Annotated in this window: 116 protein-coding genes, 1 tRNA gene, 1 other RNA gene and 3 pseudogenes (1 of these 121 running past the window's edge); 32 read left to right on the top strand and 89 right to left on the bottom strand. The window is 44.9% G+C overall.

Translation table 11 applies throughout. The features are described 5' to 3' along the window. Nucleotides 1-499, top strand: partial view of a UDP-N-acetylmuramate dehydrogenase gene (gene murB, locus H615_RS0117660; RefSeq protein ID WP_027956380.1) — the 3' portion only. The gene continues 422 nt to the left of window position 1, outside the view; 499 of the gene's 921 nt are visible here — the last part of the coding sequence; its start codon lies beyond the left edge, outside the window; the stop codon is at nt 497-499. Nucleotides 500-583: 84 nt separating this feature from the next. Here murB and H615_RS0117655 read toward each other — a convergent pair whose 3' ends face one another. Together H615_RS0117655 and H615_RS0117650 are read right to left on the bottom strand one after the other, a co-directional pair. Further along, nucleotides 584-2152: a PTS transporter subunit EIIC gene (locus tag H615_RS0117655; protein ID WP_027956379.1), complete on the bottom strand. Its 1569-nt coding sequence runs from the start codon at nt 2150-2152 to the stop codon at nt 584-586. A gap of 75 nt (nt 2153-2227) precedes the next feature. Next, a complete protein-coding gene (locus H615_RS0117650) occupies nt 2228-3580 on the bottom strand; it encodes a 6-phospho-alpha-glucosidase (protein ID WP_027956378.1) in 1353 nt (450 codons plus the stop codon). 150 nt (nt 3581-3730) lie between these two features. Between H615_RS0117650 and H615_RS0117645 the strand changes: the two genes are divergently transcribed. The 3 genes from H615_RS0117645 (at nt 3731) to H615_RS0117635 (ending at nt 5478) form a co-directional block, all read left to right on the top strand. After that, nucleotides 3731-4441, top strand: a complete 711-nt coding sequence (locus tag H615_RS0117645; RefSeq protein ID WP_027956377.1) for a GntR family transcriptional regulator — start codon at nt 3731-3733, stop codon at nt 4439-4441. Nucleotides 4442-4612: 171 nt separating this feature from the next. Beyond that, nucleotides 4613-4954 carry a PadR family transcriptional regulator gene (locus tag H615_RS0117640; protein WP_027956376.1) on the top strand — a complete coding sequence of 114 codons (342 nt, stop codon included), beginning with the start codon at nt 4613-4615 and terminating at the stop codon, nt 4952-4954. After that, nucleotides 4951-5478 carry a DUF2812 domain-containing protein gene (locus H615_RS0117635; RefSeq protein WP_027956375.1) on the top strand — a complete coding sequence of 176 codons (528 nt, stop codon included), beginning with the start codon at nt 4951-4953 and terminating at the stop codon, nt 5476-5478. Before H615_RS0117640 ends, H615_RS0117635 begins: the two co-directional genes overlap by 4 nt. A gap of 91 nt (nt 5479-5569) precedes the next feature. On the opposite strand, the gene H615_RS0117630 is transcribed toward H615_RS0117635, so the two are convergent. After that, complete coding sequence (locus tag H615_RS0117630; RefSeq protein WP_027956374.1) at nt 5570-6547, bottom strand: zinc-binding dehydrogenase; 978 nt, start codon at nt 6545-6547, stop codon at nt 5570-5572. A gap of 156 nt (nt 6548-6703) precedes the next feature. After that, the gene (locus tag H615_RS0117625) at nt 6704-7297 is read right to left on the bottom strand and encodes a YpjP family protein (protein ID WP_027956373.1); all 594 of its coding nucleotides are present in this window, start codon (nt 7295-7297) and stop codon (nt 6704-6706) included. 200 nt (nt 7298-7497) lie between these two features. Between H615_RS0117625 and H615_RS0117620 the strand changes: the two genes are divergently transcribed. The 3 genes from H615_RS0117620 to H615_RS0117610 all read left to right on the top strand — a co-directional run bounded on the left by H615_RS0117620 (nt 7498) and on the right by H615_RS0117610 (nt 9677). Beyond that, complete coding sequence (locus tag H615_RS0117620) at nt 7498-8118, top strand: spore coat protein (protein ID WP_027956372.1); 621 nt, start codon at nt 7498-7500, stop codon at nt 8116-8118. A gap of 126 nt (nt 8119-8244) precedes the next feature. Next, complete coding sequence (locus H615_RS0117615; RefSeq protein ID WP_027956371.1) at nt 8245-8868, top strand: LysE family transporter; 624 nt, start codon at nt 8245-8247, stop codon at nt 8866-8868. 62 nt (nt 8869-8930) lie between these two features. Next, complete coding sequence (locus H615_RS0117610) at nt 8931-9677, top strand: YqcI/YcgG family protein (RefSeq protein WP_035532624.1); 747 nt, start codon at nt 8931-8933, stop codon at nt 9675-9677. Here the strand turns inward: H615_RS0117610 and H615_RS0117605 are convergent. Further along, a complete protein-coding gene (locus H615_RS0117605) occupies nt 9666-10985 on the bottom strand; it encodes an amino acid permease (protein ID WP_027956369.1) in 1320 nt (439 codons plus the stop codon). The two genes, H615_RS0117610 and H615_RS0117605, sit on opposite strands and share 12 nt — an antisense overlap. Before the next feature lie 125 nt (nt 10986-11110). On the opposite strand from H615_RS0117605, the gene H615_RS0117600 reads away from it, so the two are divergent. Beyond that, entirely contained in the window at nt 11111-12049 is a 939-nt protein-coding gene (locus H615_RS0117600; RefSeq protein WP_035532658.1) for an arginine deiminase family protein, read from the top strand. Between the two features lie 49 nt (nt 12050-12098). On the opposite strand, the gene H615_RS0117595 is transcribed toward H615_RS0117600, so the two are convergent. Next, nucleotides 12099-15251, bottom strand: coding sequence for an efflux RND transporter permease subunit (locus tag H615_RS0117595; protein WP_027956367.1), 3153 nt, complete (start codon nt 15249-15251; stop codon nt 12099-12101). Nucleotides 15252-15357: 106 nt separating this feature from the next. Between H615_RS0117595 and H615_RS0117590 the strand changes: the two genes are divergently transcribed. Continuing rightward, nucleotides 15358-16203: a TetR/AcrR family transcriptional regulator gene (locus tag H615_RS0117590; protein WP_027956366.1), complete on the top strand. Its 846-nt coding sequence runs from the start codon at nt 15358-15360 to the stop codon at nt 16201-16203. A gap of 35 nt (nt 16204-16238) precedes the next feature. Here H615_RS0117590 and H615_RS22415 read toward each other — a convergent pair whose 3' ends face one another. The 5 genes from H615_RS22415 to smpB all read right to left on the bottom strand — a co-directional run bounded on the left by H615_RS22415 (nt 16239) and on the right by smpB (nt 18965). Further along, nucleotides 16239-16391 carry a hypothetical protein gene (locus H615_RS22415; RefSeq protein ID WP_156896522.1) on the bottom strand — a complete coding sequence of 51 codons (153 nt, stop codon included), beginning with the start codon at nt 16389-16391 and terminating at the stop codon, nt 16239-16241. Between the two features lie 27 nt (nt 16392-16418). Further along, nucleotides 16419-17069, bottom strand: a complete 651-nt coding sequence (locus H615_RS0117580) for a GTP pyrophosphokinase (RefSeq protein ID WP_051254763.1) — start codon at nt 17067-17069, stop codon at nt 16419-16421. After that, nucleotides 17066-17497 (bottom strand): DUF5392 family protein, encoded by a 432-nt coding sequence (locus H615_RS0117575; protein ID WP_027956364.1) that lies wholly within the window; start codon nt 17495-17497, stop codon nt 17066-17068. The genes H615_RS0117580 and H615_RS0117575 overlap by 4 nt, the downstream gene beginning before the upstream one ends. A 543-nt stretch (nt 17498-18040) precedes the next feature. Then, nucleotides 18041-18403, bottom strand: a transfer-messenger RNA (tmRNA) gene (ssrA, locus tag H615_RS22180). Between the two features lie 97 nt (nt 18404-18500). Beyond that, complete coding sequence (gene smpB, locus H615_RS0117565) at nt 18501-18965, bottom strand: SsrA-binding protein SmpB (protein WP_027956362.1); 465 nt, start codon at nt 18963-18965, stop codon at nt 18501-18503. A gap of 159 nt (nt 18966-19124) precedes the next feature. Between smpB and H615_RS0117560 the strand changes: the two genes are divergently transcribed. Together H615_RS0117560 and H615_RS0117555 are read left to right on the top strand one after the other, a co-directional pair. Then, nucleotides 19125-19997, top strand: a complete 873-nt coding sequence (locus H615_RS0117560; RefSeq protein ID WP_027956361.1) for a GNAT family N-acetyltransferase — start codon at nt 19125-19127, stop codon at nt 19995-19997. 72 nt (nt 19998-20069) lie between these two features. Continuing rightward, complete coding sequence (locus tag H615_RS0117555; RefSeq protein WP_027956360.1) at nt 20070-20489, top strand: Thoeris anti-defense Tad2 family protein; 420 nt, start codon at nt 20070-20072, stop codon at nt 20487-20489. Nucleotides 20490-20971: 482 nt separating this feature from the next. Here H615_RS0117555 and rnr read toward each other — a convergent pair whose 3' ends face one another. The 3 genes from rnr to secG all read right to left on the bottom strand — a co-directional run bounded on the left by rnr (nt 20972) and on the right by secG (nt 24605). Then, the gene (rnr, locus tag H615_RS0117545) at nt 20972-23260 is read right to left on the bottom strand and encodes a ribonuclease R (RefSeq protein WP_027956359.1); all 2289 of its coding nucleotides are present in this window, start codon (nt 23258-23260) and stop codon (nt 20972-20974) included. 36 nt (nt 23261-23296) lie between these two features. Beyond that, nucleotides 23297-24040, bottom strand: a complete 744-nt coding sequence (locus H615_RS0117540) for an alpha/beta hydrolase (protein ID WP_027956358.1) — start codon at nt 24038-24040, stop codon at nt 23297-23299. Between the two features lie 334 nt (nt 24041-24374). Beyond that, entirely contained in the window at nt 24375-24605 is a 231-nt protein-coding gene (secG, locus tag H615_RS0117535; RefSeq protein WP_027956357.1) for a preprotein translocase subunit SecG, read from the bottom strand. 204 nt (nt 24606-24809) lie between these two features. Here secG and H615_RS0117530 point away from each other — a divergent pair, with 204 nt between their 5' ends. The 6 genes from H615_RS0117530 to ytzI all read left to right on the top strand — a co-directional run bounded on the left by H615_RS0117530 (nt 24810) and on the right by ytzI (nt 30680). Next, entirely contained in the window at nt 24810-25559 is a 750-nt protein-coding gene (locus tag H615_RS0117530; RefSeq protein ID WP_027956356.1) for a DeoR/GlpR family DNA-binding transcription regulator, read from the top strand. After that, entirely contained in the window at nt 25556-26470 is a 915-nt protein-coding gene (pfkB, locus tag H615_RS0117525) for a 1-phosphofructokinase (RefSeq protein ID WP_027956355.1), read from the top strand. The genes H615_RS0117530 and pfkB overlap by 4 nt, the downstream gene beginning before the upstream one ends. A 14-nt stretch (nt 26471-26484) precedes the next feature. After that, nucleotides 26485-28386, top strand: a complete 1902-nt coding sequence (locus H615_RS0117520; RefSeq protein ID WP_027956354.1) for a PTS fructose transporter subunit IIABC — start codon at nt 26485-26487, stop codon at nt 28384-28386. Nucleotides 28387-28443: 57 nt separating this feature from the next. Next, complete coding sequence (locus H615_RS0117515) at nt 28444-28710, top strand: phosphocarrier protein HPr (protein WP_027956353.1); 267 nt, start codon at nt 28444-28446, stop codon at nt 28708-28710. A gap of 4 nt (nt 28711-28714) precedes the next feature. Continuing rightward, entirely contained in the window at nt 28715-30433 is a 1719-nt protein-coding gene (ptsP, locus tag H615_RS0117510; protein WP_027956352.1) for a phosphoenolpyruvate--protein phosphotransferase, read from the top strand. Between the two features lie 73 nt (nt 30434-30506). After that, nucleotides 30507-30680, top strand: coding sequence for a YtzI protein (gene ytzI, locus H615_RS22175; protein ID WP_156896521.1), 174 nt, complete (start codon nt 30507-30509; stop codon nt 30678-30680). A gap of 13 nt (nt 30681-30693) precedes the next feature. Here ytzI and H615_RS0117500 read toward each other — a convergent pair whose 3' ends face one another. The 4 genes and pseudogenes from H615_RS0117500 to H615_RS0117490 all read right to left on the bottom strand — a co-directional run bounded on the left by H615_RS0117500 (nt 30694) and on the right by H615_RS0117490 (nt 32890). Next, a complete protein-coding gene (locus H615_RS0117500; RefSeq protein WP_027956351.1) occupies nt 30694-31272 on the bottom strand; it encodes a nitroreductase family protein in 579 nt (192 codons plus the stop codon). Between the two features lie 10 nt (nt 31273-31282). Then, complete coding sequence (locus H615_RS0117495) at nt 31283-31867, bottom strand: YdcF family protein (protein ID WP_027956350.1); 585 nt, start codon at nt 31865-31867, stop codon at nt 31283-31285. 92 nt (nt 31868-31959) lie between these two features. Beyond that, nucleotides 31960-32064, bottom strand: a pseudogene (locus H615_RS22170) (hypothetical protein); the annotation flags it as partial. A gap of 196 nt (nt 32065-32260) precedes the next feature. Further along, nucleotides 32261-32890, bottom strand: a complete 630-nt coding sequence (locus H615_RS0117490; RefSeq protein WP_027956349.1) for an NUMOD3 domain-containing DNA-binding protein — start codon at nt 32888-32890, stop codon at nt 32261-32263. Between the two features lie 119 nt (nt 32891-33009). Here H615_RS0117490 and H615_RS0117485 point away from each other — a divergent pair, with 119 nt between their 5' ends. Next, complete coding sequence (locus H615_RS0117485; RefSeq protein WP_051254762.1) at nt 33010-33519, top strand: hypothetical protein; 510 nt, start codon at nt 33010-33012, stop codon at nt 33517-33519. A gap of 63 nt (nt 33520-33582) precedes the next feature. Here the strand turns inward: H615_RS0117485 and H615_RS0117480 are convergent, their stop codons facing one another. The 4 genes from H615_RS0117480 to hsdR all read right to left on the bottom strand — a co-directional run bounded on the left by H615_RS0117480 (nt 33583) and on the right by hsdR (nt 40341). Next, nucleotides 33583-33996 carry a hypothetical protein gene (locus H615_RS0117480; protein WP_027956347.1) on the bottom strand — a complete coding sequence of 138 codons (414 nt, stop codon included), beginning with the start codon at nt 33994-33996 and terminating at the stop codon, nt 33583-33585. Nucleotides 33997-34126: 130 nt separating this feature from the next. Next, on the bottom strand, nt 34127-35608 hold the full coding sequence (locus tag H615_RS0117475; RefSeq protein WP_027956346.1) for a restriction endonuclease subunit S: 1482 nt from the start codon (nt 35606-35608) through the stop codon (nt 34127-34129). After that, entirely contained in the window at nt 35605-37035 is a 1431-nt protein-coding gene (locus H615_RS0117470) for a class I SAM-dependent DNA methyltransferase (protein WP_027956345.1), read from the bottom strand. The genes H615_RS0117475 and H615_RS0117470 overlap by 4 nt, the downstream gene beginning before the upstream one ends. 99 nt (nt 37036-37134) lie before the next feature. After that, on the bottom strand, nt 37135-40341 hold the full coding sequence (hsdR, locus tag H615_RS0117465) for a type I restriction-modification system endonuclease (RefSeq protein WP_027956344.1): 3207 nt from the start codon (nt 40339-40341) through the stop codon (nt 37135-37137). A 178-nt stretch (nt 40342-40519) separates the two neighbouring features. Between hsdR and H615_RS0117460 the strand changes: the two genes are divergently transcribed. Beyond that, nucleotides 40520-41266, top strand: a complete 747-nt coding sequence (locus H615_RS0117460; RefSeq protein WP_027956343.1) for an Ntn hydrolase family protein — start codon at nt 40520-40522, stop codon at nt 41264-41266. A 43-nt stretch (nt 41267-41309) separates the two neighbouring features. Here H615_RS0117460 and H615_RS0117455 read toward each other — a convergent pair whose 3' ends face one another. From H615_RS0117455 to H615_RS0117430, 6 genes are all read right to left on the bottom strand, one after another. Further along, nucleotides 41310-41810 (bottom strand): hypothetical protein, encoded by a 501-nt coding sequence (locus H615_RS0117455; RefSeq protein WP_027956342.1) that lies wholly within the window; start codon nt 41808-41810, stop codon nt 41310-41312. Between the two features lie 253 nt (nt 41811-42063). After that, nucleotides 42064-42429, bottom strand: coding sequence for an HNH endonuclease (locus tag H615_RS0117450; protein WP_027956341.1), 366 nt, complete (start codon nt 42427-42429; stop codon nt 42064-42066). A gap of 82 nt (nt 42430-42511) precedes the next feature. Beyond that, entirely contained in the window at nt 42512-42691 is a 180-nt protein-coding gene (locus tag H615_RS0117445; protein ID WP_027956340.1) for a hypothetical protein, read from the bottom strand. Nucleotides 42692-43283: 592 nt separating this feature from the next. Beyond that, nucleotides 43284-44048 (bottom strand): helix-turn-helix domain-containing protein, encoded by a 765-nt coding sequence (locus tag H615_RS0117440; protein WP_027956339.1) that lies wholly within the window; start codon nt 44046-44048, stop codon nt 43284-43286. A 30-nt stretch (nt 44049-44078) separates the two neighbouring features. Next, nucleotides 44079-44243 carry a DUF5659 domain-containing protein gene (locus tag H615_RS22915; protein ID WP_425307010.1) on the bottom strand — a complete coding sequence of 55 codons (165 nt, stop codon included), beginning with the start codon at nt 44241-44243 and terminating at the stop codon, nt 44079-44081. Nucleotides 44244-44378: 135 nt separating this feature from the next. After that, complete coding sequence (locus H615_RS0117430; protein WP_027956338.1) at nt 44379-45314, bottom strand: hypothetical protein; 936 nt, start codon at nt 45312-45314, stop codon at nt 44379-44381. 236 nt (nt 45315-45550) lie between these two features. Between H615_RS0117430 and H615_RS0117425 the strand changes: the two genes are divergently transcribed. The 5 genes from H615_RS0117425 (at nt 45551) to H615_RS0117400 (ending at nt 48018) form a co-directional block, all read left to right on the top strand. Continuing rightward, nucleotides 45551-45811 carry a hypothetical protein gene (locus H615_RS0117425; RefSeq protein WP_027956337.1) on the top strand — a complete coding sequence of 87 codons (261 nt, stop codon included), beginning with the start codon at nt 45551-45553 and terminating at the stop codon, nt 45809-45811. Nucleotides 45812-45830: 19 nt separating this feature from the next. Further along, nucleotides 45831-46013, top strand: coding sequence for a hypothetical protein (locus H615_RS0117420; RefSeq protein WP_027956336.1), 183 nt, complete (start codon nt 45831-45833; stop codon nt 46011-46013). Nucleotides 46014-46253: 240 nt separating this feature from the next. Next, complete coding sequence (locus tag H615_RS0117410; protein ID WP_027956334.1) at nt 46254-46901, top strand: BA5345 family protein; 648 nt, start codon at nt 46254-46256, stop codon at nt 46899-46901. A 91-nt stretch (nt 46902-46992) separates the two neighbouring features. Beyond that, the gene (locus tag H615_RS0117405) at nt 46993-47238 is read left to right on the top strand and encodes a hypothetical protein (RefSeq protein WP_027956333.1); all 246 of its coding nucleotides are present in this window, start codon (nt 46993-46995) and stop codon (nt 47236-47238) included. 309 nt (nt 47239-47547) lie between these two features. Beyond that, nucleotides 47548-48018: a hypothetical protein gene (locus H615_RS0117400; protein ID WP_027956332.1), complete on the top strand. Its 471-nt coding sequence runs from the start codon at nt 47548-47550 to the stop codon at nt 48016-48018. A 134-nt stretch (nt 48019-48152) separates the two neighbouring features. Here the strand turns inward: H615_RS0117400 and H615_RS0117395 are convergent, their stop codons facing one another. The 11 genes from H615_RS0117395 to H615_RS0117340 all read right to left on the bottom strand — a co-directional run bounded on the left by H615_RS0117395 (nt 48153) and on the right by H615_RS0117340 (nt 58149). Next, the gene (locus H615_RS0117395; RefSeq protein ID WP_027956331.1) at nt 48153-48929 is read right to left on the bottom strand and encodes a hypothetical protein; all 777 of its coding nucleotides are present in this window, start codon (nt 48927-48929) and stop codon (nt 48153-48155) included. 114 nt (nt 48930-49043) lie between these two features. Beyond that, the gene (locus H615_RS0117390) at nt 49044-49952 is read right to left on the bottom strand and encodes a tyrosine-type recombinase/integrase (RefSeq protein ID WP_027956330.1); all 909 of its coding nucleotides are present in this window, start codon (nt 49950-49952) and stop codon (nt 49044-49046) included. 155 nt (nt 49953-50107) lie between these two features. Continuing rightward, nucleotides 50108-51394: a phosphopyruvate hydratase gene (eno, locus tag H615_RS0117385; RefSeq protein WP_027956329.1), complete on the bottom strand. Its 1287-nt coding sequence runs from the start codon at nt 51392-51394 to the stop codon at nt 50108-50110. 14 nt (nt 51395-51408) lie between these two features. Then, nucleotides 51409-52947: a 2,3-bisphosphoglycerate-independent phosphoglycerate mutase gene (gene gpmI / locus H615_RS0117380; protein ID WP_027956328.1), complete on the bottom strand. Its 1539-nt coding sequence runs from the start codon at nt 52945-52947 to the stop codon at nt 51409-51411. Continuing rightward, nucleotides 52940-53701 (bottom strand): triose-phosphate isomerase, encoded by a 762-nt coding sequence (tpiA, locus tag H615_RS0117375; RefSeq protein WP_027956327.1) that lies wholly within the window; start codon nt 53699-53701, stop codon nt 52940-52942. The genes gpmI and tpiA overlap by 8 nt, the downstream gene beginning before the upstream one ends. 20 nt (nt 53702-53721) lie before the next feature. Then, nucleotides 53722-54903 (bottom strand): phosphoglycerate kinase, encoded by a 1182-nt coding sequence (locus tag H615_RS0117370; protein WP_027956326.1) that lies wholly within the window; start codon nt 54901-54903, stop codon nt 53722-53724. A gap of 175 nt (nt 54904-55078) precedes the next feature. Further along, the gene (gene gap / locus H615_RS0117360) at nt 55079-56086 is read right to left on the bottom strand and encodes a type I glyceraldehyde-3-phosphate dehydrogenase (protein WP_027956325.1); all 1008 of its coding nucleotides are present in this window, start codon (nt 56084-56086) and stop codon (nt 55079-55081) included. A 36-nt stretch (nt 56087-56122) separates the two neighbouring features. Further along, nucleotides 56123-57151, bottom strand: a complete 1029-nt coding sequence (locus tag H615_RS0117355) for a sugar-binding transcriptional regulator (protein WP_027956324.1) — start codon at nt 57149-57151, stop codon at nt 56123-56125. A 150-nt stretch (nt 57152-57301) separates the two neighbouring features. After that, nucleotides 57302-57523 (bottom strand): glutaredoxin family protein, encoded by a 222-nt coding sequence (locus H615_RS0117350; RefSeq protein WP_027956323.1) that lies wholly within the window; start codon nt 57521-57523, stop codon nt 57302-57304. 70 nt (nt 57524-57593) lie between these two features. Next, the gene (locus H615_RS0117345; RefSeq protein ID WP_027956322.1) at nt 57594-57818 is read right to left on the bottom strand and encodes a hypothetical protein; all 225 of its coding nucleotides are present in this window, start codon (nt 57816-57818) and stop codon (nt 57594-57596) included. Between the two features lie 255 nt (nt 57819-58073). Next, nucleotides 58074-58149 (bottom strand) — tRNA-Arg (locus tag H615_RS0117340). 387 nt (nt 58150-58536) lie between these two features. On the opposite strand from H615_RS0117340, the pseudogene clpP reads away from it, so the two are divergent. Beyond that, a pseudogene (clpP, locus tag H615_RS0117335) lies at nt 58537-59124 on the top strand (ATP-dependent Clp endopeptidase proteolytic subunit ClpP); the annotation flags it as partial. Nucleotides 59125-59225: 101 nt separating this feature from the next. Here the strand turns inward: clpP and H615_RS0117330 are convergent. From H615_RS0117330 to H615_RS0117160, 35 genes are all read right to left on the bottom strand, one after another. Further along, on the bottom strand, nt 59226-59480 hold the full coding sequence (locus H615_RS0117330; RefSeq protein ID WP_027956320.1) for an HPr family phosphocarrier protein: 255 nt from the start codon (nt 59478-59480) through the stop codon (nt 59226-59228). Nucleotides 59481-59606: 126 nt separating this feature from the next. Then, entirely contained in the window at nt 59607-60563 is a 957-nt protein-coding gene (whiA, locus tag H615_RS0117325) for a DNA-binding protein WhiA (protein WP_027956319.1), read from the bottom strand. 34 nt (nt 60564-60597) lie between these two features. Continuing rightward, complete coding sequence (locus tag H615_RS0117320; RefSeq protein ID WP_027956318.1) at nt 60598-61551, bottom strand: gluconeogenesis factor YvcK family protein; 954 nt, start codon at nt 61549-61551, stop codon at nt 60598-60600. A 3-nt stretch (nt 61552-61554) separates the two neighbouring features. Next, nucleotides 61555-62439, bottom strand: a complete 885-nt coding sequence (gene rapZ / locus H615_RS0117315; RefSeq protein WP_027956317.1) for an RNase adapter RapZ — start codon at nt 62437-62439, stop codon at nt 61555-61557. Between the two features lie 24 nt (nt 62440-62463). After that, nucleotides 62464-62922, bottom strand: coding sequence for an 8-oxo-dGTP diphosphatase (locus H615_RS0117310; RefSeq protein ID WP_027956316.1), 459 nt, complete (start codon nt 62920-62922; stop codon nt 62464-62466). A 271-nt stretch (nt 62923-63193) separates the two neighbouring features. Continuing rightward, nucleotides 63194-64144 carry a thioredoxin-disulfide reductase gene (trxB, locus tag H615_RS0117305; RefSeq protein WP_027956315.1) on the bottom strand — a complete coding sequence of 317 codons (951 nt, stop codon included), beginning with the start codon at nt 64142-64144 and terminating at the stop codon, nt 63194-63196. A 267-nt stretch (nt 64145-64411) separates the two neighbouring features. Next, nucleotides 64412-65437, bottom strand: coding sequence for a tetratricopeptide repeat protein (locus tag H615_RS0117300; protein WP_027956314.1), 1026 nt, complete (start codon nt 65435-65437; stop codon nt 64412-64414). A gap of 89 nt (nt 65438-65526) precedes the next feature. Beyond that, nucleotides 65527-66150: a bifunctional phosphoribosyl-AMP cyclohydrolase/phosphoribosyl-ATP diphosphatase HisIE gene (gene hisIE, locus H615_RS0117295; RefSeq protein ID WP_027956313.1), complete on the bottom strand. Its 624-nt coding sequence runs from the start codon at nt 66148-66150 to the stop codon at nt 65527-65529. After that, complete coding sequence (hisF, locus tag H615_RS0117290; RefSeq protein WP_027956312.1) at nt 66147-66905, bottom strand: imidazole glycerol phosphate synthase subunit HisF; 759 nt, start codon at nt 66903-66905, stop codon at nt 66147-66149. The genes hisIE and hisF overlap by 4 nt, the downstream gene beginning before the upstream one ends. Beyond that, the gene (hisA, locus tag H615_RS0117285) at nt 66905-67636 is read right to left on the bottom strand and encodes a 1-(5-phosphoribosyl)-5-[(5-phosphoribosylamino)methylideneamino]imidazole-4-carboxamide isomerase (protein ID WP_027956311.1); all 732 of its coding nucleotides are present in this window, start codon (nt 67634-67636) and stop codon (nt 66905-66907) included. Before hisA ends, hisF begins: the two co-directional genes overlap by 1 nt. A gap of 13 nt (nt 67637-67649) precedes the next feature. After that, nucleotides 67650-68279 (bottom strand): imidazole glycerol phosphate synthase subunit HisH, encoded by a 630-nt coding sequence (gene hisH, locus H615_RS0117280; protein WP_027956310.1) that lies wholly within the window; start codon nt 68277-68279, stop codon nt 67650-67652. Nucleotides 68280-68281: 2 nt separating this feature from the next. Beyond that, nucleotides 68282-68875 carry an imidazoleglycerol-phosphate dehydratase HisB gene (gene hisB, locus H615_RS0117275; protein WP_027956309.1) on the bottom strand — a complete coding sequence of 198 codons (594 nt, stop codon included), beginning with the start codon at nt 68873-68875 and terminating at the stop codon, nt 68282-68284. Next, nucleotides 68872-70146 (bottom strand): histidinol dehydrogenase, encoded by a 1275-nt coding sequence (gene hisD, locus H615_RS0117270; protein WP_027956308.1) that lies wholly within the window; start codon nt 70144-70146, stop codon nt 68872-68874. Before hisD ends, hisB begins: the two co-directional genes overlap by 4 nt. Then, nucleotides 70143-70781: an ATP phosphoribosyltransferase gene (gene hisG, locus H615_RS0117265; RefSeq protein WP_027956307.1), complete on the bottom strand. Its 639-nt coding sequence runs from the start codon at nt 70779-70781 to the stop codon at nt 70143-70145. The genes hisD and hisG overlap by 4 nt, the downstream gene beginning before the upstream one ends. Next, on the bottom strand, nt 70778-71959 hold the full coding sequence (locus H615_RS0117260; RefSeq protein ID WP_027956306.1) for an ATP phosphoribosyltransferase regulatory subunit: 1182 nt from the start codon (nt 71957-71959) through the stop codon (nt 70778-70780). Before H615_RS0117260 ends, hisG begins: the two co-directional genes overlap by 4 nt. 178 nt (nt 71960-72137) lie before the next feature. Further along, entirely contained in the window at nt 72138-73793 is a 1656-nt protein-coding gene (locus H615_RS0117255) for an acyl-CoA dehydrogenase family protein (protein WP_027956305.1), read from the bottom strand. Further along, nucleotides 73790-75322 carry a class I adenylate-forming enzyme family protein gene (locus H615_RS0117250; RefSeq protein WP_027956304.1) on the bottom strand — a complete coding sequence of 511 codons (1533 nt, stop codon included), beginning with the start codon at nt 75320-75322 and terminating at the stop codon, nt 73790-73792. Before H615_RS0117250 ends, H615_RS0117255 begins: the two co-directional genes overlap by 4 nt. Further along, a complete protein-coding gene (locus H615_RS0117245) occupies nt 75319-75711 on the bottom strand; it encodes a MerR family transcriptional regulator (RefSeq protein ID WP_027956303.1) in 393 nt (130 codons plus the stop codon). The genes H615_RS0117250 and H615_RS0117245 overlap by 4 nt, the downstream gene beginning before the upstream one ends. A 113-nt stretch (nt 75712-75824) precedes the next feature. Continuing rightward, entirely contained in the window at nt 75825-76643 is an 819-nt protein-coding gene (locus H615_RS0117240; RefSeq protein ID WP_027956302.1) for a hypothetical protein, read from the bottom strand. Nucleotides 76644-77066: 423 nt separating this feature from the next. Further along, nucleotides 77067-78740 carry a glycerol-3-phosphate dehydrogenase/oxidase gene (locus H615_RS0117235; protein ID WP_425307011.1) on the bottom strand — a complete coding sequence of 558 codons (1674 nt, stop codon included), beginning with the start codon at nt 78738-78740 and terminating at the stop codon, nt 77067-77069. Nucleotides 78741-78959: 219 nt separating this feature from the next. Further along, entirely contained in the window at nt 78960-80459 is a 1500-nt protein-coding gene (glpK, locus tag H615_RS0117230; protein ID WP_027956300.1) for a glycerol kinase GlpK, read from the bottom strand. A gap of 15 nt (nt 80460-80474) precedes the next feature. Beyond that, a complete protein-coding gene (locus H615_RS0117225; protein ID WP_027956299.1) occupies nt 80475-81275 on the bottom strand; it encodes an MIP/aquaporin family protein in 801 nt (266 codons plus the stop codon). Between the two features lie 115 nt (nt 81276-81390). Further along, nucleotides 81391-81942 carry a glycerol-3-phosphate responsive antiterminator gene (locus H615_RS0117220; protein WP_027956298.1) on the bottom strand — a complete coding sequence of 184 codons (552 nt, stop codon included), beginning with the start codon at nt 81940-81942 and terminating at the stop codon, nt 81391-81393. Further along, complete coding sequence (locus H615_RS0117215; RefSeq protein ID WP_027956297.1) at nt 81939-82451, bottom strand: acyltransferase; 513 nt, start codon at nt 82449-82451, stop codon at nt 81939-81941. The genes H615_RS0117220 and H615_RS0117215 overlap by 4 nt, the downstream gene beginning before the upstream one ends. Nucleotides 82452-82454: 3 nt before the next feature. Then, nucleotides 82455-83093 (bottom strand): pyrophosphatase PpaX, encoded by a 639-nt coding sequence (gene ppaX, locus H615_RS0117210; protein ID WP_027956296.1) that lies wholly within the window; start codon nt 83091-83093, stop codon nt 82455-82457. Continuing rightward, on the bottom strand, nt 83068-84024 hold the full coding sequence (locus tag H615_RS0117205) for a nucleoside recognition domain-containing protein (protein ID WP_027956295.1): 957 nt from the start codon (nt 84022-84024) through the stop codon (nt 83068-83070). Before H615_RS0117205 ends, ppaX begins: the two co-directional genes overlap by 26 nt. A 13-nt stretch (nt 84025-84037) precedes the next feature. Beyond that, a complete protein-coding gene (lgt, locus tag H615_RS0117200; RefSeq protein ID WP_027956294.1) occupies nt 84038-84874 on the bottom strand; it encodes a prolipoprotein diacylglyceryl transferase in 837 nt (278 codons plus the stop codon). Nucleotides 84875-84886: 12 nt separating this feature from the next. Beyond that, nucleotides 84887-85819, bottom strand: coding sequence for an HPr(Ser) kinase/phosphatase (gene hprK, locus H615_RS0117195; protein ID WP_027956293.1), 933 nt, complete (start codon nt 85817-85819; stop codon nt 84887-84889). Nucleotides 85820-85977: 158 nt separating this feature from the next. After that, complete coding sequence (locus H615_RS0117190) at nt 85978-86334, bottom strand: phage holin family protein (RefSeq protein WP_027956292.1); 357 nt, start codon at nt 86332-86334, stop codon at nt 85978-85980. Between the two features lie 26 nt (nt 86335-86360). Then, nucleotides 86361-87389, bottom strand: a complete 1029-nt coding sequence (locus tag H615_RS0117185; RefSeq protein WP_027956291.1) for a DUF4097 family beta strand repeat-containing protein — start codon at nt 87387-87389, stop codon at nt 86361-86363. 104 nt (nt 87390-87493) lie between these two features. Continuing rightward, nucleotides 87494-88147 carry a bacillithiol biosynthesis deacetylase BshB2 gene (gene bshB2 / locus H615_RS0117180; protein ID WP_027956290.1) on the bottom strand — a complete coding sequence of 218 codons (654 nt, stop codon included), beginning with the start codon at nt 88145-88147 and terminating at the stop codon, nt 87494-87496. Next, on the bottom strand, nt 88140-88511 hold the full coding sequence (locus H615_RS0117175) for a YojF family protein (protein ID WP_027956289.1): 372 nt from the start codon (nt 88509-88511) through the stop codon (nt 88140-88142). The genes bshB2 and H615_RS0117175 overlap by 8 nt, the downstream gene beginning before the upstream one ends. Before the next feature lie 66 nt (nt 88512-88577). Beyond that, nucleotides 88578-91454, bottom strand: coding sequence for an excinuclease ABC subunit UvrA (gene uvrA / locus H615_RS0117170; RefSeq protein WP_027956288.1), 2877 nt, complete (start codon nt 91452-91454; stop codon nt 88578-88580). 6 nt (nt 91455-91460) lie between these two features. Continuing rightward, nucleotides 91461-93440 carry an excinuclease ABC subunit UvrB gene (uvrB, locus tag H615_RS0117165; protein ID WP_027956287.1) on the bottom strand — a complete coding sequence of 660 codons (1980 nt, stop codon included), beginning with the start codon at nt 93438-93440 and terminating at the stop codon, nt 91461-91463. Between the two features lie 182 nt (nt 93441-93622). After that, nucleotides 93623-95206, bottom strand: a complete 1584-nt coding sequence (locus tag H615_RS0117160; RefSeq protein ID WP_027956286.1) for a peptide chain release factor 3 — start codon at nt 95204-95206, stop codon at nt 93623-93625. Nucleotides 95207-95467: 261 nt separating this feature from the next. Between H615_RS0117160 and H615_RS0117155 the strand changes: the two genes are divergently transcribed. Continuing rightward, nucleotides 95468-98671 (top strand): DEAD/DEAH box helicase, encoded by a 3204-nt coding sequence (locus H615_RS0117155; RefSeq protein WP_027956285.1) that lies wholly within the window; start codon nt 95468-95470, stop codon nt 98669-98671. Nucleotides 98672-98713: 42 nt separating this feature from the next. On the opposite strand, the gene H615_RS0117150 is transcribed toward H615_RS0117155, so the two are convergent. After that, nucleotides 98714-99604, bottom strand: coding sequence for a COX15/CtaA family protein (locus tag H615_RS0117150; RefSeq protein WP_027956284.1), 891 nt, complete (start codon nt 99602-99604; stop codon nt 98714-98716). A 104-nt stretch (nt 99605-99708) separates the two neighbouring features. Continuing rightward, nucleotides 99709-100263 (bottom strand): metal-dependent hydrolase, encoded by a 555-nt coding sequence (locus H615_RS21895; protein WP_027956283.1) that lies wholly within the window; start codon nt 100261-100263, stop codon nt 99709-99711. An 85-nt stretch (nt 100264-100348) separates the two neighbouring features. Here H615_RS21895 and H615_RS0117140 point away from each other — a divergent pair, with 85 nt between their 5' ends. After that, complete coding sequence (locus tag H615_RS0117140; RefSeq protein ID WP_027956282.1) at nt 100349-100996, top strand: haloacid dehalogenase type II; 648 nt, start codon at nt 100349-100351, stop codon at nt 100994-100996. Nucleotides 100997-101024: 28 nt separating this feature from the next. Here H615_RS0117140 and H615_RS0117135 read toward each other — a convergent pair whose 3' ends face one another. The 3 genes from H615_RS0117135 to H615_RS0117125 form a co-directional block, all read right to left on the bottom strand. Continuing rightward, a complete protein-coding gene (locus H615_RS0117135; protein ID WP_027956281.1) occupies nt 101025-103097 on the bottom strand; it encodes a sensor domain-containing diguanylate cyclase in 2073 nt (690 codons plus the stop codon). Between the two features lie 153 nt (nt 103098-103250). Next, nucleotides 103251-104090 carry an ABC transporter ATP-binding protein gene (locus H615_RS0117130; protein WP_027956280.1) on the bottom strand — a complete coding sequence of 280 codons (840 nt, stop codon included), beginning with the start codon at nt 104088-104090 and terminating at the stop codon, nt 103251-103253. A gap of 300 nt (nt 104091-104390) precedes the next feature. After that, a complete protein-coding gene (locus H615_RS0117125) occupies nt 104391-104951 on the bottom strand; it encodes a TetR/AcrR family transcriptional regulator (RefSeq protein ID WP_027956279.1) in 561 nt (186 codons plus the stop codon). 195 nt (nt 104952-105146) lie between these two features. Between H615_RS0117125 and H615_RS0117120 the strand changes: the two genes are divergently transcribed. Next, nucleotides 105147-105830, top strand: a complete 684-nt coding sequence (locus tag H615_RS0117120; RefSeq protein WP_027956278.1) for a Crp/Fnr family transcriptional regulator — start codon at nt 105147-105149, stop codon at nt 105828-105830. Between the two features lie 99 nt (nt 105831-105929). Here the strand turns inward: H615_RS0117120 and H615_RS0117115 are convergent, their stop codons facing one another. Then, nucleotides 105930-106310 carry a VOC family protein gene (locus H615_RS0117115; protein WP_027956277.1) on the bottom strand — a complete coding sequence of 127 codons (381 nt, stop codon included), beginning with the start codon at nt 106308-106310 and terminating at the stop codon, nt 105930-105932. A gap of 106 nt (nt 106311-106416) precedes the next feature. Then, a complete protein-coding gene (locus tag H615_RS0117110; protein ID WP_027956276.1) occupies nt 106417-106701 on the bottom strand; it encodes a hypothetical protein in 285 nt (94 codons plus the stop codon). An 866-nt stretch (nt 106702-107567) separates the two neighbouring features. Between H615_RS0117110 and H615_RS0117100 the strand changes: the two genes are divergently transcribed. Continuing rightward, the gene (locus tag H615_RS0117100) at nt 107568-108704 is read left to right on the top strand and encodes a CapA family protein (protein WP_027956275.1); all 1137 of its coding nucleotides are present in this window, start codon (nt 107568-107570) and stop codon (nt 108702-108704) included. Nucleotides 108705-108978: 274 nt separating this feature from the next. Next, nucleotides 108979-110346: an alkaline phosphatase gene (locus tag H615_RS0117095; RefSeq protein ID WP_027956274.1), complete on the top strand. Its 1368-nt coding sequence runs from the start codon at nt 108979-108981 to the stop codon at nt 110344-110346. A gap of 325 nt (nt 110347-110671) precedes the next feature. Here H615_RS0117095 and H615_RS21590 read toward each other — a convergent pair whose 3' ends face one another. From H615_RS21590 to H615_RS0117055, 8 genes are all read right to left on the bottom strand, one after another. Continuing rightward, complete coding sequence (locus H615_RS21590) at nt 110672-111289, bottom strand: YczE/YyaS/YitT family protein (RefSeq protein WP_051254761.1); 618 nt, start codon at nt 111287-111289, stop codon at nt 110672-110674. Between the two features lie 248 nt (nt 111290-111537). Further along, nucleotides 111538-111768, bottom strand: coding sequence for a glutaredoxin family protein (locus H615_RS21585; RefSeq protein ID WP_035532609.1), 231 nt, complete (start codon nt 111766-111768; stop codon nt 111538-111540). 119 nt (nt 111769-111887) lie between these two features. Continuing rightward, the gene (locus H615_RS0117080) at nt 111888-112325 is read right to left on the bottom strand and encodes an OsmC family protein (protein ID WP_027956273.1); all 438 of its coding nucleotides are present in this window, start codon (nt 112323-112325) and stop codon (nt 111888-111890) included. Nucleotides 112326-112474: 149 nt separating this feature from the next. Beyond that, nucleotides 112475-112621 (bottom strand): hypothetical protein, encoded by a 147-nt coding sequence (locus tag H615_RS22410; RefSeq protein WP_156896519.1) that lies wholly within the window; start codon nt 112619-112621, stop codon nt 112475-112477. 152 nt (nt 112622-112773) lie between these two features. Continuing rightward, nucleotides 112774-112944, bottom strand: a complete 171-nt coding sequence (locus tag H615_RS22405) for a hypothetical protein (protein ID WP_156896518.1) — start codon at nt 112942-112944, stop codon at nt 112774-112776. 18 nt (nt 112945-112962) lie between these two features. Further along, entirely contained in the window at nt 112963-113340 is a 378-nt protein-coding gene (locus tag H615_RS0117065; protein WP_027956272.1) for a hypothetical protein, read from the bottom strand. Further along, nucleotides 113340-113546 (bottom strand): helix-turn-helix transcriptional regulator, encoded by a 207-nt coding sequence (locus H615_RS0117060; protein ID WP_027956271.1) that lies wholly within the window; start codon nt 113544-113546, stop codon nt 113340-113342. Before H615_RS0117060 ends, H615_RS0117065 begins: the two co-directional genes overlap by 1 nt. Nucleotides 113547-113654: 108 nt before the next feature. After that, nucleotides 113655-114020, bottom strand: coding sequence for a MerR family transcriptional regulator (locus H615_RS0117055; protein WP_027956270.1), 366 nt, complete (start codon nt 114018-114020; stop codon nt 113655-113657). 92 nt (nt 114021-114112) lie between these two features. Between H615_RS0117055 and H615_RS0117050 the strand changes: the two genes are divergently transcribed. Next, entirely contained in the window at nt 114113-114874 is a 762-nt protein-coding gene (locus H615_RS0117050) for an SDR family NAD(P)-dependent oxidoreductase (RefSeq protein ID WP_027956269.1), read from the top strand. 159 nt (nt 114875-115033) lie between these two features. Then, nucleotides 115034-115343: pseudogene (locus tag H615_RS22635) on the top strand (IS3 family transposase); the annotation flags it as partial.

Raw genomic sequence — 115343 nt, 5'->3', positions numbered from 1 at the left:
TGGTGCCTATGGCGGAGAAATCAAAGATGTTCTTGATCATGCTTATGTGGTCGACAAGGAAGGCAGACTCGTAAAACGCATGGCTTCCGAGCTCGACCTTGATTACCGTACCAGTAATATCCCTGATCGGGGAGACATTGTTGTGGAGGCGTGTTTCCGCCTGACCCCTGGCACCCGTGAAGAGATTAAAGAAATTATGGATGACCTGACGTTTAAAAGAGAATCCAAACAGCCGCTTGAATATCCATCCTGCGGCAGTGTATTCAAACGACCGCCTGGTTATTTCGCAGGGAAACTGATTCAAGACAGCAACCTTCAGGGAACGAACATCGGCGGAGCGGAAGTTTCCACGAAACACGCCGGATTTATCGTGAATAAGGATAATGCCTCGACTACTGACTACATCTCGCTGATCGAGCATGTGCAGAAAACTGTTAAAGAGAAATTCGGTGTAGACCTTGAGCGTGAGGTCCGCATCATCGGTGAAGATAAAGAATAACAAAAAGGCTGCGCCTTCAACGGCGCAGCCTTTTTCGTTTTTCTTTTACAGTTTTCTTCTCGGGAAACTGTGTGTCTTCATACGTTAAGAAGCATTGGATTCCTTAATGATCCGGTTGATTTCATTTTTGTACAAGTCTGAACGTCCACCGAAAATAGCTTGAATATTCTGATCAACCTTCACTACTCCTGCGGCTCCAAGCTCCTTCAATCGACCTTCATCAATCTGATCAACTTTTGACACTTCCACTCTTAATCGAGTAAAACAGGCATCTACATGCTTTAAATTATCTTCACCGCCTAAGGCTTCCATAATAGCTGCTGCCGTTTCTCTCGTCTGTGTGGATTTCCCACCTTTTTTCTTGTCCTGCTTCTGCTCATTGAAGTCTTTACGAGTGTAAAGCTTATTCTCCTGACCACCCCGACCAGGTGTGGCCAGATCCCATTTTTTGATGGCGAATGAAAAAGTAAAGTAATAGATGACAAAGAATATAGCTCCAGCTGCCAGGTTCATCCACCAATTCCCCGTTCCCGGAATGGCATTTACCAGAATGAAATCAATGAAGCCTGATCCTCCAGCCCAGCCCAGATGGACATCAAGCATATACATTGCCGCAAAAGAAACCCCTGCTAACAGTGCGTGGAAAACAAATAAGACGGGCGCTACAAATAAGAAAGTGAATTCAATAGGCTCTGTGATTCCGGTTAAGAAGGCTGTGCCTGCCGCGGCAATCAGCATCCCTTTAACGACCGGCTGATTTTTCCTGTCTGCCCGGCGGTACATAGCGAGCGCGGCACCTAAAAGTCCAAACATGATAACCGGAAACTTCCCTGCCATAAAGCGTCCCGCAGTTACTTCCACTCCTTCTGCAATTTGAGCAAGAAAGATGTATTGATCACCAGAGACTGCCGTTCCTGCTACTTCTGCTGTCCCACCTAAGGATGTCCAAAGGAAAGGCGCATACCAAATATGGTGTAGACCAGTTGGAATGAGGGCACGCTCTAAGAAACCGTAAAGTCCGATATAAAGCGGATTAGTGGATCCGTTGGCAATGACGTTTGCCACTGCATTGATTCCCCCTTGTATAGGAGGCCATATAATCATCATCGCTAATGCCAGAAAGATGGATGAAAAGACCATGGCTATCCCTACTGAACGGTCCCCAGCAAAAAAACCAAGCACTTCAGGCGGGTCAAATTCATGAAATTTATTATAAATCCAAACGGCCAGTAAACCTACGATGATCCCTCCGAGAACCCCGGTTTCCAATGTTGGGATTCCAAGGGCCATCCCATATTCACCGCTCTCCGTTACCAGCTCCGGTGTGATGTTAAGTGCAAAGGAAATTGTCTTGTTCATAATGATGTATCCCAATAAAGCTGCCAAAGCTGCAATACCTGACCCACCGGTTAAACCAATGGCTACTCCAATAGCGAATATAACAGCAAGGTTATTAAAAATACTTATTCCAATATCCGACATGCCACTTCCGATCAGCTGTACCACATCATTTTGTAAAAATGTAAGCGTATCGGCAAGCGGTCCGGTAAGCGCAGCTCCTAAACCGAGTAATATACCAGCGGCGGGTAGAAGAGCTACAGGGACCATCAAGGACTTTCCAAACTTCTGCAGGCTGCCAAAGTATTTCTTCACTTCATATCCTCCTTTTAAGGAAACGCTTTCCTATAATGGATGAAGCAGCCCCGGAATGGGCCGGGGACGCCTCTATTATTTGGATGTAACAAGCTGCTTGCTTCGATGAAGCTCCGGCCAGTAACTCTGATTGGATTCGATCATATCATCGAGAATTTGGCGGGCACGAGGGGCATCGACTACGGTGCGGTTTAAAGTCAGAGCTTGTAACGCTTTTTCATAACTGTTCTCATAGTAAGCGTCTACGACGAGCTTCTCATAACCGAGCTGTCCTTCAATGAGCCCTTTGTAGAAAGTAGAAATATGTCCCACAGCAAATGGCTTCGGTCCACGATTCGTAATCATAGCCGGGACTTCTACCATCGCATCATCTGGAAGATTGGCGATCGTTCCGTTGTTTTCGACCATGACAATAAAGATGTCTCCATTATTGTAAGCCATGGATGCAGCCACTCGAATCATATAACGTCCGTGAATGTCGACTTCTAATTCCACATTGTCCGTTGTACCATCAGCGATGATTTGATCAGCCAGTGTATGCACTCGTTTTTCACGACCATTGATTACTTGGCGGGCACGGGTGTTTGCCGGGTCTTCCTTCTCGACCATCTGGGTTGGGTAAAGGTAATACTGCAAGTACGTGTTGGGGAGAAACTCTGGAAAATCAGTGACCATCTGCTCCACCTGTTTAAACGTTTTAATCCAGGACGGGTCGTTTGCAATCTCCGCATCCTCAGGGATGAAACCATCTTCAGTGATGGCACGCTTAATGGTGTCTGTATGATCATTTCCGTCTTTATCAGAAATTCTTGTAAACCAGCCGAAATGGTTAAGTCCGAAGTATTCCGGCACTAAGTCAAAGACATCTTTCCCAAGAATCCCAGCGTAACTAACCATGATCGCTGCAGGCATGTCGCAGATGTTCAGGAGTTTTTTGTCATCCGGGAATTCCCGGCGCAGCGCTTCCGCTACAATAGCAGCAGGGTTGGTATAGTTTAAAATCCACGCATCAGGAGAATAGTGGCGGATGTCCTGCACGAGTTCAATCATGTCTCTGATGGAACGCAGTCCATAAGCCATCCCCCCCGGCCCACATGTTTCCTGACCAACAGCTCCATACTGAAGAGGAATCTGTTCATCTTTCTCACGCATAGCCAATCCGCCAGTGCGGATCTGGACAAAAACAAAATCAGCATTTTTCAGGGCTTCTGTTTTGTCCGTTGTATAGTGAAAGCTCTCCAGCTCTGGATATTTATCGCGCAGGATAATTTCAGAGGCTTTAGCGATCTTTTCCTGCCGCTCTGCATTCGTGTCGTAAAAAGTAATCGTTTTCAATGGAAATTGTTCTTTTTCAGCAATAAGACTCATGATCATTCCGATTGTATACGTGCTTCCTCCACCTACGACAACAAGGTTCTGTTTTTTCATATGGCTCGACCTCCATTAAAGGTATTATATTTGTATTAAAGTTAACTTAATATGAATATAATACATATTATTGAAAGCGTCAACAATTGTATCGTAAATTCATTTCATTTTCGTTATAATAGAACCATTGAAGGAACAGGAGGAATACGTATGGCCGCACCTTTGTATCGAAGGATTGCCCAGCAGATTAAAGAAGAAATAGAAAGTGGTCAATGGGAAGCCGGAGAGGCCATTCCAACAGAACTTCACTTATCCGAGCGTTATGACGCTTCTAGAGTAACGGTCCGCCAGGCAGTAAAAAGGCTGGTAGAAGAAGGACTCCTTGAAAAAGTTCAGGGGAGTGGAACGTATGTCAAGGAACAGAAAATTGAACATAACATCTTCGAATTGATTAGTTTCACGGAAGAAATGCGGAGTCTTGGGAAAGAGCCTGTTAATAAAGTCATTCACTTTCAGTTAATTGAACCAGAACCTCATGTACGCCGGTATCTGAATTTAGAGGAAGCGGAAAAAGTATTTTATGTAAGGAGGCAGAGACTGGTAGATGGCATTCCTTATGTTTTGGAGGATACATACTTACCTGTATCTCTTTTTCCCAACCTTTCTTACGGCATCATGATTGGATCAAAATACGATTACATCGAAAAAGAAGTTGGAATGAAAATAAAAGACAGCTTTCAGGAAGTGATCCCTGTGCTTCCCACCCCTGATGTCGCCGAAGCGTTGACAGTGGAAGAATCGATGCCGATCCTAAAAATACAATCCTATAGTGTTTTTATGGATGGTACGGTTTTTGAATACAGTGAAAACCACTTTAAAAGTGACGAATATAAGTTCACATTACGAGCCTCCAGACCTTGAGATGGTACAGCTCGTCCCCTGGCAAGCAGCCTCATAGGAGGCTGCTTGCTTTTTTATGGGTTTCACTTTGTTCATCCTCCAAAATATTAAGGAGGACTCATTGACGTATATATCAATAAACGATATAGTATATTTAATGATATATCATTAAATGATACAAGGAGGGTGGAAATGGGAAGAAATGATGCACTGGAAACAGGAGAATTAACGGATACATCATTCTACATTTTATTGTCACTCGTAGAAGCCAGGCACGGGTATTTAATCATGCAGAATATAGAAAAATTAACAGACGGTGCGTTTACGATAGGCCCCGCTTCTATGTATACAACGATTAAGAAACTGGTAGAGGCTGGTTGTATTGAACTGTATGGAAGCGGCACCGGAAAGAAGAAGACATACATCGCCACTGAGCAAGGATTAAAGCTCCTGAAAAAAGATATCAAACGAAGACAGCAGATGATTGAACACGCCAGGCAGGTACTGAATACGAAAGGGGATCAAACAGGATGAAGAAAAAATATATCATGTCACAAGGGCTTGCTTTAGGAGAGGAAAAAGATATGGAAAAGCTGAAATCCTACGCAGCACAGGGCTGGATGTTGGATGGGTTTGCCCCTTTTGGTTTCTGGTTGAAAAAAGGCAGGAAGCAGCACCTTATTTTTGCTGTCGACTACTGCCACAATCCGGATGAAGAATATTTCGCTTACTTTGAAGCTGCAGGTTGGACACCTGTCTGCAGCGCAGGCAGCCATATCCATATATTTTCAGCACCTGCGGGAACGGAACCCATTTACTCAGATTACGAATCCACTTTCAATAAATACGCGGGAGAAAAAAAGAAATGCGGGAGGATCGCACTCCCGGCACTCATTGCTACCATGTTCCTTTCCTTCTTAAGTCAAATAAACTCCATGCCGTTTTTATTAACTGAAATGTTCATTTATACAGGGTTTGCCGCCATAATCATTCTGATCTTTTCGGGTATGCCTTATTTAGGGTATACATATAAATTAAAAAAACTAAAGGAAGGGTAACTTCTTCTGATCATAATAGGCGGTACGTCATCGTTACGAGTTCACACTTTTTCAATATAAAAGCCTGCGCGGTATCCGCGCAGGCTTTCTTTTATTTCAATACAGCTACAATCTTGCCTTTCACATGCCGTTCTGAAAGCCGGACAAGGGCCTCCGGCACTTCTTCAAGCGAAATGGTTTCCTCCACAAGTGGAGAGACTTTCCCCTCCTTCACCAGTTTCAGCAAGTCATCTCCGATAACGGCAAGATCTTTCTGGGACTGGAAGTCTGCCTTATGGGCGGCTGCCAGAGCAATTTCATGATAAGAGACGACCGTTGTGAATGGTTTAACCTTCTTAAAATCAGGAGCTCCTGCAATGTACACCAGATGTCCCATAAACGCGGTATAATCGAGAGATGCTGTTGCATTTTCGCTGCTCACCGCATCGACAACAGCATCAACCCCCCGGCCATCGGTAACCTCCATGACTCGCTCATACACATCTTCATTCCTATAGTCGATGGCATAATCCGCTCCCAGGGATAATACATAATCGTGGTTGGAAGAGGAAGCTGTCGTTAAGACCGTTTTCCCGGCTGCTTTAGCCAGCTGGATACCAAATCCGCCTACCCCGCCGGCACCGGCATGAATAAGGATGGTCTGTATCTGATCCAGCGGAAGCTTACGGTGAATGGCTTGATAAGCTGTATATCCCGCCGTAGGAAGAGCAGCCGCTTCGGTAAAGCTTACTTCGTCAGGGATTTTTGATGCAGTATGAGCCTGAATGACCGCATACTCTGCAAATCCGCCCTTTTTGGTTAAGTCCCCGTGATACACGACACGATCGCCGATTTCAAATGAGGAAACGTCCGAACCCTTGTCTGTTACAATCCCTGCTGTATCAAGACCGAGGATATGGGGATACTCCCAGCTGGGATTCCCATTCCCTGCCGTTTTGTAATCCACGGGGTTCAGTCCCGCCGCATGAACTTCAACGACAATTTCCCCGTTTCCGGCAGTTGGTTTTTCGATTTCCTCTACCTGCATTTCCTGCCAATCACGCTTTTCATGTAAAAGCAATGCTTTCATGATTTCCCTCTCCTTTTTTATCCAAGTCTTTATTGTCCATATTAATAAGAGAAACCTCCTGTGACAAGAAGGTACTTTTTAGTAACATACTTACCACTTAGTAACTATGTAAAACCGGACAACAGAAAAAGACAGTCGTATACGACTGTCTTCTGTTCAGGACATCCACTTCGGAGGAGTATTCTTCTCCCAATAGATTTCACCGATTTCATGGTGTTTCACATACCCATCTTCTTTTAAGTGGTAATGAAAATTAAACCAGTACCCTTCTCCGGGGCGTTTATCTCTCCGAACGTGGAAACGGGCAATTTCTTCACCCGTGTGTCCATTATATAAATTGAACATTCTCTCCCCATATCCAGGTGCAGGATCTTCAGTGATTTTCATATAGGGAACGTGCGCTTCGTCCGTGTTGGATAAGAGGTCGACCATGACGTTTTCCATTTCAGGAAAAATCACTTCCGACAACTCATCGTCCACTTTACCCATAATCCTCGGTCCCATTTTGGCCTCTGTCCGGGCAAAGGCCTCCTCCGTTATTGAACGGAAAGGATCTTCTGCGTCTTCTGTAAGAACATCCGGCAGAATCTGCTGGTCATCCTCCGCCACGGAAGGTTCATTCAGGTGACCGGCGTCCGTGATCTCCTTCTTTTCAGCGGCTTCTGTATCCACATGGGCCGGCGGAACGTACAGACCGAGTGTTAATACAGAAATAAGTACGACAAATATCCTTCTCATGAGTGGCTTCATTCTGTCGGTCTCCCTTGTTTATATGCTGTCTTTATTGTATCACGATTTCCTTCAAAATCCACGACCTCACACTCCCCGTAATAAAATAGTAATGAAGGCAGTCAGGTGAAACATCCTTGTTTCATTCCATCTTTTGAAATACATGAGGAGGGAAGATACGGGCAACCTTAAGATGTACGAAGTTACGAGGAGGAATAAGGATGAAACAACAAAATATGAATCAGCAGCAGGGGGCGCAGATGCCACCAACTCACATGAACCCGAATCACGGCGGTCATGAACTTTTTGATGCCCATGAGGTCATTGCAGGCTTAATCAACCTGCTGGATCAATACCAAATGTACAGTCAGCATATTCAAGACCCGGAACTCCAATCTATTCAACAGCGCCAGCACGCTTTTGTCACCCAGATGTATAATACAATTGTCCAGAGTTTCAGTAGTGGCCAGGACCCTGCACAGGCGACGCAGCAGTATAAAATGCAGCAGAGCAATGAAGTGGTTTACGGAGTGAAGCCTGGTCAGCCGAAAAAACCGAACCAGTCTGTCAGCGAACTGGCTGACAAAGGTCTGTCTGCCTATATGCTTGGACAGACGAAGGGACTTGCAACGCTTCTGGCCATGACCGCCCTGGAAATGACCAACCCGGTTCTCCGGCGCGTCATCGCAGACAGCGTACCGAATTTTATTGAGATGAGCTATGAAATTTTCCTTTATCAAAACAAACACGGCTATTACCAGGTACCTCAGCTTCAGCAGCAGGATATGAACCTGATGCTGCAAAGCTACACCACCGCGCCTAACGGAAACATGCCCCATTAACAAAAAAACAGGCAGCCGATTCCGGCGGCCTGTTTTTTTGTCCATCCTCGATTTTCAGTCAAGGTCCTTCCACAATGTTCATATTTATGTAGTATAGAGACAAGTTCTACATACAAGGAGGCATTTATGTTTTTTAGTTACATTCTGCTGGGCCTGTCGTTATCCGCCCCCGTCGGTCCTATCAATGCAGCTCAATTGGATAAAGGCATCCGTTATGGCTTCTTTCATGCCTGGCTCGTCGGCGTCGGAGCCATGGCTGCAGACGGATTGTTTATGCTGCTCATTTATTTTGGTCTCGCTGATTACGTACAGATTCCGCTCATCAAAACCTTTTTGTGGTCGTTCGGTGCTTTTGTTCTTATTTATACAGGTGTAGAAAGTATCGCAGGTGCGAAGAATACGGCTGCCCAACGGTCTGCCCCTTCAAAAGGCTCCCGGGGGAGATCATTCCGGACAGGCTTTTTCATGGCTTTATCCAATCCCTTGAACATTTTATTCTGGGTTGGCATTTACGGCTCCATCCTTGCAGAAATATCCTCCACGTACGAGGAGACCCAGCTCCTTATTTATAGTGGAGGTATCTTTATCGGTATCATGATCTGGGATATCACGATGGCCGCAGCCGCTTCGGGAGCACGGAAATGGCTGACCACCCGCCTTCTTTCTTCCATCTCAATCCTTTCAGGGATCATTTTAATAGGATTCGGTCTTTACTTCGGTGTTCAGGCTGTACAGATGTTGATGGGATAGACAGTCACCCATTCTCTCCCTCCTCCATAGGATATGGATGTAACTACAGGAGGGAGATTTTGATGCTTTACACAAAAGAAGAGATAGAAAACCCGAAGACTGCACTGGAAACCTGGCAGGAGCGTTCCTTTACAGCGTTTGGTGACATGTTGACAAGCAGGGACCATGCCTACCCCTGTGTCCCGGGCATCCAGGGGTACACGAACGGGATGCTGCGTTTTGGTTTTCTTGAAGACCCACGGAGTTCCTCCGCTTCTGAGCAACTGGGGGAACTCCTGAAAAGCTACGGTGAAGTTTCCCGGCAGACAGGCAGCTACACATCCCTTGTCGTCTTCTGTGATACAAGGGCGCTGTTGAAAGATCAGCTTGAAATCAAGGACTACGAGAAGGTGTTCTGGTCCCTGCTCAATCAAACCCACGCTCTTGACGAGAAAGAATGGCCTGAGGATATCTCGCAGGATCCCGAAGATCCTTCCTGGGAATTCTGTTTTCATGGAGAGCCTTATTTCGCCTTTTGCGCCACCCCCGCCCATACAAAAAGAAACAGCCGGTGTTTTCCTTCCTTGCTGCTTGCCTTTCAGCCAAGATGGGTGTTTGAAAATATCAATGATTCGACGACCTACGGACGGCGCCTTAAAAATGTCATCCGGAAACGCCTGCTTGACTATGATGATCTCCCCGCCCATCCAGCCTTAAAATGGTACGGTCAGGAAGATAATCATGAATGGGAGCAGTATTTTCTACGTGATGATGATACTTCTTTACCCCAATGTCCATTCCTGGCCAAAACGAGGAGCCTACGCCCCTGATTCAGGGGCTTTCTTCAATTTGATCCATGTCGCAAGGGCAATGACGGCTAAAAAAGCAAGACTTACAAAAAAACCGATCCTTGTCATAGAATCCATTAGTGTTCCACTGACGGCCAGACCTAAAAACAACAGTCCCGTCCACACGAACAAGCCATCCCTGAACCCTTTTCCCATGAGTTTACGGTAGGAAAGCAGGATAAACGCCCAGTTGTATAAAAGCATCAAACCCGCTGCCGTCGTCACATATTCGAACAGTCTGTCCGGTAAAAGAACAGCCAGAATAATGGACAGGACGACGACTAAAATGGTTAAGATAAAAGCTGGTTTCGATACCTTTCCTTCTTCCTTCTGGATAAAGAGGGCAGGTGCATCCCCTTCTTCACTTAAAGCCATGATCATTGTAGTGACTGCATATAAAGAAGCCGCCATCGTGGAAAAGCCGGCAATGATTAAGACAGCGTTGAAAATATGCGGCACCAAGGGGAGCGAATAGCCGGTAAGAGCGGTTAGAAACGGACTTTCATCAGTCGTTATTTTTTCAATCGACGTCAATGTAACCACGAAGTAAAAAGCCGCCATATACACCACAGTTAATACGATGAGCATCAACGTGCCTGATTTAGGGGCATCCTTTGGATCTTTCAACTCCCCTGCCATCAATCCCATCACTTCAATCCCCCCAAAAGCGTAAAACGCATAAAGCAGGGCCACCCACAAACCGGTCCAGCCTTTTTCAAAAAAGTTATGAAATACACCGGCCGCATCGGCCGTACCACCCGAACGGTCAATCACCCCTGTCAAAGCTAAAGCGGCAATGATAATAAACATGAGAATAGCGGATATTTTAATGATCCCGAACATGTTTTCCATCTGCTCCACTTTACGCACACCAAGCCAGATGACAAGGAGACCTAAAAGGGCGAACACAAGAGCAAACACCCACAGTGGAAGTTTCGGAAACCAAAATTGGGCAAAGATGGCCAGAGCTGTGAGCTGACTGCCCATAATCAACATTTCACACGACCAGTACACCCACCCGTTGCTGAATCCTGCCCATGATCCAAAGGCCTGTTTGGCGTACGTACGAAACGATCCTTTTTCAGGGTGTGCAGCCGTCAGGGCAGCAAGGCAGCGGAAAACGATATACGTCCCGGTCCCAGCAGCAAGGTAGACGAAAATAACAGGTGGGCCTGCTTTTGATATGGCTATGCTGGAACCTAGAAAAAAACCTGTTCCAATAATGCATCCAATTCCTATAAACGACATCTGCCACCATGTTAGTGTTCCCTGGGTATTTTCCTTCTTCACAGCCGCTTCCCTCCTTTTTATCTAGTTTGATGTGAAGCGGAGGTTTTATGTAAATCGTTCCTGGAATGTCTTTCGTCATTTCGGAAAACGTAAGAAGGAATGAACGAGGAAGGAACGTGACCCGGATGCTCATACACCCTTTTTGTTGTAATGAATATGACGAATTAAAAAAAGTGATTATGTGTTCACCCTCTACGACCAGGATTCCCACCCAGGCAGCAGCCGATGATGTGCAATGGGAAAAGCCGGTGAACCCTGATAAAACGGCCGCGGCATTTCAAGAGATGACAGAAGCCATGACCAGGGAAGGCGTGGAGGTCATTGATTATTCCGGCCATCTCCCTGAGCCTGATCAAGCCTTTCATGCCCGGTTGATCAATCGGGTTTTTGTGAGGGATCTCGCCTGTGCTTTCGGTACGCTCGTCGTTCCCGGTGAAGCCGTCATATCCATGAGAAGACCGGAATACCTGTATGCCCACAAACTTTTTGAAAACTGGTTCCCTGAAGACCGTTTCTCACTTCAAGATAATAATGAGACCAATGCCCTTGAGTTTGGTGATGTTCTCGTTCTAAGTAAAGAGGCGGTTTTTATCAACACAGGACTTCGGACGAGCTTTGAAAGTGTCCTGAAGCTGCTGCCGCTTCTATGGCAAGAAGGGTTTTCTGAAGTCGGTGTGATTGATCTTCCAAGACGTGGGGATACGATGCATATGGATATGAACTGCAATGTGGCAGCACCTGATCTGCTTATTGCGAAAAGCTATATGAAGTATTTTCCAGTTCAAGTTTTCACAGCCAAAGAGAGCACGTATGTGATGATGGATGATTTCATTACCCGTCATGGATACGATATTTTCTGGACAGATGAGATCCATCACACCGTTGCCGATATTAACTTCCTGAATGTAAACCCTGAAACACTCCTGGTGAGCACGAAAGCCCATAAAAAAGTCCTTCACCATGAGAAATTAAGGAAGAAAAACATTATCCGCGTCGATGTGGATGAGCTGGAAAATGGCGGAGGCGGCATCCGCTGCATGACCCTCCCGGTAGAACGCAGGTAACGGCTCCACCTAAAAAAAGACTCCACGGAAACCGTGGAGTCTTACCTGATTATGATGCTTTTTTCTTTTTACCAATCTTACTGAGCATTTCGTACACAACCGGTACAATCAGCAGTGTTAACAATGTGGAGCTTGCAAGACCGCCGATCACGGTAATTCCGAGTCCTTTACTGATGATCGAGCCGCCTTCAAAGCCGAGGGCTAATGGAAGCAGTGCTCCGATTGTTGCCAGAGCTGTCATCAATATTGGGCGAATACGTGTCATTCCTGCATCAAGCAGCGCTTCACGTGTAGAGAAGCCATCTTTTTCTCTTTGAATGACTCGGTCAATCAATACAATTCCGTTCGTTACGACGATACCAATGAGCATAAGAGCCCCGATCATAGCCGAGATACTTAACGTTTCTCCGCCAATCAGTAAGCCGACTACTGCTCCGATAATCGTAAATGGAAGAGAGAACAGAATCGCAAATGGCGCAAGCGCACCTTCAAAGAAGATGACCAGCACAACATACACAATGGCTATGGCTGCCAGCATCGCTAATCCAAGCTGACTGAAGGACTCGTTAATATCCTCCGTTACACCACCGATGGATAGGTCAATGGAAGCCGGGTGATCAATCTGATCCAGTTCTTCCTGAACGCTTGCAGATACAGATCCGATATCATCCGTCGTCGTCTTGGCACTGACACTTGCATACACCTGGCCGTTCCGGCGGCTGATCGTATCTTCAGTCGTGCCTTCTTCTACTTCTACGACTTCACTGATCGGTACAGATGTACCTAGTGGTGACTGGATTTCCTTATCGGTTAAATCATCAATATTGTTGTAATTGTCCTGCTCTACTTCCAGGTACACCTGAAGTTCTTCTCCATCTTCCTGAATGGTGGTGATTTCTGTACGTTCACCATTGGAACTGAGCTCCATTCCCAATTGACCCGCTGTCAAACCGAGCTGGCTCATTTTTTCCTGGTCGGCAACCAGTGTATATTCCTCATACGATTCAGAAAGAGAGGAGGAAGCGTCTTTCAATTCATCCTGATCTTCAAGCAGTGTTTGTACTTCTTCTACATATGGCTTGATTTCATCCGTATTGTCACCAAAGACTTGAACTTCAATTTCATTGCTGGATCCTGTGGAGGAGAAGTCCTGACTTGCCCATTCCCCTTCATCCGTCATCGCTTTCAAGTCTTCGAGCACCTGTTCTTTTTCTGATTCAAAGTTTTCTGTTTCGCTGTCATATTCAACGAAGAAGGCTGCCTGATTGGAGGCCCCTGGATTCATCGGATTTTCTCCACCGACAGAATATTGAATCGTCTGCACATTGTCCCGGCCGTCAAAGTACTCATGGGCTTCGGAAGCAATCTCTTCAACATCTTCAATCGTCTGACCCGGTGCCGGGCTGTACGTCGGCATGACCATCTTCTGTTCTTCTGAAGGAAGGAAGCTGACCCCCACAAGAGGGATAAGAGCAATACTTCCAACGAGAATAGCTACAGCTACTAGAGAAGTAATAATCTTATGGTTTAACACACGGTTTAATACAGAGCGGTACCATTTCGCAATTTTACCAGGGCCTTCCTGGTGTCCCTTTTGAGCTCTTTCTTTCGTAAGAAGGGAATGAGACATCATCGGCACGATCGTAACAGCAACCACTAGAGAAGCAAGGAGTGCAAATACGACCGTCAAGGCGAATGGCAGGAATACCTGACCGACGACACCTTCAACCAATCCAAGAGGTAGGAACACCGCAATCGTTACAATGGTTGAAGAAAGAATCGGCATAAACATTTCTTTCGTAGCCGCTCGAACTAAGGCCTTCCCTTCAAGTTCTTCGTCTTTAAGCGCCATCCGCCTGTATATGTTCTCTACGACAACAATGGAATCATCCACAACCCGGCCGATAGCCACAGTCATGGCACCAAGTGTCATAATGTTCAAGGTAATGTCCATCTGATTCAATATAAGAATCGCAATCAACAGTGATAATGGAATGGACACCACAGAAATCAGTGTTGTTCTAAAGTTACGGAGGAACAACAGAATGACAAGAATGGCAAACAATCCACCGAACAACGCTTTGTTCAGCATTGTACTTACAGATTCTTCAATCGGTTCTCCCTGGTCAAAGGAGTAGATAAACTCAAGACCATCTAAATCACTTTCAAGATCTTCGGTCGTTTCCTTCACAAGATTCACCACGTCCACAGTGTTTGCTTCCTGTGATTTTACAATTTGAATGGAGATGGATTCCTCCCCATTGGTTCTTGAAATCGATTCCGTCTGTCCAACAATCTCGAGGTCTGCAATGTCCTGAAGCTGAACAGTTGGGACCCCCTCGGCCTGCTGAGCCTGAGCATCGGCTGCCCCTTGCTGAGCTGCAGCGGCATCACCCTGCTGCCCCTGCGCTGCTCCTGCCGCCTGCTGACTTTGAGCAGAGGACGAATTACTCTGGGATGGAATCGCAGGAATTTCAAGCTGTTTCAAATCTTCAAGGGAAGACACATTGCCGTCAATCATGACAGACTTCTGTGTATCATCAAAGGTGTAAAGCCCGAGCGGGAACGTCACGTTTGATCCTTGTATGATATTCTTTACAGTCTGCTGATCCATGCCTCTTTCAGCCAGCGCTTCCTCATTAAAGGACATCTGCACTTCCTGGACCTGCTGCCCGGATATTTGTACGTCTGCAACACCTTCCAGACCTTCCAGCTGTGGTTTAATCGAATCTTCAACCTCAGCGGTCAGTTCTTCAAGGCTCTGTCCTTCGCTGATCACACTCATACTTAAGACTGGAAAAGCATTGAAGTTAATCCGGGACACATCCGGTTCCTGCACATCATCCGGAAGCGTAACCGAATCCACAGCTTCCTGCAGTTCATCCTCAGCTTCATCTAAATCCTTGCTGTATCCATACTCCAGCTGGATATTTGAAGCGTTTTGGAAAGAACTCGAACTTACCGTTTTTACTCCACTTAAATTTTGAACCTGCTGTTCCAACGGTTCCGAAACCTCTCCGGCTACTTCGGCTGGAGTAGCACCAGGGTATACCGTTGTTACGGTTATGATCGGCGGTTCAATATCAGGGATGGTTTCCAATTTCATATTCAAGCCCGAATAGAGCCCTGCTGCTGTTATAATAATAGTCATTAACCAGACAGCAAACTTATTGTTCATTGAAAAATCAATGATCTTCTTCACTTTATATTCTCCCCCTCTAATTGACTAATCGGTCATCACGTTCTACAATATACATGACCGGTCAGTCACCAGTCAAGTGTTACACTATTTGAAAGGTGCTATCTATATGGATCAGAAAAAACTTAACATCATCGAGACTTCTATAAAATTATTCGCTAAAAAAGGATTCAGCTCTACATCCGTTCAGGAAATCGCAAAGGCAGCCAATATTTCCAAGGGAGCGTTTTATCTTCACTTTGATACAAAGGATGACCTTCTTTACGAATTGTTCGAACATTACTGGAGGCGGATGCAGAAGAGAATCAATGAAGTATCTTCCACCCCTATGCCGCCAAAGGAAAAATTCATCCATCAATTGAAGGTGTCCATGGAGGAAGTGGCGGACCACCGTGAATTCATCATCATGCAGGTGCGCGAGCAGGTGATCCCGTTCAACGATATGATTGAGAATTTAATCAGACGGATGCGCTATCATTCCGTGTTGTTCTACCGCAATCATATCCTTGCCATTTACGGGCCCGGGGCGGAACCCTACGCCTGGGAAGCGAGCCTGACCGTCCAAAGCCTATTCAAAACTTACATGGACCTTATGATCATGGATAAAATGGAGTTCAGTCTTTTGAAGGTTGCGGAGTCAATAGCCAACAAAATGGACGCCATTATGGAAGGTTTTGAAAGCGGCCATGACTGCCCTGTCATAACAGATGAAGTCATTAAACGGGTCATCCCTGAAAATTACCAGTTCAACCAGTTCGAAGACATCGTCTTCCAGCTTCAAGAAATTTATGACCAGAGGGATGATGTGGATTTGAAAGATACAGCAGACATTCTTCTTCAGGAGTTGAAATCCGATGCACCGAGACCAGCCGTTATAAAAGGAATGGTCTTTAACCTGGAAAGATATGATGAATATATAGATCTTTCCACACAAATCCGCGCCCATTATATGTAGAGAAGCAAGCCGCCGTTCAAGGCGGCTTTTTCTTATCAATGAAAGGCATTTTTCCATTTCGGTACATCCAGGTCCAGCAGCGGCTTCACCTCTTTTTTCTTTTTTGACGTCACTTGTATGTTCACGCCCTGACTTCTAAGACGGCTGATAAACGCGTCCCGCTTCTTATTGACCGTGCGCTTCTCCATCTTTGCCCACCCCACCTTTTTCATTGGTTAAACGTGTGACGCTTCCAGCAGATCCACTTCTTTTTTCAATCCGCTCATCTTCTCATCCAGAGCATGGACGGTTTCCGCAGCCTTCAACAGCTCTCCAGCGAGATGATCGGGGACGCTTTTTTCATATTTGTAGTACAGCTTATGCTCGATACCTGCCCAGAAATCCATCGCTACCGTTCTGATTTGAACTTCAACTTTGACCATCTCCGTTCGATTGGATAAAAACACAGGGACTTCCAAGATAAGATGGAGGCTTTTATAGCCGTTCGGTTTTGGGTTTTCGATGTAGTCTTTCACCTCAATCACATGGATATCATCCTGCTGATCAAGCATGTCATAGATCTTATAGATATCAGAAACAAAGGAGCAGATGATCCGGATCCCCGCGATATCCTGAACATATTCCCGGGCATTTTCCTTAGTAGGATCACAGCCTTTTCTTTTCAACTTTTCTGTAATGCCGGCAGGGTCCTTCACTCTCGATTTTAAATGCTCAATAGGGTTATGGTTATACATGTATTTAAACTCTTCGTTAAGAATTTTCAACTTTGTGTTGATTTCATCCAGACCAAATTTATACAAGATCAAAAGGTCCTTCCACTCTCCTATGTGCAGCTTTGTCATTTCTACGACCTCTTCTTTATTCATTCGCCCGACCACTCTCTTTCTGCTTCGAGAAATTCTGCAAACACTTTAACGGATTGGTTCGGATTTTCTTCCAGTTCTGTTTTGAATCGGTTGAGTCTGATCGGATTCATCCCTGCTGCCTTATCCATCCGCTCTTTCATATAACTGACCATCATTTCCTGCACTTCTTTCAATAGAACCTTCACTTCTTTTTGAAGAGCTAAAGCCACAGCCCCCGCGGCACTAAACAGAAAAACCGGGACGACCGCCATCGTTTCAGTGAAGAAGACAAGGCTGATGATATTAAACACAGCCATCGGGAGCATAAATAGAGAAACAAGCGAATACCTCCGCATTTTCTTCGTTTTTGGTTCTGTTATTTTTTCCATTTTCTCAAATTCCTTAGACATATACGTCGGCATGGAAACTTTCATGGATTGTAAGTTCACTCTGTTCCTCTCCTTTTAAAGAAATAAAAAACGACCTGTACAAGGTACAGATCGTTTCAGACAAAAGGGGACCTGTACCATAGTGGTAAGGTCTTGCTAACAGCATCTGCTGCCGATAAAGCCGAGAGACAAGTCTCTGTAATGACGACGTTACCGTAAAAGCTACTCCCCTTAGAAGGACGTTATATGATTATGACTCTATCATACACACAAGTGACCGGGTAGTCAACGGATAGCCCTCCAGTTTCAGTTGAATGACATTTTGACTGATCGGTCATCGTGTCATTTATAAACTGCGCATAATTATACATCCGCACCTTCAACACAGGCATAAGCACCCTTCAGAACTTGAAATGGAGACTCTTTTCCCTAAAGGCTCCTATTACAAACATGATTTCTCCTGCAGAGACACGCAACACACCGGCCACCCAAACGTTTAGAGAGCCGTAATAGCGAATGACTCACAAGCATATTTGTTAAAAGTCATGAATCTCACTGAAGACGCTTTCTTTTTTTCTCATAAAAAACCACCAATATATGTATTGGTGGAGACGGTGGGAGTCGAACCCACGTCCGGAGATATCGGCACCCGGGCTTCTACGAGCGTAGTTGATATATTTATAGTTCACTGTCTCTTCAGCCTATCAACAGGCTTCCAAGCAGCTAGCCTGTTTAGTCTCTTCGTTTTTCCTCAGGCGGTGGAAAAACGCGTAGCCCACTTCAGTTTGAGACCCTTCATCCAGCACATGGGCGATGCCGGGAAGGATCAGCTATAGACTACTTACGCAGCTACAGCTAGGTTTTCGTTAGATTCGCCAGTTATATTTAGGCAAATGACGGTTTACGAGGCGTCACTCGACTCGCGACCCGGGCTCGACCTATCCCCGTCGAATCCGTAACGTCCCCGTTAGGATTAAAGAGAACAGTCAAGCTGTCGTCTTGCTTGTCGAATTAACGACAATAATTATTATAGCATATTAAAATATTTTTTCAAGGGGGGTGCTTACTTCAAGCTTTCCTTGATTGCGCGGTCGATTTCCCGCTTCTGTTGTTTCTGCTTCAAATCTTCACGCTTATCATATTTCTTCTTCCCTTTACCAAGGCCGATTAAAACTTTAGCGACGCCGTTTTTAATATAGACCTTCAAAGGGACAAGGGAATAGCCTTTCTGCTGGGTCTGTCCAATCAACTGGTTGATTTCCTTGCGGTGCAGCAGAAGCTTACGCGCCCGTGTAGGATCATGGTTGAAAATATTGCCCTGTTCATATGGTGAAATGTGCATGTTATGCAGATATACTTCTCCTTTATGAATACGGGCGAAGCTGTCCTTTAAGTTCAACCGTCCGTTACGGATCGATTTGATTTCTGTGCCCTGCAGAACCACACCTGCTTCAAATGTTTCTTCTATCGTGTAGTCATGGCGGGCTTTTTTATTCTGAGCCAATGTCTTTCCATTTCCTCTAGGCATAGTGACTTCCTCCTCTGTTACGTCCCTTTATTGTACCACGCCGACTTCTTTGATTCCAACGGATAACCTATTGGTGAAAGCGGATGCCTCTCCATAGACTTCCTCATTGAAATTGTGAGAATATAAAGTTGGAAATAGAAGAAGAAAGGAGCAGAACCGATGAATCAGGTACTCCAGGTCAAAACGCTGACCGTGGATGATATATACAGCCTTCAGGCGATGGAAACAGGCATTGAGGACGATTACGTCGTCCGGATTTTTGAGCGCCTTGTCACCTCTGAAGACCATAGACTGTTCGGCTTATTCCATGACAAACAGATGCTGTCTGTGGCCGGTTACAGCTTATTTGGAAGAAAGCAGTTTGCCATGCTGGGGAGGCTCCGCAGTGATCAGCGGTACCTGGCTAAAGGCCACGCCACCTACCTTCTCTCCGCCATCATTAACGAATTAAACACTTCCTCCGGCATTCGCTGGCTGGGTGCGAATACACACATCGGAAACCTTCCGGCAAGGAGGGTCCTTGGAAAGCTCGGGCTTGATCAAGGTCCTGTAAGCCATTACCTTACCTTAAAGAGGCCGGATTTTTTGACTGGACACACCAAAGGGAGAGTCTGGAGGCCTGTTCACACTCTGGAAGAGAAGCGGAAGCTCCTTCAGGCGGTAAAAAGTAATGCTCTCGGCACCTTCCCTTATGAATGTTATTATCCCTTCCCGTATGATGAAGCCTTTTTCACTGATCAATACCTCGGCGACTCTTCTTTCTATATCAGTCCCGACCACCAGCGGTTCATCATCATCAAAAATGACACAAAGAAATACGACTACTCCCACGTTAAATATTTCTGGGATGATCATTATGAACAACCCGGCTTTTTCGAAACGGTCCTTGAGCATTGGAGGCAGAACCCCGGCAATGCTGGATGCTGGATCGACTTTTCACCCCTGGGATTTAAAAACATCCCTGACCTGACTCCCTATGATGTGCAGGATCCTTGGATCTTATATGGACAATGGGTGAAAACTTCATTCTAACGGTTGACAGGAAGCGTTTGCAGTCTATAAAATCCATAAGGTGAAAATTTCCACGAGAAAGGACTTATTGCAATGGACTTTATGAAAGCCGCGCAAATGTTAGATGAAGGTCATGCTTTGAAACGTCATTCCTGGAAGAACCCTGGATATATTACGAAGGATAAAGAAGGCGTCATTGTCTTTTTTGATCATAACGAACCATCTGTGTATCAGCTTACTGCTGAAGATGCACTGGCATCTGATTGGGAATCATCCGTAAAAGATAACTGGATGATTGTTTCTGTCTCCCACGACCGCGAATTGATGGAAGGGAAATTGTTCATTTCCTATCACATCCGTTCTGAAAATGAAGGCCACATTTTGAACAACCACATTGTTCCGCAGGAGGAACTCTCTCTATGGTCCACCTATGTGGATCTGGACCTTGAAGAGTCTGCCCGCCACTTAAATGAAAAAGATGTTGCCATTGTTCAGCACACATTAAGTGCCTAAACAAAAGACACGCCCTCCGGCGCGTCTTTACAGCTTGTAGAGAAACCTCTGTTTCTTTACAAGCTTTTTCTTTCTTACCGCCAGGAGCGAAAGCCCCTTTGGCGTTCTTCTAAATCGAAAAAGACTCTCCTTCACCCAGCTCACCCTTGCTGGAAGGAGGACAATCTTTTTCATATTTTGGCAGGAAGCCGTCATCAGCGCCTGTTCCTTCCCTTATTCTTTTCCACGCAAGCAACAATAGCTCAGCTCATCCCGTTCTTTTCAATCTGCGCTCAACAATTACTTTTGCATATGACAACGTCTATTTCACTCTATAAATGCCTACGTCGGCGCGAAGAGCGTTCTGTGGTGACGCCTGCGGGAGCAGCATCCACCGATAAGCGGAACGTGCCCCTCACCACAACATCCGGCCGATTCCAACTGAATAACACGCACTTTTTTACATTCTGAAAAGACGCGCCCTCCGGCGCGTCTTTTGTTATCTATTTCTTTTTCTTACGTCCTTTTTTAGGAACGCCTTTGTTTCTATAGAAAGGTTTGTTCCCTTTCTGTTTGTTTTTCTTTTTCTCTTTTTTCCGGTCGGGACCTTTGGATTCAATCTTCTTCGGACGTTCCGGACGCTTCCGCTCTTTACGCGGCTTCATCCCGTCAATTTCAAAGTCAACGACTCTTTCCTCAATATTGACGTTGGTAACACGGATGGTGACTTCATCACCGATCCGGAACACATTTCCAGTCCGTTCCCCGATCATCGCATACTGCTTCTCATGGAAGTGGTAATAGTCATCAGTCAATGTACTGACGTGGACAAGACCTTCCACCGTGTTCGGCAGCTCGACGAACATGCCGAAGCTGGTGACAGAACTGATGACACCTTCATACTCCTCACCGACTTTATCCTGCATGTATTCGGCTTTTTTCAGGTCATCGGTTTCACGCTCGGCATCAACGGCCGCACGCTCCATTTCCGAAGAGTGGCGGGCGATTTCAGGCATCTGGTCTTTCCAATGCTTCCGCGTTTTGTAATCCACCTTTTTCTCTACCAGATACGTCCGGATTAACCGGTGGACGATCAAGTCAGGGTAACGGCGGATCGGGGAAGTGAAGTGCGTATAATAATCTGTAGCAAGTCCGAAGTGCCCAAGTCCCTGCGGATCATATTTCGCCTGCTGCATGGAGCGGAGCATCAGTTTGGATATAATCATATCCTCCTGCGTCCCTTTCACTTCTTCCAGCACCTTCTGCAGCGCTTGAGGGTGGACACTGTCCGCCGTTCCTTTTACGACATAGCCCATGTTGGCAACAAAGTCGAAGAACGTCTGCAGTTTATCCTCAGCCGGCTCCTGGTGGATACGATGGATGAATGGGACTTCCATCCAGTGGAAGTGTTCAGCAACCGTTTCGTTCGCTGCAAGCATGAATTCCTCAATGAGACGTTCCGCTACAGAACGCTCACGCAGGCGCACATCTACGGCTTTTCCTTCCTCATCTACGACGACACCCGCTTCTTTGAAGTCAAAATCAATCGCACCGCGGTCCATCCGTTTACCACGAAGAATCGAGGCGAGTTTTTCCATGTTCTGGAACGTCGGAACAAGATCTTTATACCTTTCCATTAAGGCAGGATCTTCGTTCGTCAAGATTTCGTTGACATCCTTATAGGTCATGCGCTCGTTTGTTTTGATTACGCTTTGGAAAATCTCGTGGGAAACAACTTCCCCTTTTGGATTGATTTCCATTTCACAGGAAAGAGTGAGGCGGTCCACCTGCGGATTCAACGAGCAGATGCCGTTGGACAGTCTGTGAGGAATCATCGGAATAACCCGGTCAACGAGGTACACACTTGTAGCACGCTGTCTGGCTTCCTGATCAATCGCAGAGCCTTCACCGACGTAATAGGTTACATCGGCAATGTGGACACCAAGATGATAATTCCCGTTATCCAGCTGCTTCACCGCAACGGCGTCATCGAGGTCCTTCGCATCGGCCCCGTCAATCGTTACAATCGTCTCGTCCCGCAAATCTCTGCGGTTCTTGATTTCGTCCTCGCTGATCTGGTCAGGCGTTTCTGCCGCCTGCTCCAGAACCTCGTTAGGAAAATCAATTTTTATGCCATGCTTATGAATGATTGAAAGAATGTCGATACCCGGATCATTTTTGTGTCCGAGGATTTCAACGATTTCCCCTTCGGCACTCATGCGGTCTTCAGGAAACTTGGTAATATTCACAATAACCTTGTGACCGTCTACAGCTCCGTTGTTCTGGGATTTAGGAATGAAGATATCGTTGGGAATCCGTTTATCATCTGCGATGACAAAGCCAAAGTTGCGGCTGGACTCATACGTGCCCACGACTCTTGTCGTAGCCCTTTCCAATATACGGATGACAGCACCCTCAGGGCGGGATCCGTCTTCCTTCCGTTTTTCAATACGGACGAGGACCTTATCATTGTTCATCGCTGAATGAAGGTCGGAATGATGAATATAAACGTCGTCGCTCCCTTCTTCATCAGGAATTAGAAAAGCGAACCCCTTCGCATGCATTTGAATGCGGCCGCGGATCAGGTTCATTTTTTCCGGAAGTCCAAAACGGTTTTTCCTCGTTCGGACAAGCTCCCCTTCTTCTTCCAATTCATTTAAGGATTTCATCAATACTTTAAATTCATCGGAGCTGTCCAGTTCCATTGTTTCTTGAAGCTCTTGGACGGATAGGGGCTTCGAAGCGGTTTCTTTGAATAAGTTCAAAATCTGTTGTTTTAATTCAGTCGTCAATTGCCTTACCTCCTTTTGAGTGAAGGACCAGACGCGTCAGGACCAGTCAAGGGAATTCAGGAACTGCAGAATATCTTCATGCAGCTCTTCTTTTTCCTTGTCCATCGTAATGACATGTCCGGAATTTTCGTACCATTTGATTTGTTTATCGTCTGTTTCTACCTGCTCGTATATATAATCGGCACTGCTTGTATTGATCATATCATCCTGTGTTCCCTGTACCACGAAGGTCGGCGTATAAATTTGATCAATGTTATCGTGTACTTCATTAATTAATCCGCCAAGTTCTGTGAACATTTCCTTCGATTCATCAAGCAGTTCCTGGATTTCCTTTTCAATGGTCTCTTCATCTTTTCCTTCCAGCTGCTTATACTGACGTGCTTTGAATTCGAACGTTTTCGTCAGCTGTTTTTCGTTATCGAAGAAAACAGGGGAACACATCGTGACCAGACCTTTGACTGGAGCAGAATAGGCGGTTTTCAGTCCCAGGACCCCGCCAAGAGACAATCCTGCCACAGCGATTTCCTTATATCCGAGTTCCCTCAAGTGGTTCAACGCTTCCTGTACATCGTTCCACCAGTCCTCAGGTCTTGCATCAAGCAGAGCTTCAAACTCTCTGCCATGACCGGCATAAATAGGGGCGTGGGTGGTGTACCCGTGCTTCTGTAAAAACCGGCCCAGCATGCGCACATCGGCAGAGTGGCCGGTGAATCCATGTAATAATAATACCGCACGGTCTCCTCCCTCAAACGTAAATGGCTGAGGTTGTTTGATCTTCATGTTCATTCTCTCCTTACTTCATCTATGTCCTATATTGATAAATTTCATTCTTTTCAGCAATGTATTCTATTTTACCAAAATTACACCGCCCTGGCACATTCTGCGTATCCGTCTCCCGGAAGGATTAAACCTATGATCAGACTTCCCATCTGGTTCCCACAACAAACCTCTGCATTTCGGAACGGGATTGAACCAACGATCAGCAGAGAACCCACGCAGACCTTCCAGGGAATTATGTAGAAAAAATCAGCTGCATCCATATATCTTCCCTGATAAAAAAAGAAAAACCACGCATTGTATAAACGCGTGGTTTTTAACGTTCAGCTGTCATCCATTAAACGATATAGCCTGTAAGAAAAGCCAAAACGAAGAACAGGACTCCGGTTACGACGGTCGATCTATGCAGAACAGCATCGATTCCGCGGGCTTTCTGCTTTCCGAACAACTGCTCAGCTCCACCGGAAATAGCTCCGGACAACCCTGCACTCTTTCCGGATTGCAGTAGTACTAAAACGATAAGTGCGATTGTATCTATGGTCAGCAAAGTGATAACAAGTGTTTCCATGATGTTCGAACACCTCCTAAAGACGTACAAATAACTATTTTAAATGTAGCATAAAAGCCGAAAGCCGGCAAGAACATCCCGTTTCCTTTAATAGAAAGCCTATGATTGGTGTTGATGTTTTTTGATTGTTTTTGAAAGAATATGCTTGTTTTTTGAAAGGGCTTTCTTTATAATACAAGTATAAAGACCAAGGAGATGACTCCAATGCTTACACCTGAAAGACACGAGCGGATATTAGAAATAGTCAAAAACAATCAGACCGCATCCATTAAACAGCTCGTCGATGTTACTCAGGCGTCAGAGTCAACCATCCGCCGCGACCTTGATGAATTGGAAAGACAAGGTCACCTGCGGCGCGTCCACGGCGGAGCATCGATCAAGCAGTCTGCTGCCGATGAACCAGCCATGAAGGACAAGCAGACGAAACTCCAAGAGGAAAAGCGGGCCATCGCTTCCTATGCCGCTTCTTTCGTTAAAGATGGTGATTCGATTTTTGTTGACGCTGGTTCGACAACTTACGAAATGATTCCTTTTCTAAAACAGAAGGATATTATCGTGGTAACCAACGGCCTGGATCACCTGCTGGCTCTTACGGACCATGGCATTCGAACGTATGTACTCGGTGGGCTTGTGAAATCCCGCACCGGGGCTGTTGTAGGAGCAGGAGCTTTACAAAACCTCAAGCAGTACCGATTTGACAACTGCTTTATGGGGGTCAACGGAATAACGCTGGAGGACGGCTTTACGACTCCGGATCCAGAGGAAGCAGCGATTAAACAGCGTACACTGCAGCTCTCGCGCGAACGTTTCATATTAGCCGATCATACCAAGTTCGGCGAAACGTCGTTCACCCAGTTCGCAGACATACATGAGGCAGATATTATTACAAATGATAACGGCACGACATACATGGACTATGCCGAAAAAACGAATATAAAGGTTGTGACAACATGATTTATACCTGCACGCTGAATCCATCCATCGATTACATCATGCATGTGGATTCATTTGAGGCTGGTGGATTAAACCGCGCCGGGCAGACATTTTTCTATCCTGGAGGAAAAGGCATCAATGTCTCCAGGGTCGTCAATCGGCTGGGTGTCCAATCCAGGGCTCTCGGTTTCATCGGTGGTTTCAGCGGTGACTTTATCAGCGATTTCCTTGACGAAGAAGGTGTCCAGCACCAGTTTATGAACACCGGTCAAAAAACAAGGGTGAACGTAAAACTGAAATCTGGAGACGAAACAGAAATCAACGGTCCGGGACCTGCCTTGGCTGAAGACATGCAGCAGGCACTGCTGGATCAGGTTCAGCAATTGACCAGTGAGGACATCTTAGTCCTCGCGGGCAGCGTTCCTTCTTCTCTTCCGGGAGATTATTATGAAAAGATTACTACGATCTGCGAAAGAAATCATACAAAGGTGGTTCTCGATACATCAGGAGAAGCGTTGAAACAGATTCTGGGACAGACCTTGTTCCTCATGAAGCCGAACCATCATGAACTGGGGGATTTATTTAATGCAGAAATCAATACCCCTGAGGATGCAGCTTTATATGGGAAGAAACTGGTAGAACAAGGAGTCGAAAACGTGATCGTTTCCATGGGCGGCCAGGGAGCCGTATATGTGGGGCGGGAAGAACAATGGTATGCCAATGTTCCTGAAGGGACCGTCAAAAACTCAGTAGGTGCCGGTGATTCCGTCGTTGCGGGATTCCTCGCTGCCTATTCAAAAGGGAGGTCCATAACAGAGGCCTTCCGATTCGGTGTCGCATCAGGGAGCGCTACAGCGTTTCAGGATGACCTTTGTCAGCAGGAGGATGTCCTTCAGCTGCTTGAGCAAATCAACGTATCACCAATTCAATAAAGGAGTGATTCGAAATGAGAATTACAGACTTGTTAACAGAAGAGACGATTGTCCTGAACATGTCCGCTTCTTCAAAGCCGGAAGCGATCGATGAATTAGTCGATAAGCTGGATGAGGCCGGCCGTTTAAACGACCGCGGTGGCTTTAAGAAAGCGATCGAAGATAGAGAAGGCCAGAGCACGACAGGGATTGGAGACGGCATTGCCATCCCGCACGCAAAAACAAACGCCGTGCAGAATCCCGCCATTGCATTCGGACGCTCACAGGAAGGCCTTGATTATGAGTCCCTTGATGGCCAGCCGACACATTTATTCTTTATGATTGCTGCTTCCGAGGGGGCAAACAACACGCACTTGGAAACACTCTCCCGTCTATCCTCTTTCTTGATGGATAATAAATTCCGTGAGCAGCTGGAAGCCGCTCAAACGAAAGAGGAAATCATTGCAGCAATTAATGCGAAAGAAGCCGAGGACGAAGAGCCTGAAGAGGAGGCCAATGATCAACCTTCTGGAAAAATCCTGGCTGTCACCGCCTGTCCGACCGGAATTGCCCACACCTACATGGCTGCTGATAAGCTGAAAGCCACAGCGAAGGAAATGGGCGTACCGATTAAAGTACAGACGAACGGATCCAGCGGTGTAAAGAACCGTTTGACGAAAGAAGACATCGCTGACGCAGCAGCTATTATCGTAGCTGCTGACACAAAGGTGGATATGGAAGATTTCCAAGGGAAACATGTCATTGAAGTGCCTGTAGCCAAAGCGATTCACGAGCCGAAGGAACTGATCAACAAAGCCTTGAATCAGGATGCTCCTGTCTTTCAAGGAAGTGGAGGCGGCTCCAAGGAATCTTCCAGTGAAAAAGGTCAGCGGACAGGCTTTTACAAGCATTTAATGAATGGTGTATCCAACATGCTTCCATTCGTTGTCGGAGGCGGAATCCTGATTGCGATTTCCTTCTTCTGGGGAATCAACTCAGCCGATCCGAACAGTGCTGAATACAACCGCTTCGCTGAAATGCTCAGCATTATCGGCGGCGCCAATGCGTTCTTCCTGCTCGTCCCTGTACTGGCCGGCTTTATCGCATCCAGTATTGCGGACAGACCTGGTTTTGCTCCTGGTATGGTCGGTGGTTTGATTGCCATTACACAGACCGTCGAAGGTGCAGGGAATGGCTCCGGTTTCTTAGGTGGACTTATTGCTGGTTTCCTTGCTGGTTATTTAACACTTGGCGTGAAGAAAATGCTCGAAGGCCTGCCTGCTGTTATGGACGGCTTGAAAACAGTCCTGCTTTATCCTGTGTTCGCCATCTTCGGTACAGGTATGATTATGCTTTTGATCAACCCGGCTTTAACAAGCGTTTACACGTGGTTGTTTGATCTTCTGGATTCCATGAGCGGTTCCAACCTCGCTCTGCTCGGATTGATTGTGGGCGGCATGATGGCGGTCGATATGGGAGGCCCTGTCAACAAAGCGGCCTACACATTCGGCATTGCAGCGCTGGATGCTGGGAACTATACGTTTATTGCAGCTGCCATGGCTGGTGGAATGGTTCCACCACTTGCTATGGGACTTGCCACAACATTCTTCAAAAATAAATTCACGAAAGAAGAACGCGAAACAGGTAAGGCTGCTTACCCACTCGGTGCTTTCTTCATTACGGAAGGTGCGATTCCATTCGCAGCCGCCGATCCAGCTCGTGTCATTCCATCCATGGTAGCCGGAAGTGCGCTTGCAGGTATGCTGACAATGTTGTTCGGTATCGGTCTCCGCGCCCCGCACGGCGGTATTATCGTAGCTCCACTTGTTGAAGGTGGAGTCGGACAGATCCTTCTTTATCTACTGGCTATTATTGCCGGGTCAATTCTTTCTGCAATTGTCGTAGGATTCTTGAAAAAAGACCTCCGAAAGGCTTAAAATAAGAAAGTTAGGGTAATTCAATAACAACCAATTTTTATAAGGAGGATATCTACTATGGTAGAAAAAACTTTTACAATTACATCTGCTGATGGTGTACACGCTCGTCCTGCGACCGTTCTAGTCCAGAACGCCGGGAAGTACGAGTCTGATATTAATCTTCACTACAAAGAAAAATCCGTTAACCTGAAGTCCATCATGGGCATCATGAGCCTTGGGATTCCAGCTAATGCCGAAGTGAAAATCACGGCAGAAGGCAGTGACGAACAGGAAGCGATCGATCACTTGGAAACAACAATGAAGAATGAAAGCTTGGGGGAATAACAGCATGACACAGCTTCAAGGTATTGCAGCTTCCAGCGGTATTGCCATCGCAAAAGTCTACCGTCTGGAAGCTCCGGACCTTTCTTTCGATAAAAAGAAAGTAGAAAATCCGGAACAAGAGATCTCCCGTCTTCAAGAAGCACTTGAGATCTCAAAAACAGAACTTGAAAAAATCAAGGCCCATACAAAAAAATCACTTGGTGATGAGCATGCAGAAATTTTCTCTGCCCACCTGCTCGTTCTTAGTGATCCAGAATTGATCCAGCCGATCGAAGACAAAATCAAAAATGATAACGTTAACGCAGAGGCAGCTCTTTCCGAAACAGCGAATATGTTCATCGATATGTTCAAGAACATGGACAATGAGTATATGCGCGAACGCGCTGCAGACATCAATGATGTCACAAAACGCGTAATGGCTCACCTGCTCGGCGTTACTTTCCCGGACCCTGCACTCATCAATGAAGAAGTTGTCATTGTAGCGGATGATCTGACACCTTCCGATACTGCTCAGTTGAACAAGCAGTTCGTTAAGGGATTCACAACAGATATTGGCGGACGTACTTCCCACTCAGCCATTATGGCCCGCTCTCTTGAAATCCCGGCCGTTGTCGGTACAAAAGAGATCACTTCCAAAGCTGGAAAGGATATCATGATTATTGTAGACGGCATTAACGGGGACGTAATCGTTGATCCATCTGAAGAACAGATTTCCACATACCAGCAGAAGCAGGAAGACTTCGAGAAGCAGAAACAGGAGTGGGCGAAGCTGAAAGACGAGCCTACCCTTACCTCTGAAGGAGAACATGTGGAGCTTGTAGCGAACATTGGTACTCCGGAAGATGTTGAAGGTGTTCTGAACAATGGCGGCGAAGGTGTCGGCCTTTACCGTACAGAATTCCTATACATGGGCAAGAGCCAGCTCCCAACCGAAGAAGAGCAGTTTGAAGCCTACTCCTCAGTACTGAAACAAATGGGTGAACAGCCTGTTGTCGTCCGTACGCTTGATATCGGTGGAGACAAGGAGCTTTCCTACCTTGATCTTCCTGAAGAAATGAACCCGTTCCTCGGGTACCGTGCGATCCGCCTGTGCCTGGAGCGTGATGATATCTTCCGCGTTCAGCTGCGTGCACTGCTGCGTGCAAGCGTCCACGGAAACTTGAAGATCATGTTCCCAATGATCGCTACTCTTGATGAGTTCCGTCAGGCTAAAGCGATCCTCGAAGAAGAGCGTGCCAACCTGAAAAGCGAAGGGTACGACATTGCTGATGGCATTGAAATCGGTATGATGGTGGAAATTCCAGCGACTGCTGTCATTGCCCGCCAATTCGCTAAAGAAGTGGATTTCTTCAGTATCGGAACCAATGATCTGATTCAATATACAATGGCTGCCGACCGTATGAACGAGCGCGTATCCTACTTGTATCAGCCATACAACCCGGCGATTTTGAATCTGATCAACAATGTCATTGAAGCTGCACACGCAGAAGGCAAATGGGCCGGCATGTGCGGAGAGATGGCCGGCGATGAGATTGCCATCCCGATCCTGCTTGGACTAGGCCTGGATGAGTTCAGCATGAGTGCCACGTCCATCCTTCCTGCCCGTACACAGATCAAGGATCTGTCCAAGAAGGAACTCGCTGCTTATAAAGATGAAATTCTTTCTATGGGGACAGCCGAAGAAGTCGTTGCCTTCATCAAAGAAAAAACGCAGATGAAATAATTTTCCTCAAAGGGCGAGGGACAATGAATCCGGCCTGTTGTGAATGACCCCTGCCATTACAAGGACGAAAGTGGTGAAGCTATTGACTTTCGCAGTCATTATGATTGTCAGTATTGGTATTGTCCTGGGCATTGCTGCATTATTCGGAATGGCTGTTCATAAAGGTTATGAATATAACCATACCGTCGACCCTCTGCCTGAGGATAAAGACGCTGTACAACCAGCAAAAAAAGCTGACACCCGCTAGGGTGTCAGCTTTTTTATGTTCGAATAACCTTCATTTTATCTCCAATATCCGTGCGTTGTTTCGCTTTTGGGATCCGCTTTGGATAGCCGATCTGAAGCACAGAAACCAGTTTATAGAAAGATGGGTCTAAACCTACTCCCTTTGCAAATTCTGGATCGTGAAGGTAAGGACTGGTCGTCCAGAGTACGCCTACACCAGCTTCCCAGGCGAGGAGCTGGACATTTTGAACATACGCACATACGGCTGCATAGTCTTCTTCAAACTTGCGCTCATCTTCGTCCTTTGGCATGTAAATGAGAGCGTGGTGTGGAATCTGCAGAAGAAAATCACCAATCCCTTTTTTCAGCCGCCGGGATTTTTCTTCATCATAGCCTTGAAAGAATCCTTGACGCTCATAGCTGTCGAGCACAGCCTCTGCATAACGCTCTTTCCCCTTTTCCTGGTAAAGATGAACATTCCATGGCTCTTTCATCCGATGGGTCGGCGCCCATGCCGCTGTACGGAAGATATTTTTCAGCACATCTTCCTCCACAAGTTTCGGTTCATATTCGTGAATCGAACGGCGTTTTTTCACCGCTTCGCCTAATTCCATCTTCTTCACCTCAAACAATCAGCAGATTGGTCAGCTGGTGCCCCATCCAGAACCCCCACTCCCGGAGGAAGAAGGGCAGCTTCGTATCCAGCGATTGATAAGCTGAATACTGGGTCGGTACACCTTTGGCAGACATCCCATAACTCTCTGCCATAGCGACGGCCCGCTTTAAATGAAACTGGTCACTGACAATTAAAAACGTTTCTAAATTTTTTTCCTCTGTTACTTCCTTTGCGTTGATGATATTGTCTTCTGTCATCAACGAGCTGTCTTCATAAAGGATATCTTCCTCAGGGACCCCCTTTTCCAAAGCATACTCCCGTCCTACTTCTGCTTCAGAGGAAGCGGCCTGCTCACTCTTCCCGCCTGTAAAGATCAGGTAGTCCACATGCCCTTTTTCATACAGCTCAATTCCCTGCTTCAAGCGCCCCTCAAAAACCGGGCTCGGCTTGCCATTCCACTGAGCAGCTCCCAGCACGATGGCGGCATCCGCCTCAGGCGGCTGGCTGCCTTCCCCGAAGGTCCATACCGAATAAGCCGTGTATGCGCTGTACAACAGAGTGATGATCATTCCAATTACAATGAACTTCTTCATTCGTGATCGTTCTCCTACTCCATTAACGTATGTATCTAGTTTATCACATAAAAAAGCCTCTCTGAATCCATCAGAGAGGCTTTTGAGCAGAATTACTTATTCAGGTTGTAGAAAGCTTTCTCACCAGCGTAAACGGCCGTACCAAGCAGCTGATCTTCGATACGAAGAAGCTGGTTGTATTTCGCTACGCGGTCCGTAGTGCAAAGTAAGAAAAAGCATAAATCCTGTAATATCAAGGTTTCCAAAGCATAAATACCCTATTTATATGTGGTTGTATGACCAAGTTCGGAAGTACTGTTTTCACCGCATTCCAAACCCTGTATGTCACAATTCGATTATATCAATACCTCACATAAAAATAAACAATTTTCTGTAAACAACATACAGAAGTATTTAAGCTGAATTATACATAACTACCATTCCTTTTGCTCTTTCATGTTTCTTATACCTTGCTTGAAAAGGTTCTCCAGAAGCAAATAATCGGTTAATCATACTACCACTTATCCCGTATTCCTCAGTTATAATTGCCACCAATTCCTTTTTCGAATGTGCTTGCACTTTCTTGCCGTTCGGGAATATGGCAACTGCTCGTTTTGAACTTGTATGCTCCCTACCAGTTTTACCATACAAATGATTTTTGGGGCCTTTTCGAGACTCGCTCAGATTCCGTTTATGTTCATTGGTAAAAGTCTTGCCATACATTGAATTATTTAGCCCTTTAACTTTTTCACTTATCAATGATTTAATCTCTTCAGCGTGTTTCCTACCAATGCTTACGTTCGCTTTGCAAAGACCTTGTTTCTTATAGTAGCGTATTAATTCTTCTTCAGTAGCGTATGCTTGCATTTCATCCTGGAACCATCCAACAATATCCACTTTAATTAAGTGTTCTTTATCGCTCACAATTTCCTTCCACTTTTCCCTTCTATGACCGAAGTTTTTTGCACGATATCTTGAACCTTTCCCAACGTAAATGATTTCCCCATCAAGTTCATGAGTGTAAACATAATATTTCTCTTCCATATACAAACCCTCCAAAGTCTATTTGAAGTTATTATATTGTGAATAAATACCAAGTAAGGAGGATTTCACTGATATATGTGTAATGTATAGTAATCCAGTTTTTTAAGGGAGGACTTTTGATGGAAGATTTGATACAAAAATTGAGGGAAATATTAAGGAGAATGGATGACGATACACTCATTGAAAGCTATGGCGTATTATTAAAAGTATTAAGAGACAGAAAGATAATAAGGACCAAAAATGTCGTTGGAGACATGGGAGAAACGCGAGCATTAAATCATTATAAAAAAACTTCTTCATTGCCAGATTTGCAAGCAGAGCCCATTGGGCAAAAAAATGTGGATGCCATCAATACACAAAATGAACGTTACAGTATCAAAACAACATCCAACAGCACAACTGGAGTTTTTAAAGACTTAAATCCGAAAGATTCTAAACTACCTCAAGACAAATTATTTGAATACGTAATTATAGTAATGTTTGATGAAAACTTCTCCTTAAAAGCAATATATCAAATAACATGGGAAAACTTTTTAATCCTTAAAAAGTGGAGTAAACGCCATCAATCGTGGTATCTTTCTGTTTCAGATAAATTGAGGGGAAGGTCTGATATACTCTATGAAATTTAACAAAAATTAACGGAGTATTCGATATAAACGAATACTCCGTTATTATTATTTGTTAGTTATTGATTAACTTTCAACTTGAATAAAGCTAGCAGGGACCACTACTCCATCTTTAATTTCATTAAATTTATAACAGGAAGCAGTATTTCCTCTTGATTCTTTAAGAGTATTCAAGGCTTCATAAAAAGGTTTAGATGCAATAGTTTCAACATCTAATCCATAGTATATGTTGTAATCGCTGGTTGTGTGGTCACACTTATACCATTCCACGATGATACCTTTTTCTGAGTTTAACTTCTCCATCAGGAAAGTATACGGCTCTTCTTTTGTGTAACCTAACACTTCACCAACATTTGAACCTCTATGTGGGTCAAATACCATTAAATTGTTCATATCCTTATTATAAAAGACCTCTTTTACTTTTCCTGAACCCAGTTTTACATACGGCTTCTCCAATTTTGTAAATGTGTAACTTCTCATAATAATTATCCCCCAATAAATTGTTTTGTTTTTCATTACACAACTATTATATTGAGGTTATAACCAATGTAAGGTAATTACTGTGAGAAAGACAAAAAAATTAAGGACTGCTTATTTTACAATAAAATCCTTATTTTACTTGTTCTTGAAGACTTTCTTTTAAAAGTTCAATCGCATTTTCTTCAGTTGGGTCGTTCGTTCCAAGCTCACCTCTAAAGGCTTTTAAAAGAATTGATTCCCTCAACTCTCCTATATTAATATCCCTTATCTTTTTAAATGATTGCTTTTCATAATTAAGTAACTTCTTTAATTCTTTTACTATAACTAGTTGTTCCTCTAGAGGTGGAATTGGAATTAAGCTTTCACGCAACTTATTCAAACCTACAAACTTTTGAGTACTTCCTTTAGCATTCTTTTTTATAGGTTCTAAATAGTTAATACTTTCTAGATAATATGCTAAGAATTCTTCATTAACACTTTTTAGAGACTTAAATAATGCGACATTTTTTATACTAAATTCTTCCTTAATTTCTCTAATTAATACAGGATTCCCAATCGTTCCTATCATGGCAAACAAGATATCACCCTCATTCACTTTGGAACGTTTATTTATATTGTTATGGTCTGTTTCACTTATATATTTTACGTTACTAAAATCTATTTCGCCGAACTTAAGATTTTTAGAGGTTATTAATGGATATCCATTCTTCATATACTTTGGTGAGTCGTGTGTACCGTCCCTGACATCACACACATCTATTGCTTTGACCCATTTCCATTCGGTAGGAATGTTGAAAGGATAATTACTCTGGTCGACTTCTTCCACAGAATTCGCCTTTTTCTCTAAAGACTCATAATATTCTTTTTTCGTTTCATTAATATAATTAATAGAAATGTGATATTGATTATGTTTTTTACGCCAATTAGCAGTTAGTTCTCCACGGAATGCTTTATCCAAGATTGCTAAACGTCTATGCTCAAATGTTTCTTTCGCTTCTTCAATTAACTGTTTTGCTTCTTCAACTTTATTTAAAAGACGTTCCACCTTCTCAGCTATACGCTTTTGTTCATTAAGTGGAGGCAAAGGTATTGCAAGGTCTTTTATTCTGTGCAAAGCTAATTTTGGTTGAGAGGTAGCCCTTACTGCTGCACTTATTTGTTGAGTAATTACATTTGACTCCAACACCTGTGAAAGATAATTTTTATTTGTAGTCTTTATATTTGTAATCTTAGCTGCGTTTTCCGTTAAATTTGCTCCATTGAGATGGTAAGGGATAGTTCCTACTCTTCCAATGGTTCCAGCAATTGTAATATAAACATCTTCATAACCAATTGTGTATCTTGATATTTTTTCATACACGTCTTTAGTTATATAATTTAAATCATCCTCATCAACAGTTCCACCTCTTAAATCTACAACTCTTAGGTATGGGTGTTCAGTTATCTGTTTTGTTAACTTTTCTCCTTTGGGTAGTCTTTTGCCCCCTTTTACCTCTGAAATAGACTTTACATACGTCCAAACCCAATTCATTGGCACCTCATAAGGATGCTCATCCTCAGGTATTATCGCTTCTTCCAATAATTCATCAATGGTATTTTTTTTCTTACTCATTTGTTAATCACCTTATCTTCTTCACCAGCTTTAAGTTCATCTACAACTTCATTCAGTAAACTCATTGCCGTTTGAAGCTTCAATATTGCATCTTCTGCTGATTCAACTGGGTCTGGCAAGTTGTTGTAAGATGACAGTGATTCATCAGCAATTAACCCTATGTCCAAGCTATCATTTTTCTTTGCAATTTCTTCTCTTGTGAAATTGTTCCATCTCTCATCATTTACTTTTGAACGTTCTTCAGCATTATATGCTTTCATAAAGTTCTCAAAGTGAGTCATTGTTAATTGATTACGTTTACCAAATGACTCCATGTTCGTTCGAAGGTCATACACCCATACATTTTTTGTGTTTTCTTTGTCGGTTCTACCTTTTTTGAAAAATAATACATTCGTTTTTACACCTTGAGCATAAAAGATACCAGTAGGTAATCTCAAAATTGTATGCAAGTCGCACTTATTTAATAAATCATTACGAATTTGTGCACCTACACCACTTTCAAACAACACATTATCAGGTAATACTACAGCAGCACGAGCATTACCATCATCTTTTAAAGCATTATAAATTAACTGCAAGAAGTTTAATTGTTTGTTAGACGTTTCAAAGGTTAAGTCATCACGAGTGACACGTTCTCCCCCTTTTTTGGTACCAAAAGGTGGGTTGGTTAATATAACGTCAAAGTTTTTTATCCATTTACCATTTCCAGACAAGGAATCACCGTGCTCTAAACGACCTTCCATGTCATGAAGCAAAGCATTCATTAACGCAAGACGGTGAGTACCTTGTACAAGTTCCATCCCTGTAAACGCTTCTTCTTTTTGAAACCTTGCTGATTCTGGGTCTAAATCAAAATAATCGTCTGTCTTATTTTTTAAATACTGGTCAGCTGAAATCATAAAACCAAATGTTCCAGCAGCGGGGTCATTTAACTTTTCCCCAACCTTCGGGTCTACAAGTTGAACAATTAAATCAATTAACACTCGAGGAGTGAAGTATTGGCCTGCCCCAGATTTAGTCTCGTTTGCGTTCTTCTGGAGTAGCCCCTCATAAAGGTTCCCCAAGCCTTCTTCTTTAGCGTTATACCAGTCAAGGCCAGCAATAGATTTAATTATTGTTTCTAAGTTTTTAGGACTTGTGATTCTAGTGGAAGCATCCATATAAATTTGTTGAAGCTTATTATTTTCGCTTTTGCCCAATTTTAATAGCAGTTCTTGATAAAAGCTTTTTAATTCAGTACCTTCCTTTTGTACTAAATTATCCCAACGATAACCCTCAGAAATAACTGACTCAGTATCCTGCTCTTTCATCATTTTAAGGAATAAAATATATGTTAATTCCGTTACATATTCTTGATATGTAATCCCATCATCACGTAGCACATCACATAATTTCCATAGTTTCTGTACTATTTCTTGGTTGTTCATTATTTATTTCCCCCACATTTAAAATATCTGTAGTCTGTTTTTGTAAATCAACTTTATAATTATAACGTGAAAAAGTGCCCCATTGAAGAGGCACAATTATTAACTTACATATAGGCTCTCATTAATTGTCCTAACAACAATGTCAATATCTTCTCCAAACTCACGTTTTAATGTTTTATAACCACCGTTACTTTTAAATGGCTCTTCAGAAAAAGCTTCTTCTGGATTAGGTGCTAATACAGGGACCTGAAGCAATTGTTTCTCTATTCTTTTTAACCAATTTTTCTGCCTTGGAGTCCAATCATTTAAGGAATAGACTTTTTGCATGGCATTTTTAATACGAGCGTCGTGGTCTACAAGCGCTTCGCCTAGAGCAGCTTGGCGAATAAAACTAATAATGTCAGCAGCTATGTCTTCATTTTTAGTTTGTTTCCACGCTGTTTGTAAATGAGATTCTTTAAAACCTTTCGTTTCAAGAACTGTAATCAATTCCCTGAGGTCTTTTCTTGTTAAGTCTTTAGGTTTTGTACATACGAGATAAAGTGCTGGAATTTCATTAAGATTTTCTCTGATGTAATTAACAAAACCATCAATATAGTCTTCAGGTCGACTATTTCCTTTACCATAACCTCGAACTACATCTTCCACGCTATCTTCCTTGTTGGAAATGTAGCGTTTTTCACCACTTGGTCTATACGTTTCTATAAATTCGAATAATACAGTATTTCCTCTTGCTTCATTAGGTGTATATGATTGTACATCATTCACCCATTCATCAATACTTTTGCCATCTGATAATTCCTTAAATTTTTGTTCAGCCTCATCATTTAGTTTTTGCTTGCGTCTTTGAAGTTTTGCCACAAGTTGTTCTTTAAAAAACGATTCCTCTTCTTCAGAATCAGCATTAGCGAATGATTCGTGTAATTTGCTGATGCTATCACTTTGCTTCTTAACAACTGGTTTCATTTCAGTGTAACTTTTCAACTTGTCATAGATACCCACGGCATCAAAAATATTGAAATGCGTTTTACCTATGTCAGGGCATAAGCGAGTAGCACGGCCCAACATCTGGTCATACAAAATACGTGATTGGATACGTCTCATAAATACAAGGTTCGTAATCGAAGGAACATCAATACCAGTTGTTAGTAAATCAACAGTTACAATGACATTTGGTAACCGCTCATTTTTCATCCTTCTGATTGCTTCTTTGACGTGATAGGTATAACCAGTAATTTTTGCTATGGCATCATCTTCTATTTCATCGCCCCGCTCTGTAAATGCTTCCTTCAATAAACGAACAATTAAATCTGCATGTTGGTCAGTAGCCGCAAATATAAGTGTTTTTTCATTGCTGGTAGGGTCTATATAGTCTGTTAATTTATTTAGAACAGCTCTGTTAAAAGGTTCAGTAATGACTTTTCTGTTAAACTGTGCCACGTCAAAATGCAACTCATCTTCCATTTTCTCTAGTTGAATCTCAGCGCTATCCACATCATATACTTCAACTTCTTCGTCTTTTTCAAAACTAATTCCCGCTTGAGCAAGTTCAGTTTGGAATAAGTACGGTGGTTCGTGGTCAACTAGCCAACCATCCAAAACGGCTTCACTGTACGAATACTTAAAAATAGGTTCTCCGAAGATTTGAGATGTATGGAGTGCAGGAGTAGCAGTTAACCCCAAACAAGAAGCATCAAAATAATCAATTACACGTCTGTATTGACTCACATAATCATTTTGGTCTTTAAACTCCAGCTCTTCGTCAGTCATTTCACGGTCAACAGTGTAGCCACGGTGAGCTTCATCGACAATGATGAAGTCATACTGACCAACACTTGGAATGTTTTCTCCATCATTGTAAAACAATCGTTTTACCATACCTTGAACTGTAGCAATATGGACTCTTGTTTCCACATCAGGAGTTACATCCTCAAGAGAACTAACATTGTAAATATCCGAAAAGGAAAGACCTTCAATCTTGGTATCATCCAGTGAATTTTTCGCCTGCTCACCTAATGAGTTACGGTCTACTAAAAATAATATCCTACGGGACTTTTTCGATTTAATTAACCGATACATTAGAGCTATAGCAGTACGTGTCTTACCAGTTCCCGTTGCCATAGCGACCAACATTCTTCGTTGCCCTTCCTTAAGAGAATGTTCTGTTGCCAAAACAGCATCTTGTTGGTAATCTCTTAATCCGAACTTGGTAATATCTTCTTCTTCAAGACGCTTATTAGCATCAGTGTCATCTTGACTTAAAAGCATCTCCAAGTCCGCAGGTGAATGCCAAGCTTCTAATGGACGTGCGTGTATCAGTGGTTTCCGGGAATCCCAGAACCAAATGCCAGATTCTTCTTTTAACTGTTGTAAGTATGGCCTACCGTTTGTAGCATATAAAAAAGGTACCATATACTGTCCAGAACTACCGATTATCTCTTCACTATCATTTTGTAAAATGTTCTTAGCATAGGTTTTAGTTTGGCTTTCCAACACGCCTGGTATGTTCCTTTTTTTTGCTTTCGCTTCTATCAAACCTACTAATTTAAGACCAATAAACAGAGCATAATCAACACGCCCTCCCTTAGTCTTCCATTCAGCAATAGCCATGTTTCTATTTTTCTCTGGAAGAGTCCCTTGAGAATGGTGATTTAGCGTATTAGAGTCTACTTCCCAACCAGCAGTACGCAGTTTTCCGTCAATGATAGAGCGAGTTTCTGCTTCTGTTAATTGCTGACGTTGCATGAACCTTTTAGATGCTTTTTTCCGTTCATTTCTCACATCTGCATGTTCTGTTTCAGCTTTTTGTCTTAATGCTGCCAGTTCATTCTCAAGCTCTTTCACTTTGTCCTCGTATTCATTTTGGAGTGTATCTACATCAATGCTGTCAAAATCATCAGGAGTTATGTACTCTGGCTCTTCAAAATTCCAATCGCCATACACTTCCATAAACCAAATTGATAAACGGAACGCCAGCTTAAGTAACGCTTGTGCTTCTTCAACTCCACCGTAATCTGCTTCATGTGACGCCTGGTTTCCCTTTAATCGAAGCGTATGAAAAATGTCTACTAGCTCAGGTTCAATTAACCCTTCTTTACGTAATGTATTAATACGGTCTACTTGGCTTTCTCTAGGGGCTTCAGGGATGTTTTCCATTGCTAATACGAACTTAGAAATGGTCTCGCCAAATAAACGCAGTTTCATTAACGTAGTATGTGGGTCTTTATGCACGTTTTTTTCTGCTGATTCTCCTAAGTTAGCAAGAACATCCCAATTACCTCGAAAGAATGAAAAGTTACTTTGCAATTAAATCATCCTTTGTAAGTGTATTTTAATCATTTGCATTTAGAATTGATGAATTTCCGTTTTGGTTGGCTCTAAAAAGACTGGAATATATATAGTTAAATTTTATCACATAATATATAATCAGTAACATATAACCCTATTATTTACATAAATTACAATTTGATAGGAGATGAGAAATGTGACTGCAATTATTGGTTTTTTATTTGGTGATGGAGTGTTTGTATCGGCAGATACTCGAAGGTTGTCTGATGGAGAAAAAGATAAGTACAAGAACAGCGTTAAGGAAAAATTCGAAAAATACTATGCAAGGAAAATTCATAAGCTTACTGATACTAAAGCTTTAGCTGTAGCAGGTAATCCAGGCGATATAGGCCCCATCCAAGAAATACAGTGGAAAATACATAATAATTACAACAAAAATGATACTACTAATTTGATAATAGATACATTCAAAAAGTATGACCACACTCGTATTATTAACGAAATGTTGTTGTTCGGGTTAGACAATGAGAAGAGTTTCATGATAGATATTGATGCGAACTTAAACGTAAAAGAATGTCATTCTAGTAATGTAAAAGGGATACCTGAGAAAGAATTTGAAATAACTGCACAAGCAGAGTTGGAAAGTGCCACACATAACCATGAATTAGTTTTGGATATTTGGGCTCAGCTTACTTTTAATAAAATAATATCTAAAAGTCTTCCAAAATTAGCAAGAATTCATGGTGTTACTAAGCATGACCTTCAAAAAAGCCTTGCATCAGTAGACTTTCCGATTGACATAGTCATCATAAAAAACAATGGTAAGGGCTTTATGTGGAATGGTGTTGATACAAGAGGATTGAGTGAAGAAAATATTGATTTGTTTGAAGGTGGACGTGAATTGGGGGAAATTTTAGATAAAAGATTTACTATTAAAATTTAATCAAAAAAACAATACAAAAAAGCTCTTTACATGAGAGCTTTTTTTATTTGATATGTTTAGTCGCTTCCAGTACAGCATCAAGAGGGTTTACAGGTTTCTTTTCAGTCTCTATGTTTTCAAGTTTCCGCTCTTCAATCATCACCTTAGCCATATCGTTAGCAAGTGACAAACGCGCATTTAATGGTATGCACAACTGTTTCATAGACGTATCAATCTTTTTGTCTATTTTATCAAGCCGTAACAAAAAGCGCTCGTATTCATGGTCTTCAACATCAAGCTCTAGAAGCTTGTCTTCATTTTGCTGCTTAATGTATATGTTAAATGTAAGTGTGTTTAATGGTATGCTATCCGCTTCAGTAAAGTGCTCATTAAATTTCTTTAATTGATTAAATACCTTCCTCATAGAAATGTTATTTTTTACAATATCATTCTGCTTAGGTTTGGTATTGTTCGTTAAAACTTGTGCTTCTGCTTCTTCCCTAGCAGATATTTCATCCTTGCTCATTTTCATACTCATTTGTTTTACAGATTTTGCAGGTCTCATAGTTTTCCCCTTTTTCCGAAAAGTAAAATTATAGGAATGGGTATTTTACAGTTTCCCTTCCCCTTAGTCTATCCGTTCCCCTACCTGTTTTTCTATTTTCCATAGGGGCTATAGCAAAATTTTGAGTTTTAGGGAAAATCATTTTTTTGGTATTCCCTTCCCCTTAGTCTATCCGTTCCCCCCTTATATAAAAAACGGGGTACAGGAGGGTATGCAAATATAAATACCACCCATCATAAGACAAGTGGAAATCCTATACATATTCATTTAATTCCTTTGGTTGATAGTCAAAGTCTAATTTGTTTATTGTCCCCAATTCTAAATTACACAGTTTACAAAGTGCTATACAGTTTGTTGCCTGCATTACTAATTCTGGGTAATCTCTGCGTGACTTAATGTGGTGACATTCAATATTATACTTATTAACTTTACCGTATTTAATCCTGCATCTTTGACATATTTTATTATCACGTTCAATTATACTCTCTCTAAAGTTGCGGTATCTTCTCGTTGTTAATACTTTATGTTTCTCCACTTCCTGCTTTGTTTTCCGTTTACATCTACACTTCTCATCCGCTGGTATTAACTTTCCACAAGTACAGAACTTTTTAACTTTCATAAAATGCCACTTCCTATATAAATCAATTACTTTTTAAATTCATGTTGAAACACAAACACATCACTTTATTGAATATTAATTTTCAAAAGTTTCGTCCCTTTTCTTCCTTGTTTGTTTTCACCTGTTTTCTTGCAATCTTCAATGTGTACATTTTAATTAGTGACGTTCCACTTGACATTCCTTCTTCATGAGCTTTATTTTCATAGTAATGAAATTCCTCCTGTGGCATCGTAAATCGTATATTGACTTGTTTATTTTCCAATTGTTTCATCTCCTTGTTCTATGTTGTTTGATGTTGTCTAAAAATGTCTTCATATAATATGTGTGCTGGGATAGGTAGAGCGAAACTATATTTCGGTATATTTTCAGAAAGGTACTTTCTACCTATCATTATTGATAAAAACAAAACGCCAAATGCGAAAAACATTGCACCTGAGCACGATAGTGCGAAAGGTAAGGGGAAAGCTCTGCTTTACCCAGGGTGAGCAGCTCGAACCCCTGCCAGCGGCTATAGTACATTCAATTAAGAAGTTGTACTGTAGGATTCAAGTGGCATCCTGCCTTGCGGTAAAGCATAGCTTTCCCGTTCCACTGCGACTGGCGTCTTGTGGGGTAATCGTTTTTGTTTGATTGATTGTACTGTAGCCTCTGGCAGCTGGGTTAGGGGTGCGCTCCACTCCGTTCACGCTCGCTCGAAGCAGAGCTTCTTCGCCCGTTCACCTGTTATGTATGTTCATTTGAATATTAATACACAATATGTGCTCTAGGCTTTTTTTGTCTATCTATATACACACTTAATAGGGAGACAAAAAACCCTAGAGCAGAATCTGTAAACGATGTATATAAAAATACCGTCACTTATATTGGCCACGGTATTTATCAAGTATTTTCTGTTGGTATTCTTCACTTACATTCCATTCTTCTTTACGGTTGAGGGAATAAAAACCAAAATCTTGATTTAACTTCTTCATGGCATAATTGCCAGCTGTACTAACCCCTTTTTTCGGGTTATATAAATTACCTTTGATTTTCTTCAAGTAATTTAACCTCTGCTTGAAGTACCTTGAGTAAGCATGATGAACGTCTGTTGTGTCGATTACTTTTTTAACATTGCCATTTGGCAAAGTATCGTAGTAATACCAATAACAATCTTTCCTTTCGTACTCATGAATTACAAACCCTGTGTCTGGGTCTCTATCTTTCTCGGTTACAGTGGGAGTTGGGAGCAATATACCCAAAGCTCTCATATCCTTCATACGGTTTTTGACTGTGCCTGGACCTTTGCCAATCACTTTAGCAAGCTCTTTCTGAATTGGAACAACATCATCTAACACAGTAGCTTTGAGCAAGGCTTCGATTTGCTCGGAAGCGTTTTTCGATAATTTCACTTCATCAGTGGATTCCAAAAGCATTGCTGGACGATTGTTTTCCTTTAATGGTGTCAATCTATAATACTTCGGGCTGTTGCTCTTCGGTCTTGGCAATTCTTCAACTTCATCAGTTTTTCTTAACTTGTCGAGCTGCTTCCTCTCAGTGTCACGAAAGTGTGCTGGTGTGATGTTCAACCTTTCGGAACAAAGCTCTTTCAAACTATAAATCCTTCCTGTGCATTCCTTCATGTCTGTTATCTCCTGTCTGTTAAACGCATATCAGCGCCTATAACTGGCTAATAAATCATCTAACTTAGTATTTTGCACAAATTGGAACACCGTAGCTGTAGTGTTCGTCCTGTGCCTTTCAATTCTTTTTAATTCCGCTCCGTTCTGGAGCAGGTAATCTGCTACTTCGGGTTCAAAGATTCGTTTCAAACTCATGGTTGGTTCCTCCAATATCGGTTAATAAATCTCTATTATTATATTGTGACCTGATAGGTATGTAAGGCAGCTGAGGTCATCTTTTTAAAGAATAAAAAAAGACCACCAATAATTTATTGGTGGTCAGTTCTATGGTTATTTTTTTAGAACGACTTCTTGTAATACATATTTATCTTTATCTGGATAGACTTTGTAATCAAATACAAAGATATCACCTTTTTCAAGGTCGGCTACACCTTTTTCATCATGCAATACATAATTATCACAAGCTCCGTTTCGATGTTCTGTTCCGTCGCAGAAATCAACGAGATACTTGTTATCGTCCATAACTTCGATAACCTCTCCTCCAGAATTCGATTCCGTTCCTTTGAAGTTAGGAATAGCAACATCAACTGTTTCCTTCACCCCATTGCTTGTTGGCAAAGTTTCCAACATTGACATGATTTCGTACAACTTCTCTTCAATTTCCTTTTCAGATACGCCTTTATCAAAACTTATATAAGCCCCCTGATTGTAATCTTCTGTATACTTGTTAATGCCGAAATTGACTTCTCTATTTTTGTTTTCTGGAACAATTCTATCGAAAACGATGATTTTATCATTTAGATAAGGATGTTCGTACTTCCCTTCTTCCACTGGACTATGTTCTCCCCTGATATTACCGCCTGAATAACTGCTCCTAAAAGCAGATGCTCTGTTGTCATCTGTCAGGTTATGTTCCATTCTAATCAATCTTTTTCGTTCATTTTCCAAGTATTCACGATTCGCAATCTTAGCTTTAACGTCAATTCCCACGAGGTAATCACCATCTTCGGACACACTATACCCCTTAATTGTTTTAATGCTACCCGTTGAATGTTCTAACTCATATTCTTTGGTTTCTTGAACTTCCTCAGAACCATCAGCCATAGTAACAATGATTTCGTTCTCTTTTAGTTTTGGTTCTTCAGCAACATCATTTTTTTCCACTTCTTCTTTTGGGTCTTTTTCCGCACCCTTTGCATCATCACCACAAGCTCCTAAAATTATTAAAAAACTAATTAGAATACCCGATAATAAAACCTTTTTCATAAATAAAATCCCCTTTTTCTTATGTATAATTATCTGCAACCTTTTTACTATATCAACTTTGACTTTGATTGACCATCATACACTTGCGTATATTACAAAAGTAAATTACTCAAGGAAGTAATAGTCTATCGCAGGCCATAATGCTCAGTGATTTTTTATGAGCACAGATTGACAGCCTTTTGTGGTGCTTTAGTATAGTACAGTAACCAATTTTACAAATAAAGGAAGTGATACTAATGACGGAACGACAGACAATGGACGCTATCGAATTGATGGTGTTATTCGAGGAAATTGATATGGAGTATGAAAACAAGTTCGTAGAATATTGCTTTCTCAAACTGGTGGAGCGATGTGTGGATGATTTGAAAATGTTGAGAAACCCATTTCTCGTAGCAAGTGAACTAAAGAATGCCAATGCAGATTTCTTGATACCTCATTTTAAAAGGTTCGACCTGAGAAAAGCGCAGAACGTCCATTGGGTAATGAAATATCTTTAATTACTAAGGAGGGCTCTTAATGAAGAAAAACATTTACAAGAAATCCATCTTTGAGGAATTGGTCAAACGTGGTCACAATTTCTCTCATTCCATGCGTAATCGTGACAATCCAAAATACCAGGTCTACGTGTTTTTTGACTCGCCTGAATTAAGGAAGGACCTCGCTGAAATGTCGGGAAAAGAATATCATGAGGAAGATTAATACGTTCCTATTATGGTTAGGATTGATTGCTATGGTCGTTGGGTACGCATTAATGTTATATAACATGTTGCCCTACGATGACGAACAGGAACGCACTGAGGAACGTAATGAACAGTACGCTAAAAGTCGCGCTGAATATTACGCAAATAAAAAAGATGTCGCTAATTAGACATCTTTTTTGGCTTTTTTAACAATTAAAAAATTGAAAGTAGTAGAATGTTTTTGAAAGGAGATGGTAATTTGAAATTTGATACAAAATATTTAATTAGGTGGGGGATTCCAGGGTGGCTAATGGTTTTTTGGCTAGTTTATACATACGCCGTTCTCAAAGGAATCAATCCTTTAGAAACGAGTTCTAGTGACTTGACGAATAGTATTACTTTGTTAATTTCATTAACAGCATTAGGTGTTCCAGTTGGTTATGTTATGCACCAATTATATTTTGGAGTCTTATGGGTTCTCAATTTAAAAAGTCAAAAATTCGATGATTTTATGGAAGCTGTTGAGGAAGAAAAAGCTATAAAACCAAAAGATTGGGAGAAATTCAAGAGTGCCGATAAATACTTTCATCTTGAATATGTTTGGCATTACATGCTGATGGAACAGGAAGATGAAGTAAAAAGACCTTATTTAGAAGGTAGATATCGCCATATTCTAGGGACAATCCACGGTTTGGGAGCACTGTTTGTAAGTTCGGTAGTTTCCTTATTAGGTTCGGTATTTATAGCTTTTTACTATTCGTTCGGTGAAACAAATGTCAACATTGTATTATTTGTTGCTGGGGCGGTGATTCAAGTAGCAATTTTCTTGGCGTCTGTAGCTAATTATGCCTACTTTTCAAAAAACCTCAGAGCTCTTCAAATAAAAATGTTAAAAAGGTATCTATAGTCAACAACCGCTATCATTAATTTGATGGCGGTTTTTCAAAGGGTAATTGTAAATAAATGGCTAATTTGTAAGTAGGAAGGGAGGGTGAATAATGTTTGAAGATAAAAAAGAAAAATATATTACCGCTTTAAAAGAAAAAGGTGTGACTAAACCTTACCAGCGATGCGGTAATAATGGTTTTGAATTGTTGAACGGTTATTTTCGTAAGACAGTTCAAAAAGATATTAACACTTCTAACATAATTGACACAGAAGGTTATGTTGCCACCGTCGGTGTGATGTGTACGAATTGTGGTAATTTAAATACTCATTTAGCAGAGCACTTAGTAAAAGAGTAATGATTAAAGCGCCCTTTCGAGGGTGCATTTTTGTTATATTTATGTAAATAGTATGGATACTTTTGACCTATGGTGATATTATGGAATTGTGTAAATGTATTCAGCGAATCTCCTTGCCTTGTATTCTCCAAATAATGTACCTTGGTAAGAAGTTCGCAAGCTATTGACCGTTAGCACATATTGCTGGCGGTTCTTTTTATTTGGAAAATACTGTTTGGACAGGTCGGAAGTCGTGTGATATTATATGGTTTCGATTACAAAAAGACAAAAAACTCAATTACGAATGAAAACCCTCGGAGGTTTTTATTTATGACACAATCAACTGCAACCAAAACTTTGAGAGAGCAGTGGGAAGAACATTATTTAGATGGTTTGAACGATATTTTTCAAGCTTCTTCACTCTCTCAGGAGAGTAAAATAGAAGGAATTAAATTTTTAAACTATGTAGACCGAAGCATGAAAAACATGGTTTTAAAAGAGTTTGAAAACATATCGAAAACCTTTCAAGAATGCGATTTGATTGAAATTTTGCTAACTGGATTGGACAACCTTTTCGGAAGAGCTCAATACCAACCTCAAACATCCGTCCACGGGCATAGAGAGGGTATTTTCTTAGCAATTGATGATTACAGTCAAATAGAATTTGACCCATTTGTTCTCGAAAATGAAATGTTAACTGAATATACAGTTTCCATGGGAAATTGGCATTTATCGTTGCATTTGTATGAAAACGACCCTTGTAAATTGCAATTTTCTGAATTTGAGTCAGCTGAATCTTAATAATGGAAAGGCACCGAGCATTAATTTGTTCGGTGTTTTTTATATTAAAATGATTGTATAGAGTAAAAACAATTCATAAGACACAACATGAACTTGTTGGAATGAAGGGGTAACCACAAAGTACAATCACAAAATCAGTCTCCGTTTAACCAGTCATAATATAACCCTTCAAAGTTTTTCTTTACCTTCCCATTCCTTAAATCATGTTTGTGTGCAATGTTTTTCAAGGATGCATAAGCATAGGGTGCTACGTTTTTATTGGGTATTTTACGATTCATACCTCGTGAAACGGTCTCTTTAACGAATGCTGACACAAGCTTTAACCACTGACGCTTATTCCAACGACCTATAGAATACGTTGCATATAAATCATTACACGCTTTTTCCAGTTCATATTTAAAATCGTTCGGATTAAGATATGTGTTAATGCCCTTTTTTTGATAATTAACAAAATCGTTCTTTAACGGCTGTTGTTCACCGTTATTTGTTTCTTTAGAAACAATATTTCGGGATTCAAAGGGAGTCTCAAGTGGGGAGTCATTTTGCGTTGGCTCCGTTGATTCCTCGTATTGTTGTTCGATTCTGATAATGTTTGCAGACTGGGTCTGATTCTTACGTTTACCTACGTTAATAGAGATGAGTCCCAATTTTTCAAGCAGCTTATAAATTCGTTTCACTGATGATAACGAGATATCTTTTTTGAATCGTCTTTTGAACATGTGCTTGAAAGTGGAATGAGCAATAGAAAATACACCATTCCCTTTTTTCGCAAGGTCGGATATTAAATAAATGCAACGTATCTGAAGCGAAGAAAATTCCCACACTTCTTTCACCTTCTTAATAAATTTATTGGAATCGTAATCAAGCGTAGAATATTTGGCAAGTTCTTCAGAAGTACCGTTTAATAACATTTGTAAGTCTCCTTTGTATTCCCAAAGGAAATCATGCTAAAATAAGCATATAGACCCTTCGGGGTTTTATCGAGTGAGCGTGTTCCCTTGGTCGCCAAACTGTGGGGAACACGTTTATTTTTTTATGTTCATTAATGGACTGGACTTTTGTGCCATTTCTAGAATGTTTTCCGTTTCTAACCCTTGCAGATAACGCTTCGTGATTTGAATATTTTCATGCCCTGCAATCTTTGAGCAACTATATAAATCCAAACCATTCCTCAAGTTCGCTTGAATGGAATAATGCCTCAATGTGTGAGGTGAACAACGAATGTCCTCTCTTACCCCTGCTTTCTTTCCTGCATTACGAACCACATCTTCAATGGCAACTGTCGATAATTGTTTTCCACTTCGAGACAAAATATAATTTCCGTACTCCAGGTTTTTGTTGCTGAAGTACTTCTCCTTTATACGCTCGTAACGAATCATGTATTTCTTCAACATAAGACTGATTGGCACGTGTCGCCATTTCTTGCCTTTGCCAAAGACACTTAAATTCGTGTCGTACACCCATTCCGTTTGCAAGTTAATTAATTCAGATAATCGAATACCTGTATCCACAAACATGGCAATGATAACTTTGTTTCTTGCGTTCAAATACGTTTTAAAATCATAAACATCGAGTAGTCTTGCCACTTCTTGGTCGGTGAACGTTTTAATTACTGGCAATTCTTCCTTGAGGAATTTTACTTTTTTCATAACATTTAGCGCTACATATTCCTCCTCGACCAGATATACGTAAAATGCCCGGAGCGATTTAATCAAAGAATTAATATAAGTTGGTTTGTTTCCTATACTCGTTTGATGCTGAATGAATTTCTTAACATGGAGCGTGGATATGTCCTCAATATCGTCAATTTCAAAATTATCCCGAAGATAATATACAAATTGTGAGCAGTTGTAATTGTACGTCTCAATGGTCTTTTCTGAATAATTTTTTATCTTCAAATCAAATACAAATTCTTTCAATAGTGCTGAAATCATAAAAAACCCCCGTTCACATGTGATTGAACCACACATAAACAGGGGTTTTTGCTTCATTATTTGTACGACTGACCTCAGGTCATTGTATGACTTAGTTCAGCGTAAAAATAATTGGTTTGTACGACTTAGTTCAGTCGTATTTTTTATGCCTTGAATTATTTATTCAAGTTGTAGAATGCTTTCTTGCCAGCGTAAGTAGCTGTACCAAGCAGCTGGTCTTCGATACGAAGAAGCTGGTTGTATTTCGCTACGCGGTCCGTACGGGACGGAGCACCTGTTTTAATTTGACCGGCGTTTGTCGCAACAGCGATATCAGCGATCGTAGCATCTTCTGTTTCACCAGAACGGTGGGAGATGACGGCTGTATAGCCTGCGCGCTTCGCCATTTCAATGGCTTCGAATGTTTCAGTAAGTGTACCAATCTGGTTCACTTTGATAAGGATGGAGTTTCCTACACCCTCTTCAATCGCACGGGAAAGCTTTTCCGTGTTGGTTACGAACAAGTCGTCACCTACAAGCTGTACGCGGTCGCCGATACGGTCTGTAAGAAGTTTCGTACCTTCCCAGTCGTTCTCATCAAGACCATCTTCGATAGAAACGATTGGATACTTGTTCACAAGCTCTTCGTACCAGTCAACCATTTCTTCAGAAGTACGTACAACGCCTTCACCTTTCAGGTTGTACTTACCATCTTCATAAATTTCAGAAGAGGCAACGTCCATCGCAAGCTTCACTTCAGCGTCCGGCTTGTAGCCAGCTGCTTCAATCGCTTCAATGATTGTAGAAAGAGCTTCTTCGTTAGAACCTAAGTCAGGAGCAAATCCACCTTCATCACCGACACCAGTGTTGTAGCCTTTGCTGCTTAGTACTTTCTTAAGGGAGTGGAAAATTTCCGCACCCATGCGTAGAGCTTCCTTGAATGTAGGAGCTCCTACAGGCATAACCATGAACTCCTGGATGTCCACGTTGTTGTCCGCGTGCTCTCCACCGTTAAGGATGTTCATCATTGGTGTTGGAAGAGTATTCGCTGTGAATCCTCCAAGATATTTGTAAAGAGGCTGTCCAACAACTTCGGATGCTGCATGGGCAACAGCCATGGAGACACCAAGGATCGCGTTGGCACCAAGGTTTCCTTTGTTTTCTGTACCATCAAGCTCTCTCATCATTTGGTCGATGATCACCTGCTGGGTTGCATCCATACCAATAAGTTTCGGAGCAATTTTTTCGTTCACGTTATCAACGGCGTTTTGAACACCTTTTCCTAGGTAACGGTTTTTGTCACCATCACGAAGTTCTACAGCTTCATATTCACCTGTAGAGGCACCACTTGGGACTAGAGCTGTACCGAAAGCTCCGGATTCAGTATAAACTTCAACTTCTACTGTTGGGTTACCACGAGAGTCAAGGACTTCACGTGCGTATACGTCAGTAATAAATGGCATTACATATCTCTCCCTTATTTTTTAATTAATGATTGTCCAGTCATTTCCTGCGGCTGCTCTACATGCAGCAGTTCCAGCAGGGTTGGTGAAAGATCACCAAGAATTCCACCTTCGCGGAGATCGACGCCCTCTTTTGTCACAATGACAGGCACAGGGTTTGTCGTGTGTGCGGTCATGGCATCTCCATCCAAAGTCGTCACTTCGTCAGAGTTCCCGTGGTCCGCTGTAATAATGGCATGTCCGCCTTTTTCGTGGATTTTATCAACGATTTTTCCGAGACATTCGTCTACAGCTTCAATCGCTTTGATTGTCGGCTCAAGCATGCCTGAGTGACCGACCATATCCGGATTGGCAAAGTTCAGGATAATCGCATTGTGCTTATCCGCATCAAGCTCGGCAAGCAGAGCGTCTGTCACTTCATAAGCACTCATTTCCGGTTGTAAATCGTACGTTGCCACTTTAGGTGAATCGATAAGGATGCGCTCTTCCCCGTCGAATTCAGCTTCGCGGCCGCCGCTCATAAAGAAGGTGACATGCGGATATTTTTCCGTTTCTGCAATACGCAGCTGTTTCATATCGTTATCCGCCAGTACTTCACCGATCGTATTTTTCAAATCGTTCGGCGGAAAGGCAATATGGCTTTTCACCTGATCACTGTACTGGGTCATGCTGACGAAATGAAGGTTTTTCGGAGCGTTCCCTCCACGATCATAGCCATCAAAATCGTCATTCGCAAATGTGCGGGACAACTGGATCGCACGGTCAGGACGGAAGTTGAAGAAGATGATACTGTCTTCATCATCCACTTTTCCAATCGGCTGTCCATCATCATCCGTAAGAACGACAGGTTCTACGAATTCATCATAGACTTCCTGTTTGTAGGAGTCATCAATCGCCTGAATCGGATCCTGATACGTTGGACCTTCTCCGTAAGCGATCGCATCATACGCCTTCTGTACACGTTCCCAGCGATTGTCGCGGTCCATAGCGTAGTAACGGCCGGAAATCGTAGCCATACGGCCGATGCCGATTTCCTCCATAGCTTCCTGTGCCTGCTTCACATATGTTTTGGCAGATTGCTGGCCGACGTCACGTCCATCAAGGAAAGCGTGCAGGAATACTTGGTCCATTCCTTCCTGTTTAGCCAGTTTCAGCGTGCCTTTCATATGCTCAATATGGCTGTGAATTCCACCATCAGACAACAGACCGAAGATGTGGAGAGCCTTTCCTTTTTCTTTTGCTTTTTTAACAGCATCCTTGAGAACTTCATTATCAAAGAAGTTGCCTTCACGGATCGCAAGATTAATACGGGTTAAGCTTTGATAAACCACACGGCCGGCACCAATGTTCAAATGACCTACTTCAGAGTTCCCCATTTGGCCTGCCGGAAGTCCAACAGCTTCTCCACTCGCCGTGAGCTGAGAATGAGGGAACTGGTTCCAGTAACGGTCAAAATTTGGCGTGTTGGCCTGCTTCACGGCATTTCCGAATTCTTCATCACGGATGGCATAGCCGTCAAGAATGATTAACGCAGCTAAGTTCTGATTACTCATGCTTACCTGCCTCCACAAGTTTTAGGAAAGAATCTGCTTCAAGGCTTGCGCCTCCTACAAGAGCTCCGTCAATGTCAGACTGGGAAAGCAGCTCATCCACGTTTGCAGGTTTTACGCTTCCGCCATACTGGATGCGGACCGCATCAGCAGCATCTGCATTGACGTAGTCACTGACAACTTTACGGATGTGTGTACATACTTCATTGGCCTGCTCAGAAGTTGCTGTGCGGCCTGTACCAATAGCCCAGATCGGCTCATAGGCAATGATCGTTTCTGCACACTGCTCGTTTGTAAGTCCTTCAAGTGCTTTTTTCACTTGACCTTCTACAACATCCATAGTCTCATTGGCTTCACGCTGTTCAAGGGATTCACCGACACAGATGATTGGAGTGAGGCTGTGTTTGAAAGCCGCGTGGACTTTTTTGTTTACCTCTTCATCCGTTTCCTTGAAGATTTCACGACGTTCAGAGTGTCCCAGGACGACGTGGGAAACGCCAAGTTCTTTCAACATAACAGGGCTGACTTCACCTGTGAAAGCACCGTTCTCTTCAAAGTGCATGTTCTGTGCACCGATTTTCAGACTCGTTCCTTCTGTTTCCTCTACAAGCTTTTGTAGAAAAGGGAATGGAGCTACAACGATGGATTCCACCTGTTCGGCAGATGGCACTTCGTTTTTAGCTGTCTGAATGAAATCTTCCGCTTCACGGTGCGTTTTGTTCATTTTCCAGTTACCTGCGATTACTTGTTTACGCATGTCTGCTTCACCTCTCCTTTTTACTTATCGTTTAGTAGAGCAACCCCGGGAAGTTCTTTACCTTCCATAAATTCAAGGGAAGCACCGCCGCCGGTGGATACGTGGTTCATATCAGATGCATAGCCGAATTTCTCAACAGCTGCTGCTGAATCTCCACCGCCGATCACGCTGTAGCCTTCTGTCTGGGAAAGAGCTTCAGCAACGGCTTTTGTACCATTGGCAAAGGATTCAATTTCAAATACGCCCATAGGTCCGTTCCAGATGATCAGATTGGATTCCTTAATTACATTAGCATATTTTTCTCTCGTTTTCGGACCGATATCAAGCGCTTCCCAGTCTGCCGGGATGCTGTCAATCGCTACTTCTTTTTTATTGGCAGAGTCAGAGAAGTCATCAGCAACGATAACATCTTCCGGCATGTAGAAGTTCACGCCTTTTTCTTCTGCCTTCTTCATGTACTCTCTGGCGAGATCCATCTTGTCTTCTTCAAGAAGTGATTTACCGATTTCGTGGCCGAGGGCTTTTACGAATGTATAAGCCAGTCCACCGCCGATGATCAGATTGTCCACTTTATCAATCAGGTTATCAATAACGCCGATTTTGTCTTTCACTTTCGCTCCACCAACAATGGCTGTGAAAGGACGTTCAGGGTTGGATAAAGCTTTGCCGAGTACATTGATTTCCTTTTCCATAAGGAAACCGGCAACGGCCGGGATATGTTCAGCTACACCCGCTGTAGACGCATGGGCGCGGTGGGCAGCACCGAAGGCATCGTTAACGAAAAGATCAGCCATGCCTGCGAAAGCCTTCGCAAGTTCAGCATCGTTCTTTTCTTCACCAGGATGGAAGCGTACGTTTTCAATAAGAAGCACATCACCATTGTTCAATTCTGAAATGGCCTGATTAACTTCATCACCGAATACTTCATCTGTTTTTATAACCGTCTGTCCAAGAAGATCACTTAGACGGTCAGCTACAGGATCAAGACGAAGCTCCTGTACCGCTTCTCCTTTAGGTCGTCCCAGGTGACTGGCAAGAATGACTTTCGCTCCGTTTCCAGTCAGGTGCTGGATTGTCGGAAGAGCGGCTTTAATTCTTGTGTCATCTGTTACCTCTCCATCGCTCATTGGTACGTTGAAGTCTACGCGGCAGAAGACCGTTTTTCCATTCACTTCAACGTCGCGAATCGTTTGTTTATTCATAGAATGACAACCTCCTTGGTTTTAGTCGTTAAACATCTGCCCTTATGTACGTTTCCACACCTTGAAGGAACAGAAACGCAGACAAGCAGAAAACAGAAAAACAAGGATAAAGGAGGAGGACATGAGACCTCCTCCTTTCCTTCTTTTCCTAGTATTTTCTAAAAAGACTCAGATATTACAAGCCTTGGTTTTTAAGGTATACAGCCAAGTCTACGCAACGGTTGGAGTAACCAGTTTCGTTGTCGTACCAAGTGACAACTTTAACCATGTTGTTCTCAAGAGTTGCTGTAGAAAGACCATCAATGATGGAAGAGTTCGTGTTGCCATTGTAGTCAGAAGATACAAGTGGCTCGTCGCTGTATGCAAGGATTCCTTTAAGGTCGCCTTCAGCAGCTTCACGAAGTGCTTCGTTTACTTCTTCAGCTGTTACGTCTTTTTCAAGCTCCGCAACGAAGTCAACGATAGATACGTTCATTGTTGGTACACGCATAGCCATTCCGCTTAGTTTACCATCAAGGTGTGGAAGTACTTTTGCAACAGCTTGTGCAGCACCAGTAGTTGTTGGGATAATGTTTTGACCTGCAGCACGCGCACGACGGTAGTCTTTGTGTGGAAGGTCAAGGATTTGCTGGTCGTTTGTGTAAGAGTGGATCGTTGTCATCATACCACGCTTAAGACCGAACTTCTCATCAAGGATTTTCGCTGCTGGAGACAAGCAGTTCGTTGTGCAGGAAGCGTTGGAAATAACGTGATGGGAATCCTTATCATACTGATCTTCGTTAACACCCATAACAATTGTAAGGTCTTCCTGCTTCGCTGGAGCAGAGATGATGACCTTCTTAGCACCGGCGTCGATGTGTTTCTTCGCATCTTCGCGCTGAGTGAAGCGTCCTGTAGATTCGATAACAACGTCTACACCAAGATCGCCCCAGCCAAGTTGTGCTGGATCTTTTTCAGAAAGTACTTTGATTTCTTTGCCGCCAACAATCAGGTTGTCCCCGTTTGTTGTTACTTTTTCAGAAAGAGCACCGTGTACAGTGTCATACTGAAGAAGGTGTGCAAGCATATTCGCATCTGTTAGATCGTTAACCGCTACTACCTCTACATCGTTGTTGTTAAGTGCAGCACGGAATACGTTACGTCCAATACGTCCAAAACCATTAATACCAATTCTTACTGTCATGCAAAATTCCTCCTTGGATGATAAAAATCATTTTATTTAAAGGGAAAAATCCCTTATTAACTCTTGTGCAGCCCCTTCATCTGTGATGAGGACATTGCTCTGTCCGGGCTGGAAATAAGAAGCGATCGCCTGGGCCTTGGACCGGCCTCCGGCAACGGCAATAACATGCCGGGATCTGTTCAGATCCTCAAGCTGCAGACCAACGGTGCGAACCTTATGAACGATTTCACCCATCCGATTGAAGTAGTATCCAAATGCTTCCCCTACGGCTTCATACTGCTGGATCAGATCCAGCTGCTCCGGAGATGTCTTTCTCCGTTGTGCCATGGTCAATGCATCTCCAACACCATGGATAACGATGTCGGCGTGACGGATAATGTCGAGAACTTCTTTGATGGAAGGCTCTTCTTTTATCGTTTTATAGGATTCCTCGCTCAGCGGATCGGGTACATACAACAAACGGTAGTCACCTTTTGCCTTTTTTGCCATTTCCGCACAAATCGTATTGGCCTGATTTTCCACTCTTTCACCCAGGCCGCCTCTGGCAGGTACGTAAAGGCATTGATCAGCGCCCTTGAATGAGGTCATCATCTGGGCAACGGATGCCATTGTTGTTCCACCTGTAATGGCAATGGCCTGTTCAGGACTCATATGGTCTTTCAAATACTGGACACAAGCTTTTCCCATCTCTTGTTTTACCCAATTGAGCTCATCACTATCACCAGGAACAACAACAACGTAGTCCAGATTTAATTTATCCTTTAACTGTTGCTCCAAAACCTTAATGCCGGTAACTTCCTTTATAAATTCAGCCAGCTGCTCAAGGATGTTCTGCCCCTCATAGCTGAGATGCATGCCTCTTGATGTAATTTCAACAGCTCCCTGCTGATTTAAGAAGTCCACCTCGCTGCGTACCGTCCGTTCGGCAAGATTGACGTTTTCAGCCAATGCTCTTCTTCCGACGGGCTGCATGATCTGGATGTAATGAAGCAGCTGATAGCGCCTCTGAATAACGTCCAGGACATCAGGGAATAATTTTTTTTGTAGATCGATGAACGCTCTCATGGAAAAGCCCCTTCTTTGAAAAACTGCCGACTGGGATGAATTACGTCCCAGGTAGTCATATTATGTCCCACTAGGAGCAAAAAAATATCTTATTACATTTTTTATATTAACAGTGAGGGGGTACGGGTGCAAGCAGAAAACCTATGGTTTTTATTGTAAACGCTTTTGCAGTTCAAAGTAATCAATGGACCGGTAGTCCAGTTCCTCTTCATTGATCCTCACGACTGGTATCTCGAGAAAATACTTCTCATGAAGCTCCGGGTCTGTTTCGATATCTATTTCCGCCACTTCCACAGAAAACAAAGACAACAGGGCCCTCACTTCATCACATAACGCGCATCCGTTCTTTCTATACAAAACGACTGTCTGCATTCCATCCCCCCCTTATCCTATCCCTTTTGCACAGGACTTGTTCCTATTTCACAATAAAAAGGACACACATTCAAGATGCGTGCCCTTTTTTATCATAAACGCCATTATCGATTTTGAGTTTTCTGCGATGTAAAAATTCCGCCAACCCTTCGCTTACATAGTTTTCCGGAGTTCTTTTCAGTAACTCGTAATTAAACGACAACTTCTGTTGCTTCTGCATATCAAACACGTGAATCCGCCGGTCTTCAGACACTTGTTCGGTCGACAAGATTTTGTAACGGATTAGGTTTGTCATAGATACCCCTCTTCTAAATAAAGCGAAAAGTCCTACAGTACATAAAATAATCATAACATACGACGCCTCATTTAGAAACTACATTGAAATAACTTACCCAAATAAACGTTCGTATAACTTTCGTAAGATTACTGTTCATAAGATGTTTAAATAACATGCATGTAACTGTCAGCTTTATCCTACTGTTATTATACCATAATAACATTGGAAATATAAAAAAATAGACCTTCCCAAAGGAAGGTCTATTTTAGACAGCGCGCCTGAGAGGATTCGAACCCCCGACTGACGTAGAACCGGAATCTACCGCTCTATCCGACTGAGCTACAGGCGCAGAAGCGACATGCAAATACTATTATAATGAATGAACCTAGATTACGCAACCCGTTTTTTAAAAATAATTTCATTTGGTACGACTACTCGTTATAAAACGATCCACTGTCCGTCGGGCGTCCCTGCAACTCCGCAGAATTCTTCCTGTACAGTGACAGAGAAGCGAGGTCTTAAAACAATTATATAGGAAGATCCCCGGATGTTCCACGGATTTTTATATCCTACGTTTATTACAGACAATTAAGGGTATGATGGTAGAAGGAATCCGTCTCTTCCGTCTGATTTAACGGCTGCGGATATCGTCGATTGTTTTTGTTTGACCTTTATTGACCTTAAAGGTATGATGAATGTATCTCAAAGATAATCAAGTGATGATAAGGAGGAACTTACAATGAATTTAGTCCCTACAGTTATTGAACAAACAAACCGGGGAGAGCGTGCTTATGACATCTACTCCCGCTTACTTAAAGACCGTATCATTATGCTCGGCAGCCCGATTGATGACAACATCTCGAACTCTGTTGTAGCTCAGCTGTTGTTCCTTGCAGCAGATGACCCTGAAAAAGATATTTCCCTATACATTAACTCCCCAGGTGGTTCCATTACTGCAGGAATGGCGATCTACGATACGATGCAGTTCATCAAGCCGAATGTATCTACCATCTGCACAGGTATGGCAGCATCTATGGGCGCCTTCCTTCTGAACGCTGGTGAGCCTGGGAAGCGTTATGCTCTTCCAAACAGTGAAGTCATGATCCACCAGCCACTAGGCGGTACACAGGGTCAGGCATCTGACATTGAAATTCACGCAAAGCGTATCATCAAAATGCGCGAGAAACTGAACCAGATTCTTGCCGAACGTACAGGTCAGCCGTACGAGGTCATCGAACGCGATACAGACCGCGACAACTTCATGTCTGCACACGAAGCTGTTGAGTACGGACTAATCGACAAAGTGATGGAAAAGAACGTTTAATGACATCTCTTAAAAATCCGCTGGAACTCCAGCGGATTTTTTTATGTTTTATATGAGAACGTTCTCTTATTCGACACGTTCATTGATTCACATAATGAAGCTTACGCAGGTTGCACAAATGCCGTTAACATTTGAATGACCTGTTCTTCATCAGAGCCGTCTGCGATAATTTTCACTTCTTCGTCGGTGCCAACCGCAAGACTCATTAACCCCATGATACTTTTTGCATTCACACGTTTTTCCTCTTTTTCAATGAAGATGTCCGCGGAAAATTTATTAGCTTCCTGAACAAACAAGGCAGCAGGTCTTGCCTGAAGGCCGGTTTCCAATTCGATTTTAATCGTTTTTTCCAACACTGGTCATTCTCCTTTCTTGTTCACGCCATTTTTGTAAGCGTTATCAAATGGGTGAAAAAAGAACGCTCTCCTTACGAAAGCGTTATAATTGTCTTTTATTATAGCACGAATGAATTCGAAGATGAATCAGTTTCTGGACTTTTCTGTGACTTCACCTTTTCTAACCCGGTCAGCGAATTCATCAATTTTTCTCAGTCTGTGGTTAATGCCGGATTTACTGATTGTTCCGCCGGAGACGTACTCCCCCAGTTCCTTCAGCGAAACTTCCTGGTATTGAAGACGAAGGGAAGCAATCTCTTGAAGCTTATCCGGAAGAGCCTCCAGTCCTACTGTACGCTTGATAAATTTTATATTCTCCACCTGGCGGAAGGCCGCACCAATGGTTTTATTCAGGTTGGCCGTCTCGCAGTTCACCAGACGGTTTACGGAATTTCTCATATCTCTGACAATCCGGACATCTTCGAACTTGAATAACGCCTGATGGGCTCCGATATTACTGATCAGCTCTGTGATCTTATCGGCTTCTTTCAAGTAAGTGATATACCCTTTTTTCCTGCTCAGCGTCCGGGCATGCAGGTCAAAGCTGTTCATCAGCTTACACAACGCCTCGTTGTGTTCCTCATCCGCAGAATAAATTTCCAGGTGATAAGACGAAGTTTCCGGATTATTGACAGAACCTCCGGCAAGAAAGGCCCCTCTCAAATACGCCCGTTTACAACTTGTATCTTTCAAATACTTCTTTGGGATATTTGGGTTAATGGATAACGGCCCTTTTAATATTTCAAGGTCCTCCAATACAACATCCGCCTTTTCCGCAAGTCTTACAATATATACATTATTCTTCTTCAAACGCATTTTTTTACGCACGAGAAGTTCAACAGGGTATGGGTAAATCTTCTTGATCAGTGTATAGATCCTGCGGGCAATAGCCGCGTTTTCCGTCTGCACATCCAGAATGTACTGGCGGTTCGATAAGGAGAACGTTCCATTCATCCGGACGAGCGCAGCCAGTTCCGCTTCCATCGATCCCATATCTGCTTCTACGTTTGTCAGCTCTTTTTTTATTTCAGATGCAAAGGACATTCCGATCCCCCCTTTCCTAACAACAATCACTTTCTTAAAGCATGGAATGTAAAAGACGCGCCAATTTAGCTGTATCATGGCGCAGCATCACTTTATCATGATCAATAATATCTTCTTCAATCACTTGGACACCCATCGATTTGATCCGGTCAATATCATAAATCACCGGTTCAGCATTTTCTTCGGCATACTTTTTACGGACCTGCTGGTCGATGGGTCTGTTGTGCACAATTACTGACTGTACCACGTCACGGCCGATGTGATCAACCAGTGCCTGGATATGATCACCTGCAGAATAGCCGGACGTTTCGCCTTCCTGGGTCATAACGTTGCAGATATACGTTACTTTTGCCTTCGTTTCTTTCAGCGCATGACCAATTTCAGGAATGATAATGTTCGGCAGGATGCTCGTATATAGACTGCCCGGAGCGATGACAATTAAATCTGCCGAATGAATGGCTTCCACAGCTTCCGGAAGCGGCTGGACCGGTGTTGGACTGACAAACACCCGTTTTATTCGTTTTCCTTGTTTCGGTATGCTTGATTCCCCGGTTACGATCGTTCCGTCCTCCATTTCCGCGTGAAGGTTCATGCTGTGGTTGGCAATGGGATATATATTTCCGCGGACATTCAACACCCGGGAGATTTCCTTAATCCCTTTATAAAAATCCCCTGTCATGGACGCCATGGCTGCCAGAAGGAGATTTCCCATAGAATGGCCGGAAAGGCCGTTACCGTTGGAAAAACGATGTTGAAACAAGTCAAGCAGCATAGGCTCTGCATCTGACAGAGCGGCTACCACGTTCCGGATATCTCCCGGAGCAGGGATGGCCATTTCCGTTCGGAGTCTCCCTGAACTCCCCCCGTCATCAGCAACCGTTACGATGGCTGAAAGATCAACTGGTAATTTTTTCAGTCCCCGCAGGAGGACGGGCATTCCGGTGCCGCCCCCGATGACGACGACACGCGGCTTCGTCTTTGAATCCATCTATTACAAACCCTTCCTTTTTTCGATATCCCTGTGGGTTACGTGGGTCACGAAATCGCTTGAGAAATATTCGGATAGATGCTCCGCCAAAGCTACAGAGCGGTGCTGGCCTCCGGTACAGCCGATGGCGATAACAAGCTGACTTTTGCCTTCCCGTTTATATTGGGGAAGCATGAACTGTAGCAGATCCTTCAGCTTTTCCAGGAACTTCTGTGTATCGCTCCACTTGAACACATAGGAGGACACCTCGGAATTCAGACCTGTCAGCGGACGCATCTGCTCCACGTAATGGGGGTTGGGAAGAAAACGCACGTCAAACATTAAATCCGCATCAATCGGCACCCCGTATTTGAAGCCGAAGGACACCATCTGAACCGAAAATACCTGCTGTTCCTTCTGTCTGTAGCTTTCAATAATACGCTCCCGCAGTTCCTTCGGCTTCAATGAAGTGGTATCAATGATCGTCTGGGAACGGCCTCTAAGCTCATCAAGCATTTTTCGTTCTTTACGGATCCCCTCAAGAGGAAGTCCTTCTTTGGCAAGCGGGTGGGAGCGGCGTGTTTCTTTATACCTTGAAACGAGGGATTGGTCCTCTGCATCAAGGAAAAGAATATGCTCCTGCAGCCAGTTTTCTTTCCCCAGCTTGTCCAGTGAATCAAAAAGCGCATCGAAAAATTCCCGCCCTCTCAAATCCATGACAAGAGCCACATTCTGTATGTTGTTGCTGGAGTCCTTCATCAATTCCAGGAATTTAGGCAGAAGGGCAGGCGGCAGGTTGTCCACACAAAAAAAACCGAGATCTTCAAAGCTTTGAACAGCCACGGTTTTCCCTGCCCCTGACATTCCAGTAATAATTACCAGCTGAGTTTCATTTGCATCTACATGCATCTCCATCGCTCCCCATTCGTCAGGTCATGACGGATCCAGATCCTGATCGATCAGTTGGAAATCCGTCGTATATACAAATGTTCCATAAAGTTGGTGATCACTGCTTAGAATATGTCTGAATATCTCACGGTCACCCTCAGCCATGGGCTTGTTCAGCACTTCATCGACAGGGACCCATTCCAGTTCACCTTCTTCACTTTCCTCAAGCAGTTCACCAGTATAACTCGTCGTATAAAAGGTGAACATCATCCATTCCTGAGCCGTCTTTTCCTCTTCCCTCATGATAAAAGTAAAAGATCCCCTCAGTTCAGGGTTTTCAATATCAAGTCCTGTTTCCTCTTTAAACTCACGCACAGCTGAATCCTTAATGTTTTCTCCAGGTTCCATTTTTCCTCCAGGAGCTACATACCAGCCTCTGCGCGGTTTTTTAAGCATCAATATTTTGTCATTTGAACGTAAAACACAATTGGCTACACGCTGCATCGTTCGTACGTCACCTCATTTTCTGTCTGGAGGGCATCTCCCCCCATTATACAATGAATACACACACGGCAACAATATTATGAGCTGATTTTCCGAAAGGACCTCTTTGGAAGAAAGACATCGTTCAAGACTTGATCATAAAAAAAAGACACAGATGAGAAGCACCTGTGTCTTATAGAGCGAACTCTATTAAAAGGGGGTCAATTAATTATCTTCAGCGTAACAAAAGAATATTTCACAGATGTTACATCAGCGTTAAAATATTATATCTTTAATTGACGACTTTTAATTCCTCTAGAAGATTCTCAATATAGTGCTGTGCAGACTGGGCTGCAATACTGCCGTCACCTGTTGCTGTAACAATTTGACGCAGTTCTTTTTCACGGATATCTCCGGCTGCGAAGACGCCCGGCACTTTCGTTTCCATATTTTCGTCCGTTTCAATGTAGCCCTGCTCATTGGTAATGCCAAGGCTTGTGAACGGCTGGCTCAACGGGATCATACCAATATAGATGAAAGCTCCATTGGTATCGAAATCATATTCTTCATCCGTTTTTCTGTTATGAAGAGTGACACTGCCGACCTTTCCATCTTTATCATTGATGGTCTTGACAACTGTATCCCAGATGAAATCAATTTTATCATTATCAAAGGCACGATCCTGAAGGATTTTCTGAGCGCGCAGTTCGTCACGGCGGTGCACAATTGTTACCTTGCTCGCAAAGCGGGTCAAGTACACACCTTCTTCTACGGCAGAGTCTCCGCCGCCGACAACGACAAGCTCTTTATCCCGGAAGAAAGCCCCATCACATACGGCGCAGTAGGATACACCGCGTCCTCCAAGCTCTTTTTCACCAGGGACGCCGAGTTCTTTGTACTGGGCACCTGTCGTTACGATGACAGCACGGGCTTTGTACTCTTTATTGCCTGCTTTCACTGTTTTATATTCTTTCCCGTCGATTACTTCTTTAATATCGCCATAGGCATATTCTGCCCCAAACTTCTTCGCATGGTCGAACATTTTATTAGAAAGGTCCGGTCCAAGAATGCTTTCATAGCCCGGGTAGTTTTCTACATCTTCTGTATTGGCCATCTGTCCGCCTGGAATTCCACGCTCGATCATGAGCGTATCCAGATTCGCACGAGACGTATAAACGGCTGCTGTCATACCAGCAGGGCCGGCGCCAGCGATAATTACATCATAAATACGTTCTTCACTCATCTATCTTCAACTCCTTATGATTCCAAATCACTTGTTGTTTCCTGTACATATCATAGTAAATCATACGAAAACCGTCCATTAATGTGCTTATAAGAGGAGCGGGAGGCGCTTAAACCGCAGCAGGACAGGAACAGGCCGCACCTTTTCATGACAGCACATACATACGAAAACAGACCTTCGAAGAAAAGTTTCTCCTCTTCAGCAAAGATCTGCTTCAGCGTTTCCGGTCAGAGAGAAAGACCCTGCTGTTTCCTCTGCCCGTGGTTGTTAAACCTGATCCGACCAGGGACCGCCTTCTTCAGCCATTGGAGGGAACTGCTTGCAGCCCTTTTCCCACATTTGAAGAGCCTTTGCCGGCTGCCCTGTATGATAAAGTGCGATGCTGTACCATTTGTAGTACACCCGTCTTCTCACAACCTGTTTATCCTTCAGTGCCCGGAACCGTTCGATGGATTCCTGATAAAACCCTGCACGTGCCAGGGTTTCGGCTACAGCCAGCTTCTGCTGTTCGTGCATGGGAAAGACGTTGCGCAGCTGATGGATATGATGCATCGCTTCTTCCTGCTGCCCATTTTTCAAATGGAATACAGCAAGATTCACGTGGCTGTGAATGTCAGAGGGGTCCTCAGCTATAATCGAGCGCTCGAGATTCACCGCTTCTTCCTCGCTGCCGTTCATATAAAGAGCGAAGGCATACTTATGCTTCGCCATCGTAAACTCAGGGAACATGTCCATCATTTCTTCAAGAAGCTGAAGTGCCTGCTCCCACTCTTCCTGTTCCAAATGATAAAAGGCAGTTTCCTGATAAATCAAAAGCTCATCTTCATCTTCGAAAGCCCACTCGTCCTCATCCTCTTCTTCCTCTTCCTCAAGCGAATCCAGCATTTCCTTTAACTGTTCAGCTGCTTCCTCAAATTCCCCATCACCTGGTTGTTCGAGGTACGTGTCCACGTATTTTTTCGCATCACTGAGCAGACCTAGATGAGCGTAATTGTTCGCCATCAAGTAATAGCAGTCGACGTATTCCTTACCGAAATTGGCGAGCACTTCCGTCAACACCTGGTTGGCTGCATGATAAGAGCCAACTTCCGTGTAGACCACTGAAAGCTGGCATGGGTATAGAGGTTCTTCGGGAGAGGCTTCGATAGCTTTCTTCAGCCACTTGACAGCGGCATTGAAACGACGCTTTTGAAAAGCCTGGATCCCATGGGTAAAATAAAACTTACCTGAAGGCAGAAATGGGATAACATTCGTATTCTGTCGTGCCGCTGTCCCTTTTACTGATGTTGTCATGACTGTCCCCCTAATACGTATCAAATCTCACTAATTATGCAGTATAACATAAATAGGAAGCGAGAAATAGGAGAAAAAAGGAATCTCTCTTAGGAATGTCTTTCCTCCAACACACGCAGGACATCATCAAGCGGTACACCTCGATCTGTCAAAATCATAAGCAGGTGGAAAAGAAGATCGGCAGATTCCAGTGCCATCTCAGCCGGGTCATCGTTTTTAGCCGCAATAATCACTTCTCCGGCTTCTTCTCCAATTTTCTTGGCAATCCGGTCGACACCTTCCTGGAAAAGCTTGGACGTGTAAGAGTCTTCTGGTAGAAGAGACTTCCGCTCGGCCAGGACCGACTGGAGCTCATCAAGAATAGCATAGCGGTTTTCTTTTGCTTCTGTCTGTTCACCGGACAGTGTTTCAGAAAAACAACTGTAGCTTCCCGTGTGACAGGCCGGTCCGGCCGGAATCACCTGCACGAGCAGAGCGTCCTGATCACAGTCGTACTTGATCTGTTTCACCTGCTGAGTATTTCCGGACGTCTCCCCTTTGTGCCACAGTTCTTTTCTGGAACGGCTGTAAAAGACCGTTTCTCCAATCTTCAGTGTTTTTTCAAGAGACTCCTTATTCATATAAGCGAGGGTCAATACTTCTTTTGAGCGCTCATCCTGGACAATCGCCGGTACCAGGCCCTGCTCGTCAAATTTCACTTCATTGATGTTCATCGGATCGGCACCCCTTTATCTTTTAAGTAACGTTTCACGTTTCCTACAGATGTTTCTTTATAGTGGAAAATGGAAGCGGCAAGGGCCGCATCTGCATCCACCTTTGTAAACACATCATAAAAATGTTCACTGGAACCGGCACCACCGGAAGCAATGACCGGTACGCTTACGACGCTTTGAACAGCTTCCAGCATCGGCAGGTCAAAACCAGTCTTCTCCCCATCCTTGTTCATGGAAGTGAGCAGAATTTCACCCGCCCCACGTCTCACCGCTTCCTGAGCCCAATCGGTGAGAGACCACTCGGTCGGCGTCCGGCCTCCGTGCGTATAAACAACCCAGTTATCAGATGGTTCGTCATATCTGGCATCAATCGCGACGACGATGCACTGGCTGCCAAAATAATCGGCGCCTTCGGTAATTAATTCAGGGCGCTGGACGGCAGATGAATTCAAGGACACTTTATCGGCTCCATTTCTCAATGTCTCTTTAATATCCTCAAGTGTACGGATACCACCACCGACAGTAAAAGGAATCGCAAGCTCTGAGGCGACCGAGCGGACGACATCAATCATCGTTTTCTTCCCTTCGTGACTGGCAGATATATCAAGGAAAACGAGCTCATCGGCTCCCTGCTCATCATAGACTTTGGCAAGTTCAACTGGATCCCCAGCGTCTCTGATATCGACAAACTGAATCCCTTTGACGACCCGTCCTTCTTTTACATCAAGACATGGAATAATCCGTTTGGAAAGCATTACTCCACCTCCAAATCGAGGGCATCTTCTAATGTGAACTGGTTCGTATACAGTGCCTTTCCTACGATCGATCCTGCCACATTCCGATCACGGTACTGTTTTAATTCCTGAAGATCACCAAGGTCCTTGATGCCTCCGGAAGCGATGACATCCACCCCGGCTTCCTCAGCCAGACGGACGATTTCCTTTGTATTCGGTCCTGCCAGCATCCCGTCTTTAGCTATATCTGTGTAGATGAATGTCCGGGCACCAGCTTCCACAAGCTCTTTCGCCAGATCGACCGCCTTGATTTCCGACTGCTCCAGCCATCCGGCTGTGGAGACATACCCATCTCTTGCATCAAGCCCGATGGCGATCCGGCTGCCGTATTTGGCCAGCAGCTCTTTCGTTGTTTCAATATCACTGACAGCGAGGGAACCAATAATGACGCGGTCGACACCCTGGTCCAGATAATATTTCACATCCGCTTCAGAACGAATACCGCCGCCAATCTGAATACGGCTGTTCAGTTTTCTGGCTGCCTGAAGCACAAATTCAGCATTTTGCCTGGATCCTTCTTTCGCTCCATCCAGATCCACCATATGGATCCATGATGCTCCGGCTTCTGCGAACTGTCCGGCAATCTCAAAGGGGTTTTCCCCATAAATGGTCTCTTTATCAAAGTCTCCCTGCTCCAACCGCACACATTTTCCGCCGCGCATATCGATAGCAGGATAAATCGTAAAACTCATCTCGTGCCCCTCCTTATTGTCTGCACATCATCCGGCAGAAGTTTTCCAACAGCTGCATACCTGCACGACCGCTTTTTTCCGGGTGGAACTGACTGGCCACGACGTGATCCCGTCCTACAATGGCCGGTACGTCGCTGTGATAATCCGCCGTGGCATATAAAATATCCTCGTCCTCTGTGACGGCCGCATAGGAGTGAACGAAGTAGACGTACTCGTTCTCCACATCGGTCAACAGCTCTTTTTCCGGACGCCGGATGTTCATCTGGTTCCATCCCATGTGAGGTACTTTGTAGGCCCGGCCGTTTTCATCGATCCCGGAAAAGCGGCGGATGGTTCCTGGGAAAATACCCAGTCCATCTGTCCAGCCGCCTTCTTCACTGCTTTCAAAAAGCAGCTGCATGCCAAGACAGATGCCGTACAGCGGCACTCCTTCCTCCACTTTCTGGTGGATAAAACCGATAAACTGGTGCTCTGCCAAGGCTTTCATCGCATCCGGGAAAGCTCCCACTCCAGGCAGGATATAGCCGTCACATCCGTGAAGCTGATCAGGTCGGTCCCCGATTTTGTATTCGATATTCAAACGCTCCAGTGCTTTCGAAACACTGAAGAGGTTTCCCATGCCGTAATCAATCACACCGATCATGTTTACAAACTCCCCTTCGTACTCGGAACTCCCTGTACCCGTGGATCAATCTGTGTAGCTTCATCCAATGCGCGTGCCAAGGCTTTGAACATGGCTTCAATAATGTGGTGGGTGTTGTGTCCGTGGTGGAGGACGATATGCAGATTCATTCTTGCTTCTACCGCAAGCTTCCAGAAAAATTCATGGACATTTTCGGTATCAAAGGTCCCTACTCGGTCTTTCGGAAGTTCTGCACGCCATTCCAGATGAGGGCGGTCACTTAAGTCAACGGCTACCGTGACGAGCGTTTCATCCATCGGGAGAGTCATCGATCCATAACGTTTCATTCCGAATTTATCGCCTACCGCCTGCCGCAGCGTCTGGCCGAGGCAGATGCCGATATCCTCGGTTAAATGGTGGTCGTCCACCTCCACATCTCCATAGCCTCTGACCGTCAGATCAAAGAGGCCGTGCTTAGCGAACAGCTCCAGCATATGGGAAAGGAATGGAACCTGTACGTCCAGATCTGCCTTCCCCTGACCGTCGATCGTGAAATCGAGGCTGATATCTGTTTCTCTTGTTTTTCGTTCGATGCTGGCGTTGCGTCGTTCTGTCATGTCCAGCGCTCCTTTCTGATTTCAACGGCCCGGGCGTGGCCTTCAAGGCCTTCCAGTCTGGCGAAGCGGGCAATTTTGTCTGCATTCGTCTTCAAGGCCTGTTCACTGTAGGATATGATACTCGATTTTTTCACAAAGTCATCGACATTCAACGGGCTGGAAAAACGGGCCGTCCCGTTGGTGGGGAGGACATGGTTCGGTCCTGCGAAATAATCCCCGACCGGCTCACTGCTGTAGGGACCGAGGAAAATCGCCCCTGCATGCTTAATCTTCGCGAGATCATCAAAAGGCGACGCGGTCATCACTTCAAGGTGCTCCGGCGCCATTTCATTGACGGCCGATACCGCTTCTTCATGATCCCTGCACAAAACGATCATCCCGTAGTCTCCCACGCTTTTTCCGGCGATTTCCTTGCGTGGAAGTTTCTCAACCTGCTGCAGCACCGCTTCATTGACATCCTCAGCGAGCTGAGAGCTTGTCGTTACAAGGACACTGGATGAGCGGGCGTCGTGTTCCGCCTGGGACAACAGATCAGCAGCAATTTCTTCTGCTTTCGCTGTCTCATCAGCAAGCACAGCGATTTCACTTGGTCCTGCGATCATATCGATATCGACATCCCCGAACACCTCCCGCTTGGCAAGGGCTACAAAAACATTCCCAGGTCCTGTGATTTTATCGACAGCCGGAATCGTTTCCGTACCATAGGCAAGAGCGGCAACCGCCTGGGCTCCCCCCACTTTATACACATGTTCCACGCCGAGGATGTGGGCTGCAAGCAGCACACCGGCAGGCACTTGTCCGTCTTCTCCGGGCGGGGTTACCATGACGATCTTTTCCACGCCGGCTGCTTGAGCCGGAATGACGTTCATGAATACAGAAGATGGATAAGCCGCGGTCCCCCCCGGCACGTAAACGCCGGCCGCATCAATCGGCGTAATCTTCTGTCCGAGCAACGTCCCGTCTGGATTCGTATCGAACCATGAGGAGGTTTTTTGTTTCTCATGAAAAGCGCGGATGTTAGCCGCCGCTTCTTCCAGGATGCTGACAAACTCCCCATCGACGGATTCATAGGCCTGTTCAAACTCTTCTTTTGTCACTTTCATTTTCTCAAGGGTGACACCGTCGAACTGCTCCGTAAAGTCACGCACAGCCTGATCTCCCTCTTGTTTCACCCGGGCAATGATATTCTGGACTGATGCGCGCTGCTCTTGTGTTCCCTGATCAACACTGCGCTTTAACGAAGGCAGGTCCGTTCTATTGATGATTCTCATGTCCGGATCCCCTCCATCACTTCACTTAAATTGGTAACCATCTGTTCAATCTCTGTACTTTTCAGCCGGTAGCTGACAGGGTTCACGATCAGACGCGAAGTAATATCGGCAATCTTTTCATATTCGACAAGACCGTTTTCCTTCAGTGTCCGTCCGGTGGATACTATATCGACAATACGATCCGCAAGTCCGATCAATGGCGCAAGCTCAATCGATCCATTCAAGGGAATAATTTCGATCTGCTCTCCTTGTTCACGGAAATAATCGGAGGCGACCTTCGGATATTTGGTTGCAATTTTAGGTGCGATCCGGCTCAGCGGCTGATCCGGAAGACCAGCAACCGCTACGTAGCATGGGCTGATTTTCAAGTCCAGTACTTCATAGACATCACGATCTTGTTCCAAAAGGACGTCCTTACCGGCAATGCCGATATCAGCTGCTCCGTATTCTACATACGTGACAACATCCATCGGTTTAGCCATCATGACCCGGATGTTCTGGTCCGGAAACTCGAGGATCAATTTACGGGAATCATCGAGATCGGCTCCAAGTTCATAGCCGGCCTTTTCCATAAGAGCCGCCGCTTCTTTATAGATCCGCCCTTTCGGCATAGCAATTGTCAAAGGCTTACTCATTCTGATTTCCCTCCTTTTTTCGTTAAATCAACCGTTTGGGAAAGCTCCTGCTGGAAGGCTTGGATATCAGGGATCTGATCCACGTGCTGCAGCAGGACCGCGTACCCTTCCTGTCGGTATTTCTTCGCTTCTTCAATGCCCAGGCTGTGTGTTTCATCGTCCACAATGACAGCCATGCGCTCATCTTCGTCCTCCTGGTCATTCAAGGCTTCTACTAAACGCTCCAGATGAATGGCAAACCCTGTTGCCGATGCATTGAGCTGGAAAGAAGGAAGGAGTGTATCATAGCGCCCTCCATTGCAGAGCATGGCTCCCAAGTGAGGAGCGTAGCCTTCAAACAGGACTCCTGTGTAATAATCCATATGACTGATCAGATTCAAATCAAACTGAATGTACTGCTGCACCCCGTACTGCTCCAGAAGCCTGTGGAGCTGTTTTAATTCATTCACTGCCTGCATGCAGGACTGATTGCGGGCAAGCGAGCGGCTGTATTCAAAGATTTCTTCTCCGCCTTTCAACGTGAGCAGCTGGAGAAGGGATTGTTTTTTATCCGCCGGAGCATCCAGGGATTTGACGGCTTCTTTATAGCCGACATAATTTTTTCGGTAAAGGTAGTTCAGCAGCTCATCGATCGTTTCCTGATCATCTCCAAGCAGATCGTTGAAAAAGGCTTTCACGTACCCGATGTGTCCGACCGTAATGACAAAGTCGTCCAGCCCCGTCTGCTTTAAGGATTCAACAAGAAGAGCAATCACTTCCGCGTCTCCATAGGAAGAATGATCGCCAATGAGTTCTGTTCCCACTTGTTCAAACTGGGCAGGCTTTCCTCCTTCTGCCTGCTGTGCACGGAAGACCGGACCGTCATAGGCCAGACGGAGAGGGAACTCACTGTTTTTCAGCTGAGAAGCCGCCACGCGCGCAATGGGAGCCGTCAAATCCGGACGGAGGACAAGTGTATGCCCCTGCTGGTCAAGCAGCTTGAACAGCTGCTGATCAAGTGTGGCACTCACCTGACCGACGGTATCGTGATATTCCATAATCGGCGTATCCATAAACGAATAGCCGTAAGATAGGATCGTTTCCGATAAATTTCTTCTTGCTTTCGATTTTTGTTTATAAAAAAAGGGAAGCGTGTCCCGCATTCCCAAAGGTTTTTCAAACATCAGACGTTTCACCAATGGAACCCATCCTTTCACCAAATCCTTTAGCTTGCTAATATGCTAACATGATAAAGATGACGCGTCAAACAAGAATTACCATCCGTATGCATTCTTCCCTATCATAACAGAATCTTTTGAAAAAAGCCGGTTCAGCCGCCCAACGAAAAACAGCCCCCTGCAAGAGGGGGCTGTCTGTTTAAGGTTTGACGGCCGTCCGGTATAACAGATCATCTGCATACTGAAGGACCAATGGATCTTCCAAGTTTGATTCGCGGTGAAAATGAAGGTGGAGATACAAGCTGGCGGCCTTTTCTGTCCGTCCGCCTTCTCTTTTCATCTCCAGTGCGGTGACCCCTTCATAGAGCAGAGCCATCTTTTTGGCGAGGCGTTTGCTGTAAAAGGTCTGCTCCCGTTCCTTCATCTGCATCATCCGTCTGGATTCTTCAAGAAAATCTTCCAAGTATTCGTCGACCGCACGCACATCCTCATCCTTTTCCAAGACATCCATTCGTGCTTTAAGCTCATCGTAAAACAACTGGTGGGCCTGATACTTATGGAACAGCCGCAAAACCTCAAGCCCAAGGATGTTCGCCGTCCCCTCCCAGACTGTAAGCACCTGGGCATCACGAAGCAGTCGGGGAGTGACAAAATCCTCGATATACCCATTTCCTCCATGAAGTTCAATGGCTTCCTGGGCAAAGTGAACCGCCTGTTCTGCCGATTCCTTTTTTAATACAGCAATACGAAGCCGGTTCAGCACCTCTTCTTCCGGACGGTGTTCTGAAGCATGAACCATGCGGTCAAAGGCACGAATCATGTGAAACACCGCCCGCGTTTCCACTTCCTGCTTCATTGTCATAGTGGAAAGGGTATCCTGAATCATCGGGTAGTCAATCAGCCTGCCCCCAAACGCCTCCCGTTCTTTCGCATAGGCAAGGGATTCGGTGACTGAGCGGCGCATAATTCCAATTGAAGCCACGGCATTGCATATCCGGGAAAGGTTCAAGGCTTCCATCATGTAATAAAACCCTCTGTCCGCCTCTCCTACTAAGTAACCCTCAGCTCCTGCAAATTCCACCTCGGCTGATGGAACAGCCCGGACTCCGAGCTTGTCTTTCAAACGGCGGATTTGAATTCCGTTCAGCTGTCCATCCCCGCCACGCCAGGGCACGAGGAACAGACTCAATCCTTTCGTCCCCTTCTGCGCACCTTCCACCCTGGCCAGAACCATAGCGACACCACAGGCACCGGCGTTACTGGCAAAATATTTTTCCCCATAAAGGTGGTAGACGTCCCCCTCCTTCACGGCCTTGACCTCATTTGCCCCAACATCCGATCCTCCCTGGCGCTCGGTTAAGAAAGTCGCTCCTTCAAAAAGGTCCACCTCTCCTGTGGATAGAACGTGAGGCAGATATTTAGCTTTCAATTGGTCATCAGCGTAATGATCGATTAAATACGCAGTAGCCATTGTAAGGGTGACCGGACAGTAAAAGCCGGGCTCTGCCTGGGAGAGCAGGTAACCGAGAGCAAAGGAATACGTGTAATCCCCCGGCACCCCTAGTTCCGGAATCGGTTTATGAACAAAACCTACAATACCAGTGTTGTAGGTATCCCGAACGGTCTTCAAGTACCCTTCATTGAGACGCACATAGGAAATATCCCGCCCCATTTTGTCATACTTAATCAAAACAGGCCGGCCATCTCTGTCGGTGTACGCCGCGCGCTCATCAATATCGTGAGCACACATCGCACCGTAATTTTCCAGCTTGGGGAAGGCCCATTTCTGAAAAGGTTCATTCCAGGATTGCTTCAGTACATGCTGAAGATTCTCATCATTTAGAAAAAAGTTCATGACCGCTCCCCCTGAACCTGTTGATTTTCTTCTCGAAGCCTGTGCTTTAACAGCTTGCCTGTGGCATTACGAGGCAGCTCCTGAACTTCTTCATACAACCTCGGGATTTTATACCCTGCCAAGTGGTTTTCCAGAAAGGACCGGCACTCCTCTTCCAATTGATCGATCCTGCTGTGCGAAACGATAAAGGCCTTCACCGTTTCACCCCAGTCGGGATGGGGGACGCCCGTCACCGCAGCATCCTCAATAAGAGGATGCTGCAGGAGGATGGTTTCAATTTCCCGCGGATAGATATTGACACCTCCCGAGATGATCATATCTTTCATTCGATCGACCACCCACACATACCCCTCCTCATCCCGCACAGCGAGATCACCGGTTTTCAACCATCCGTCCTGCATGACTTCTCTGGTGAGGTCCGGGTCTTTGTAGTAGGCTTTCATGACTCCATCTCCCCGCAGACAGATTTCGCCCACCTCACCCGCTCCGGTTTCCTGCCCATCGTCACGGGCGATTTTCATTTCACAGTTGAGAGCCGCACGCTGACCGATACTTCCTGCTTTTCTCTCATGCTCTGACGGAAGCAGAAGAGTACCGTTGGGACCGGCTTCTGTTAATCCATATACACAGTACAGGCTCTCTGTGTCCAACTGTTCTTGTATGAAATCCACCTCCGTACGGGAAAGTGGTGCTCCTCCATAAACCCAGTGTTTCATCCAGCTCATGTCTGTATCTGCAACATCCGGATGTCTGGCTGTCATTAAATAGGCGACAGGTGCCCCAAAGAAATGCGTCGTTTTCTCTCTGGATGCGAGTTCCAGCAAAAGATCAGGCGTAAATGATGACGCTGTAACATGGGTAGCTCCGACATAGGTACCTGCGGTTAAAAACAAGTGAAGCGGAGCGGAATGGCTGAGTGGCATCATATGAAGAATCCGGCTCGAAACTTTCATCTCCATTTCAATCGCCATCATAATGGAAACGCTTAGTATATTTTTGTGCGTAAACACAACTCCTTTTGGCGTCCCCGTCGTTCCTGACGTATACAAAATGGAAGCCTCCTCCTCTTCAGAGGCATCATTCACGACTTCCAGCGCCTCTTCCTGAGCCAGAAGAGCAGAGTAGGAGAGCCAGTTACCTTGGGAAGCCCCGGTTTTAATAAAGGTGCCCGTGTTGTCCTCTGCAAGCCCTTTGACTTGTGGCCACGTCTGTTCATGTGTAAGCAGGACGACCGCATCACTGTGATCATAAATATAGGAAACTTCCTTCTCTATCAATCGGGCATGAATGGGAACGACCACCGCTCCCGCCCGGTGAGCCGCAAAGTAGCCCACTATAAACTCGATTGTGTTCGGCATGTGAATGACGATTTTATCCCCACGTTCGACACCAAGTCTCATGAAGGCACGGGCCATTTGATTCACCTGTTCATTCCATTCCTTATAGCTCAATCGTCGATCGGGTGAAATCAATCCATCTTTATCCGGATACTTTCTTGCCTGATAAGCCAGCATTTCTGATACATTCACAGCGTTTCTCCTCTCCGCTCCCTCAATTCCTGCTCAAACCTTTCCATCCAAGCTTCCATTTCCTTCTTTAATTCCAATAGTTCACGGATTCTAATGTCCACTTCCTGCATCTTTTCCCTGCCGTAAGACATGGTCCTTTCCAGCTGGCTCACTCCGGAAGGGTCTTGATCAAAAAGTTCGATCATTTCCTTGATTTCTTCCAGATGAAAGCCATACTTTTTGCCACGAAATATGAGTCGGATTCTTGTGAGGTCGCCAGGGGAGAACATCCTTCGTCCCTGGAGATTCCGTTCCGGCCTGATTAAGCCGATTTCTTCGTAATACCGGATCGTCCGCTTCGTTACATCAAACGTTTCAGCTACATCCTTAATCGACAGTTCGTCTCTCATCTGCAGCGCCTCTCATTGAATGAATTTTCCAACAATTACACTATACCATTTACGTTAACGTCATCTTCAACTATAAAATTTTGGAAATTAAAAACACCAGCCAACGCTGGTGTTTAATAATTCCCGTATTGAAATAAAAATAGAAAAGCGACAAGTGAGGAAGGTACCTGCTCCCGTACAGACCATTCTACGATAAAACCCGGCATGTTCCCGAAACGGTCGGCCGCTTCGGTCGGAATAGCTCCCTGCTTAATCTCCGCCCAGACCCTGTCGTTTTCATCTGTCACCTGGTACCAGCCGAGGTAACGATCTCCTTCAAGCTGCCATCGGAGGTTGTGTCCTTCAATAAAACCGATGACACGCTTTCCATCCGTCCCTTTCCACTCTTTCGTATAAGCCGTATACCTGCCTGCTTCATTCTGAATATAACCACGCCATTTGAAGCCGCCCTTTTTCTCAAGGCGGTACTGAGACGCATCCTGATCATCTTTATAAACAAAAGAACCTGATTTAATGGAAGGAATAGAAAGCCAGCTTGAAATGACAGGGGCCGGTTTATACTTCCAGTGCTGTTCTTCCTCCGCCTGTGCATATCGTTCCCCTCTCATATCATAAAGACCAGCTTGATCATTTCTAATATCCTGCTGGCCAAGATACATGCGCTTCGGAAAAAGGGGATAGGTGTATTCAGGACAGGAGTCCGCGGTCTGGATGGTCGTATGCCGTAATTTGTTGAAATCCTGCAGGCCCGTCACAAACAATCCTGCTCCCGTTACAAAAAACAAGGGGAAGTAGAATAGAGAAAGGATAAAGGAACCCTCCTGATAAAATAAGATGGAAATAAGAAAGAACATACCAAAAACCAGCAACACCCCACCCGTGATCAACTGTCTTCCTGCATCTTTCAATATCAACGACCGAATGTCCGTCATACCTTTTCCCCCTTTCTATGTTCTACGCAGCAATCATGGAAAAAGTTTCAAATATCCATTCTCCCCATAGGACAGAAAGCAAACTGTTGGCTATCGGAAGGCGGACGTCCGAGCCCAGCTCTTAAAAAAACGTACAGAAAGGCACGACCTCCACATGTAAGCAGGAAGAAGAAGGGGTATGCAGCCTCCTCTCCATCTCTCCGACAAGACATGAAGATTTTTAAATCCTATCGAAAAAAAAGAGCCTGCATGAACTTTCCCGACAGATTTTTTGGTCGGGTATATATCATAAGATCCGCTGTTTGTTACCTTGTGAAACAAAGGCCATTCGCAGGCCGTGTATTTATCCGCTGATAAATTAACAGCACCGGTTTCCCCGAGAACCTTAAAAACCCGTCCTCCGGAGAGGACGGGTTTGATTACTTATACATATTCAACAGGCGTAACGGCTTCTTTTAGAAGCTGATCAAGCTGCTCGGTATATTCTTTCTTCTGCTCATCTGTATAGTTTAAGGATTCAGCCATGTAGTCAATGACACTGTCCTTATGATCGCGGACCCATTGAATGTTGAAGAACAGGGCTGCGGTACGGCGGACGAAGAAGTCCACCGGCTTGAAGGTCATTTCTTCTTCAAGCGCATAAGCAAGCTGAGCAAAGACAGTTGGATCAATGCCTTCCTTCTCTGCTTCCTCTTTACGGTTTTGGAAGTTATTGAACACTTTATCCACGTTGGCACCATAAAGCTGGATCAGTTTATCTGCTTCCTCTTTATCAATACCGATGGATTCAGCGATCTTCAAGCGTTCTTCTTTGAACTGCTTGAATCCTTTAGATCCGCCAACTTCTCCTCCGGAAATAGCCATACGCTTCGTCTCGGAATCAGAGTAGCGCACGCCGGTTTCTTCCATCAATTGATCGCGGACAAGATCGACAGCTGTCACAGCCATCTTACGGTAACCGGTCAGCTTCCCGCCAGCCATGGAAATCAGACCGGAGTCAGAAACGAAAATTTCATCTTTACGGGAGATTTCAGATGGGTCTTTACCTTCCTCATGAATAAGAGGGCGAAGGCCGGCCCAGCTGGATTCCACATCTTCTTTTGTCGCTTTAACGGTTGGGAACATATAGTTCATCGCTTTAATAATGTAATCGCGGTCCTCTTCCGTCATCGTTGGATGTGAAATGTCCTGATCGTAAACCGTATCGGTTGTCCCGATATACGTTTTCCCGTTTCTAGGAATAGCAAAAATCATACGACCGTCCGGACTGTCGAAGTAGATCGCCTGCTTCAGCGGGAAGACAGACTGATCGAATACAAGGTGAACACCTTTAGTCAACTGCAGGGTTTTCCCTTTCTTGGAGCCGTCGATTTCACGTAGCTCATCAACCCATGGACCGCCCGCATTGATGATTTTCTTCGCTTTCACGTTATACTGTTCCCCTGTGATCGTATCTTCCACTACTGCTCCAACGATTCTGCCTTCATCACTATAGATAAAGTCCACGACTTTGGAGTAGTTGGAAGAGTTGGCGCCATATTCAACTGCTTTTTTCATAACTTCCAGAGTCAGACGGGCATCATCTGTTTTGTACTCAACGTAATACCCAGCACCTTTTAAACCGTCCTGCTTGATAAGAGGTTCACGCTTAAGCGCTTCTTCCGCACTCATCATGGAGCGGCGCTCGGATTTCTTAACACCAGCCAGATAATCGTAGACGCGCAGGCCGATGTTGGTAGAGAACGGGCCGAAGTTTCCGCCCTGGTGGAATGGAAGCAGCATCCATTCAGGAGTGGTTACGTGCGGGCCGTTTTCATATACGATCTCCCGCTCTTTTCCTACTTCTGCCACCATTTTAACTTCAAACTGTTTCAAGTAACGCAGGCCGCCGTGTACGAGTTTCGTGGAGCGGCTGGATGTTCCGGCTGCATAGTCCTGCATTTCAACGACCGCTGTTTTCATGCCGCGGCTGGCCGCATCCAGTGCAATTCCAGAGCCGGTAATTCCTCCCCCGATGACGAGTACGTCCCACTCTTCCTGAGTCAAGCGTTCAAATTGACGTTGTCTTTCCAAGCTTGAAAATGATTGCATATCGATCTCTCCTTCTTCCGTTGTCTTCATTTAATGGTCTGGTACGGGTATTCCCGAAAATGTCGAAAGTTATGTGTGGGAATGTTCTTTAGACACTGTGGCATAAAAAAAGAGACCACGAAACTCCTTATGCTGTGCATAAAGCTTCGTGGTCTCTCCGCGTCTCCGACCGTGTCCATTAACTTGTACCTTTATTATATCAGAGAGCGGACACGTGTCAAAGATTTATTCTTCAGGCTTGAAGACCCGGGTAGCTTCCACAGCTTTCTGCCATCCTTTGTATAGTGTCTGCGTTTTCTTTTCCTCCATACTTGGCTGGAATTCACGCTCCACCTTCCATTGATTTTCGATTTCCCGGCGGTCTTCCCAGAAACCAACCGCAAGACCGGCAAGGTAGGCAGCCCCAAGCGCTGTCGTTTCATTGATTTCCGGACGTTCCACGTTCACATCAAGCAGGTCACTCTGGAACTGCATCAGCATATTATTTTTCACAGCGCCGCCGTCCACCCGGAGCGTTTTCAATTCAAGACCGGAGTCTTCCACCATAGCATTGACCACATCTTTCGTTTGATAGGCCAGTGAGTCAAGCGTGGCTCTTACAAAGTGGGCTTTGGTTGTTCCCCGTGTCAGACCGAATACAGCTCCGCGCGCTTCACTGTCCCAATACGGTGTACCAAGACCAACAAAGGCCGGCACGACATACACCCCGTCAGCAGAATTCACTTCTCCTGCAACTTCTTCACTCTGAGGAGAAGATTCGATCATCTGCAGGCCGTCACGGAGCCACTGGATGGCTGAACCAGAAACGAAGATACTGCCTTCCAGAGCATATTCGACTTTACCATCCAGCCCCCAGGCCAGTGTTGTAAGCAGACCGTGGTTGGATTTGACCGGTTCTTCCCCGGTATTCATTAACATGAATCCACCGGTGCCGTAAGTATTTTTAGCCATTCCTTTTTCAAAGCAGGCCTGTCCGAACAGAGCCGCATGCTGGTCCCCGGCAATCCCTGCAATCGGTACCTCTTTTCCGTAGAAGTGATAATCGATGGTATGAGCATAGACATCAGAGGACTCTTTCACTTCAGGAAGCATGCTTTCTGGAACGTTCAGCAGTTCCAGGAGCTCCTTGTCCCATTCCAAATCATAAATGTTGTACATAAGCGTACGGGAAGCATTGGAATAGTCCGTAACATGGGCCTTCTGCCCGGACAGCTTATATACGAGCCACGTATCAATCGTTCCGAACAGCAGGTCCCCGTTTTCGGCTTTTTCTCTTGCTCCGTCCACATTGTCCAAAATCCATTTCACTTTCGTTCCTGCGAAGTAAGGATCAAGGAGAAGACCCGTCTTTTCACGGAAGGTATCTTCCAGTCCCTTCTCCTTCAATTCGTTACAAATCCCCTGCGTCTGTCTGGACTGCCAGACGACTGCTTTGTAGATCGGCTTCCCTGTGTTTTTATCCCACACGACGGTCGTTTCCCGCTGGTTTGTGATACCGATTCCAGCAATGTCGCCAGGGTCTACATCCGCAAGGCGGAGCACATCCGAAATACAGGCCAGCACAGATGTCCAGATTTCATTGGCATCATGCTCCACCCATCCTCTTTTTGGAAAGTATTGTTGAAATTCCTTCTGTGCGGTTTCAACAATTTCTCCATCGCGGTTGAACAGGATCGCCCGCGAGCTCGTTGTACCCTGATCAATTGATAAAATATAGTCTCCCATAGTAAATCTCTCCCTCTATGCTTGTTTCATTTTTTTTAATTCTATGTTCATGGAACTGAGAAGGGCAGCGGCAATAACCGCGGATCCTATCCAAAACCATATGGTAAACTCCGCCTGGAAAATGGCTTGATAAAATAATCCGCCATACATTCCACCGATAGCCGGACCAGCCACAGGAATCCAGGAGTAACCCCAATCAGATCCTCCCTTGCCGGGAATAGGAAGAACCGCATGCGCCAGTCTTGGCCCGAGGTCCCTCGCGGGGTTGATCGCATAACCGGTTGTAGAACCAAGGGACATCCCGATGGCCACAATCAACAAGCCGACGATCAATGGATTCAAGCCGTCTGTGAATTCATTGGCCCCTATAAATAATAACCCCATCACGAGTACAAAGGTACCGATAATTTCACTTACAAGATTGGAAATAGGACTGCGTATGGCCGGATCCGTACAAAAGATGGATTTGATAGCCAGTTGATCTTCCGTGTCTTTGAAATGAGGCAGGTAATGGAAAAACACGATGGCTGCTCCGATAAATGCCCCCATCATTTGTGCGGTGATGTATAGCGGGACTTTCGCCCACGGGAAATCTCCGACAACGGCAAACCCAAGTGTAACTGCCGGATTGATATGGGCGCCTGTAACGCTTCCAACTGCGTACACGCCCATGGCTACAGCAAGGCCCCAGGCTATCGTAATAAGCACCCAGTTTCCCTCCGCTTTTGTAGCTTTCAAGTTCGCTCCGGCTATGACACCGCCTCCAAAAATGATTAAAATCATCGTACCAATCAATTCACCCATAAATTCCGTCATGTGCCCGCTCCTTTCCGATCTTCAGCGGATCCCTGCCAAAAACGCACAACTATTAGCGTCTCTTCTAATCTCTGTGCGTTTTCAGGCTTCTTTTTAAAATGGGCGTCTGTATCATCTATTTGGAAAACTTCCATAAGTCGGTACGAGAAGTAGAAACGGCAGAAGCCCCGGAGGCCAGTGCCTGCTCTACGTCTTCCTCCGTACGGACGAGTCCTCCAGCGATGACAGGTACCCCGATCCGCTCTTTAATCTCTTTTATCATTCCCGGCAGGACACCTGGCAAAACTTCGACGTAATCAGGCTCCGTTCTCTGGATGAGCTTTACATTGTGCTCAATGGCCTGGCTGTCAATAAGAAACAACCGCTGCACAGATAGGATATTATATTTTTTCGCCTGATGAATGACATGCCCTCTTGTTGAAATCACCCCGTCGGGTTTCACTTCCTGACCGAGGTATTCCATACCGTAATCATCCGCTTTCAAGCCTTGGATCAAATCCACATGGACGAGGACTTTCTTTCCCGACTTCTGCCCAAGACGGACGAGCTTTCGAAGCAGTCCGAGACGGCTTTCAAGAAGGATGATATACTCCGTATCCGATTCCAGCAGTGTTTCAAAATCCTTGATTTTCTTTACTGCTGGTAAAACCGTTTGTGTAAAACTCATTCCTCCGCCTCCCGCTGAGCCATCTGCTCTTTCGTATAAATGACCTTCATCGGGTTTCCCCCGACAAAACTGCCGGGTGGAACATCTTTATTCACCAACGTGCCCGCCGATACGACCGCCCTGTCCCCAATAGTAATTCCCGGGAGGATTGTCGTATTGGCTCCGATCAGGACCTCATCTCCGATGATCACCTCACCCAGCCGGTATTCATCGATCAAGTATTCATGAGCAAGGATGGTTGTATTGTACCCAATTACCGTATTATACCCAACTTTGATTTTTTCAGGAAACATAATATCAACCATCACCATCAAGGCAAAGGCTGTCCTATCCCCTACCTTCATGTCTAAAAACGTGCGGTACAGCCAATTTTTCATTCCGAGAAAAGGGGTATAGCGTGCCACTTGAATAATGGTGAAATTTTTCACGACTTTTAGAAACGGCACGGTTTTATAGATATGCCACAAGGAATTCGCGCCCTGGACGGGATAGCGGTCTGTCTTTCTCATCCATTAACTCCCGGTAATCTGCAGCAGGTCACGCATGCTATCCAGCATGTAATCCGGGCTTAAATCGTCCAGTACATTTCTGCCTTTGACCGTCCATACAACCCCGGCTGTTTTCGTTCCGGCATTTTTCCCTGCTTCAATATCATGGGTATTATCACCGACCATAAGTGCTTCTGATGCCGGTGTATCCAGTTCCTGAAGCGCCCGCATAATTGGTTCCGGATGAGGTTTGGCATTGGTCACATCATCAAGAGTGACCACTGTTTCAAACAAGCCGTCCAAATTCGTGAGCTCAAGCCCCAAGTGTACCGTGTTTTTCATTTTTGTGGTCACTATACCAAGCCGGAAACCTTCGTCCTTCAAGGCATGCATTGTTTCAACAACACCTTCGTAGGCAGTCACATAGCGGTCATGGTTCTCCACATTATGTTCACGGTAGGTTTCCACCATCTCCTCCACCTTGTCCGGGTTGATCTTAGCCAGGCTTTCCACAAGAGGGGGCCCGATAAAATCCAAGATCTCTTCACGCGTATAGTCTCTGTCCCCATATTGGGCAATGGTGTGAGTGAAGGATGCAATAATCAGTTCATTCGTATCAATCAGTGTGCCGTCTAAATCAAAGAGAATGGTACGTATGCTCATGTGATGTATCCTTTCTATTATGTTGTAATTTGTTCCAAACAAACCCTACGGCCGCTGTTAACAGCACAGCTGTCGTTAACCGGATGATGAGAAGCGGCCAGACAGGAATGCCGAGTGGAATGAATACGAGCGTATCTTCAACGACAGCATGACAGGCGACAAGGAAGATGACGGCCAGATACATATCCTTTTTTGATACACCGTCTTCTTCCACGGCCTGAATCATTAACCCGGCCCCGTAGGCAAGGCCGATCGTCAAGCCGGCGGCCAGTGTCATGGACGTATTACGCTCCATACCTAAAAACCTGGTGCAGGGAGCGACCCATTCCGAAAATTTGTCGAGCCATCCTTTTTCTCTCATAAACTGCATGACGACCATCAATGGGATGACAATGAAGGCAAGCTGGATGATCCCCATGCCAGCCGTCTGCACCCCCTGGATGACGATTTCCGTCCATCCCTCCGGTTCCACAGGATTAGAGGGGGCGAGGCCGTATTTCGCCTGTGCCCCTCCCCCGTCCCAAAACAAATGGATGATAAATGCAGAAAAGAAAGCAAGGGAAAGGCGGACACCAATAACTATCCACCAGCTGACCCCGACCTTTTTAGCAACGGTCGATTCAATCAGCAGGTTATGGGAGAACGACAGCATGACAGCTAAAATAAATACTTCTTTCACCGTAAAATCAAAGGAGAGAATCGCAGCGATGCCGGCATACAGGTTCAAAAAATTCCCAACCACTAAAGGGACAGCCGCCTGACCTGGAAGACCCAGCCACCCCATCAGAGGTTCCAGTTTGTCCATCACCCATGGCAGGACAGGTGTATACTGGAGAATCGTCACAATCAGTGTTACGGGAAAAATGACTTTCCCCAGTGTCCATGTTAAATCCAGGCCCTTTTTTCCACCACGCAGCAGCGTTCCTTTCATGCTATCGGCTCCCTTATTTTACTTTCTTTCCGTTATAATATTTATCTGCCATTCCGCTCTTTCTGCGGTAGTAAATGAGTACGGCACTACCGATGACCAGTACAATGGAAATAAATTGAGCCATACGGATATCTCCGAACAAGTAGAGACTGTCCGTACGAAGGCCTTCCACAAAGAAACGGCCGACAGAATACCATATGACATAGCTTAAGAAAACTTCCCCACGACGCGGGTTGAAACGGTGGCGAAGAACGAGCAGAAGAGCGAATCCGATGATATTCCAGACGGATTCATAAAGAAACGTCGGGTGATACACCGTTCCGTCAATGCACATCTGCTGGTTGATGAAGGCAGGCAGATACTGCATGAAATTCTCGTAAAAAGCCTGTGAGACAGGTCCACCATGGGCTTCCTGGTTCATGAAATTCCCCCAGCGCCCGATTGCCTGACCAAGAATAATACTCGGTGCAGCGATATCTGCCATCATCCAGAAGGAGATACCTTTTACTTTTGTATAAATATAGGCGGTCAGTACCGAACCGATCAACGCTCCGTGGATGGCGATCCCGCCTTCCCAGACAGCAAAAACCTTCCACAACGGGCCGCCGGCATACCGCTCCCATTCAAAAATCACATAATAAAGGCGGGCACATAAAATGGCTGCAGGAATCGCGAACACCACGATGTCCACCATATAGTCCTTTTTCAATCCCAGTCTTTCTGTTTCTCTTGTCGCAATCCATAGTCCTAAAAAGGCTCCTGTAGCAATAATCAGGCCATACCAGTAAACAGAAAGTGGACCCAGCTGAAGAAAGACGGGATCAAGAGGCTGTGCTTCACATGTCTGCATCTTGTTTCCTCCTTATTTCCCCGTTTGATCCTGATCGATCACTTTGGTTAACCGCTCGGAAAATTCCTCTGCGGCATTGACGCCCATCCGCTTCAGGCGGAAGTTCATTGCTGCCACTTCAATGATAACGGCAAGGTTACGTCCTGGACGCACGGGGATCGTCGCTTTCGGAACTTGAACGTCCATAATTTTCATGGTTTCTTCCTCAAGGCCCAGACGGTCATATTGTTTGTTCTTATCCCAAAGTTCAAGGTTGATAACGAGTGTGATACGTTTGAAGCTTCGGACAGCTCCAGCGCCAAACAGCGTCATCACGTTGATAATTCCAAGACCGCGGATTTCCAGAAGGTGCTCGATCAGCGGCGGACTGTTTCCGATCAGCGTATCGTAATCTTCCTGCCGGATTTCCACGCTGTCATCGGCAACGAGACGGTGACCACGCTTCACCAGTTCAAGCGCTGTTTCACTTTTACCAACGCCACTCTGACCGGTGATCAGTACACCGATGCCGTAAATATCTACAAGGACCCCGTGTATAGCTGTAAACGGAGCAAACTTGGACTCCAGAAAATTGGTCAGCCGGCTGATGACTCTCGTTGTCTTATATGGGGAAATCATCAATGGGACGCCAGCTTCCTTAGCGGCTTCAAACAACTCTTCCGGAATATCCATTCCCCTCGTTATAACGATCCCCGGGGTAACATCCGTGCAGAGCTTTTCCGCCCGCTCCTGACGCTGTTCCTTCGTCAGTTCATTGAAATAAGACAGCTCCGTCTTACCGAGAAGCTGCAGTCTGTCTTTCGGGTAAAATTTGAAATACCCGGTCATTTCTACACCGGGGCGGGAAATATCACTCATATGTATTTCACGGTGAACTCCATCTTTTCCGGTTACTAATTCAAGCTGAAACTGTTCCAGTAAATCTTCTGTGCGGACCTTGCTCATCTTTCCAACAACCTCCATTCATCAATCACTGTCCCCTATTGTAGCATGTTTTGCTGAAATCTTGGATAGGTCTGTCTCAACCAGGGGTCCCTATCAGTATAGACATAAAATAGGTTCTGCGCATAAAAAAACCGTACGGATTTCTCCGTACGGCTGAATCAGGATTTCTTCATATCTTTCAACAGGCTGTTCAGTACCAGGTTCAAGAAAGAAATGATGACCGCGGCAAGGATCGTCATGCCAAATCCATCAATATCGAATGTACTTCCGAGGAACAAGTCGGTCAGAGCCAGTGTGATGGCGTTGATCACAAACAGGAACAGTCCGAGCGAAACAATCGTAATCGGAAGAGTCAAAATGACGAGAAATGGACGGACGACCGCATTAAGGATCGAAAGGATGAATGCGGCAAGCAAAGCACCGCCCACACCATCAATCTGGACACTGTCGAGCAGGGCTCCGACAGCAATAATGGCAACAGCATTCACTAGAATATGCAGCAGCCAGTTTTTCATAACACTCACCTCATTTTCCCACTGTTTTAAAGCTGGACAGGTGGCTGTATCTTCACTGAACCAGTCTTCGTCTCTGCTTCTATATGATAAACATCTTCAAATTGTTCATACGCTTCGAATTCCAGCGTCTTATTCATAACGTCTTTCTTGTCTTTCAGGATTTTATAATTATCAAGGCTGCACTGAAGGGAACCGAATTTCGTTTTCAGAATCCCGTCGACTTTACGCTCCACGGGAAGAGAAACCTGGATGGCCCCTGCTGTCGTTTTTAAAAAGGCGGTATGCGCTGTACTTCCTTTATGGTCTACGGTAATCCCTCCGCTCACAGAGGATCCATCAATTTTCCCGAATGTCCCTCCAAGGGTCACCGGCCCGTTGATCGTATCTGCTTCCAACTGATCAAACACACCTTCTTCGAGCTTGATCAACCCGTTGGCCGTATGAATTTTGCAGCTTCTGCCTTTCAGGCGGGCCCCTTTGACAGAACCGTTGGAGGTTTTCAAATGGAAATGCTCTCCTTCCAGGCCTTCCGCGTGCAGGGGGCCGTTCTGGAGCTGAGCTTTAATAAATTCATAGGAGCGTTTCGGTAAGTAAAGATCTGTATGCATTTTGATTTTCTTGGAAGGACTGGCCAAACGAAGCAGGCCATATTTGATGTCGAACTGAACATCTCCGTATACACGTTCCTTCGCTTCTTCTTCTGAGGCCGCCTGATACACTTTGATTCTGGAGGAGGCCTTCACCTGATCCTCCTCCCAGGAGTAGACATGGAGGGAACCGTTGGCAATCATTAGATCCACTTCCTTCAAGTCTCCAGCATCAAGCAGGGAGTCTTCCTTAATCTCCACCGATTCTCCAAAAGCAAGATCAAAGTCGGCGTTCTTAATTTTATCCACCGCGTCATCAAGAAAGTTCACAATGCCGTACTTTTTCTTCTCCGGCTGATCCTCTCCTTCACGTTCCAGAGCACTTAAAAGCTTCGCACCTTCTTCTGCATTGATCGTACCTTTTTCAATCATCTCCAAAATTTTCATACGTTCTTCATTTACCGGCATACATTCACTCTCCTTTACCTATCTATGTACGTTGTTCCCACAAAAAAAGATTCAAAAACAAAAAACCATGGATCCGATGTAAAGTCTGATCCATGGCTGCTATGTTAAAAGTGCCAGCGGTAAAATCGTTCTGTTTTCAATCGTTCCAGCTGTTCAGCGGCCTGATCATGATTTTCAATCAAACTCATCATTCCGTCCGCCTGGGAAAGGTGGGCCTGAATCGCTGCAAGCTTCTTTTCCCAATAAGGGCGGATATCATAAACGATATCCGGTTCCCCTAATACATCCGCATGGCCGTTGGAAATGGCGTGCATCCATACATCCGGGCGCGAGGCCTCTTCCATCAGTTTAACGGCCTCGACCGCTGCGGCTCCGAGAGCATCATGATCCGGATGGACCGCGTACCCCGGATAATGCGTGATGACCACCGTCGCCTCCAGCTCTTCCAGTCTTTTCTTCAAATGAGACGCTACTTTATCACGCGGTTCAAATTCAAGCGTCTTATCCCGGTAGCCGAGAAACTCCACTTCAATATCGAGTTGTCTGGCTGCTTCCTTTAATTCCTGTCTGCGGAATGTGGACAACGTCTCTCTGTTAGCAAAAACCGGACTTCCCATATTCCGTCCCATTTCTCCCAATGTTCCACAAAGGTATGTGACCGGAACTCCTTCATCCCTGAATTTAGAGATGGTGCCGGAAGCACCAAAGGACTCGTCATCCGGATGTGGGAAAATGACGACCACGTGCCCTTTACTCATCAGGATCCGCTCCGTGTGAGAATGGGGTCTCACTGATTTCCAAAGCGACCATCAAGCGTCCTTCGCGGTCATGACCCGCCATCAGCAGACGGCCTTTTTCATCGATTTCATAATCGCTCAGCCCTTCGGCGTACACCCATCCGAGATCAAGTTTAAGACCTACGCGGTAGCTGCCGCCTGTGCTGACGATTTTTCCGTGTTGATAAGAAACTTCCGCATTACGGATGAAAGCTCCCACGTTATAGGCATTCTCATCGAAGTGACTGGCATAAGCACCATTGGTTGTTTCCAAATGCACGTATACCGTTTTATTGGCTAACTGGTTGATTTTATCCTGAACTTTGTTCGGTTGTATTGATTCCACTCGTATTCCTCCCGTCCAACCATTCTTGTTTAACGATACTCAATTTGGCGGCGGGCGTCAAAACATCTACTTGCCGGCCACTTGTTCACGACTATCCATCTGCTTTTCCATACGCTCGCGGTCTCTCTCCAGAACAGGCTTCAAATACCGCCCTGTATAGGAAACCTCCTGCTCAGCGACGTGTTCAGGCGTTCCACTCGCAATGATCCGTCCGCCATTTCCGCCGCCTTCCGGTCCTAGATCAATAATGTGATCTGCTTCTTTGATGACATCAAGGTTGTGTTCAATGACAAGCACCGAGTCCCCATTATCAACGAGACGCTGGAGAACTTTCAGGAGACGTGAAATATCATCCACATGAAGGCCGGTCGTCGGCTCATCCAAAATGTAGAAGGATTTTCCGTTGGATCGGCGGTGCAGTTCACTCGCAAGCTTCACACGCTGGGCTTCCCCGCCGGACAACGTTGTAGCCGGCTGGCCGAGTTTAATATATTCCAGACCGACATCGGCAACCGTCTGCAGTTTGCGCTTAATTTTCGGAATGTTGGCAAAGAACTCCAGCGCTTCTTCAATCGTCATCGCCAGCACATCTGCGATGCTCTTGTTTTTATATTTCACTTCCAGCGTTTCTCTGTTGTACCGTTTACCGTCACAGACTTCGCAGGGAACATAAACATCCGGAAGGAAGTGCATTTCAATTTTAATGATTCCGTCTCCGCGGCAGGCTTCACACCGTCCACCCTTGACGTTGAAACTGAAGCGGCCTTTTTTATATCCGCGGATTTTCGCTTCATTCGTCTGTGCAAACACATCACGGATATCATCAAAGACACCTGTATAGGTCGCCGGGTTGGATCTTGGCGTCCTTCCAATCGGCGACTGGTCGATATCAATCACCTTGTCCAGGTGCTCTATGCCTTCGACAGATTTATGCTGTCCCGGTTTCTGCTTTCCGTTATGAAGCTTCATAGACAGTGTCTTGTAGAGGATTTCGTTGATGAGCGTACTTTTACCCGACCCGGAAACTCCTGTCACAGCCGTGAAAACACCGAGCGGAATATCGGCATTCACTTTTTTCAGGTTGTTTTCCTCCGCTCCTTTCACTTTCAAGGAGCGGCCGTCGGATTTCCGTCGTTCAGAAGGCAGGGGAATAAACTGCCGGCCGGATAAATACTGGCCTGTCAGGGACTTGCGGTTTTTCATGACCTGCTTTGGTGTCCCCTGAGTAACGATATTTCCGCCGTGGGCGCCTGCGCCCGGCCCGATATCAATCAAGTAGTCCGCAGCAAGCATGGTATCTTCATCGTGTTCCACGACAATCAAAGTATTGTCCAGGTCACGCATCCGCTTCAACGTGTTGATCAGACGGTCATTATCCCGCTGATGCAGACCGATGGAAGGCTCATCCAGCACATAAAGAACGCCGGTGAGGGCGGAACCGATCTGGGTCGCCAGTCTGATCCGCTGTGCTTCACCACCGGACAGCGTACCGGCAGAACGGGACAGCGTTAAATAGTCCAGGCCGACATTGGCAAGGAAGCTGAGTCGTTCACAGATTTCCTTCAAAATCATCCGGGCGATCGTTTCTTCTTTTTCGGTCAGTTCAACAGATTCAAAGAACTCTTTGGCCTCTGTTACGGAAAAATCAGTGGTTGTACCAATATGGCTGCCGTTGATCAAGACGGACAGAGCCTCTTCATTCAATCGGTTGCCTTTACATTTCGGACACGGCTTCTGGGCCATGTATTTCTCCATCTGTTCACGAATGTAATCAGAACTCGTTTCCCTGTACCGGCGGGAAATGTTCGGAATGACACCCTCGAAGAAAATTTCGTTCTCACGTACTTTGCCGAAGTCATTTTCATAGCGGAAGTAGACTTTTTCATCTCCACTTCCGTAAAGAATACGTTCTTTATGCTCTTCTGGAAGATCACGGAACGGTTTATCCATATCAATACCGTAATGGTCCGCTACGCTTTTCAGAAGCTGCGGGTAATATTGAGAGCTCTGAGGTTCCCATGCAGCAATCGCATGTTCATTCAGGGAACGTCCCCAGTCCGGAATGACAAGGTCAATGTCGACTTCCAGCTGAGTGCCGAGTCCATCACAGCGGCTGCAGGCACCATACGGACTGTTGAAGGAGAACATCCTCGGCTCCAATTCACTGACGGAGAATCCACAGATCGGGCAGGCGTGGTGCTCGCTGAATGTAAGTTCTTCTTCTCCGATGACATCGACAATCGTATTCCCATTCCCAAGATTCAACGCTGTTTCCAACGAATCTGAGAGACGTCCTTCGACACTGTCTTTAATGACAATCCGGTCGATCACCACTTCAATGGAATGTTTTTTATTTTTTTCGAGTTTTATTTCCTCGGAAATTTCCCGCATTTCCCCATCGACACGAAGGCGGATATACCCTTCCTTCTGGAGCTGCTCAAACACTTTCACATGCTCACCCTTACGACCGGAAACGACCGGGGCAAGAATCTGCATTTTCGTTCGCTCCGGATATTCCATCAAACGATCCACCATCTGCTGGACGGTCTGGGAACTGATTTCAATGCCGTGGTTCGGACATGTCGGGCGCCCGATCCTGGCGAATAACAGACGAAGGTAGTCGTAGATTTCCGTTACCGTTCCAACTGTGGAACGCGGGTTGCGGCTTGTCGTTTTCTGATCGATGGAAATGGCCGGCGACAGACCTTCAATCGAGTCTACATCCGGCTTGTCCATCTGCCCGAGAAACTGACGGGCATAAGCACTTAAGGACTCTACATAACGCCGCTGTCCTTCCGCATAAATCGTATCAAAGGCCAGCGATGATTTTCCGGACCCGGATAACCCCGTCATAACGACGAGTTTATTTTTCGGGATATCAATATCTATATTTTTTAAATTATGGGCACGGGCTCCCCGAATGCTGATATGTTTACTGGGCATACTCCATCATCCCTCCGCTTTTAATTCCAGCAGAATGTCGCGCAGCTCAGCGGCCCGTTCAAAGTCGAGGTCACGCGCAGCCTGCTTCATTTCTGTTTCCATATTGTCGATCATTTCCTGACGTTCCTTCTTCGTCATTTCCGAAGGCTTCTTGCCTGTCTCATAGCTGATATCTTCTTCAGCGACGGCGGTTGCCTTAATCACATCACGGACCTCTTTCTTAATGGTCTGTGGTGTAATGCCGTGCTCTTCATTGTAAGCCATCTGTTTTTCACGGCGGCGATAGGTTTCATCGATAGCAAACTGCATGGATTTCGTCATCTTATCCGCGTACATGATAACTCTGCCTTTTTCGTTACGCGCAGCCCGGCCGATCGTTTGAATCAGAGAGCGGTCGGAACGCAGGAAGCCTTCCTTATCCGCATCCAAAATGGTCACGAGTGAAACTTCAGGAATGTCCAGCCCTTCACGCAGCAGGTTGATTCCTACAATGACATCGTATTTTCCGACCCGCAGATCACGGATGATTTCAATACGTTCCAGTGTTTTAATCTCCGAGTGCAGATACGCCACCTTAATCCCGAGGTCCTTCAAGTACGCTGTCAGATCCTCGGACATTTTCTTCGTCAGGGTCGTGACAAGCACGCGCTCGTCCTCATCTTTCCGCTTATTAATCTCCCCGACAAGATCATCAATCTGACCGTGGATGGGACGCACTTCAATTTCAGGATCAAGCAGTCCTGTCGGCCGGATGATCTGTTCAATCATTTCAGGAGTATGTTCAATCTCATAAGGTCCAGGTGTTGCGGATACATAAGCAATCCGGTTGATATGCTCCTCAAATTCAGGGAACATGAGCGGACGGTTATCAAGGGCCGATGGAAGTCGGAACCCGTGATCAACAAGCACCTGCTTACGGGCGCGGTCCCCGTTGTACATCCCTCTTACCTGGGGAAGGGTCACGTGCGACTCATCCACCATAATTAAGAAATCGTCGGGGAAGAAGTCAAGCAGCGTATAAGGTGTCGCCCCTTCTTCGCGGAACGTCAAGTGACGGGAGTAGTTCTCGATACCGGAACAGAATCCCATCTCTCTCATCATTTCCAGGTCATAGTTCGTCCGCTGCTCGAGACGCTGGGCTTCCAGCAGTTTCTCCTGGTCACGCAGTTCTTTTACACGCGCTTCCATTTCTGCTTCAATGTTGGCAATGGCTTTTTTCAATTTTTCTTCCCGTGTGACGAAGTGGGAAGCCGGGAAGATAGCGACATGCTCCCGTTCACCTGTCACTTCACCTGTCAGCACATCCACCTCACGAATCCGATCGATTTCATCTCCGAAAAACTCCACACGAATAGCATGCTCTTCTCTGGAGGCGGGGATGATTTCCACAGAATCCCCGCGGACACGGAACGTTCCGCGCTGGAAATCGATGTCGTTACGGGCATATTGAATATCCACAAGCTCGCGGAGAAGCTGATCTCTGTCCTTTTCCATACCGGAACGGATGGAAAGCACCTGGCTCCGGTATTCTTCTGGAGAACCGAGGCCGTATATGCAGGAGACACTGGCAACAATGATGACATCATTGCGCTCGAACAACGCAGAGGTAGCCGAGTGTCGAAGCTTATCAATCTCATCATTGATGCTGGCGTCTTTTTCTATGAAGGTATCGGAAGAGGGAACATATGCTTCCGGCTGATAGTAATCATAATAGCTGACAAAATACTCGACAGCATTGTTGGGAAAGAACTCCTTGAATTCACTGTACAGCTGTCCAGCCAGTGTTTTGTTATGGGCAATAATTAAGGTCGGTTTGTTCACCTGTGCAATCACATTGGACATCGTAAACGTTTTTCCGGTACCTGTGGCGCCCAGCAGTGTCTGGTGCTTTTTCCCGTTCTGGATCCCCTCGACCATTTTTTCAATGGCTTTCGGCTGATCTCCCTGTGGGGAAAATTTCGAAACTAACTCAAACTTCTCATCCACGACGAAAACCTCCGTTCCTTACTAGTTACACTTTAGTTTACCACATCAGTTTATCATTCTAACATCCATCGAACAAACATTCGGTCCTGGTTATCCAAAAGATGTTTCTAACCATTCATTATACCCACCTTCAGCCATATAAAAAGCACTCTGCTCAACGCAGAGTGCTTTATTTTCATTTTTTAGAATGTCTGGTTATACTGGTTCACTTCAAATAAATCGGTCAGTTCAATATCCGGATTCTTATCCTTGAACCAACGGAGGGAGAAGTCATTTTTGAACAGGACAAGCGGATTGCCTTCCCGGTCTTCGGCAAGCATGTTCCGTTCATCGAACAATGATTCATCCACCTGATCCTCATTCAACCAGCGTGGGATCCTTTCCCCAAGCTGTGTCAATTCAATATCTACATTGTATTCGTTTTTCATACGGTATTCGAACACTTCGTATTGAAGTTCACCGACCGCTCCGATGATGTAATCCTCAAAGCGGTAGCGTTTAAACAGCTGGATCGCGCCTTCCTGCACGAGCTGCTCGAGCCCTTTACGGAACTGTTTGGACTTCATGACGTTTTTTGCGGTCACCTTTTTAAAGATTTCAGGCGGGAACTGTGGCAGTTCATCATACTGGAACTTGGATTTCCCTGTAACGATCGTGTCACCGATCCGGTACACGTTCGGGTCATAGATACCGATGATATCTCCGGCATAGCCTTCCTCGACCGTCCCTCTTGAAGAAGCAACAAACTGCTGGGACTGGGCGAGCTTAAAGGATTTCCCAGTCCTTGAAAGCGTCACGTTCATCCCCCGCTCGAATTTGCCGGAGCAGATTCTTACGAAGGCTACACGGTCGCGGTGCTGCGGGTTCATATTCGCCTGGATCTTAAAGATGAATCCGGAGAACTCCTCGTGATCCGGTGAAACGACGCCTTCTGTCGACTTCCTTGGCGCAGGCTCCGGTGCCATATCAATGAAGCTGTTGAAGAATGTTTCCACACCGAACGGGGCAAGGGCACTTCCGAAGAAGACAGGGGTCTGTTCTCCGCGCATGACTTTATCCATATCGAAATCTTCCCCGGCTTCATCCACAAGCATCATTTCTTCTTCCGCTTCCTTATACGTTGCGTTTTCGGTCAGCTCCGGGTGCTGGTCAAGTTCAGCATAAGGAATATATTCTTCTTCCTCATTCCCTGTGTACTGGACGAACTGCTCGTTCTGGCGGTCAAACACACCAAGGAAACGCTTGCCCATCCCTGCCGGCCATGTCATGGGATAGGTTTCGATGTTCAGCGTCTCTTCGATTTCTTCCATCAATTCAAACGGCTCGCGGCCTTCCCGGTCCATTTTGTTAATGAAAGTGAAGATGGGAATCCCGCGCATCTTACACACTTTAAACAGCTTCAAGGTCTGCGCTTCGATTCCTTTTGTTCCGTCAATAACCATGACCACACTGTCTACGGCTGTCAGCGTCCGGTACGTATCCTCACTGAAGTCTTCGTGACCAGGTGTGTCGAGGATATTGACCTGGTAGTCTTTATAAGGGAAGTTCATCACACTGGAAGTTACGGAAATTCCACGCTGTTTCTCAATTTCCATCCAGTCGGATGTGGCGAATTTGCCGGTTTTTTTCCCTTTGACTGTACCCGCAGAACGGATCAAGTTACCCAGTAAAAGCATTTTCTCCGTCATCGTCGTTTTACCGGCGTCCGGGTGGGAGATAATAGCAAACGTGCGGCGTTTTTTCATTTCATTTTGTATATCATTCATCGTGATATCCTCCGTCGTATTAAAAATTTCTATATGAATGGGGTGGAAAGGATATACGTCCTACATGATCTGATTCACTCCATAAAAAAAGCGCTCAGACTTATAAGCGCCTTCCTCGTATTTTTTATATGATACATTGAAAGTTAGCATAACCAACCATTAAAATCAATCACCAGAACAGGATTCCAAAGGCCGGGGCGTTCTCCTGGACTGCTTAAACCTGTTATAATGAAACTAAAACTGAGAGTAAGGATGCCAAGTATGCAGAGCTACTTATTACAACCGAAAGATATAAAGAAAATTACCGGTGAAGCCTTTTATTCACGAGGAAAACAATATTTTGAATCTGGCAAAGTGTACGGCCTTTCCCATAACAGCGCCATCCATTCCTGGCGTGCTGTTGTTGCGGGCACTCATGATTATGAGGTGCGCGTCTTCTTTTTTGAGGATGATGATGTGGAGGCCACGTGTGAGTGTGCCGCCTACTCCACCTATTATACGTGCAAGCATATCGCCGCGGTACTGATTGCCATCCGCGAAAGAGCCCTGGAGGAGCTTGCTCCGAAACTGGCTGACAAGGGCCGAAGCCGTTCGCCCCGGACGACAAGCCAGGACCGGATGTTTGCGGTCAGTCTATTCGAAGCCTTCCGTCAAAAACAGGAAAGCCGGACAGGGATGGACACGAAAAAGCCGCTGCGCATTCAATATTCCCTGCACATCCAATCCATTCTCGGCGCACGCAGCCTCGGGATTGAATTGAAGCTTGGAGAGAAATACCCCTACGTCATTAAAAATATCCGCGAACTGTTGGAGTACATTCGAAAGCAGCAGCCCTACCGTCTGACCAAATCGTTTACGTACGATCCTGCTGAACATACGTTTTCGGAAGAGGATCAGGCCATATTCCAGCTGCTTCAAAGGGCGTATGAGCAGGAGCAGTTTTTTGAACAGCAGTGGAATACCGCTGAACAGAAGATCTTGAAAATCTCCCCCGCCCTCGTCCACCAGCTTCTGCCCCTGTTGGAAAAGCAGGAGGCGGAGGTCATCGAGCGCGGCAGCCAGGCGGGTCTACTCCACTACGAAGAGTCTTTTCCTGATTTAACGTTTTATGTATCGGAAGAGCGCGGACATTTCCACATGCATATGAACCATTTAAAGGATTATGATTATTTATCTGATTACCACCTGCTTTATAAGGAAGGAAGCTTCTATCCCGTCGCTCAGGAAAAGGAGGAAGTGATCCGGACGCTGTATTCCATCCTTCCCTACAACTCCAACGGCAGCCATACGATCAGCCATAATGATATGGAAGGAATCGTTTCGTATGTCCTGCCGGAACTGGAAACGATTGCTGATGTGAATCTGGACACGTCCGCCCAGCAGAAAATCAACCAGGAAGACCTCCGGGCTGAAGTGTATCTTGATTTCCAGCAGTGGACATTAACGATCGATGTGAAATTTCATTACGGTGACCTCGTCATTGACCCTTTTAACGATAAGGAACGCCCGGGACAGACCATTGTTCAGCGCGACTTTGAGACGGAGCAGAACATCATGCAGATTATTGAATCCGCCGAATTCAAATTTGATGGGGAGATGGTGTATTTAGAAGACGAGGATAGCTTGGAAACGTTCCTCTATCAATACCTGCCATCTTTAAAGAATTACAGTGACGTATTCTTATCCGCAGCGGTCCGGTCACTGTTTGATGATCAGCAGCATGAGCTGCAGGCATCGATTGACCTTGAATCCGATGGCAGCTGGCTCGATATCAGCTTTGCCATCGAAGGCATCAGCACGGACGATGTAACGGAAGCTTTAAAGGCGGTCATTGAACGGAAAAAATACTACCGATTATCCGATGGTGCGCTGATGTCCTTGACCTCTGATTCATTTGAGCGTTTCCAACGGCTTGTGGAGGACTTGAACTTAACCACCGGAGATGTGGAGGACAACCATTTTCAGGTTGCCGCTGCACGAAGCCTGCAGGTGGATGAAGCGCTGGATACGAACCTTGCCGACCGCAGCAACCGTTATGAAGAACTGGTGACCCGGCTCCGGTCTCCTCAGTCCTTTGAAATTGATCCACCCGAGAACCTCCAGGCGGACCTTAGGTCGTATCAGCTGACAGGATTCCGGTGGATGAAGATGCTCAGTCATTACGGGCTCGGCGGCGTCCTCGCTGACGATATGGGGCTTGGTAAGACGCTGCAGACGATCTCCTACATTCTCGATGAAAAGCAGGAGGGATCTTTAACCGCTCCAGCTGTTATCGTCGCTCCAGCCTCCCTTGTTTACAACTGGAAAAAGGAGCTCGAAAAATTCGCACCTTCCCTCACGGTGCAGGTAATGACCGGTGATCCTTCAGAACGCCAGGCCGCCTTTGAACAGGCAGAGGGTAAAGATGTCTGGATCACCTCCTATCCCCTGCTCCGTCAGGATATTAAGCAGTACGAAGATAAGGACTTTCACGTCATGGTCCTTGATGAGTCCCAGGCCATCAAAAACGAATCAACGAAAACAGCCTCTTCCGTCCGGTCCTTGCGTGCGAGACACCGATTCGCATTGAGTGGAACGCCGATCGAAAACTCGCTGCAGGAACTGTGGTCGCTGTTCCGCGCCATTATGCCCGGATTCTTTACGAGTAAAAAGAAGTTCACGCAGCTGAAACCGGCAAAGATCTCACAAATGACCCGGCCGTTCATTCTGAGACGGATGAAAACCGAAGTGCTTGATGAACTCCCGGACAAAATTGATTCGGTTCAATACTCGGAGCTGACCCGTGAACAAAAAGAAGTGTACCTGGCTTATTTAGAACGAATCCAAAACGATATCCAGGAGACGATCGCTACGAAAGGGATTCAGCGCGGAAAACTGGAAATCCTTGCAGGACTTACACGGCTGCGGCAGATCTGCTGTCATCCCGCCCTGTTTCTTGAAAATTACGAAGGCCAGTCCGGAAAGCTGGAGCAATTGAAAGACCTGGCGGAGGAAATGAAAGCCGGCGGCCACCGGATGCTGATTTTCTCGCAGTTTTCCAGCATGCTGACCCTGATGCACAAAGAGCTGACTGACAAGGGTCTCGATGCCTTCTATTTAGATGGCAGTACAAAATCAGAAAAACGGATGGAAATGGTCGAAGCCTTCAACAACGGAGAAAAAGACGCCTTCTTTATTTCCTTGAAAGCCGGCGGGACCGGACTCAATCTGACCGGCGCCGATACGGTCATCCTTTATGACCTTTGGTGGAACCCGGCTATTGAAGAACAGGCAGCCGGCCGGGCCCACCGGATCGGTCAGGAAAAAGTCGTCCAGGTGATCCGGATGATATCCGAAGGAACGATCGAGGAGCGGATTTATCAGCTTCAACAGAAAAAACGCGACCTCGTCGATCAAATCATCCAGCCTGGAGAATCCATGCTAACATCACTGAGCGAAGAAGAAATCCAGCAGCTGTTTCAATAAATCCTCATAAAAAAGCACGAGCGGACGCATCCGCTCGTGCTTTTATTCTACCGTTAAGGACTTTTTCTGAAGTTTGAACCAGTACCCGCCCAGGATACAGGCGCCAATGGTCATCGTTATCGTGGAAATGATCATATGGATCGAGGATGCCAGTACGACATTCCCTGTCACTACAATGATGAATCCAACGGCCGCATTCATCAGGATCGAAATCAAATACAACCACGACAGCGAGATGTGATATTTGAACCTCGATGCGTAAATGACGAAATAAACAGCGGCTACGATAATGACGACCGTCGCCACCCAGTGCAGCGAATAGACAGCATTCGCCATTGATTCGCTTGTAATCAAATACTCCACGGCCGGAATGTCCATCATCACATTGCTGGCACGGCTGTGTTTAAAGAAGGCGCCTAAAATTACCTGCAGGACATACAGCCCGTAACCGATCAGGAACGTCCGGTAACTCATCGCAATGGAAGACCAGCGGCTCCTGTCCAGCTCGATTTTCGTCTCATGCAGACTGTAGCTCAGCAGCACAAGGACGACTAAAAGAAGCTGGCTGAATGTGACATCAAAGGTCGTAAATCCAGGCGGTGTCCCAAGCAGCACGTTCAATCCGCCAATAATGGACTGAAGAACGAGCAGGGCCAGACTGAGAACAGCGAGAACAAATACAGATTTATTTTTTCGGTACTTATAAATGGCTCCTATCGCATTGAGGCCCGTCAGTACAATAAGCAGCGGCACCATCAACCGGTGGGAATATTCGATAATGACGTGATAATCCGTGAAATCAGGAATGATCCGGTCATTACAAAACGGCCATGACGTTCCACACGCGTCCCCGGAGTCTGTCGCAACGACAAGATTTCCCAGGATAAGGGCGAGGAACGTGACAAACGTTGTAAGAATAGAAAATTTCTTCATCGTCTTACCCTTTCTCTATTTATATCATGACATGTAACAGAAGAATTACATGTAAATCATATCATGAAAACAGTGGATTCGATAAAGGAAAGCGCACCCAACTCTCATGAACTTTTTGTGAACGAACGTTTGTCCTTCACTTTTTTCACGAACATAAAGATGAGTGAGAGGACGATGAGCGTCGTATTAACAAGGGAAAAAGCCGCAGCATGGTAGTCATCGTCCCAATAGGAAACAGGTCCACGGAACGTGTAGCTGCTCACTGGGTAAAACATCGGCACGGCATCTTCCACATGGGTGAGCAGATCCAGAACGATATGTCCAAGCCAGCCATAGGCGAGGGCTGTCCATGCGTTCAATTTCCTCCCCTTCCAAACGAGCAGCACAACAAAAACCACCGCCCAGACGAAAACAGAATGGCCGGCCTGGCGCAGAATAAAGACGACCGGGTGTTCAAATAGATCGTAGACCAGATGGAACAGCGAGCGCATCGGGTTCTCATCATCCGCTACCTCCCAGGCCCTTCTACTTACGCTCAAATATAAAAACATGACATAATAAACGATGTCTGGAAGGATACTTCCGAACACGAACCACCCGGTATATTTCTTTTTCCGGGTGGCGAAAAAGGTCCAGTATCCATGGTGTAACGTGTTCATGCGTTCATCTCCCTTATCTTCCCTCGACCATTGTTTATCCTTTCAGCCGCGAGGGAAACATACAACATGGAAAGGAGTCGAAGTTATGTATAAAGCTTACGTTTTTGACGCGTACGGCACAGTCTTTGACGTGCACAGCGTGATGGAAAAAATTCATCAGTTCTATCCGGAAAAAGGGGAAGCCATCAGTCAGAAATGGCGCAGTAACCAGATTCATTATTTCCTTGTCCGTCAGCTGATTCAAGATTACCGTCCTTTTACGGATATTACAAGATGGGCGCTTCTTGATGCCCTGTCCACAAGTGGTGTGGAAGTGAAAGAAGAGGTCGTGAGTGAGCTGATGGAGGAATACCAGCACCTTTCCCCTTATGAAGAAGTTGCTTCTATGAGCGAAAAGCATCCGGACAAGACGTTCACCATCTTTTCAAATGGAACGACCTCCATGCTTGAACCGCTCCTTGAAAATAACCAGTTGTCCGATACCTTCCAGCTGCTGAGTGCCGATGATGTTCAGGTGTACAAACCGCATCCGGAAGCTTATGCCTATGCTCAGGAAAAACTCGGACTGAAAAAAGAAGAAATTCTATTCTTCTCCAGCAATCCATGGGACATCACTGGAGCCACTTCCTACGGGTTCCATACCGCCTGGGTGAACCGGAAGGAACAAAAGTGGCCGGAACTCGGCATCGAACCGACTTATATCATTGATAACCTGACAAATATCCCACAATAAAGGAGTCCATCACGGACTCCTTTTTTTCCTATTGATCTTCAAAAAACAACACTTGGTTTTTCCCTTTCTTTTTACCTTCGTATAAGGCTGTATCAGCAGCTCGGAACAATCCTTCATGTGTTTCTCCGTCCTCCGGAAAGCAGGCCACACCGATGGAAAAAGACGTCCGGATTTCCATACCTCTGACATAGTAAGGCTCACGCAGTTCATTTAACAATCTATTCGATACATCACGAATCAGACGGCGGTCCTTCAGTTCTTCAACCAGGACGGAAAACTCATCCCCACCGATTCTCGCCACAGAGTCGCCTCCTCGAATACAGGAACGGAGCCGTTTTCCAACCTCCCTTAGAAATTCATCACCCATGTCGTGTCCATATTGATCGTTGATGCCTTTGAAGCCGTCACCGTCCAAATATAAAATCGCAAACGCCTGGCCTGTCCGCTGCCCCTTTTCAACGGCTTTCCATACGTTTTCCTCGAAAAGAAGGCGGTTGGGAAGACCGGTTAAATAATCATAATAGGCGAACCTCTCCAGCTTCTCTTCATAACTCTTCTGTTCCGATATATCCCGGGCCACTACGACAATGTGACTGACTTCATGGTCATCATCGATGACAGGTGTTGCGCGGCATTCAAACCAGACGGGTTCACCGTTGAAGCTTGTCAATTTCACTGTAATGGTGAATCCTTCCTTGGTTTGGCAGCTCTTGATAAAAAGGTCCGTCAAACGGCGCAGGTCACCAAGATCAACCTTCTGCATCAGGTTTTCTCTGGACCAGCTCATAGGGTCTTCCCCGAAAAACTCATGTTGGGAAGGAGAGGCGTAGATCAGGGCGCCTTTGGGAGAGAAGACAGAAATCAAATCATTGGAGTAATTGGCGATCAAGCGGAAGCTCTCCTGACTCTGGCGCATCCCTTCATAGGCTTTTTCCTTTTCCGTGATGTCATCCAAGATAGCATAGATGCCTTCTTTCTTATCCTGAATGATAATTGGGACTAAAGAGATTTGGAGGATTTTCTCCTCTCCTCCTACATCCACAACTGTCCGGAACTGACCGCCGGTGTCGAAGAATGAACCATGAATTTCCTTTCGCACAGCGCCTTCCTGTTCTTTGGAAATCAATTCCATAAAGGAGGTATGCAGCACTTCATGTCCTTCTTTTTCAAGCATTTCAAGGCTGGCCGGATTCGCGTTGGTTATGGTACCGCGGAAGGTCAGTGTTAAAATGGCCTGAGGATTGTGTTCAAATAAGGAACGGTAGCGTGATCGACTGCTTTCCCGTCTCCGCTCCTCATTCTTCTCCTCTGTCACATTCCGGATGATCGAACTGACCCCGATGGTTTCCCCTTCTTCATTCTGGATGCGGGAAACACTGATAGACACATCCAACAGCGAACCATCCCGGTTTTTCCGGATTGTTGTCCGGCCCGATGTTCCACGTCCTTCCAATGCCTGTTGGACGAGTTCACATGCTTCATCAGTTAAATCTTCCGGCACAAACGGATAGGAGCATCCGGATATATCTTCTTTCGAAAAACCGTAAAGCTCCGTAAAAGCCTTGTTCACATCCAGTACGCTTCCATCTTTATCCAGGATGATAACGGCATCCGTTGTATTTGTCATCAACGATTTGTATACTGCATTCATACTTCCAAGCGCCTCTTCCTTTTCCATCACCTCGGTGAGGTTTCGCGTCACCGCCAGAATATGTGTCACGTCCCCCTCTTCGTTCAGCGTTGGTGTCAGAACCGAATGACTCCGGAACACCTTCCCGTTCACCATGATCTGATCTTCGTACGTAACCGGACCCTTTTTCTGAGCGGCTTCCTCATACGCGTCAATAAGTGGCGGTGCTGCATTCTCATCCATTACTTCTTCTATGTATTTTCCTTTCCAAACTGCGCCACCGGCCAGGGAACCCATCAAAGCAGACTTGTTCATATACCGGTATTTGAAACGACGCGGCCCATCTACGTCCACAAAAAAGATAAAATCAGAAATTCCGTTCATCAACATGGGAAGCAGATCATCATAGGGAATATGATTACTGATCCCCTCCATAGTTCCCGTACCTTCTGCTTCTTTTATCTGTTTCACCTAATTCCTCCCTGTTCCCTATACATGAATCTTCCATATATCTAAGATTTATTGTCTCTTCTGTACACTTCTATTCAAATGAACCAATCCCCTTGTTCCAAAGAAAAAACAGCGACAAAAAAAGCAGCCGGATGTTCCCGGCTGCTTCGAAATCTATACGGTTTGTTTCTGCTGGGCCTGCGCTTCCGCCTGTGCCTGTTTAATCAGACAACGTCCCTTTCCGTGTGGAATACACATCGGGGTGCCGAAAAGAGGGTCCTCCCTCACATCACAGACCATTTCAAATACATGCTGCATCATATCACAGGTTACGACATCCTCGGGACGCCCCTGTGTATAAACCGTCTTATCCTTAACTGCAATGATATGATCCGCATACCGGCATGCCAGGTTAATATCGTGCAGAACCATCACAATCGTCCGGCCATTATCCTGGTTCAAATCGAAAAGAAGATCCAGAATTTCAATTTGGTGCGTCATATCCAAATATGTCGTCGGTTCATCAAGAAGGAGCGTATCCGTATCCTGAGCTAATGTCATGGCAATCCAGGCACGCTGCCGCTGTCCTCCGGATAAGGAGTCAACAGAGCGATCCTTCAATTCCATAAGATTCGTGTCGTTGAGCGCACGCGTAACCGCTTCTTCGTCATCATCCGACCAGCGCTTAGCAAATCCCTGATAAGGATAACGCCCCTGCTTCACAAGCTGGTACACGGTCAATCCTTCAGGCGTCGTTGGACTCTGTGGAAGAATGGCCATCTTCTTGGCCACGTCCTTCGTCCTCATTTTGGAAATATCCTTCTGATCCAGTACCACCTGACCGGATTTCGGCTTTAACAGCCGTGCCATGGAACGGAGAAGTGTCGATTTGCCACAACCATTCCCTCCGATCAGGACCGTTACTTTCCCTTTCGGTATTTTCACATCAAGAGAGTCAATAATGACCGAGTCCCCATATCCAAGTGTGAGATTGTTTGCCAATAAGGTATCCATGACCTGACCTCTCCTTTTTTTCTCACTAAACCTTTAAACCGTCTACTTTATCTCAAGACCTCATTCAACGTCCAAAAAGGTCTCCGTTTGTTTCTTCATTCATATATAGATGTTGAATTTTTTAGAAAACTATCATTTTCCTACTATCTAGTGTATGGGCTTACGTATAGTGTGTCAATGAATTTGAGAATCATTGTCATCTGGTTCATGGAAAAGTGTATGCCTTTTTCCATCGTGAAAGAACCATGGAGAGGGGCGTTTCCCATTTTCCATGTATAAAAAAGAGACTCGCAGCCTCTATTAGCTGCTGATATATTCCTGCCGGATGCCATCAATAATATCAAGGAGAACCTCGGAGTCCTGATTGTTCTTCATAAGAAGAATCGCCCCTTCAATCTGAGCGACAACCATTCGCGCTTTCTGCCTTGCCTGCTTTTCACCTTGAAGAGCTTCAATCACCTGTGTCAGCTCTTCAATCCAGTCAGAGAAAATGCGGTTGATTTTCACCCGGAAATCTTCATCATGTTCACTCATCTCGAGCGCAAGGTTTCCAAACGGACAACCGTGAAGCTTTTCCGGCGTTTCATGAAACTGAATCGCCCACTGAAGCATTTCTTCCATTTTCCTCTCCGGGGATCGGCCGGATTTTAGAATGCCTTCAATCAGCTCATCCTGCCACATCTGCGCATAATGATCGACTATGGCCAGCCCAAGCTCCCTTTTCGAAGTAAAATAATGATAGAACTGGCCTTTGCCAATACCGCACGCTGCCAAAATGTCACTCAGCTTTGTCGATTCATAGCCTTTCGCATGAATCAGCTTAGCAGCTGTCCATATGATTTGTTGTTTTTTTTGACTCATCTGCCTCACCTTCCTGCAGTTATACCAACCAGTTGGTCAAGTTGTATAATGATAACACGCCTGCAGGAAAACAGACAATGCTCTGATCCGCTCATTGCCCGGCTCTCTCCAATCCTGCTATCATAGAGAAAGATTTCCCTATCTTATCAATGATTCAATTTCCTGTACTTCAAGGAAGATATGAGGTGAACACGAATGGATAAGCTGACCCTGCTTTCCCAGATCAGTTTGTTTGAAGAACTATCCAAGGATGAATTAATGAGTATTGACCAAATGAGTGAAATGAGTCCCGTAAAAAAAGGAACGGTGATCGTTTCCCCTGATCACCCTATGGATGTGCTTTTCCTTTTAAAAAAGGGGCAGGTGCGCTTGTACCGCATGAACGAAGACGGCCGCCAATTTACGGTGGATATACTAGTAGACGGCAACATTTTCGGAGAAACCTCCACCATCAGTCTGACGGATGATCAAACCTATGCAGAAGCTATGACCGATACGTATCTCTGTACGCTGAGCCATGAGGACTATGAAAGCTTCATCAAGGAGAACCCCCACGTAGCCCTGAAGCTGATTGACATTCTTTCCTCACGATTGAAGGATGTTTACAGCCTGAGTGAAAAAATCGCCCTCAGTGATGTGAAGCAGCGTCTCCTTTACCTGCTGCTCATGTTGAGTCAGAAAACCGGCCGCCGGAAGAAAAACTGGCAGACCATAGAAATGAAACTCACCCACCAGGATCTCGCCAACATGATCGGAGCCACCAGGGAGACGACCAGTGCGATGATGAGCCAATTGAAAAAAGACGGGTATATAAAAAAAGTCCGCTATCTTTCCATCGATGCGGATAAAACAGAGGAATTGCTGCATGGAAGCTCTTGAAGCTGGAAACTTCCCTTTTTTTCTTTCGGTGTGGATGTTCAAATACAAAGAGGAGCTTCCCAACGGGGAAGCTCCTCTTTGTATATCGATCAGATGCCACTATTTTTTCTCCATCACAGCAAAATAATGATCTTCATTGTCGGCAAAATTGAACACTCTGCCGGATGGCCTGTTCATAATTTCTCCTACGGTTACTTTTCTGCTTCGCAGATCACTATGTAACTGGTCAAAATGATCAGAGTAGAACATTAAGGAAGGTGTATCGAGGTTCAGCCCAGGAGACATTTTGGCGACCATATCTTTGTTGTGAAGGACAATGGTGGTTTCAGCACTTTCCCGGGGAGCAATTTCGATCCATCTCAATCCTTCACCACTGTCTTCTTCTGAAATTACACGAAACCCCAATTTAAGTGTCCAGAAATCCACGGCTTCATCCTGATCATTCACATATAACATGATTTGACCTACCTTCGTCAACATGGTTCTCCACTCCCTAAAAGTTATACTCTGTTATTCTCTTTTTCACAAGTCAAACCCTTCTTTTCATCCCTTCCTATTTCCATCTAAAGGAGAGATAAGTAAGCTATTATTTCTTCCTTTTCATTTCCAGTAGTACAGGTGCTGTATTCAGCATGATAGAGACAATCGTCAGAGACCACAAGGCCCTTTCCATCCCCGGCACGACATCTAATAAAGCTGCCCAATCTTCCGCTATAACCCACTGGGATACAAGACTGTATTCAGCACAGAGGGTTAGTGATGTGAAAGACAATCCCACTGCCATGGCAAACTTGTATTCCTTTCCTGCTAGATACAGATATAGGTTGATGAAAGTTGCCACTATCGATATAACCGCAAGTATGATCCACATTTCCAACTCTCCCCTCATTCATTTTTTACATATGGATATGAAGTCATGACTTTCTTTCAACTAAAAATCGCAGGAACAAAACTCCTCCTAATAATAATGGAAACCCGATGAGTATGTAATAGATATTCTTTGGAACTTCAAAAATACTTCCTAGATAACTAAACATAAATAAGTAAATGATGATGAACGGATACTTGAATAATTTCTTCATTTAAACTCCTTTTCAAAATACTTTAGTATTAACCTTCACCTTTAGCTTCGTTAGTGATTTCAGCAATGGGCAACCATCCCCCATAACAAAAGCTTTGATACCTGAACTACCATCCCGTTAAAAAAATTATAATTCAATCCTATCAAATCTATATCCATGTGGAAATTACAACCAAATCACCCTTAAGTTTTTAATTCATCTTGAAACATATAAAAATGAGCCATTCTTCTGTGAAAGAATGGCTCATTTTAGTTGAAAACTTGCCTTCAATATATCCAAAGTTAAATTTGATATTACAGTGTGATCTTTTTATAAATAGGTTCAGGATAATTGCCTATTTATTCCTATCCAATTATTTATTCAACCTAACAAAAGAGCCTATTGGATCATTCTTCTGAAGTAAAGAGTCTCTTGATTTTTACATTTTTCATATATATTAGGGAAGCATAAAAAATAATGAGATATTTTACCTATAATTAACGAATCTTTTATAATAAAATAAAAATATGTCGAAACGATACGGCTTATTACCTTTGAAAAAACCCCATGTACCTGCTTATAGAAGTCCTGCAATTGCTCGTTACCATTATTCATAAGTCATTCCTGAAGGTTGCAGGTGAATTGAATCAAATTATCGACAAATTAGGAGGATTTGATGAAAAATAAAAGCCTGCTTATTATTTCAGCGTTCATATTGGTTATTAGTTTCATTAGCGGTTCCATCATCTTCTCCCAACCGAACAAAACAGAAATGGAAAAACGTGTGTCATCCAACATGAGAACGCTGGACAAACCAATAAAGAAGACAGAAGTGTCAGAAGTTTCCCTCGCAGCCGTGGGGGATCTGTTAATCCATAAAGAAGTTTACAATGATGCGAAGACGTCTTCAGGCTATAATTTTGATCCTATGTTCCATGAGGTTTCTCCTCATCTTTCAAATGCTGACATTACATTCGCAAATTCAGAAAGCATCCTGGGTGGTTCAGACATTGGCGTATCCACCTACCCTTCCTTCAACACCCCCTTTGAATTAGGGGATACGTTAAAAACCAACGGCATTGATATTGTTTCTATGAGCAACAACCACACTTTGGACAGGGGTGTGATGGCTATTGAAAACGCAATTAACCAATGGGATTTACTTGGGATTAAAAAGGTAGGTTCCTACTTGTCATCGGAGGGAAGAGACGAGGTCACAACGATCCGTAAGAATGACATCACCTTCTCCTTTTTGGCTTACACCTATGGAACAAATGGCATTCCGACCCCTGATGGAAAGCCTTACCTGGTGAACAGGATGGATAAAGACCAGATTGCCTCTGACATCAAGCGGGCCTCCAGCAAATCTGATGTCGTCGTCATGAGTTTACATTTCGGCAAGGAATATGAAAGATTCCCGAGTGATGATCAGAAGGAATGGGCCGCTTATGCGTCCGAACAAGGAGCAGATATTATACTTGGTCATCACCCGCACGTCCTCCAGCCGCCGGAATGGATTCAAAATTCCGATGGGTCTCAAAGTCTCGTTTTCTATTCTCTCGGCAATTTTCTCTCCGGTCAGGAAGAAAAGTACCGACGGATTGGTGGGATAGCGGGTGTGACTGTACAGAAAGTGCAGGGGTTGAGAGGAACCTCAATCAGCATAAAAGAACCCCGATTTAAACTCACATATGTTGATTTTAAAAATGATCAGGATTTTAAAATTACCCCTGTGAAGGAATTTAATGAGGAGATGTTTCAGGAATTATCCAAACATATGAAAACATCCATCCATGATCTATCTGTAAACTAAGCAAAAACCGGACGCTTTTCCTAAGAGTGTCCGGTTTTCTCCTGCATGAAGCTTCCGTGCATTTGGCTAGTATACAGGATTCTCAACGCCTGGGAGGCAGCCATTATTTCCGATTGCATACGACACCCTTTATACCATTCCTCTCTTATACAAGAGGTATTTGATATTTACAAAACACATACATTTTTTTAATGATCTTAACTTTTCGTTAAAACCAATTAAATATGTACTTGGTATACTCTCGATGAATCAAATGAGTAAAGGGAGTATACATATGTTTAAAAAATTAGGTGTTTTTACAATGAGTGCAAGTTTGATTTTGGGCGTAGGAGCGGGATGTGTTCCACAGTCTGATGCCCAGGAAGGGGATGGGAAAGGAAAACCTGACCATGCAGGTTCTTCCCAAGAAAAAGTCGAAAACGTCATTTATATGATCCCTGATGGTTTTAACACGGATTACGCTACAAGTTACCGTTGGTACAAGGGTGAAGATGCAGTTTGGGACAAACATTTAAAAGGCCTCCATAAAACATATTCGGATGATTCCAGGGTAACTGACTCCGCTGCTGCCGGAACAGCAATGGCAACTAGTGTTAAAACGAATAATGGTACGGTAGGGTTAGATGACGACGGAAACCAAGTGAAGACAATTTTAGAAGCCTCAGAAGAAAAAGGAAAAGCTACCGGGTTAGTTGCCACATCAACGATTACCCATGCGACACCAGCAGCATTTGCCTCTCATGTGGAGTCGCGTGATAATCAGCCTGAGATTGCTAAGCAAATGCTGGATAACGATGTCGATGTGATGCTTGGCGGAGGTAAAGGTTTCTTCCTCCCGGTGTCTGAGGGTGGCGAACAACAAGATGAAAACCTTTTAGAGCAAGCTGAGGAAGCAGGATATACAAACGTGGAATCGCGTGACGATTTAATGGAAACTGATGATATTGATGTAGAAGAAGGGGAAAAGCTTCTTGGTTTATTTGCAGACGGCCCCTTAAAACCCGAAATGGAGCGTGAAAATACAGAACAGCCAAGTCTCTCAGAAATGACCGAACGTTCAATTGACATCCTTGGGAAAGATAAGGATGGATTCTTCTTAATGGTTGAAGGCAGTCAAATTGACTGGGCAGGCCACGATAATGATCCCACATGGGCATTAAAGGATACAGCAGCTTTTGAACAAGCAGTGGAAAAGGCCATTGAATTTGCTGAAGAAGATGGAAACACTCTTGTCGTTATAGCGGGTGACCATGAAACCGGCGGTATGACCGTTGGATCCAATGGCGAGTATGATACCAAGCCAGAGCTTGTGAAAGATGTTACTGCCACGGGTGCGTTCATGGCTGAAGAATTAAACGAAAATCGTTCCAATGTTGAACAAGTCGTAGAGAGCCATACACCTTTTGACCTGTCCGAAGAAGATGTTCAAAAAATCCGGGAATCTGAAGATCCAAAACTTGCAATTAACCAATTTGTTAGTGATAAAGCCCTTGTCGGATGGACCAGTACTGGACATACAGGTGTAGACATTCCAGTTTATGCCTACGGCCCTCAGTCGAATTCCTTCAACGGCCTGATCGACAACACCGATCTTCCTAAAATTATGGCAGAAGCCCTGAAAGTAGATTTAGAGGATAAGTAAAATAAGAAGTACAGTTTTAAAACAAGAAAAACGACAGCCCTATGGCTGTCGTTTTTTATAGGTGCTATGTAATGAGATTCTTTTTTCACACTAGCATTCCTCCTTTTGTGGAAGATCTATGATCGAAACACCGATTGGATTGCAGGGTTCAAATTGATGGCATTTCTGACTTGAATTTGATTTCCACTCTGTTTCTGTATCAACAGTTAAAAAACTGTGGCTTGGTTCTCAAGTGTTTTTGTCCGTGACTCTCATCCTCGAGAAATAGAGTCCGTTCTGTTTCTAAAGAAAAAGCCAATTCTCATTAGAATTGGCTTTTCAGCAGTTAGGAAGTACTTGCGTATTGTCGTTCCTTTGTAGGTGAAATCAGGTCATTCCACCGTTCATAGAAGAATTGAATGGATGGACCTAGTAAGAACGAGATAACAAACGTTCCGATTCCAATTGGCCCCCCAAGTAGGAACCCGATGACAAGCAAGGAAAACTCATAGAGATTTCGGTTTACTCTAAGAGAAAGTCCATCTTTCTTCATCAATGTTTGCATAAGTTCATCAACAGGGATTTTAGGGAGATTCGTGTGTAGGTACGACCCAATACCAATTCCCATGAAGGCAATTCCAACGAATAAGAGTCCCCATCTTAAGACGAGCGACTCCAGCTGGAAATCTGTAAGAAGGAAATTCCACAAGTCGAGGGTTACCCCTCTCAGAACAATTGGAATAAATACAAATAAGGATGGGATCGTCTTTCCAAGAACACTATTTAAAAGAATTACCGTGACATGGACTGTCATCATTCCTACCCCTACACTAATTGGTATATGGGAGGACAAGCCTACTGCGACGCTGTCTGTCGTGCCAACCCCAACATCCGCTTTAATGAAAAACGCAATGCCAAGACTCGATATGAGTATACCGAACAAATATAAGAATAACTGCTTCATACACTTGTCCCTCCTTTTCATCCTGAATAAGCATTTAAACAGTAACAGGACTTTCCGATGCATTCAATAAAAATGACTTTCCTTAGAGGTATGTCCATTGCTAATCATAAAAAAACTTCCCAAAATGGGAACAACGTTAGGCATATCCATAACTGTTGATTTCTCTAAAAACGACTCAATGAATCATATCAGGTATAAAAGCGGACCGTGCAGCACTTCCTATGCCGCACGTCCGCCTTCATCCTTACTCATGACGACATTCGTTCCCCCGTAAGGTTCAGGATATCCTTGCCCTTCGTCATCCTTCCATGTTGAGAGAAAACGGGCGTATACACTTCTCCGATCGTTTCCTTCAACTTTCTCCGGGCCTGTGGATCCTCAAGGATACTGACGGATTCAAATGGATACTTCTCTTCTTTCAGGTGCCTCACAGCTTCGGCACAGAGCGGACAGCCATTCATGATATACAGCACATTCATTAGAAACTCCCTTTCTCCCATACCTTCAGTATACAGGCACGGTCAGTTTCCACCTGTAACCCGCCTTACAAAAATAAACACCCTTTAAGATGACACTTAAAGGGTGTTGGAAAAATTATTTATGCTTTAACCCAGTTCGGGATCATTTCAACGTCAGCCGCTTTTAGTGTTGTATACACAGGGCAGCGGGAATCAATCGTTTCTTGGAATTGAGCGAGACGCTCTTCTGATTCACTTGTGTGAACAGTTGCGTTCACGGTGATTCTCTGGAAGTAAGGGCGGACGCCTTCTTCTCCCATCATACCTCGGGGATCCAGTTCTCCGTCAATTTCGAAGTCGATGCCTTGAAGATCGAACTCCATTTCTTTAGCTACGAAGTTTGCAATCGCGTTTTCACACCCTGCAAGAGATACAAGAAGGGTTGCAAGTGGGTTGGCACCTTCGTCGGTTCCTCCCATTTTTGCAGGTTCATCAATAACAACCTTATGCTCTCCGGAAACACCTTCTGTTTTCATACCTTTAGATACTGCTGTGATTTTTTCGTTCATTTTAGCCATGGATCATTCTCCTCTCGAATCTTTCTTTTTTATAAATAATAATTAGACCAACCGGTTGGTACAGAAAAAATATATCAGTTGTATCAAATCTGTGCAACATTCCTGCTTCACATTCGTAAGACAGCTTACACTTTCTTGATTTAAGCGGGTCAGCACCAGCCTGGATCACAGTCACGAACATAGCCTTCTGCTTTTTGAGAAGCCTGGAGCTGGTCTTCTTTCTCCGACTCTCTCTGAGTCAGCTTTTGCGAAGCATGGGCTTTATTCGTGATCTTGGACAACATCCATTTGATCATACCAACACCTCTTTCGTGATATTCGGTCTTCTCTTGAAGACAAATCCAATGTAACACGGGAGAGATAGATCCACTACCGCTGCGCTCAGAAGTGTAAGCTGTCTTACACAAAAGAAGCGGAACCCCCTTGTGCCGGTGACCGGGAAAAATGATCATGCTGCCCAGGCAGCGACACTGAACGCCAGGAGGAAGATAAAAAGCAGGAAAACTGTGATTTGGTAGAAGCCTTTTTTTGATAGAGATCCATTCGTCGTTTCCTTTTTCAAGATATAATAGCTGATCCCAAATGAAAGCAAAAACATAACAGGGAAAAACCACCTCATGATACCCACTCCTTTGATTCAATATTTACGTGCCAGGAAAACAAGCAGCAGGAACAAGGTCGTCATACTCAAGGCGATGATCAGCGAAAGAACGCTGGACACGTCCATCTTCAGGACATTCATCTCAGCTAAAAGGGAAAAGATGAGCATATATCCGATCCCGGCCGTAAAGGCATAAGAAACAGCTTTCTGACGAATGGACTTCATCCGTTCATCCTTCTGCTTAAACTGTGGATACAAGTAACTCATGCAGAAGGCAAGCACCGATAAAGACAGCATCGAAAAAGAATGACCCTGTACAGACCCGTCAGCCAGCAGTCCAATGATCAGTAAAGAAAGTCCCATAGCTCCGAGCAATGATCCTAAAACGATGAATGTCCTTGGATAATGATCCATTATTCTCGTCCTCCTTCGCGGTAAATAAAAATATCTTCAATAGAAACACCAAACGTACGCGAGATTTCAAAAGCGAGAGGGAGGGAAGGAGAATACCTGTTTTTTTCTATGGAAATGATCGTTTGTCTGGACACGTGAAGCTTTTCTGCGAGTTTGTCCTGTGACCATCCATGCTTCTTTCTAAATTCAGCCAGTCGGTTTTCCACACTTCCACCTCCAATTGTTTCCATTTTATTGTAAAGGTAACTTAACGTCAAGGGTGCTTTACATATGATGCAAAAAAATCCCGGATGATTCCGGGGGTGACAACAGGATTAATTCAAAATGCCTTTCATGGCTTTTTTATATGCCGTGATTTTTTTCGTCAGCATTTCATCTGTCGCCTGCAGTGTTTCAATCTGGTCCTTAATATATTGTTGATGCTCTTCCAACAGCTTCAGCCTGTCACCGGCCGTATGCTCTCCTTCCTGGAACAGCTTGGTATAGGCTTTAATCTGCGTCACAGGCATCTGGGTTTCGCGCATTTTCTTCACGAACTGAAGCCAGAGAATATGCTGCTCATCGAACTCCCTGATCCCTGCTTCATTCCGTTGTGGTGCGATAATTCCCTCTTTTTCATAATAACGGAGGGTATGCGCACTCATGCCGAGTTTTTCGGCCGTTTCACTGATGGTATACATCGGCTTCCTCCATCTTTACAGTTATGATTTGACTTAGAGTTCACTCTAAGGTCTACAATAACAGTGTACCAAAACTATTGGAGGGATCAATGATGAAATATACGGTTATTACAGGAGCAAGCTCAGGGATTGGCTATGAATCGGCCCTCGTTTTTGCCGGCCGCGGAAAAAACCTCGTAATTGCCGCCCGCAGAACGGAGCAGCTGGAACAGTTGAAAAAGGAAGTCCATAATATCAACGCTGAGTTGGACGTAATTATCCGTGAAGTTGACTTGTCCGTTTCCGAAAACGTCTATGATTTTTATGAAAGCTTGAAAGACCTTGACATTGAGACCTTCATTAACAACGCCGGCTTTGGAAATTTTGCGGCGGTTGGAGAACAGAAGCTTCCTAAAATTGAATCCATGCTCCGTTTGAACAACGAAGCCCTTACGATTCTTTCATCCTTGTATGCTCAGGATTATGCAGAAGTCGAAGGAACGCAGCTGATCAACGTTTCGTCCGGCGGAGGCTATACGATTGTAGCGGATGCTGTGACCTATTGTGCAACAAAATTCTTCGTAAGTGCCTTCACAGAAGGATTGGCGCAGGAGCTTGAGGACAAAGGAGCGAAAATGCAGGCCAAAGTCCTTGCACCGGCTGCGACAGAAACCGAATTCGCCGACCGCTCCATGGACACCGAAAACTTCGATTATGAAGGAAATATTCCGCAGTTCCACACGGCAAAAGAAATGGCCCACTTCATGCTCGATCTGTACGACAGCGACAAAGTCGTCGGTATCGTTGATGGTGAAACCTATGAGTTTGAATTGAAAGATCCAATCTATCCATACGCGCGAAGAACCCGCAAATAAAGATCAGCCCCCTGTTCTAAAAACAGGGGGCTCAGCTTGTAGAGAAACCCCTGTTTCTGAACTATAACCCGAATAATGGACACTTATAAAAAAAGTGCCCCGTTATTCGGGTTATTTCTATCTCAAGAAATTTAACCCGTTTATAATGAAAATAAGTTTATGAACGGAGTGGATGGAATTATGAGTAAACAACTATATTCAAATTTGGAAATGAAACAGCTGGAGGTTAACCCAAATGTGATAAGGGTTTCAGATCGTTCCATTACCTATCACCCTCATTTTAAGAAAGTCGCCATTCGTGAATATCAAAATGGAAAGTTCCCCACTCAAATTTTCGAGGAACACGGATTCGATTTGAGTGTTGTGGGAAAGAAGCAGCCAAAGCGATGCTTGAAGCGTTGGCGTGAAACTTTTGAAAAGCACGGAGATCTTGGGCTTGAGGGAGAGCGACGAGGGAAAGGCAGTAAAG

Origin of the sequence: Halobacillus kuroshimensis DSM 18393 (genome assembly GCF_000425705.1) — a bacterium.
Taxonomy (GTDB): Bacteria; Bacillota; Bacilli; order Bacillales; family Halobacillaceae; genus Halobacillus; species Halobacillus kuroshimensis.
Note: the sequence above shows the minus strand (reverse complement) of the source record. Positions and strands in the feature narration are given on the sequence as shown.

Coding starts and splice junctions, on each gene's coding strand:
- H615_RS0117080 (WP_027956273.1), bottom strand. CDS start 112,325: ATGGCTAAAATGAACGAAAAAATCACAGCAGTATCTAAAGGTATGAAA.
- H615_RS0117475 (WP_027956346.1), bottom strand. CDS start 35,608: ATGAGTAAGAAAAAAAATACCATTGATGAATTATTGGAAGAAGCGATA.
- H615_RS0117225 (WP_027956299.1), bottom strand. CDS start 81,275: ATGACGGAATTTATGGGTGAATTGATTGGTACGATGATTTTAATCATT.
- H615_RS0117345 (WP_027956322.1), bottom strand. CDS start 57,818: ATGACAAACCTAATCCGTTACAAAATCTTGTCGACCGAACAAGTGTCT.
- H615_RS0117530 (WP_027956356.1), top strand. CDS start 24,810: ATGCTTACACCTGAAAGACACGAGCGGATATTAGAAATAGTCAAAAAC.
- H615_RS0117155 (WP_027956285.1), top strand. CDS start 95,468: ATGCAGAGCTACTTATTACAACCGAAAGATATAAAGAAAATTACCGGT.
- H615_RS0117215 (WP_027956297.1), bottom strand. CDS start 82,451: ATGAGAAAGACAGACCGCTATCCCGTCCAGGGCGCGAATTCCTTGTGG.
- H615_RS0117255 (WP_027956305.1), bottom strand. CDS start 73,793: ATGAACTTTTTTCTAAATGATGAGAATCTTCAGCATGTACTGAAGCAA.
- uvrA (WP_027956288.1), bottom strand. CDS start 91,454: ATGCCCAGTAAACATATCAGCATTCGGGGAGCCCGTGCCCATAATTTA.
- gpmI (WP_027956328.1), bottom strand. CDS start 52,947: ATGAGTAATCAGAACTTAGCTGCGTTAATCATTCTTGACGGCTATGCC.
- hisD (WP_027956308.1), bottom strand. CDS start 70,146: ATGAGAATCATCAATAGAACGGACCTGCCTTCGTTAAAGCGCAGTGTT.
- H615_RS0117370 (WP_027956326.1), bottom strand. CDS start 54,903: ATGAATAAACAAACGATTCGCGACGTTGAAGTGAATGGAAAAACGGTC.
- H615_RS0117160 (WP_027956286.1), bottom strand. CDS start 95,206: ATGAATGATATACAAAATGAAATGAAAAAACGCCGCACGTTTGCTATT.
- H615_RS0117490 (WP_027956349.1), bottom strand. CDS start 32,890: ATGGAAGAGAAATATTATGTTTACACTCATGAACTTGATGGGGAAATC.
- lgt (WP_027956294.1), bottom strand. CDS start 84,874: ATGCAGACATGTGAAGCACAGCCTCTTGATCCCGTCTTTCTTCAGCTG.
- H615_RS22415 (WP_156896522.1), bottom strand. CDS start 16,391: ATGGAGAAGCGCACGGTCAATAAGAAGCGGGACGCGTTTATCAGCCGT.
- hisG (WP_027956307.1), bottom strand. CDS start 70,781: ATGAGTAAGCCTTTGACAATTGCTATGCCGAAAGGGCGGATCTATAAA.
- H615_RS0117485 (WP_051254762.1), top strand. CDS start 33,010: ATGGAAGATTTGATACAAAAATTGAGGGAAATATTAAGGAGAATGGAT.
- rapZ (WP_027956317.1), bottom strand. CDS start 62,439: ATGCATGTAGATGCAAATGAAACTCAGCTGGTAATTATTACTGGAATG.
- H615_RS0117430 (WP_027956338.1), bottom strand. CDS start 45,314: ATGAAAAAGGTTTTATTATCGGGTATTCTAATTAGTTTTTTAATAATT.
- H615_RS0117620 (WP_027956372.1), top strand. CDS start 7,498: ATGAAACAACAAAATATGAATCAGCAGCAGGGGGCGCAGATGCCACCA.
- H615_RS0117095 (WP_027956274.1), top strand. CDS start 108,979: ATGTTTAAAAAATTAGGTGTTTTTACAATGAGTGCAAGTTTGATTTTG.
- H615_RS0117610 (WP_035532624.1), top strand. CDS start 8,931: ATGCTTTACACAAAAGAAGAGATAGAAAACCCGAAGACTGCACTGGAA.
- H615_RS0117245 (WP_027956303.1), bottom strand. CDS start 75,711: ATGAGAGACGAACTGTCGATTAAGGATGTAGCTGAAACGTTTGATGTA.
- H615_RS0117560 (WP_027956361.1), top strand. CDS start 19,125: ATGAATCAGGTACTCCAGGTCAAAACGCTGACCGTGGATGATATATAC.
- H615_RS0117470 (WP_027956345.1), bottom strand. CDS start 37,035: ATGAACAACCAAGAAATAGTACAGAAACTATGGAAATTATGTGATGTG.
- H615_RS0117580 (WP_051254763.1), bottom strand. CDS start 17,069: ATGAATAAAGAAGAGGTCGTAGAAATGACAAAGCTGCACATAGGAGAG.
- H615_RS0117425 (WP_027956337.1), top strand. CDS start 45,551: ATGACGGAACGACAGACAATGGACGCTATCGAATTGATGGTGTTATTC.
- H615_RS0117205 (WP_027956295.1), bottom strand. CDS start 84,024: ATGAAAGGAACGCTGCTGCGTGGTGGAAAAAAGGGCCTGGATTTAACA.
- H615_RS0117065 (WP_027956272.1), bottom strand. CDS start 113,340: ATGGATCATTATCCAAGGACATTCATCGTTTTAGGATCATTGCTCGGA.
- H615_RS0117185 (WP_027956291.1), bottom strand. CDS start 87,389: ATGCCGGTAAATGAAGAACGTATGAAAATTTTGGAGATGATTGAAAAA.
- H615_RS0117400 (WP_027956332.1), top strand. CDS start 47,548: ATGACACAATCAACTGCAACCAAAACTTTGAGAGAGCAGTGGGAAGAA.
- H615_RS0117650 (WP_027956378.1), bottom strand. CDS start 3,580: ATGAAAAAACAGAACCTTGTTGTCGTAGGTGGAGGAAGCACGTATACA.
- hprK (WP_027956293.1), bottom strand. CDS start 85,819: ATGAGCAAGGTCCGCACAGAAGATTTACTGGAACAGTTTCAGCTTGAA.
- H615_RS0117350 (WP_027956323.1), bottom strand. CDS start 57,523: ATGCAGACAGTCGTTTTGTATAGAAAGAACGGATGCGCGTTATGTGAT.
- H615_RS22405 (WP_156896518.1), bottom strand. CDS start 112,944: ATGAGGTGGTTTTTCCCTGTTATGTTTTTGCTTTCATTTGGGATCAGC.
- H615_RS0117120 (WP_027956278.1), top strand. CDS start 105,147: ATGGATAAGCTGACCCTGCTTTCCCAGATCAGTTTGTTTGAAGAACTA.
- gap (WP_027956325.1), bottom strand. CDS start 56,086: ATGACAGTAAGAATTGGTATTAATGGTTTTGGACGTATTGGACGTAAC.
- H615_RS0117055 (WP_027956270.1), bottom strand. CDS start 114,020: ATGTATACCATCAGTGAAACGGCCGAAAAACTCGGCATGAGTGCGCAT.
- ptsP (WP_027956352.1), top strand. CDS start 28,715: ATGACACAGCTTCAAGGTATTGCAGCTTCCAGCGGTATTGCCATCGCA.
- eno (WP_027956329.1), bottom strand. CDS start 51,394: ATGCCATTTATTACTGACGTATACGCACGTGAAGTCCTTGACTCTCGT.
- H615_RS0117150 (WP_027956284.1), bottom strand. CDS start 99,604: ATGAAGAAATTTTCTATTCTTACAACGTTTGTCACGTTCCTCGCCCTT.
- H615_RS0117520 (WP_027956354.1), top strand. CDS start 26,485: ATGAGAATTACAGACTTGTTAACAGAAGAGACGATTGTCCTGAACATG.
- H615_RS0117615 (WP_027956371.1), top strand. CDS start 8,245: ATGTTTTTTAGTTACATTCTGCTGGGCCTGTCGTTATCCGCCCCCGTC.
- H615_RS0117320 (WP_027956318.1), bottom strand. CDS start 61,551: ATGGATTCAAAGACGAAGCCGCGTGTCGTCGTCATCGGGGGCGGCACC.
- H615_RS0117125 (WP_027956279.1), bottom strand. CDS start 104,951: ATGAGTCAAAAAAAACAACAAATCATATGGACAGCTGCTAAGCTGATT.
- H615_RS0117630 (WP_027956374.1), bottom strand. CDS start 6,547: ATGAAAGCATTGCTTTTACATGAAAAGCGTGATTGGCAGGAAATGCAG.
- glpK (WP_027956300.1), bottom strand. CDS start 80,459: ATGGGAGACTATATTTTATCAATTGATCAGGGTACAACGAGCTCGCGG.
- H615_RS0117140 (WP_027956282.1), top strand. CDS start 100,349: ATGTATAAAGCTTACGTTTTTGACGCGTACGGCACAGTCTTTGACGTG.
- hisB (WP_027956309.1), bottom strand. CDS start 68,875: ATGACAGAACGACGCAACGCCAGCATCGAACGAAAAACAAGAGAAACA.
- H615_RS22410 (WP_156896519.1), bottom strand. CDS start 112,621: ATGATCAAATGGATGTTGTCCAAGATCACGAATAAAGCCCATGCTTCG.
- H615_RS0117300 (WP_027956314.1), bottom strand. CDS start 65,437: ATGACAACATCAGTAAAAGGGACAGCGGCACGACAGAATACGAATGTT.
- H615_RS0117455 (WP_027956342.1), bottom strand. CDS start 41,810: ATGAGACCTGCAAAATCTGTAAAACAAATGAGTATGAAAATGAGCAAG.
- H615_RS21895 (WP_027956283.1), bottom strand. CDS start 100,263: ATGAACACGTTACACCATGGATACTGGACCTTTTTCGCCACCCGGAAA.
- H615_RS0117420 (WP_027956336.1), top strand. CDS start 45,831: ATGAAGAAAAACATTTACAAGAAATCCATCTTTGAGGAATTGGTCAAA.
- tpiA (WP_027956327.1), bottom strand. CDS start 53,701: ATGCGTAAACAAGTAATCGCAGGTAACTGGAAAATGAACAAAACGCAC.
- H615_RS0117390 (WP_027956330.1), bottom strand. CDS start 49,952: ATGATTTCAGCACTATTGAAAGAATTTGTATTTGATTTGAAGATAAAA.
- H615_RS0117645 (WP_027956377.1), top strand. CDS start 3,731: ATGGCCGCACCTTTGTATCGAAGGATTGCCCAGCAGATTAAAGAAGAA.
- H615_RS0117190 (WP_027956292.1), bottom strand. CDS start 86,334: ATGAAAAACTGGCTGCTGCATATTCTAGTGAATGCTGTTGCCATTATT.
- pfkB (WP_027956355.1), top strand. CDS start 25,556: ATGATTTATACCTGCACGCTGAATCCATCCATCGATTACATCATGCAT.
- H615_RS0117440 (WP_027956339.1), bottom strand. CDS start 44,048: ATGAAGGAATGCACAGGAAGGATTTATAGTTTGAAAGAGCTTTGTTCC.
- H615_RS21590 (WP_051254761.1), bottom strand. CDS start 111,289: ATGAAGCAGTTATTCTTATATTTGTTCGGTATACTCATATCGAGTCTT.
- H615_RS0117220 (WP_027956298.1), bottom strand. CDS start 81,942: ATGAGTTTTACACAAACGGTTTTACCAGCAGTAAAGAAAATCAAGGAT.
- H615_RS22915 (WP_425307010.1), bottom strand. CDS start 44,243: ATGAGTTTGAAACGAATCTTTGAACCCGAAGTAGCAGATTACCTGCTC.
- H615_RS0117625 (WP_027956373.1), bottom strand. CDS start 7,297: ATGAAGCCACTCATGAGAAGGATATTTGTCGTACTTATTTCTGTATTA.
- whiA (WP_027956319.1), bottom strand. CDS start 60,563: ATGTCCTTTGCATCTGAAATAAAAAAAGAGCTGACAAACGTAGAAGCA.
- H615_RS0117110 (WP_027956276.1), bottom strand. CDS start 106,701: ATGTGGATCATACTTGCGGTTATATCGATAGTGGCAACTTTCATCAAC.
- H615_RS0117050 (WP_027956269.1), top strand. CDS start 114,113: ATGAAATATACGGTTATTACAGGAGCAAGCTCAGGGATTGGCTATGAA.
- hisA (WP_027956311.1), bottom strand. CDS start 67,636: ATGAGTTTTACGATTTATCCTGCTATCGATATGCGCGGCGGAAAATGT.
- bshB2 (WP_027956290.1), bottom strand. CDS start 88,147: ATGAGTAAAGGGCACGTGGTCGTCATTTTCCCACATCCGGATGACGAG.
- H615_RS0117555 (WP_027956360.1), top strand. CDS start 20,070: ATGGACTTTATGAAAGCCGCGCAAATGTTAGATGAAGGTCATGCTTTG.
- H615_RS0117500 (WP_027956351.1), bottom strand. CDS start 31,272: ATGGAATTAGGCGAAGCGGTGAAAAAACGCCGTTCGATTCACGAATAT.
- trxB (WP_027956315.1), bottom strand. CDS start 64,144: ATGAGTGAAGAACGTATTTATGATGTAATTATCGCTGGCGCCGGCCCT.
- H615_RS0117450 (WP_027956341.1), bottom strand. CDS start 42,429: ATGAAAGTTAAAAAGTTCTGTACTTGTGGAAAGTTAATACCAGCGGAT.
- hisF (WP_027956312.1), bottom strand. CDS start 66,905: ATGCTTTCCAAACGGATTATTCCATGTCTTGATGTAAAAGAAGGACGG.
- H615_RS0117540 (WP_027956358.1), bottom strand. CDS start 24,040: ATGAAGATCAAACAACCTCAGCCATTTACGTTTGAGGGAGGAGACCGT.
- H615_RS0117240 (WP_027956302.1), bottom strand. CDS start 76,643: ATGACGGACATTCGGTCGTTGATATTGAAAGATGCAGGAAGACAGTTG.
- H615_RS0117395 (WP_027956331.1), bottom strand. CDS start 48,929: ATGTTATTAAACGGTACTTCTGAAGAACTTGCCAAATATTCTACGCTT.
- H615_RS21585 (WP_035532609.1), bottom strand. CDS start 111,768: ATGAATGTGCTGTATATCATGAATGGCTGTCCGCTCTGTGCCGAAGCT.
- hisIE (WP_027956313.1), bottom strand. CDS start 66,150: ATGAACATCAATGAAGTGAAATTTGACGAGCAGGGCCTGGTACCGGCG.
- hisH (WP_027956310.1), bottom strand. CDS start 68,279: ATGATCGGTGTGATTGATTACGGCATGGGAAACCTCTTCAGTGTTTCG.
- H615_RS0117115 (WP_027956277.1), bottom strand. CDS start 106,310: ATGTTGACGAAGGTAGGTCAAATCATGTTATATGTGAATGATCAGGAT.
- ppaX (WP_027956296.1), bottom strand. CDS start 83,093: ATGAGCATACGTACCATTCTCTTTGATTTAGACGGCACACTGATTGAT.
- H615_RS0117130 (WP_027956280.1), bottom strand. CDS start 104,090: ATGGATACCTTATTGGCAAACAATCTCACACTTGGATATGGGGACTCG.
- H615_RS0117640 (WP_027956376.1), top strand. CDS start 4,613: ATGGGAAGAAATGATGCACTGGAAACAGGAGAATTAACGGATACATCA.
- H615_RS0117405 (WP_027956333.1), top strand. CDS start 46,993: ATGTTTGAAGATAAAAAAGAAAAATATATTACCGCTTTAAAAGAAAAA.
- H615_RS0117635 (WP_027956375.1), top strand. CDS start 4,951: ATGAAGAAAAAATATATCATGTCACAAGGGCTTGCTTTAGGAGAGGAA.
- H615_RS0117590 (WP_027956366.1), top strand. CDS start 15,358: ATGGATCAGAAAAAACTTAACATCATCGAGACTTCTATAAAATTATTC.
- H615_RS0117480 (WP_027956347.1), bottom strand. CDS start 33,996: ATGAGAAGTTACACATTTACAAAATTGGAGAAGCCGTATGTAAAACTG.
- H615_RS0117310 (WP_027956316.1), bottom strand. CDS start 62,922: ATGCAGCGTGTAGCCAATTGTGTTTTACGTTCAAATGACAAAATATTG.
- H615_RS0117100 (WP_027956275.1), top strand. CDS start 107,568: ATGAAAAATAAAAGCCTGCTTATTATTTCAGCGTTCATATTGGTTATT.
- smpB (WP_027956362.1), bottom strand. CDS start 18,965: ATGCCTAGAGGAAATGGAAAGACATTGGCTCAGAATAAAAAAGCCCGC.
- H615_RS0117515 (WP_027956353.1), top strand. CDS start 28,444: ATGGTAGAAAAAACTTTTACAATTACATCTGCTGATGGTGTACACGCT.
- H615_RS0117600 (WP_035532658.1), top strand. CDS start 11,111: ATGCTCATACACCCTTTTTGTTGTAATGAATATGACGAATTAAAAAAA.
- H615_RS0117355 (WP_027956324.1), bottom strand. CDS start 57,151: ATGAGAGCGTTCATCGATCTACAAAAAAAATTATTCCCTGATGTCCTG.
- secG (WP_027956357.1), bottom strand. CDS start 24,605: ATGGAAACACTTGTTATCACTTTGCTGACCATAGATACAATCGCACTT.
- H615_RS0117495 (WP_027956350.1), bottom strand. CDS start 31,867: ATGAAGAAGTTCATTGTAATTGGAATGATCATCACTCTGTTGTACAGC.